Source organism: Armatimonadota bacterium (assembly GCA_025059775.1).
Classification (GTDB): Bacteria; Sysuimicrobiota; Sysuimicrobiia; order Sysuimicrobiales; family Sysuimicrobiaceae; genus Sysuimicrobium.
The window spans coordinates 1-115,343 of the sequence record JANXCW010000003.1 but is presented as its reverse complement, the minus strand read 5'-3'; the positions used below and the strand labels follow the sequence as shown (position 1 = coordinate 115,343).

At 67.2% G+C, this 115,343-nt stretch carries 108 protein-coding genes, 4 tRNA genes and 2 pseudogenes (1 of these 114 running past the window's edge); 13 read left to right on the top strand and 101 right to left on the bottom strand.

The window, feature by feature from the left end:
* The 28 genes from N0A24_03215 to raiA form a co-directional block, all read right to left on the bottom strand.
* Positions 1-46, bottom strand: the start of a protein-coding gene (locus N0A24_03215; protein MCS7172410.1) for a branched-chain amino acid ABC transporter permease. It extends 971 nt beyond the left edge of the window; only the first 46 of its 1,017 coding nucleotides appear in the window; its start codon is at positions 44-46; its stop codon lies off the left edge, out of view.
* A gap of 9 nt (positions 47-55) precedes the next feature.
* Positions 56-919, bottom strand: a complete 864-nt coding sequence (locus tag N0A24_03210; GenBank protein ID MCS7172409.1) for a branched-chain amino acid ABC transporter permease — start codon at positions 917-919, stop codon at positions 56-58.
* A gap of 22 nt (positions 920-941) precedes the next feature.
* A complete protein-coding gene (locus N0A24_03205) occupies positions 942-2,168 on the bottom strand; it encodes an ABC transporter substrate-binding protein (GenBank protein ID MCS7172408.1) in 1,227 nt (408 codons plus the stop codon).
* Positions 2,169-2,173: 5 nt separating this feature from the next.
* Positions 2,174-4,531: a xanthine dehydrogenase family protein molybdopterin-binding subunit gene (locus tag N0A24_03200; GenBank protein ID MCS7172407.1), complete on the bottom strand. Its 2,358-nt coding sequence runs from the start codon at positions 4,529-4,531 to the stop codon at positions 2,174-2,176.
* Entirely contained in the window at positions 4,521-5,015 is a 495-nt protein-coding gene (locus N0A24_03195; protein ID MCS7172406.1) for a (2Fe-2S)-binding protein, read from the bottom strand. The genes N0A24_03200 and N0A24_03195 overlap by 11 nt, the downstream gene beginning before the upstream one ends.
* Positions 5,015-5,878 carry a xanthine dehydrogenase family protein subunit M gene (locus N0A24_03190; GenBank protein MCS7172405.1) on the bottom strand — a complete coding sequence of 288 codons (864 nt, stop codon included), beginning with the start codon at positions 5,876-5,878 and terminating at the stop codon, positions 5,015-5,017. Before N0A24_03190 ends, N0A24_03195 begins: the two co-directional genes overlap by 1 nt.
* Before the next feature lie 23 nt (positions 5,879-5,901).
* The gene (locus N0A24_03185; GenBank protein ID MCS7172404.1) at positions 5,902-7,362 is read right to left on the bottom strand and encodes a CoA-acylating methylmalonate-semialdehyde dehydrogenase; all 1,461 of its coding nucleotides are present in this window, start codon (positions 7,360-7,362) and stop codon (positions 5,902-5,904) included.
* Between the two features lie 131 nt (positions 7,363-7,493).
* Complete coding sequence (locus N0A24_03180; protein ID MCS7172403.1) at positions 7,494-8,321, bottom strand: IclR family transcriptional regulator; 828 nt, start codon at positions 8,319-8,321, stop codon at positions 7,494-7,496.
* A complete protein-coding gene (locus N0A24_03175) occupies positions 8,318-9,892 on the bottom strand; it encodes an ABC transporter substrate-binding protein (protein MCS7172402.1) in 1,575 nt (524 codons plus the stop codon). The genes N0A24_03180 and N0A24_03175 overlap by 4 nt, the downstream gene beginning before the upstream one ends.
* Positions 9,889-10,743 (bottom strand): carbohydrate ABC transporter permease, encoded by an 855-nt coding sequence (locus N0A24_03170; protein MCS7172401.1) that lies wholly within the window; start codon positions 10,741-10,743, stop codon positions 9,889-9,891. The genes N0A24_03175 and N0A24_03170 overlap by 4 nt, the downstream gene beginning before the upstream one ends.
* The gene (locus N0A24_03165) at positions 10,743-11,684 is read right to left on the bottom strand and encodes a sugar ABC transporter permease (protein ID MCS7172400.1); all 942 of its coding nucleotides are present in this window, start codon (positions 11,682-11,684) and stop codon (positions 10,743-10,745) included. Before N0A24_03165 ends, N0A24_03170 begins: the two co-directional genes overlap by 1 nt.
* A gap of 75 nt (positions 11,685-11,759) precedes the next feature.
* Complete coding sequence (locus tag N0A24_03160; protein MCS7172399.1) at positions 11,760-12,677, bottom strand: 2-hydroxy-3-oxopropionate reductase; 918 nt, start codon at positions 12,675-12,677, stop codon at positions 11,760-11,762.
* Positions 12,674-13,450: an aldolase/citrate lyase family protein gene (locus N0A24_03155; GenBank protein ID MCS7172398.1), complete on the bottom strand. Its 777-nt coding sequence runs from the start codon at positions 13,448-13,450 to the stop codon at positions 12,674-12,676. Before N0A24_03155 ends, N0A24_03160 begins: the two co-directional genes overlap by 4 nt.
* Positions 13,450-14,226: a TIM barrel protein gene (locus N0A24_03150; GenBank protein MCS7172397.1), complete on the bottom strand. Its 777-nt coding sequence runs from the start codon at positions 14,224-14,226 to the stop codon at positions 13,450-13,452. The genes N0A24_03155 and N0A24_03150 overlap by 1 nt, the downstream gene beginning before the upstream one ends.
* Before the next feature lie 65 nt (positions 14,227-14,291).
* Positions 14,292-14,840: an ECF transporter S component gene (locus N0A24_03145; protein MCS7172396.1), complete on the bottom strand. Its 549-nt coding sequence runs from the start codon at positions 14,838-14,840 to the stop codon at positions 14,292-14,294.
* A gap of 144 nt (positions 14,841-14,984) precedes the next feature.
* Positions 14,985-16,232 (bottom strand): FAD-dependent oxidoreductase, encoded by a 1,248-nt coding sequence (locus N0A24_03140; protein ID MCS7172395.1) that lies wholly within the window; start codon positions 16,230-16,232, stop codon positions 14,985-14,987.
* Between the two features lie 38 nt (positions 16,233-16,270).
* Positions 16,271-16,346 (bottom strand) — tRNA-Glu (locus N0A24_03135).
* A gap of 15 nt (positions 16,347-16,361) precedes the next feature.
* Positions 16,362-16,435, bottom strand: a tRNA-Gln gene (locus N0A24_03130).
* 80 nt (positions 16,436-16,515) lie between these two features.
* Positions 16,516-18,033, bottom strand: coding sequence for a glutamate--tRNA ligase (gene gltX, locus N0A24_03125; GenBank protein MCS7172394.1), 1,518 nt, complete (start codon positions 18,031-18,033; stop codon positions 16,516-16,518).
* Positions 18,034-18,057: 24 nt separating this feature from the next.
* Positions 18,058-18,999, bottom strand: coding sequence for a ribose-phosphate pyrophosphokinase (locus N0A24_03120; GenBank protein ID MCS7172393.1), 942 nt, complete (start codon positions 18,997-18,999; stop codon positions 18,058-18,060).
* Between the two features lie 30 nt (positions 19,000-19,029).
* Positions 19,030-19,332 carry a stage V sporulation protein S gene (locus N0A24_03115; protein MCS7172392.1) on the bottom strand — a complete coding sequence of 101 codons (303 nt, stop codon included), beginning with the start codon at positions 19,330-19,332 and terminating at the stop codon, positions 19,030-19,032.
* 4 nt (positions 19,333-19,336) lie between these two features.
* Complete coding sequence (locus N0A24_03110; protein MCS7172391.1) at positions 19,337-20,107, bottom strand: WecB/TagA/CpsF family glycosyltransferase; 771 nt, start codon at positions 20,105-20,107, stop codon at positions 19,337-19,339.
* A 6-nt stretch (positions 20,108-20,113) separates the two neighbouring features.
* Positions 20,114-21,157: a polysaccharide pyruvyl transferase CsaB gene (csaB, locus tag N0A24_03105; protein MCS7172390.1), complete on the bottom strand. Its 1,044-nt coding sequence runs from the start codon at positions 21,155-21,157 to the stop codon at positions 20,114-20,116.
* Between the two features lie 3 nt (positions 21,158-21,160).
* Positions 21,161-23,179, bottom strand: a complete 2,019-nt coding sequence (locus N0A24_03100; GenBank protein MCS7172389.1) for a DUF5693 family protein — start codon at positions 23,177-23,179, stop codon at positions 21,161-21,163.
* Between the two features lie 2 nt (positions 23,180-23,181).
* Positions 23,182-24,307 (bottom strand): peptide chain release factor 2 gene (gene prfB, locus N0A24_03095; protein MCS7172388.1). Its coding sequence is split into 2 segments (ribosomal slippage): positions 23,182-24,237 and positions 24,239-24,307, totalling 1,125 coding nucleotides; the frame shifts between segments, so codons are not numbered across the junction.
* A 73-nt stretch (positions 24,308-24,380) separates the two neighbouring features.
* The gene (gene secA / locus N0A24_03090; GenBank protein MCS7172387.1) at positions 24,381-27,044 is read right to left on the bottom strand and encodes a preprotein translocase subunit SecA; all 2,664 of its coding nucleotides are present in this window, start codon (positions 27,042-27,044) and stop codon (positions 24,381-24,383) included.
* A 49-nt stretch (positions 27,045-27,093) separates the two neighbouring features.
* Entirely contained in the window at positions 27,094-28,119 is a 1,026-nt protein-coding gene (locus N0A24_03085; protein MCS7172386.1) for a DUF3048 domain-containing protein, read from the bottom strand.
* Positions 28,116-28,679 (bottom strand): ribosome-associated translation inhibitor RaiA, encoded by a 564-nt coding sequence (gene raiA / locus N0A24_03080; GenBank protein MCS7172385.1) that lies wholly within the window; start codon positions 28,677-28,679, stop codon positions 28,116-28,118. Before raiA ends, N0A24_03085 begins: the two co-directional genes overlap by 4 nt.
* Before the next feature lie 142 nt (positions 28,680-28,821).
* Between raiA and N0A24_03075 the strand changes: the two genes are divergently transcribed.
* Positions 28,822-29,316 (top strand): DUF402 domain-containing protein, encoded by a 495-nt coding sequence (locus N0A24_03075; protein MCS7172384.1) that lies wholly within the window; start codon positions 28,822-28,824, stop codon positions 29,314-29,316.
* Positions 29,317-29,453: 137 nt separating this feature from the next.
* Here the strand turns inward: N0A24_03075 and N0A24_03070 are convergent, their stop codons facing one another.
* Positions 29,454-30,023, bottom strand: coding sequence for a helix-turn-helix domain-containing protein (locus N0A24_03070; protein ID MCS7172383.1), 570 nt, complete (start codon positions 30,021-30,023; stop codon positions 29,454-29,456).
* A gap of 222 nt (positions 30,024-30,245) precedes the next feature.
* Here N0A24_03070 and N0A24_03065 point away from each other — a divergent pair, with 222 nt between their 5' ends.
* Together N0A24_03065 and N0A24_03060 are read left to right on the top strand one after the other, a co-directional pair.
* Positions 30,246-30,821, top strand: a complete 576-nt coding sequence (locus N0A24_03065; GenBank protein ID MCS7172382.1) for a hypothetical protein — start codon at positions 30,246-30,248, stop codon at positions 30,819-30,821.
* 4 nt (positions 30,822-30,825) lie between these two features.
* The gene (locus tag N0A24_03060; GenBank protein ID MCS7172381.1) at positions 30,826-32,679 is read left to right on the top strand and encodes a phosphodiester glycosidase family protein; all 1,854 of its coding nucleotides are present in this window, start codon (positions 30,826-30,828) and stop codon (positions 32,677-32,679) included.
* A 392-nt stretch (positions 32,680-33,071) separates the two neighbouring features.
* Here N0A24_03060 and N0A24_03055 read toward each other — a convergent pair whose 3' ends face one another.
* The 33 genes and pseudogenes from N0A24_03055 to N0A24_02895 form a co-directional block, all read right to left on the bottom strand.
* Positions 33,072-34,757: a thiamine pyrophosphate-binding protein gene (locus N0A24_03055; protein MCS7172380.1), complete on the bottom strand. Its 1,686-nt coding sequence runs from the start codon at positions 34,755-34,757 to the stop codon at positions 33,072-33,074.
* Between the two features lie 11 nt (positions 34,758-34,768).
* Positions 34,769-36,421 carry an iron ABC transporter permease gene (locus tag N0A24_03050; protein ID MCS7172379.1) on the bottom strand — a complete coding sequence of 551 codons (1,653 nt, stop codon included), beginning with the start codon at positions 36,419-36,421 and terminating at the stop codon, positions 34,769-34,771.
* Positions 36,422-36,511: 90 nt separating this feature from the next.
* The gene (locus tag N0A24_03045) at positions 36,512-37,585 is read right to left on the bottom strand and encodes an extracellular solute-binding protein (GenBank protein MCS7172378.1); all 1,074 of its coding nucleotides are present in this window, start codon (positions 37,583-37,585) and stop codon (positions 36,512-36,514) included.
* A gap of 20 nt (positions 37,586-37,605) precedes the next feature.
* Positions 37,606-38,766: an ABC transporter ATP-binding protein gene (locus N0A24_03040; protein MCS7172377.1), complete on the bottom strand. Its 1,161-nt coding sequence runs from the start codon at positions 38,764-38,766 to the stop codon at positions 37,606-37,608.
* A 10-nt stretch (positions 38,767-38,776) separates the two neighbouring features.
* On the bottom strand, positions 38,777-39,511 hold the full coding sequence (locus N0A24_03035; GenBank protein MCS7172376.1) for an HAD hydrolase-like protein: 735 nt from the start codon (positions 39,509-39,511) through the stop codon (positions 38,777-38,779).
* A 23-nt stretch (positions 39,512-39,534) separates the two neighbouring features.
* Positions 39,535-41,199 carry a dihydroxy-acid dehydratase gene (locus N0A24_03030; protein MCS7172375.1) on the bottom strand — a complete coding sequence of 555 codons (1,665 nt, stop codon included), beginning with the start codon at positions 41,197-41,199 and terminating at the stop codon, positions 39,535-39,537.
* Between the two features lie 51 nt (positions 41,200-41,250).
* On the bottom strand, positions 41,251-42,924 hold the full coding sequence (locus tag N0A24_03025; GenBank protein ID MCS7172374.1) for a CocE/NonD family hydrolase: 1,674 nt from the start codon (positions 42,922-42,924) through the stop codon (positions 41,251-41,253).
* 121 nt (positions 42,925-43,045) lie between these two features.
* Positions 43,046-44,059, bottom strand: coding sequence for an ABC transporter substrate-binding protein (locus N0A24_03020; protein MCS7172373.1), 1,014 nt, complete (start codon positions 44,057-44,059; stop codon positions 43,046-43,048).
* Between the two features lie 7 nt (positions 44,060-44,066).
* Complete coding sequence (locus N0A24_03015) at positions 44,067-44,852, bottom strand: cyclase family protein (protein MCS7172372.1); 786 nt, start codon at positions 44,850-44,852, stop codon at positions 44,067-44,069.
* Positions 44,849-45,349, bottom strand: a complete 501-nt coding sequence (locus tag N0A24_03010; protein MCS7172371.1) for a 3-isopropylmalate dehydratase — start codon at positions 45,347-45,349, stop codon at positions 44,849-44,851. Before N0A24_03010 ends, N0A24_03015 begins: the two co-directional genes overlap by 4 nt.
* Before the next feature lies 1 nt (position 45,350).
* Entirely contained in the window at positions 45,351-46,619 is a 1,269-nt protein-coding gene (locus N0A24_03005) for an aconitase/3-isopropylmalate dehydratase large subunit family protein (GenBank protein MCS7172370.1), read from the bottom strand.
* A gap of 20 nt (positions 46,620-46,639) precedes the next feature.
* The gene (locus N0A24_03000) at positions 46,640-47,467 is read right to left on the bottom strand and encodes an ABC transporter ATP-binding protein (GenBank protein ID MCS7172369.1); all 828 of its coding nucleotides are present in this window, start codon (positions 47,465-47,467) and stop codon (positions 46,640-46,642) included.
* Complete coding sequence (locus N0A24_02995; protein MCS7172368.1) at positions 47,443-48,201, bottom strand: ABC transporter permease; 759 nt, start codon at positions 48,199-48,201, stop codon at positions 47,443-47,445. The genes N0A24_03000 and N0A24_02995 overlap by 25 nt, the downstream gene beginning before the upstream one ends.
* A gap of 10 nt (positions 48,202-48,211) precedes the next feature.
* Positions 48,212-49,231 carry an ABC transporter substrate-binding protein gene (locus N0A24_02990; GenBank protein ID MCS7172367.1) on the bottom strand — a complete coding sequence of 340 codons (1,020 nt, stop codon included), beginning with the start codon at positions 49,229-49,231 and terminating at the stop codon, positions 48,212-48,214.
* Positions 49,232-49,252: 21 nt separating this feature from the next.
* Positions 49,253-50,515: pseudogene (locus N0A24_02985) on the bottom strand (3-isopropylmalate dehydratase large subunit).
* Between the two features lie 60 nt (positions 50,516-50,575).
* A pseudogene (locus N0A24_02980) lies at positions 50,576-51,043 on the bottom strand (3-isopropylmalate dehydratase).
* A gap of 19 nt (positions 51,044-51,062) precedes the next feature.
* A complete protein-coding gene (locus tag N0A24_02975; protein ID MCS7172366.1) occupies positions 51,063-52,142 on the bottom strand; it encodes an ornithine cyclodeaminase family protein in 1,080 nt (359 codons plus the stop codon).
* Positions 52,143-52,151: 9 nt separating this feature from the next.
* Entirely contained in the window at positions 52,152-53,237 is a 1,086-nt protein-coding gene (locus N0A24_02970) for a hypothetical protein (protein ID MCS7172365.1), read from the bottom strand.
* A 10-nt stretch (positions 53,238-53,247) separates the two neighbouring features.
* Positions 53,248-54,381 carry a Xaa-Pro peptidase family protein gene (locus N0A24_02965; protein MCS7172364.1) on the bottom strand — a complete coding sequence of 378 codons (1,134 nt, stop codon included), beginning with the start codon at positions 54,379-54,381 and terminating at the stop codon, positions 53,248-53,250.
* Positions 54,382-54,459: 78 nt separating this feature from the next.
* On the bottom strand, positions 54,460-55,215 hold the full coding sequence (locus N0A24_02960) for a GntR family transcriptional regulator (protein ID MCS7172363.1): 756 nt from the start codon (positions 55,213-55,215) through the stop codon (positions 54,460-54,462).
* Positions 55,212-55,922 carry an OsmC family protein gene (locus tag N0A24_02955; GenBank protein ID MCS7172362.1) on the bottom strand — a complete coding sequence of 237 codons (711 nt, stop codon included), beginning with the start codon at positions 55,920-55,922 and terminating at the stop codon, positions 55,212-55,214. The genes N0A24_02960 and N0A24_02955 overlap by 4 nt, the downstream gene beginning before the upstream one ends.
* A gap of 431 nt (positions 55,923-56,353) precedes the next feature.
* Positions 56,354-57,334: a catechol 2,3-dioxygenase gene (locus N0A24_02950; GenBank protein MCS7172361.1), complete on the bottom strand. Its 981-nt coding sequence runs from the start codon at positions 57,332-57,334 to the stop codon at positions 56,354-56,356.
* Positions 57,335-57,339: 5 nt separating this feature from the next.
* Complete coding sequence (locus N0A24_02945; protein MCS7172360.1) at positions 57,340-57,741, bottom strand: carboxymuconolactone decarboxylase family protein; 402 nt, start codon at positions 57,739-57,741, stop codon at positions 57,340-57,342.
* Positions 57,742-57,801: 60 nt separating this feature from the next.
* The gene (locus tag N0A24_02940; GenBank protein MCS7172359.1) at positions 57,802-58,866 is read right to left on the bottom strand and encodes a branched-chain amino acid ABC transporter permease; all 1,065 of its coding nucleotides are present in this window, start codon (positions 58,864-58,866) and stop codon (positions 57,802-57,804) included.
* Positions 58,863-59,720, bottom strand: a complete 858-nt coding sequence (locus N0A24_02935) for a branched-chain amino acid ABC transporter permease (GenBank protein MCS7172358.1) — start codon at positions 59,718-59,720, stop codon at positions 58,863-58,865. The genes N0A24_02940 and N0A24_02935 overlap by 4 nt, the downstream gene beginning before the upstream one ends.
* Complete coding sequence (locus N0A24_02930; protein MCS7172357.1) at positions 59,717-60,454, bottom strand: ABC transporter ATP-binding protein; 738 nt, start codon at positions 60,452-60,454, stop codon at positions 59,717-59,719. The genes N0A24_02935 and N0A24_02930 overlap by 4 nt, the downstream gene beginning before the upstream one ends.
* 3 nt (positions 60,455-60,457) lie before the next feature.
* Positions 60,458-61,165, bottom strand: a complete 708-nt coding sequence (locus tag N0A24_02925; protein ID MCS7172356.1) for an ABC transporter ATP-binding protein — start codon at positions 61,163-61,165, stop codon at positions 60,458-60,460.
* 46 nt (positions 61,166-61,211) lie between these two features.
* Positions 61,212-62,408, bottom strand: coding sequence for an ABC transporter substrate-binding protein (locus N0A24_02920; protein ID MCS7172355.1), 1,197 nt, complete (start codon positions 62,406-62,408; stop codon positions 61,212-61,214).
* Positions 62,409-62,493: 85 nt separating this feature from the next.
* Positions 62,494-63,444, bottom strand: coding sequence for a branched-chain amino acid ABC transporter permease (locus N0A24_02915; protein MCS7172354.1), 951 nt, complete (start codon positions 63,442-63,444; stop codon positions 62,494-62,496).
* A complete protein-coding gene (locus N0A24_02910; GenBank protein MCS7172353.1) occupies positions 63,441-64,316 on the bottom strand; it encodes a branched-chain amino acid ABC transporter permease in 876 nt (291 codons plus the stop codon). The genes N0A24_02915 and N0A24_02910 overlap by 4 nt, the downstream gene beginning before the upstream one ends.
* Positions 64,316-65,020, bottom strand: coding sequence for an ABC transporter ATP-binding protein (locus N0A24_02905; protein ID MCS7172352.1), 705 nt, complete (start codon positions 65,018-65,020; stop codon positions 64,316-64,318). The genes N0A24_02910 and N0A24_02905 overlap by 1 nt, the downstream gene beginning before the upstream one ends.
* 13 nt (positions 65,021-65,033) lie before the next feature.
* The gene (locus tag N0A24_02900) at positions 65,034-65,711 is read right to left on the bottom strand and encodes an ABC transporter ATP-binding protein (protein MCS7172351.1); all 678 of its coding nucleotides are present in this window, start codon (positions 65,709-65,711) and stop codon (positions 65,034-65,036) included.
* Between the two features lie 56 nt (positions 65,712-65,767).
* Positions 65,768-66,979, bottom strand: a complete 1,212-nt coding sequence (locus N0A24_02895) for an amino acid ABC transporter substrate-binding protein (protein MCS7172350.1) — start codon at positions 66,977-66,979, stop codon at positions 65,768-65,770.
* 247 nt (positions 66,980-67,226) lie between these two features.
* Here N0A24_02895 and N0A24_02890 point away from each other — a divergent pair, with 247 nt between their 5' ends.
* The 9 genes from N0A24_02890 to N0A24_02850 all read left to right on the top strand — a co-directional run bounded on the left by N0A24_02890 (position 67,227) and on the right by N0A24_02850 (position 75,918).
* Positions 67,227-68,144, top strand: a complete 918-nt coding sequence (locus N0A24_02890; protein ID MCS7172349.1) for an acetaldehyde dehydrogenase (acetylating) — start codon at positions 67,227-67,229, stop codon at positions 68,142-68,144.
* A gap of 26 nt (positions 68,145-68,170) precedes the next feature.
* Positions 68,171-69,193 carry a 4-hydroxy-2-oxovalerate aldolase gene (gene dmpG, locus N0A24_02885; protein MCS7172348.1) on the top strand — a complete coding sequence of 341 codons (1,023 nt, stop codon included), beginning with the start codon at positions 68,171-68,173 and terminating at the stop codon, positions 69,191-69,193.
* Positions 69,190-69,900, top strand: coding sequence for a fumarylacetoacetate hydrolase family protein (locus N0A24_02880; GenBank protein MCS7172347.1), 711 nt, complete (start codon positions 69,190-69,192; stop codon positions 69,898-69,900). The genes dmpG and N0A24_02880 overlap by 4 nt, the downstream gene beginning before the upstream one ends.
* 19 nt (positions 69,901-69,919) lie before the next feature.
* Positions 69,920-71,377 (top strand): aldehyde dehydrogenase, encoded by a 1,458-nt coding sequence (locus N0A24_02875; protein ID MCS7172346.1) that lies wholly within the window; start codon positions 69,920-69,922, stop codon positions 71,375-71,377.
* Positions 71,359-72,150 (top strand): 2-keto-4-pentenoate hydratase, encoded by a 792-nt coding sequence (locus N0A24_02870; protein ID MCS7172345.1) that lies wholly within the window; start codon positions 71,359-71,361, stop codon positions 72,148-72,150. The genes N0A24_02875 and N0A24_02870 overlap by 19 nt, the downstream gene beginning before the upstream one ends.
* A 72-nt stretch (positions 72,151-72,222) precedes the next feature.
* Positions 72,223-73,008, top strand: coding sequence for an ABC transporter ATP-binding protein (locus N0A24_02865; protein ID MCS7172344.1), 786 nt, complete (start codon positions 72,223-72,225; stop codon positions 73,006-73,008).
* The gene (locus tag N0A24_02860) at positions 73,008-73,820 is read left to right on the top strand and encodes an ABC transporter permease (GenBank protein ID MCS7172343.1); all 813 of its coding nucleotides are present in this window, start codon (positions 73,008-73,010) and stop codon (positions 73,818-73,820) included. The genes N0A24_02865 and N0A24_02860 overlap by 1 nt, the downstream gene beginning before the upstream one ends.
* Before the next feature lie 15 nt (positions 73,821-73,835).
* Positions 73,836-74,879: an ABC transporter substrate-binding protein gene (locus tag N0A24_02855; protein ID MCS7172342.1), complete on the top strand. Its 1,044-nt coding sequence runs from the start codon at positions 73,836-73,838 to the stop codon at positions 74,877-74,879.
* 16 nt (positions 74,880-74,895) lie between these two features.
* Positions 74,896-75,918: an amidohydrolase gene (locus tag N0A24_02850; protein ID MCS7172341.1), complete on the top strand. Its 1,023-nt coding sequence runs from the start codon at positions 74,896-74,898 to the stop codon at positions 75,916-75,918.
* Here N0A24_02850 and N0A24_02845 read toward each other — a convergent pair.
* The 17 genes from N0A24_02845 to N0A24_02765 all read right to left on the bottom strand — a co-directional run bounded on the left by N0A24_02845 (position 75,898) and on the right by N0A24_02765 (position 91,784).
* The gene (locus tag N0A24_02845) at positions 75,898-77,946 is read right to left on the bottom strand and encodes a heterodisulfide reductase-related iron-sulfur binding cluster (protein ID MCS7172340.1); all 2,049 of its coding nucleotides are present in this window, start codon (positions 77,944-77,946) and stop codon (positions 75,898-75,900) included. The two genes, N0A24_02850 and N0A24_02845, sit on opposite strands and share 21 nt — an antisense overlap.
* Before the next feature lie 12 nt (positions 77,947-77,958).
* Positions 77,959-78,966: an electron transfer flavoprotein subunit alpha/FixB family protein gene (locus N0A24_02840; protein MCS7172339.1), complete on the bottom strand. Its 1,008-nt coding sequence runs from the start codon at positions 78,964-78,966 to the stop codon at positions 77,959-77,961.
* Positions 78,967-78,976: 10 nt separating this feature from the next.
* Positions 78,977-79,771 (bottom strand): electron transfer flavoprotein subunit beta/FixA family protein, encoded by a 795-nt coding sequence (locus tag N0A24_02835; GenBank protein MCS7172338.1) that lies wholly within the window; start codon positions 79,769-79,771, stop codon positions 78,977-78,979.
* 23 nt (positions 79,772-79,794) lie between these two features.
* Positions 79,795-81,003 carry a CoA transferase gene (locus N0A24_02830; GenBank protein ID MCS7172337.1) on the bottom strand — a complete coding sequence of 403 codons (1,209 nt, stop codon included), beginning with the start codon at positions 81,001-81,003 and terminating at the stop codon, positions 79,795-79,797.
* On the bottom strand, positions 81,003-81,506 hold the full coding sequence (locus N0A24_02825) for a MaoC family dehydratase (protein MCS7172336.1): 504 nt from the start codon (positions 81,504-81,506) through the stop codon (positions 81,003-81,005). The genes N0A24_02830 and N0A24_02825 overlap by 1 nt, the downstream gene beginning before the upstream one ends.
* Positions 81,507-81,525: 19 nt before the next feature.
* On the bottom strand, positions 81,526-82,539 hold the full coding sequence (locus tag N0A24_02820; GenBank protein MCS7172335.1) for an amidohydrolase: 1,014 nt from the start codon (positions 82,537-82,539) through the stop codon (positions 81,526-81,528).
* Between the two features lie 47 nt (positions 82,540-82,586).
* On the bottom strand, positions 82,587-83,594 hold the full coding sequence (locus N0A24_02815) for an LLM class flavin-dependent oxidoreductase (GenBank protein MCS7172334.1): 1,008 nt from the start codon (positions 83,592-83,594) through the stop codon (positions 82,587-82,589).
* The gene (locus tag N0A24_02810; GenBank protein MCS7172333.1) at positions 83,591-84,478 is read right to left on the bottom strand and encodes a CoA ester lyase; all 888 of its coding nucleotides are present in this window, start codon (positions 84,476-84,478) and stop codon (positions 83,591-83,593) included. Before N0A24_02810 ends, N0A24_02815 begins: the two co-directional genes overlap by 4 nt.
* Positions 84,479-84,500: 22 nt before the next feature.
* Positions 84,501-85,661 (bottom strand): acyl-CoA/acyl-ACP dehydrogenase, encoded by a 1,161-nt coding sequence (locus N0A24_02805; protein MCS7172332.1) that lies wholly within the window; start codon positions 85,659-85,661, stop codon positions 84,501-84,503.
* A gap of 22 nt (positions 85,662-85,683) precedes the next feature.
* Entirely contained in the window at positions 85,684-86,454 is a 771-nt protein-coding gene (locus tag N0A24_02800) for a CoA-transferase subunit beta (GenBank protein ID MCS7172331.1), read from the bottom strand.
* Between the two features lie 4 nt (positions 86,455-86,458).
* Positions 86,459-87,355, bottom strand: coding sequence for a hypothetical protein (locus N0A24_02795; protein ID MCS7172330.1), 897 nt, complete (start codon positions 87,353-87,355; stop codon positions 86,459-86,461).
* On the bottom strand, positions 87,352-88,164 hold the full coding sequence (locus N0A24_02790) for an ABC transporter ATP-binding protein (protein MCS7172329.1): 813 nt from the start codon (positions 88,162-88,164) through the stop codon (positions 87,352-87,354). The genes N0A24_02795 and N0A24_02790 overlap by 4 nt, the downstream gene beginning before the upstream one ends.
* Positions 88,161-88,949: an ABC transporter permease gene (locus N0A24_02785; protein MCS7172328.1), complete on the bottom strand. Its 789-nt coding sequence runs from the start codon at positions 88,947-88,949 to the stop codon at positions 88,161-88,163. Before N0A24_02785 ends, N0A24_02790 begins: the two co-directional genes overlap by 4 nt.
* Entirely contained in the window at positions 88,946-89,731 is a 786-nt protein-coding gene (locus N0A24_02780) for an ABC transporter permease (GenBank protein ID MCS7172327.1), read from the bottom strand. Before N0A24_02780 ends, N0A24_02785 begins: the two co-directional genes overlap by 4 nt.
* 12 nt (positions 89,732-89,743) lie before the next feature.
* Positions 89,744-90,709: an ABC transporter substrate-binding protein gene (locus N0A24_02775; GenBank protein ID MCS7172326.1), complete on the bottom strand. Its 966-nt coding sequence runs from the start codon at positions 90,707-90,709 to the stop codon at positions 89,744-89,746.
* Positions 90,706-91,566, bottom strand: a complete 861-nt coding sequence (locus N0A24_02770; protein ID MCS7172325.1) for a GntR family transcriptional regulator — start codon at positions 91,564-91,566, stop codon at positions 90,706-90,708. Before N0A24_02770 ends, N0A24_02775 begins: the two co-directional genes overlap by 4 nt.
* Before the next feature lie 143 nt (positions 91,567-91,709).
* Positions 91,710-91,784: transfer RNA gene (locus N0A24_02765), tRNA-His, on the bottom strand.
* An 84-nt stretch (positions 91,785-91,868) separates the two neighbouring features.
* Here N0A24_02765 and N0A24_02760 point away from each other — a divergent pair.
* Positions 91,869-91,944, top strand: a tRNA-Arg gene (locus N0A24_02760).
* A 220-nt stretch (positions 91,945-92,164) separates the two neighbouring features.
* On the opposite strand, the gene N0A24_02755 is transcribed toward N0A24_02760, so the two are convergent.
* From N0A24_02755 to N0A24_02650, 22 genes are all read right to left on the bottom strand, one after another.
* Positions 92,165-93,712 (bottom strand): GMC family oxidoreductase, encoded by a 1,548-nt coding sequence (locus tag N0A24_02755; GenBank protein MCS7172324.1) that lies wholly within the window; start codon positions 93,710-93,712, stop codon positions 92,165-92,167.
* Positions 93,713-93,729: 17 nt separating this feature from the next.
* The gene (locus N0A24_02750; protein MCS7172323.1) at positions 93,730-95,253 is read right to left on the bottom strand and encodes an ABC transporter substrate-binding protein; all 1,524 of its coding nucleotides are present in this window, start codon (positions 95,251-95,253) and stop codon (positions 93,730-93,732) included.
* 27 nt (positions 95,254-95,280) lie between these two features.
* Positions 95,281-95,520, bottom strand: a complete 240-nt coding sequence (locus tag N0A24_02745; GenBank protein ID MCS7172322.1) for an Rdx family protein — start codon at positions 95,518-95,520, stop codon at positions 95,281-95,283.
* A 16-nt stretch (positions 95,521-95,536) separates the two neighbouring features.
* Positions 95,537-96,877: a hypothetical protein gene (locus tag N0A24_02740; protein MCS7172321.1), complete on the bottom strand. Its 1,341-nt coding sequence runs from the start codon at positions 96,875-96,877 to the stop codon at positions 95,537-95,539.
* Between the two features lie 33 nt (positions 96,878-96,910).
* A complete protein-coding gene (locus N0A24_02735; GenBank protein ID MCS7172320.1) occupies positions 96,911-97,198 on the bottom strand; it encodes a hypothetical protein in 288 nt (95 codons plus the stop codon).
* Positions 97,199-97,218: 20 nt separating this feature from the next.
* Entirely contained in the window at positions 97,219-98,565 is a 1,347-nt protein-coding gene (locus tag N0A24_02730; GenBank protein MCS7172319.1) for a hypothetical protein, read from the bottom strand.
* A gap of 33 nt (positions 98,566-98,598) precedes the next feature.
* Positions 98,599-98,898, bottom strand: a complete 300-nt coding sequence (locus tag N0A24_02725; GenBank protein ID MCS7172318.1) for a hypothetical protein — start codon at positions 98,896-98,898, stop codon at positions 98,599-98,601.
* Positions 98,899-98,911: 13 nt separating this feature from the next.
* Positions 98,912-99,241, bottom strand: a complete 330-nt coding sequence (locus N0A24_02720) for a hypothetical protein (GenBank protein MCS7172317.1) — start codon at positions 99,239-99,241, stop codon at positions 98,912-98,914.
* 136 nt (positions 99,242-99,377) lie between these two features.
* Complete coding sequence (locus N0A24_02715) at positions 99,378-100,196, bottom strand: ABC transporter substrate-binding protein (GenBank protein MCS7172316.1); 819 nt, start codon at positions 100,194-100,196, stop codon at positions 99,378-99,380.
* Between the two features lie 17 nt (positions 100,197-100,213).
* Positions 100,214-101,374, bottom strand: coding sequence for a thiolase family protein (locus N0A24_02710; protein MCS7172315.1), 1,161 nt, complete (start codon positions 101,372-101,374; stop codon positions 100,214-100,216).
* 9 nt (positions 101,375-101,383) lie between these two features.
* A complete protein-coding gene (locus N0A24_02705) occupies positions 101,384-103,687 on the bottom strand; it encodes a 3-hydroxyacyl-CoA dehydrogenase/enoyl-CoA hydratase family protein (protein ID MCS7172314.1) in 2,304 nt (767 codons plus the stop codon).
* A gap of 15 nt (positions 103,688-103,702) precedes the next feature.
* Positions 103,703-105,325 (bottom strand): long-chain fatty acid--CoA ligase, encoded by a 1,623-nt coding sequence (locus N0A24_02700; protein MCS7172313.1) that lies wholly within the window; start codon positions 105,323-105,325, stop codon positions 103,703-103,705.
* Positions 105,326-105,424: 99 nt separating this feature from the next.
* On the bottom strand, positions 105,425-106,801 hold the full coding sequence (locus N0A24_02695) for an FAD-dependent oxidoreductase (GenBank protein MCS7172312.1): 1,377 nt from the start codon (positions 106,799-106,801) through the stop codon (positions 105,425-105,427).
* Positions 106,802-106,835: 34 nt separating this feature from the next.
* Positions 106,836-108,371 carry an ABC transporter substrate-binding protein gene (locus N0A24_02690; GenBank protein MCS7172311.1) on the bottom strand — a complete coding sequence of 512 codons (1,536 nt, stop codon included), beginning with the start codon at positions 108,369-108,371 and terminating at the stop codon, positions 106,836-106,838.
* Positions 108,372-108,427: 56 nt separating this feature from the next.
* On the bottom strand, positions 108,428-109,474 hold the full coding sequence (locus tag N0A24_02685; protein ID MCS7172310.1) for a hypothetical protein: 1,047 nt from the start codon (positions 109,472-109,474) through the stop codon (positions 108,428-108,430).
* Entirely contained in the window at positions 109,471-109,701 is a 231-nt protein-coding gene (locus N0A24_02680; GenBank protein ID MCS7172309.1) for a hypothetical protein, read from the bottom strand. The genes N0A24_02685 and N0A24_02680 overlap by 4 nt, the downstream gene beginning before the upstream one ends.
* A 21-nt stretch (positions 109,702-109,722) precedes the next feature.
* Positions 109,723-110,007 carry a hypothetical protein gene (locus N0A24_02675; GenBank protein MCS7172308.1) on the bottom strand — a complete coding sequence of 95 codons (285 nt, stop codon included), beginning with the start codon at positions 110,005-110,007 and terminating at the stop codon, positions 109,723-109,725.
* Positions 110,008-110,031: 24 nt separating this feature from the next.
* Positions 110,032-111,147 carry an ABC transporter ATP-binding protein gene (locus N0A24_02670; protein ID MCS7172307.1) on the bottom strand — a complete coding sequence of 372 codons (1,116 nt, stop codon included), beginning with the start codon at positions 111,145-111,147 and terminating at the stop codon, positions 110,032-110,034.
* 143 nt (positions 111,148-111,290) lie between these two features.
* A complete protein-coding gene (locus N0A24_02665; protein ID MCS7172306.1) occupies positions 111,291-113,006 on the bottom strand; it encodes an iron ABC transporter permease in 1,716 nt (571 codons plus the stop codon).
* Positions 113,007-113,039: 33 nt separating this feature from the next.
* Complete coding sequence (locus N0A24_02660; protein MCS7172305.1) at positions 113,040-114,050, bottom strand: substrate-binding domain-containing protein; 1,011 nt, start codon at positions 114,048-114,050, stop codon at positions 113,040-113,042.
* 55 nt (positions 114,051-114,105) lie between these two features.
* Positions 114,106-114,942 carry an ABC transporter substrate-binding protein gene (locus N0A24_02655; protein ID MCS7172304.1) on the bottom strand — a complete coding sequence of 279 codons (837 nt, stop codon included), beginning with the start codon at positions 114,940-114,942 and terminating at the stop codon, positions 114,106-114,108.
* Between the two features lie 3 nt (positions 114,943-114,945).
* On the bottom strand, positions 114,946-115,206 hold the full coding sequence (locus N0A24_02650; protein MCS7172303.1) for a hypothetical protein: 261 nt from the start codon (positions 115,204-115,206) through the stop codon (positions 114,946-114,948).
* Between the last annotated feature and the right edge of the window lie 137 nt (positions 115,207-115,343).

Here is a 115,343-nt window from a genome sequence, read left to right as displayed (position 1 = left end):
GGGGCCGGCGGGTCATGAGCAATTCAGACGGGACCTTCAGCTCCATGCCTACCCCTCACTCCGTGCCGAACAGACCCTGGGGCCGAACCAGCAGGGTGGCGATCATGAGGAGGAAGAGGACCACGTGCGCGAACACCGGGGCCAGGAGGAAGGTGAAGCTTTGAACCACACCCACCAGCAGCCCTGCCACCACCGCGCCCAGCAGGCTCCCCATCCCTCCGATGACCACGACCACGAAGGACTCCACGAGGATATCGAGCCCCATTTCCGGGAAGACGCCCCGCAGGGGCCCCGCCAGAGTCCCTCCTAGCCCCGCCAGGGCGACCCCTGCGCCGAAGGCGCCGGCCAGCACCCGGGCGATGTCCACCCCCAGAGCCTGCGTCATCAGAGGGTCCTGGCTCGCGGCCCGGACAAAGAGCCCCATGGGCGTGCGGTGCAGCCACCACCACACGCCCAACACCGTGAGGGCTGTAGCCAGGAGCACGAACAACCGGTATTTGGGGAAGAGACTGAACCCCAGGTTCACCATGCCCGCCAGTTCCGCGGGCACCCGGAACTGAGGGCCCACGGTTCCCCACAGGATCTTGACCCCCTCGATCACGACCAGGCTGACCGCGTAGGTGGCCAGCACGCTGTAAACAAGGCCCCGGCCGTAGAGCCGCCCGATCAGTCCCCGCTCCACCAGCACGCCGAAGGCAGCCATGCTCAAGGGAGCCACGAGGAGAGCAATCCAGAAGTGTCCGGTCCAGCCGACGGCGAAGGCGGCCAGGTATGCTCCGAGCATGTAGAAGGCGCCGTGGGCGAAGTTCACAATGCGCAGGATCCCGAAAATAAGGGAAAGCCCAATGGCCACGATCACCCAGATGGCACCTACCACCACGCCCGTCACGAGCTGCAGCAACAGGGCTTGCCCGCTCACGGGGACCGCCTCGTCTCCTCCCCTAGCGGTGTCCCAGGGCCTCGCAGCTGGGGATCACGCGCTCCCCCTCCACAGTGGCGATGATGTCGAAGAGCCCATAAGGCCCCCGCGGCCGCTCCCGTCCCCGCAGGAGGAAGATGGTCTGGACGGACTGGTGGTCGCACGCGCGCCAGTACTGGGTGTCCTTGTAGTGGGCGTAGCGGCGTCCCTCCATGGCCTTTGCCACCCGGTCGCTGTCCGTGGTTCCGGTCCGCTGCACGGCCTCCAGTAGCTCCCGCACGCCGCTGTAGGCGTAGGCCGCGTAGTCCGAGGGCACCCGGTTGAAGCGCCGGCTGAACTTCGTGTTGAACTCCTTCGCCTTGGGAATCCGCTCCTGGACCTCCCACCAGTAGCTTGAGGCACACACCACGTCTCCGAGCACCTCCGGACCCGCCTCCAGGGCTGCGGCGGTAGGGATGATGGGAACCGCGATCTGCGCCCGTTGCTTGAGGCCCAGTTCCACCGCCTGCTTGGCGGAATTCACGATGTCCCTTCCGAAGTTGTTCAGCACCAGCACGTCAGGACGGGCTGCCACGATCTTCGGCAGGTATGCGGAGTAGTCCGTGGTACCGAGGGGGTGTGGATCCACCCCCACCAGGGTCGCTCCCACCTCCCCGATCACGCGGCGCCAGGCGGCGGTGTGCTCCTGTCCGTAGGCGTAGTCTGCATAGAGGATGTACACCCGCTTTCCGCGGCCCTCCCGCAGGACATACCGGGCCAGGGCGGTGGAGGTCATCCAGGGTGTGAGGGCCTCGTGGAAGGTCCACGGGCTGAAATCCGGAGGCATGACGATCTTGTCCGACTGGCTGGTGGAGACGAAGATCCGGCGGTGGCGCTTGGCCACCTCGTTCACCGCGAGCTGCACCGCGGCGGAGAGCACGCCCGCCAGGAAGTGCACCCGCTCCCGCTCGATGAGCTCCAGCGCACGCCGGGCTCCCTCATCTGGGCTGAGCCTATCGTCCCGCACGAGGAGCTCCACCTGCCGGCCCAGCACACCCCCGGCCCGGTTGAACTCCTCCACCGCCAGGGTGGCTCCCTGTACCATGTAGTTCGCCTCGTCCGCAAAGGCTCCCGTGAGCGGGGCGGGGAACCCAATGCGGATGGGCTCCCGGGGTGCCGCATGGGCGATGGAGCGCAGAGCCTCCGGGACAGCCAGGGCTGCCCCTCCTGCCAGCGCACCTCTCAGGAACTCCCGCCGTGTGATTTTCATCCGCCTCACCCTCCTTTCGTCGGTTTCTGACCCCGTATCAGCTCCGCCACCCGCGCGGGACTGAGCGGAAGGGCGGTGACTTCCGCTCCGAACGGCTTGAGGGCATCCGCCACCGCATTCGCCAGCACCGCGGGCGCACCAGCGGTCCCACTCTCCGCCATCCCCCGCAGCCCCCCCACGGTCCGCGTGGACGGGGTCGAGAGGTGGTGGATCTCCACTTCCGGCGCCTCACAGAACCCGGGAAGGAGGTAGTCCAGGAGGGTGGAGGTGAGCAGCTGCCCCTGGGCGTCGTACACGAGGTCCTCGTAGAGGGCCTGGCCCAGGCCCTGCAGGATTCCGCCCCGCAGCTGCCCGTCCACGAGCCCCGGGTTGATGATGGGGCCGCAATCCTCCACCACGACGTATTTCAAAATGTTCACGGCCCCCGTCTCGGGCTGCACCTCCACCACCATGGCCTGCGCCGTATATGCAAAGGTGGCGGGGATCTCCGGCTCCCAGTGGACCATCACCTCCAGGCCTGGCTCCATTCTAGCGGGCAGGTCCACGGCCACGAAGTAGGCGGTGTGGGCGATCTCCTCCAGCGACAGACTGCGGGCCGTGGTACCCCGCACAAAGGCACGTCCCTCCGCCAGTTCGATGTCCTCCGGCGCGGCTTCCAGCAGGTGGGCCGCGATGTGCTGGATTTTCTCCCGCAACCTCCGGGCCGCCAGCAGGGCCACGGCTCCACCCGCCACGGCCCCCCGGCTGGCCCAGGCTCCTCCGCCATATGGGGTGGTGGCGGTATCCCCCATCACCACGGTGACCCGCTCCAGGGGAACCCCGAGGGTGTCCGCGATGAGCTGCGCGAGCGCCGTGTGCAGCCCCTGCCCTTGCGTGGTGGTCCCCAAAGCCGCGATGATCCCGCCGGAGGGATCCACCCGGAGGATGCAGCCCTCCTGGGTGGCCGCCTTCAGCCCCAGCCGACCGTAGAACCCGCCTCCCCGGGCGGTGGCGTCCACAAGACAGCAGATCCCCACGCCCAGGTAGCGCCCCTGCTCCCGCAGCCGCGCCTGCTCCGCCCTCCACCTTCCGTAGTCCACGAGTTCCAGCAGCTTCTCCAGGCCCTCCAGGTACTGACCCGCGTCGTAGACGTGCCCGGTGACCGTCGCGTAGGGGAACGTGCGGATGAGGTTCCGGCGCCGGATCTCCGCGGGGTCCATCTGGAGGGCGTCCGCGGCGAGGTCCATCACCCGTTCCATGACAAAGGTACTCACGGGGATGGCCACGCCCCGGTACACGGCCACGGGTGCCTTATTGGTCATCACCACGTCCAGGGTGTAGGCGTAGTGGCGCAGATCGTACGGTCCCGGGAGCTCCCGGGCCAGCATGCTGCCCTCGATGATGGGACCCCGCCCCGCCACCGCGTAGGCGCCCGCATCGCTGATCACGTGGATCCGCATGGCCCGGAGCTTCCCCGCGGCGTCGAAGCCCGCCTCCACATCCACCACGGCTTCCCGCGCGTGCGTGTCGCCCAGCAGGCTCTCCCGTCGATCCTGCACCCACTTCACGGGCCGCCCCAAAAGCCTTGAGAGGGCGCACACCACCATCTCCTCCGGATAGATGGGCAACTTGATTCCGAAGGCTCCCCCCACGTCCGGGCTGACCACGCGGATCCGGCTCAGGGGCAAGCCCAGGATCTCGGAGAGCACTGCCCGGGCGAGGTGCACATCCTGGTGCCCCATCCACACCGTGAGGGTTTCCTCCCGCGGGTCCCAGCGAGCCAGAACTCCCCGGCCCTCCAGGGGCACCGCGGTGACCCGATTGCTGCGGAAGCGCTTCCGGACCACTACGGCACAGCCCCTGAGCTCTGCTTCGGGATTCCCCGCCTGGAAGGTCTGGTGGGAGACCACGTTGTCCGGCCACTCCTCGTACAGCCGGGGGCTGTCGGGCTTCATCGCCTCCAGCGCGTCTACCACCGGGGCAAGCGGCTCGTACTCCACCGTCACGAGCTCACACAGGTCCTCCGCCACATACCGATCCCGCGCCACCACCACGGCCACCGGTTCTCCGACCCACCGCACTTTTTCGCTAGCCAGGGGTGTGACGCGCGCCTGCCGGATAGGACCCCGCGGCATGGTCCAGTAGGGACGCAGGAGGTCCCGCAGATCCTCCCACGCATACACCCCGATCGCCTCCGGATGGCTCCGGGCGGCCTGTAGGTCGATGCGCCGAATGCGCGCATGGGCGTAAGGACTGCGGGCGAAAGCGACCTCTACCTGATCCGGAAGACTGAGGTCATCCAGGTACCGTCCCCGGCCCTCCACGAACCGACGGTCCTCCCAACGGGGGACGCGCTGGCCCACGTACCGGCCGCTAGGGAGCACGGTATGCCTCCCTCTGCGTGAGGAGCACAGCAGCGCGCTGAACGGACCGCACAATATCCACGTATCCCGTGCAGCGGCACAGGTTGCCCGCAAGAGCACGACGGATCTCGTACTCCGAGGGATTCGGATGCTCCTGCAGCAGGCGGTATGCGGAGAGGATCATGCCGGGCGTGCAGAACCCACACTGGAACCCGAACTCCTCGATGAACGCCCGCTGGACGGGGTGAAGTTCCCCGGAGGTGTTCAGCCCCTCCACCGTAAGGATCTCATATCCGTCCGCCTGCACCGCGAACATCAGGCAGGAACGCACCACCTCCCCATCCAGGAGCACGGTGCACGCGCCGCACACCCCGTGCTCGCACCCCAGATGCACGCCCGTGAACCCCAGATCGCGGCGCAGGACGTCCGCCAACAGGCGGCGCGGCTCTACCGCCAACTGGTAGGGCTTGCCGTTGACCGACAGGGCGATGGAGATACGGTCCATTACATCTCCTCTCCCACGGCCTGTTGAAGCACCCGGCGTACGAGCCAGCCTGCCAGCCGCTGGCGGTACCAGGCGGGCGCGTGGACGTCGTCGTAGCCCTCCACGGCGCAGGCGAAGGAGGCAGCCTCGGCCACCCGCTCCTCCGAGAGGGGAGCGCCCTGTAGGACCTGCTCGGCCTCGCGAAGCCTTACCGGAACGGGTCCTGCACCGCCCACCGCCACCCGGGCAGCAGCCACCCTGCCCTGCCCGTCCAGGTGGAGTACGCAGGCGGCCAGGGCTAGGGCGAACCCACCCTCGTGGCGGGTGAACTCCGCAAATCCCCAGCGGGTGGTCTCTCCGAACACGGGTACCCGGACCTCCACCAGGAGTTCCTCAGGGCGGATGCAGGTGGTGTAGGGACCCACGAACAGATCTTCGATCGGCACTTCCCGTCGGCCGTCTGTGGACTCCAGCACCACCACGGCCCCCGTGGCGAGAAGCACGCAACCGAGTTCTGCCGCGGGATCCGCATGGGCGAGACTTCCTCCCACGGTCCCGCGGTTCCGGACGGCGGGAAACCCGATGTGGGCTGCGGCCCGACTCAGGATGGGACAGGCTTCCGTTACCCTCACATCCCGCTCCACCTGCCGGTGCCGGACGAGGGCTCCCAGGATCAGCACTCCATCCCGCCGCTCCAGGGTTCCCAGCTCCGCGACGCGGTTGATGTCCACCAACACCTTGGGGCGGGCGAGCCGCAGATTCATCAGAGGCACCAAACTCTGCCCCCCCGCCAGCACCTTGGCGTCCTCCCCGTAGCGGGCAAGCGCCTCCATGGCCTCCATGCGGGTCTGCGGCCGTACGTACCGAAACGGCGCCGGTTTCATCCTCGGGTGCCGTCAACGGGGAACTACCACCGCTCCACCACGATCTTCTTCTCCGTGTAGAACTCCACCGCGTCCCGCCCCTGGCCGTGGAGGTCGCCGAAGAAGCTCTCCTTCATGCCCCCGAAGGGGTAGAAGGCGATGGGCTGGGCCACCCCCACGTTGATCCCGATGTTGCCCACCTGCGCCTCATAGCGGAACTTCCGGGCCGCGGCCCCGCTGCGGGTGAACAGGCAGGCCATGTTCCCGTACTGGCCCCGGTTCACCAGCTGAATGGCCTCGTCCAGGTCCCGCACATAGATCAGGCCCAGCACCGGTCCGAAGATCTCCGTGCGGGCAACTAGACCTTCCGGCGGGACGTCCTCCAGCACCGTGGGCCGCACGAAGAAGCCGCCCTCATATCCAGGGATCCGAGCGCCCCGTCCGTCCACCAGGATCCGGGCTCCTTCCTCCGCGCCTTTGCCGATGAGTCCCTCGATGCGCTCCTTGCTCTCCCGCCGGATCACCGGCCCCATCTCCACTCCCGGATCCAGCCCGTACCCCACCCGGCGGGAGGCGGCCAGGTCTGCGATGGCCTCCCGAAACCGCCCCTGCGCTTCGCCCACCACCACCGCCAGCGAGCTCGCCAGGCACCGCTGCCCCGCGCACCCGAAGGCGGAATCGGCCACGGCCCGGGGTACCCACTCCAGATCCGCGTCCGGGAGCACGATCACGGGGTTCTTCGCTCCACCCTGGCACTGGGCGCGCTTGCCCCCCGCGGCGGCCCGTGCGTACACATACTTCGCCACGGGGGTGGAGCCCACGAAGCTGATGGCCCGGATCAGCGGGTGATCCAGGAGGGCGTCTACCGTCTCCTTCGCCCCGTTCACCACGTTCACCACGCCCGGCGGAAGCCCTGTCTGCTCCACCAGGCGCATGAGCTTCTGCATCGTCAGCGGCGTCTTCTCAGACGGTTTCACGATAAACGTGTTGCCGCACGCGATGGCGTACGGCAAAAACCACAGGGGGATCATCCCAGGGAAGTTGAACGGGGTGATGGCGGCCACCACGCCCACGGGCTGCCGAAACATGTACTCGTCGATACCCCGGGCGATGTCCTCGTTGTTGTACCCCTGCATGAGGCTGGGGATCCCGCAGGCCACCTCCACGTTCTCGATGCCCCGCCGCAGCTCCCCTACGGCCTCCGCATACGTTTTCCCGCATTCCTCCGTGATGGTGCGGGCGAGGTCCTCCAGGTTCTCCTCCAGCAGGTGTTTCAACCGGAACAGGTATTGCACCCGCTCCGTGGGCGGAGTTCGGCGCCACTCCGCACCCGCGCGGGCCGCGGCCAGGGCCGCCCGGTCCACGTCCTCCGGGCTGCTCGTCACCACCCGCGCGATGACCTCCCCGGTGGCGGGGTTGTACACGGGCAGGACCTCCTGCCCCTGGGGCCGCTTCCACACCCCACCCACGCAGTTCAGAACCTCCTGGACCTCCACGCCCCGCATCCCGTGATCCTCCCACCCATCCTCCCCGGGGTACCTTCCCCTGGGGGGTGTTCGGATATCCGGACATTATCCGATATTTAGAACAATCGGCTTCAGTACAGCAAACCCCCTGGAATTTTGTCAACTGGCTGTTATCCCCGCGGACGGCAGACCGGAACCCGTCCTCCCAGCCGTTCGGACAGCACGGTGGCGAGGTGTCGGATTTTCCCGCCGAGATCCTGGAGGCGATCCCGCCGGGTTCTGGCCTTCACCATGCTGAAGGCGACTCCCGCGCGTACGTCTCCGGATACGCACAGGGGAGCTCCCACGCAGCACATCCCTTCCACCGTCTCCTCGTCGTCCACGGAGTATCCCCGGGCCCGGGTCGTTCGCAGCTCCTCGAGGAGTTCCTCCACCTGCCCGATGCTGCGCCGGGTGGGGCGTACCAGGGGCTGGCCGGAGAACAGGGCGCGCACCTCCTCCTCCCGGAGGGTGCTCAGAATGGCCTTTCCCGTGGCTGTGGTGTGGGCCGGAAGGCGCAGGCCGATCCGGTAGTTCACCGCGATGGGCTGGGTGCCGTTCCGGCAGGCCACGTACACCACCTCCCGTCCATCCAGCACGGAGAGCACAATGGTCTCCTCGTGTCGGGGAACCAGCTCCTCGCATACCCGGTGGAACTCCGTGCCCAGGTGGGTGGCGGCGTCGTACGCCCTGTAGAAGTCCAACACCCGCACCCCGATCCGGAAGCCCCCTCCGTCCGTGCGCTCCAGCAGGCGCTCCTGCAGGAGGGTGGTGCAGAGATCGTGTAGGCTGCTCTTGGGGATTCCCAGGATCCGCGCGAGTTCTCCCAGGGTCGGGGGGTGCGCGGCGCTGCCCACGGCCTCCAGGATCCGGATGGCCCGAAGGACGGAGGGAACGATTCCCTGGCTCCGCCGCGCGCCCCCCCGGAGCTTGACCCCTGCGGTGCTCGCCGGACTCACCGCCGACCGCCCACCAGCCCCTGCTCCCGCCACTTCTGGAACACCCGGCGGATCTGACGGGCCGCGGCGTCCAGGGCCTGCTCGGGCGTGTCGATCCCCTGGGCCACCCGGGCGAACATCACGTTGAGGATCCACGTGTTGAACACCTCGTCGATGGCCGCACTCGAGGGCCCGGGCCACCCCACGTTGTGTGCCCACTCGTATGCGGTCTCGATGGTCACCAGCTTATCCGGACGGTCTCCCGCGGCCCGGCTCACGGGATCGTTGCGCAGGTATGCGAGCCGCTTGGCCTTGGGGATGGCGTTCTCGAAGGTGGGGTAGTCGTAGGCCTGGGAAGCCTGGAACTTCCCGGGGGCCCAACCCTCCCGGGCTGCCACGTCGGGATCGTAGCTCAGGATGAGGTCGATGAGCAGCTTCTTCGCCGCCTCCCGCACGGGACGGGGCCGGTTCTTCCAGATGAAGTAAACCCCCATGACGTGCTCCAGCCCGCGGGCTCCTGCCGGTCCCTGCGGCGCCCGCTCCGTGATCAGGGTATCCCGCGCGAGGAGCACGGCCTTGCTGGTCTTGGGATCCTCTCCCCGCTTGAGGGCCTGGGCGGCCAGGGCCTGGGCGGTCCGGGTGATGGAGATGGCGTTCATGGCGATGGAGATACGGCCTGCCAGGAATTCCTCGTTGTTGGAGGCCGCGGTCCACGCGAAGACCCCCGCAAACATGGTCTCGTTGTAGAGATCCCGCACGAACTTCAGGGCGTCCAGGGTCCGCTGTCGGTAGGGCGGGACATCCAGGATCACGTTGCCGCCCTCGTCCTGCTCGCCGGTGCCCCAGGAGTAGAGGAGGCTGCGCAGCCACATCCCCGTGTCGATCTCCTGGCTCAGCCCCAGGCCCACGGGGTGGCCCATGCGTCGCAGCTCCCGCCCCACCTTGCGGACGTCGTCCCACGTCACCGGTCCCGGTGTGGAGCGCCCCAGGGCCTTACCGGAGGCTTCCCGCCACATCCACCCCCGGTAGTGCATGGGGTCCGGCACGAAGTTGTCTGAGATCCCGAAGTACCGCCGGGTCACGGGGTTGTAGGTGCTCTTCTCCGCAAGCGGGATGTACGGTCCTACCTTGCGCTTGAGCTCCTCGATGACCTCCCGGTGGGCGTCCGTGTCCACCTGCCGCTCCAGGGTGGCGGGCGGGGTGAGGTACTGGATCATGTCGTGCCCCGGATCCGCACCCGCGGCCACCCGGGCCGCCTCCCCCGCGGCAATGGCGGGGATTTCCGCCAGTCCCACGTTCTCCACCACCACCCGTACGCCGTTCTTCTCCCCCCACCGGGGCGCGAACACCTTGTTGAACCATTCGTCGTAGGGTGGAACGAAGTGTCTCCACTGCAGGATGCGCAGGGTCACGGGCTGAGCCGCGGTCTTCTCCGTAAAGATGAACGGTCCGAAACTGGCCGCGGTGAGCCCCGCGCCCACAAGCCGCAAGAACTCCCTCCGGGTCACGAGGCGCCACCTCCCCTCCGCGACCCGTACCCACCGCAGTTCCTGCCTCTCGTCCGACATGTCCTCGTGCACCCCCCTTCTCATCGGATCGCTCCCGCCGTGGTGAACCCACGCACGAACTTGTCTATCACGAAGTAGTACAGGATAGCCACGGGCACACTCGCCAGGAACGCGCTCGCCATGAGCGGCCCCCAGTCGAAGATATCCCCGCGGACCATGTCCGCGGGGACCCCCACACTCACCGTCTTGCGGGCCACGTTGGTGACGAAGGAGAGGGCGTAGACGAACTCCTGAGCGGAGATGGTAAAGCTGAAGATCACCACCGCGATGATACCCGGAACCGCGAGGGGCAGGGTGACCCGCCAGAAGGCGCCCAGTCGGCTGTACCCGTCCACCAGGGCCTGCTCCTCCAGCTCCGGAGGGATGGACTTGAAGAACCCCATCAGCAGCCAGGTGGCGAAGGGCACGGTGATGGTGGGGTAGATCAGGATGAGGGACCAGAGGGTGTTGTGCAGCCGCAGTTCACTCACCACCCGGGCGAGAGGGATGAAGAGCAGGGTGGGAGGAACCAGGTACACGAGGAACATCCCGATCCCCAGCTGCGTGCCCCACGGTCCCAAAAACCGGCTGAGGCTGTAGCCCGCGGGCAGGGCCAGCAGGAGGGTGATGGCCACCACCACCACCCCCACCAGGGCGGTGTTCACGATCCAGTTGGCATACAGGGTCTTGGTGAACACGTACTCCAGGTGCTCCAGGGTGGGAGGTTCGTTAAACCAAAAGGGGTTGTTCACGGGGTTGTAGAGGTCGGAATTCCGCTTGAAGGCGGTGATGAGCATCCAGGCAAAGGGGAAGGAGGTGAAGGTGCAGAAGGCCACCAGGATCAGGGCACGCCCGCCGACCCGCAGAGCTCTCTGCCAGTTTCCGCGCTTCCGCACTACGTCACCTCCGCCCGCCGGGCGGCTCGCAGGATGAGGACCGCCGCCACAAGGAGCACGGGGAACAGGAAGAGGGAGATGGCCGCCCCTACGCTGAGGTTTCCGCCCACGATCCCCTTGAAGAAGGCGAGGCTGCTGAGCACCTGGGTGGTGTCAAAGGGCCCGCCCCGGGTGAGCACATACACCACCGCCATGTCCGTGAAGGTGAAGATAGTGCCGAACAGAACCGCCACGCTCATGATGGGAAGCAGCAGGGGGAGCTCGATCTGGAAGAGCTTCCGCCAGAACCTCGCCCCATCCACCTCCGCCTGGTCCAGCAGGTCCCGGGGCAGGGAGGTAAGGCCAGCCAGGAGGACCACGGTGGCGAAGGGCAGCATCCGCCACACGTGCACCATCACCACGGAGAACATAGCCAGATTCGGTTTCCCAAGCCAGAAGGTGTTCTGGCCGTGGGGCAGCAATCCCAGCTGCCAGGCCACCCAGTCCAGGACGCTGAACCGGGCGTGGAGGATCCACAGCCAGCCGATGGTGGAGAGCGAGACCGGGGCCACCCAGGGGAGCAGGAGGAGAAAGAGCACGAACCCCTTGCCCCGGAACTCCGTACTCAGGGCCCGGGCGAGGACATTGGAGAGCAGGATCACCGCCCCCTGTGCGGAGAGGGTGAAGACGAAGGTGTTCTTGAGGGCCGTGCGGAAGACCCGGTCCTGGACCACCTCTGAGAAGTTCCGCAACCCGATGAAGCTCCCGTAGGGGTTCCCGGTGGTGGCGTCCGTGAGGCTCAGGTAGAGCGCATAGAGGAAGGGCAGACCTACGAGGAGGACTACGTACAGGAAGGCGGGCAAAACGAGCAGGGGCGCGAACACCCGCTCCCTCCGAAGCCAGCGGCCCCCCCGCGTGAGGAAGCTCACCCAGGGCCGGACAGCAGCAGTGGACGACCTCATCCGGCCCTCTCCGCGCCTATTCTGTAGACCCTCCTGCGCAAGGCCGCCCCTATCACCGCCCCCGATCCGCCTTAATTATACGGACCCCGCGTCAAGCCCGCCCCCACCCGCGAGCTGCCGCGCGAGCAGGACCAGGGCCGAGTGGTCCAGCTTTCCGCGGCCCGTGGCCACCAGGGCTCCCAGGAGCTCGTGGGTGATGGCGGTTCCGGGAAGGGGCACCCCGTAGGCCCGTCCGGCCTCCAGGGCAAGGCGCAGATCCTTGTGGTGCAGCTCCACCCGAAAGCCCGGGACGAAGTTGCCCTCCAGCATGCGCTGCCCGTGCACCTCCAGGATGCGGCTATAGGCGAAGCCCCCGAGCAGAGCCTCCCGCACCTTTGCGGGATCCACCCCTGCCCGCTCCGCCAGCACCAAGGCCTCGGAGACCGCCTGGAGGGTGAGGGCTACCACGATCTGGTTGCAGGCCTTGCACACCTGCCCCGCTCCATGGGGTCCCAGGTGCACGACGTGCCGCCCCAGGATCTCGAAGAGGGGACGGCATCGCTGGAAGACCTCCGCGGGCCCTCCCACCATGATGGCGAGGGTTCCCTCCTCCGCACCCCGCTGTCCACCGCTGACGGGTGCATCCAGCATCTCGATCCCGCGCTCGTGCAACCGTTTCGCGAAGCTCCGGGTGGCCTCGGGCGATATGGTGCTCATGTCGATGAGCACCGAGCCCGGCCGCATCCCCTCCACGAGTCCCTCTGGCCCGAAGAGCACCCGCTCCACGTCCGGGGTGTCCGGAAGGACGGTGATCACCACATCCGAGGCCTGTCCGACGCCCTTCGGGGATCCCCCATCCGTGGCTCCCAGGGCCACCAGTTCCTCCACGGGCGCCCGGCTCCGGTTGTGCACCACCAGGCGGTACCCGGCCCGCAGGAGGTTGCGGGCCATGGGTCTGCCCATGATCCCGAGGCCGATCACGCCCACCCGGGTGGTCTCCGGGGTCACCCTCATGACGTTCCCTCCTGGAGGTGTGCCCGCACCCGCTGCAGGGCTGAGGAGGCCGCAGCCGCCAGAAGGCGGCTGTCGCTGGCGATGCCCACGAACCGGAATCCCTGCGCGATGCGGCGGAGCGCCTCCTCCGGATCTGAGGCCAGGTACCCGGCGGCCTTGCCGTGCCCCAGGGCCGCGGAGAGCACCTTCTGCACCGCCTCCTCGTACTCCGGTGCCTCGAACCGCCGGAAGCACCCTACGCTCGCGGAGAGATCGTTGGGCCCCACAAAGAGGACGTCCACCCCCTCCACGGCCGCAATCTCCTCCGCCTGCTCCAGTCCCTGCACCGTCTCCACTTGGCAGATCACCAAGGCCTCCCGGTTCCAGGCGGCGAAGTACGCCGGGAGGTCCAGGCCGTATCGGCTCGCCCGGGTGCCCGCGACCCCTCGAATCCCCTCGGGAGGGTAGCGGGAGGCTAGGACGGCCCTCCGGGCCTCCTCCGGAGAACTCACCAGGGGAACGATCACGCCCATGGCGCCCCGATCCAGGGCCAGCTTGATGAGGGCGGCGTCGTTGGCCGCCACCCGCACGATGGGGGTCACGCCGGTCCCCCGCATGGCCCGCAGCTGGTGCTCCACCGTCTCCCAGCTGGCGGGCCCGTGCTCCGTGTCCACCACGAGCCAGTCCGGTTCGAAGGCACTCAGCAGCTCCGCCACCGCCGGGCACGGAAAGCTCAGCCAGTGTCCGATCACGGGAAGGCCCCGCTGCAGCCGGCGTTTGACCCGGTTTTCCATCAAGGAAGCACCTCCCGCATCCACCCGAAGGACTCCGCGCTCGGTCCCTGAGGCCGGTACTCCGCACTTACATATCCCGTGTACCCGCTTGCCGCAATCCGGCGCAGCAGGTAGCGAAAGTTGATCTCACCGGTGCCGGGCGGTCCGCGATCCGGGGAATCCGCAATCTGGATGTGGCCGATCCTGTCCACGTGCCGGGTGATGGTGTCGGTGAGGTTCCCCTCGCTGCGCTGCATGTGGTAGACGTCGTACTGGAACTTCAGGTTGGGCTCCGCCACCTCCTCCAGGATCGCGAAGGCTTCCGCGGAGGTGTGCAGGAAGTAGTCGGGAGCATCGTGGGGGTTGAGGGCCTCGAAGAGCAGCAGGATTCCCCAGCGCTCAATGGCCCGGGCCGCCTCCCGGAGGTTCTCCACCAGAACCCGGCGCTGGTCCGCCCGGGGGATGTCCGGGAGGGCGTTTCCCACCAGTACGTTCAGGCGGCGGCATCCCAGATGCTGCGCCACCTCGATCCCCAGCTCCACCGTTTCCCGGAAGCGCTCCCGCCGGTCTGGGTGACATGCGTACCCCCGTTCCCCAGCGGCGAAGTTCCCCACTTCCAGGTTGAAGAGCACGAGTTCCAGCCGTAGCCGTCGCAGCTCCCGGGCGATGGCCCCCAGATCCTCCCCGTAGGGGAACCAGAACTCCACCGCGGAAAACCCCGCCCGGCGGGCGTGCTCGAACCGTTCCAGGAAAGGGAACTCCGTGAACAGGATGGAGAGATTGACCGCAACCCGCAAGGAAAGTCCTCCTGGGCATCCTCCAGGACGAGAATTGGCCACGGGGCCGCGCAACCCTGCTCAACCTATCGGTCGGGAAACTCCGGCACGGGCAGGTAGCGGCCCAAGGGTTCCGCCACCACCAGGGCCAGGAGGGCATTGAGGGCCGCCTTCACCGCGTTGAAGGGAACGATGGCTGGAAGCAGCAGCCCCGCCACCCGAGCCGGTGGCATCCCGAACTCCAGGTACAGGATCACGAAGTTAGCGGGGATCATCACCAGCACCCGGGCACCCATCCCCACCAGGGCCGCGGCCAGGAGCCGCCAGGGGAAGGCACCGCCCATGCGCCGGTAGGCCCATGCGGTCACGGCCACGAACGTGCCCGCGGCAATGAAGTCCGCGAGGGGCCCGAAGGGTCCTTTTGCCCGGAACAGGAGGAAAAGCACGTCCTTCAGGAACACCACCAGCACCCCGGTGCCGGGACCGTAGAGGACCCCGGCCACCAAGGCGGCGGCGTCGCTGGGATCGTACTTCAGAAAGGGGGCCTGAGGTAGGATCGGGAGCTGCACCGTAGCCATGAGCAGGAAGGCCACCGCCACGAGCAGCCCCGTCATCACCACCCGGTGTGCCCGCACCTCTCGCCTCCGAGGCATGGAATCCGTCTGGATGCGGGACTTCTACGAACAGGATCCCCCTTCCTGCCAACGCGTGGGCCCCGACCGCTGTCGGGCGGTCTACCGCCGGCTTCTCGACGGCTCCACGGCGGTTTCCCGGACGGGTCAGAGCGGGCTGAACCGGTCAGGGCTCAGGGGCACCAGGTCTTCGGGTTCTTCCCCCGCCACGAGCTGCGCTACCAGCTCCCCGGTCACCGGGGCCAGGGAGATGCCCAGGGTCCCGTGGCCGGTTGCTACCACCAGGTTGTCCAGACCCCGCGGCCTACCCACTACGGGGAGGCCATCCGGCGTGCACGGCCGGAGCCCGGACCAAACCACCCCTCCCTCCGGCTCCAGCCGCAGGTACCGGGAGGTAGCCCTGCGGATGGCCCTCACGCGCCGGGGGTTGGCGGCGTCCTCCCCTATCCCCAACTCCAGGGTGCCCGCCAGTCGCACCCGGGGCCCCTCCGCACGACTCCAAAGCGGAGTCACAGCCACCCGGGCCTCGCTGAGCATCAGGGGGCTTCCCGGTAGGGACCCACCGGCCAGGGTCACGCTGTATCCCTTGGCGGGGAGGACAGGGAGGCGCACCCCCACAGGGCACAACAATGGCCCGCTCCACGCGCCCGCGGCCACCACCACCGCCGCCGGCCGGATCTCCTGCCCGTTCCATTGCACCGCCACCATCCTGCCGCGCCGCTGAAGGCGCGCGGGGCAACCCGCCCGCACCTCCACGCCGAGGCACAGGGCGCGCTGCGCCAGGGCCTGCACCAGGGCCGCGGGATCCAGGTGGGCGTCGTGGGGAAAGTACACCGCACCGGCCACCTCAGGTCGCAGCAAGGGCTCCCGCTCCCGCGCGGCCTCGCCGTCCAGCACCTCCGCGACCATCCCCTCTCGGCGGAGCCGATTGACCTCGTGCAGGAAGGCCCGGTACTCCCGCTCGTCCAGGAAGACAGAAAGCGAGCCGGCCCGGTGCCATCCGAAGTCCAGTCCCTCCGCCGCCAGCTGCTCGTACAGTTCCAGGCTCCGGCGCTGCAACCGCACCAGCAGGGGGACGGCAAGGCGTACGTGCGCGTCCGTACCGGACCTTAGGAAGCGCCATAGCCAGGTCCACAGGTTTCTGTCCGGCCGCAGAGGCACGTACAGGGGGCTTTCGGGGTCCAGCATCCACCGCAGGCCGCGCCGCACGACACCGGGCTCCGCGAGGGGGAGGCTGTGCGAGGGCGCCACCAACCCTGCATTCCCCCAGGAGGCGCCTGCCCCGGGGTGTTTGCGTTCCAGGAGGAGCACCCGCAGCCCATCGCGCGCCAACGCGCACGCGCAGCACAGGCCTATGGCACCCCCACCCACCACGACCACGTCGGCTTTGTCCACGGAATCCTTCCCGCGTCCCAGGACGGGAACCTGGAGCTTGGTGGCCCCAGGGGAATTCGAATCCCCGTCTCCGCCTTGAGAGGGCGGTATCCTAGGCCTCTAGACGATGGGGCCACCCACCGCTGCCGCTGGCTGGGGGAGGAGGATTCGAACCTCCACTAACGGGTCCAGAGCCCGTTGTCCTACCGTTAGACGATCCCCCACCGGCCGCCCATCATTATTCCCGAACTCCGCCTCCTCTGTCAAACGCCTCCGGCCTCCTCTGTCAAACGCCTCCGGCCCGCTACGCCACCCCTGCCAGGGCTCGGGCCTCTTCCAGCCGTCGCAGCACCCGCTCCTTTCCCAGTACCTCCATGAGCTCGAACAGCCCGGGGCCCACCGTCCGTCCGGTCAGGGCTACCCGCACCGGATGCACCACCGCCCGCATCCCGAGCCCGGAAGCCTCTGCGAACGCCCGGAGGGCCTGCTCGATGCGGTCCGCGTGGAAGGGGTCCACGGGCTCCAGGGTCGCCCGCACCTCGGCCAGGAGCTCGGACGCGCCCGCGAGATACCTGGCCACCGCCTGAGGGTCGTAGCGGGGTCGGTCCAGGAAGAAGAAATCCGCGTAGAGCACTAGATCGGATCCCACCTTCAGCCGGTCACCCAGGATCCCGATCACCCGCCGCACCAGGCTTCGCTCCGCCTCCGTCACCGGCTCTTCCAGCAGTCCCCGTCGGACCAGGTAGGCGGTCGCTAGGTCCACGAGCCGATCAGGGTCAGATTGCCGCAACTGACGCAGGTACTCTCCGTTCATCCACACGAGCTTCTGCCGGTCGAACACGGGGCTCGCACCCTTGAGCTCCCGGATGTCGAACCGCTCGATGAGCTCCTCTGTGGGGAAGAGCTCCCGGCCGTCCTCCGGATACCAGGCCAGGAGGGCGAAGAAGTTCCGCAGGGCCTCCGGCAGGAAGAGCTCGTCCCGGTACTCCCGGAGGGCGGTATCCCCGTGTCGCTTGCTGAGCTTCTTCCGGTCCGGCCCCAGGAGGACGGGGAGGTGGGCGAAGGCGGGGGGAGTCCAGCCCAGGGCGTGGTACATGAGAAGCTGACGGGGGGTGTTCCCCAGGTGCTCCACGCCCCGCAGGACGTGGGTGATGGCCATGGTGTGGTCGTCCACCACGTTCGCGAAGTTGTACAGCGGGGTACCGTCCGAACGCACGATGAGGAAGTCATCGAGCTCCGCGAGGTCAAACACGACCTCCCCTCGGATGAGGTCCTGGACCACCACCGCCCTCCGCCCTTCCCGTTCCTGCAGCCACCCGGGATCTCCGAGGGAGGGATTTCGGAACTGCTCCACGTGAAACCGCAGCGCCGGCCGCCGGCCCTCCGCCTGCAGCCTCGCACGTTCCGCATCGTCCAGGTTCCGGCACCGGCCGGAGTATCGAGGAGGTCGGCGCTCTGCCTCCGCCCGCCGTCGTTCCGCCAGGAGTTCCTCGGGGGTGCAGTAACACGGGTAGGCGACTCCCCGGCGCAGGAACTCCTCCGCGTAGCGGGCGTAGAGCTCCCTCCGCTCCGTCTGGCGGTAAGGACCGTAGGGTCCGCCCACGTCCGGACCCTCGTCCCAGTCGATCCCCAGCCACCGCAGATCCTCACAGATGGCCTGCTCGTATTCCACGGTGGAGCGGGAGCGGTCCGTGTCCTCGATGCGGAGTACGAAGACACCTCCGTGGTGGCGGCTGAACAGCCAGTTGAAGAAGGCGTTCCACGCTCCGCCCACGTGCAGGAACCCCGTGGGGCTCGGCGCGTACCGCGTCCGAACGCTCATGTCCTCCTCCCGGGGCTAACCGGATTACGTGAACAGGGCGCTCACGGACTGATCCGCGTGGATGCGGCGGATGGCCTCCGCCAGCAACGGTGCTGCGGAAAGCACTGTGATGTTGGCTCGCCGCTTCTCCTCGGCCACCGGAATGGTGTTCGTCACCAGGAGTTCCCGGATCTCCGGGCGGGCGAGCCGTTCCAGGGCTCCCGGAGCCAGGATGGGATGCGTGGCACACAGGTACACCTCCGGCCGCGCCCCTGCCCGCAGCAGCGCCTCTACCGCCACCTCCACCGTCTCCGCCGTGGCGATCATCCGGTCGATGAGGATGGGCGTGCGCCCCTCCACCTCGCCCACCAGCTGCACCGGCGTCTTGCCGCCCTCGGCCCTGCGCTGGAACACCACCGCAAGTGGCAGGCCGAGACGATCCGCGAGGCGCTTGGCCTGCTTCACTGCGCCGTCGTCCGGCGCCACCACCACCCCGTCCGAGATCTGACGCTGCCGGAGGGCCTCCGCGAACAGGGGGAGGGCCCGCAGGTGGTCCACGGGGACGGTAAAGAACCCCTCGATCTGGTCCGCATCCAGGTCCATGGTGAGCACCCGATGGATCCCCGCCACCGTGAGCAGGTCGGCCACCAGGCGCGCGGAGATCGGCTCCCGGGGTGCGGACTTCCGGTCCTGCCGCGCGTACGCGTAGTACGGGATCACCGCGGTGATCCGCCCCGCGCTGGCCCGGCGGAGGGCGTCGAGCATGATGAGGAGCTCCATCAGGTTCTCGTTCACGGGATGGCACAGGGGCTGGACCACGAAGGCGTCCACCCCCCGGGCGTTCTCCTCGTACCGCACGTAGATCTCCCCATCCGCGAACCGTCGGATGTAGACCCGGCCCATGGGGATCTCCAGGTAGTCCACGATCTCCTGTGCCAGACCAGGGTTCGCGGTTCCGGAGAAGACCTTCAGGGGTCCGTAGTCCATCCCCAACCGGATCCTACCACGTGGCGGCTCTTAGGCGCGGTCCGACGGGGGTGCGCTCGCCCGGCCCGACCGCCGCGCCTCCACCAGGAACCGGATGGCGGTCCGCTCCTCGCCGTTGATGAGGACCTTGGTGAAGGCGGGGACCACCACGATCTCCAGGCCGTTGGGCGCCACGAACCCCCGTGCGATGGCGATGGCCTTCACCGCTTGGTTCACGGCACCGGCTCCGATCGCCTGCAGCTCCACGGATCCGTGCTCCCGCAGGATCGCCGCGATGGCTCCGGCCACCGCCTTCGGGTTTGACTCCGCAGAGACCTTCAGCACCTCCGGCACCGACTCACCCCCGCGTGTCCTGTCGCGTGTTTGTATTCCGCCTTCCCCCTGGCTTCTCCTCTCCCCTCCGGAGGACCAGCCACACGAAACGCACCAGGGCGAGTTGGCGGCGCCACCGGCGGGGTTCCTGCAGGAGGCGGTACAGCCACTCCAGGTGCACCCGCTGTACAAAGCCCGGTGCCCGGCGGACCCGGCCCGCGAGCACATCCAGGCTCCCGCCCACCCCCATGGCCAGCCGTACCCCGAGCTCGGGAAGGTGGCGGCTCAACCACTTCTCCTGCCGGGGCATCCCCATCCCCACGAACAGCAGGTCCGCGCGGCTCTCCGCGATCCGCTCGACCACCGGTCCGTCGTCCGGGAAGTACCCGTGGTGGGTGCCCGCAATCCGCAGGCCGGGGTGATTTCGGAGGAGGGTGCGGGCTGCCTGCTCTGCCACTCCCTCGGCTCCGCCCAGCAGGAACACCCTCAGCCCTGCGCGCGCCGCGTGGGCGCAGAGGGCCTCCATGAGCTCGATGCCGGGGACCCGCATGGGCAGCGGCTGCCCCAGCCTCCGGGACGCCCACACCACGCCGATTCCATCCGCGACCACGAGATCCGCCCTCCGGAGTATCTCCGCAAACTCCGGATCGTCCTGGGCCCGGACCACCGCCTCGGGATTGGCGGTGACCGCCAGGTGCGGCCGCCCGTCGGCCACCATGCGGATGCACGCCGCCACCGCACCCTCCAGATCTACAGGGTCGAAGGGAACTCCCAGGACCCACACCCGTCCGCCCATCCGTCCCTAGAGGGGTACACCCCCCAACAAGGCGGCGACGGCCCGGGCGGGGAGCCGGGCCCGGGCTGAAAGCGGGGGAACCGCCTTCCGCAGCTGCTCCACTCTGGACTCCCGATCCCGCCACGCGCGCTCCACGGCCCCCCACAGGCCGCGGGAGAGTTCCTCCAGGGAAACCACCTCCAAGCCGGGGAGCTGGTCCGCCAGGGCCTGAACCTTCGGATCGTACGCAATACCCACGGGAACGGCCCCTGCCAGGGCCGCGAAGAGGAGGGCATGGAGCCGCATGGCCACCACGAGACCCGCGCCGCAGAAGACCCGCCAAGCCTCCTGGGGCGAGCGCACCACCACGAGGTCCTCGGCCCGCACCCGGCGGGCCAGGACTTCGTTCAGCCCCCGATCCATGCTTTCGTGGAAGCACACCACCCGTACCGGAATTCCGACCTCGTCCTGAAGCCTCGCGATGGCCTCGACGATGGGATCTAGGGATACCCCCGGCCAGGGACGGAGGGAGACGCCGATCCACGGGGAGCCCTCTCCGGGCCCGGGAGTCGGCAACCCGAGGACGGGATCGCAGACTACCTCGACGGGGTCCCGCACGCCGAGGTGTCTGAGGAGTCGGGCGCTTGGGGCATCCCGCACCGTGAGGCGCGCGGCGTGTCCCATGGCCCGTCGGGTCGTCCACCGACTGAGGCGCCGCCGGAGGGGGCCTATGCCCTGCGCGTACACCACCAGGGGCCTGCGTTCCCTGGCGGCGAGCTCGTGCAGCCAGGCGTAGTAGAGTGGGCTCCGCCAGCTGGTGGCGTCCTGGAAGAGGCTACCTCCGCCGCTCAGGACCACCACACTTTCCCGCATGGCCCGCCGCACCCCTTTGGGATCCGTGCGCAGGACGCTCTCCGTGCCGTGCAGGGCGGATGTGGCCTCAGGGTCCGCGGAGAGCACACAGAGCCGGAGGTTCGGAAGAACCTCCCGCAGGTGCTGGCGCATGGCCCACAGCACCGCCTCGTCTCCTACGTTGCCGAAGCCATAGTAGCCCAGGACCACCGCCCGCATGGGCTAGGGAGGGAGCTGTTCGCGAATCGCGGCCTGCACCAGCACAGGATGCCCGGGGGCGGGAAGGAGCCCCCGGGGCCGGAGGAGGAACCACGCCACTACCCAGACCGCCACCCCGATCACGGTTCCCAGCAGCAGACCGTTGGCGGTGCGCCAGAGGGTATAGAGGATGGGGGTGTGGAGGTGGGCGAAGGAGTTCACGAGTCCCGCCTGCCCGACGGCTCCCACCACGACCAGGGGGAGGCCCCATCGCCGCATACCCACGAGATACGCGGCAACGCCGAGCAGCAGGGCGGGGTGGCCCACCAGGTACTCTTTCGTGCGGGGCCGGGCTCCCATGGCCGTCTCCAACGCCGTACGCAGTCGCTCCTCCAGATCGAGCATGGGCAGGCTCACGTTGCCGGTACGCAGCACCAACAGCAAGCCCGCGGATCCCAGCACCACCAGGATCAGGGCTGTTCGAAGGGAGAGGGGCCGGTCCATGGCCCGCCACAGCCTCCGCCACGGAGGGTCGGCGGTTGTCGGCTCCGAGAGCTCCAACAGCAGGATCAGGACGAGGGGGAGGACGGTGGCCGCCTTCACCCCGAAGAAGACCTCGAAGGCCAGCAGGAAGGGCCAGTCCGTGAGCAGCGCGGCCACCAGGAATCCCCCCGCGGTGGATCCCAGGGAGATAAGCCACAGCCGGCCCACGGCCTCCAGCAGCACCCGACCTCCGGAGACCGCCCGCGGTCCGCCCCGGGGTAGACCTGCGTGGATCGCGAGGGGGGGGATGACCACGGCACTCAGGAGGGCCGTGAGCTTGCGCGCCCACAGCTCGGAGACCATACCCAGCCCCAAAAGTCCAACCCATCCCGCGCCCACCAGGACCACCGCTCCGAGGGGAGAGCAAGTCCTCCCGACGAGGAGGACGAGCGAGAGCACACCCGCCGCTACGGCCCCTAACCCCGCGGCGTACAGCACGGGGCGCGGAAGCCGCAGCATCGGAAGCGGAGCCGCCCGTCCGCGCTGGAAACCGGCGGTCTGCAGGTCGGCGACGAGGGATCGGAGGTAGTGGAGGTTGTACGCCACGGGATCCACGCCTCCGGGCACAGACTGGAACGGCCGAATGTAGAGGATCCGGAGGTTGCGCTCCCGGGCCGCCCGCAGGAACCGCTCCCGGGCCGCCGGAGGGTTCATGCGATCTAGTTCGTCCTGTCCGATGCTGAACACCCGCACCACCCGAGGCATCATCCGGACCGCCAGGCTCTGCTCTCCCCGCATCCGGCGCGCCGCGGTGAGGACCTCCACCCGTCCGTAGACCGCGCCGATCTCCCGGAGGACCGCGGCCGCCTGAGGGATCAGGTGTTCGTACCCGAGAACCTCCACCCCCTCGAAGATCAGGGTGAGACCATGTCCCAGCGTTCCGTATGCCCGGACCCGTTCCCGCAGGCGTTCCGCATCCAGGGTCCGCACGTTCCGGGGCCGCAGGACCACCCAGAACCCCCGCCGCTCCCATCGCCGGACCTCCCAGGGAAGGAACCCGAGGCCGACCTCCTCCAGATCCTTGCGCCACCCGAGGAGCTCGTACACGAGGGGATTCCGGAGCACGAGGCGGATCCGGTGGGCTCCCAGGGCGTTCCGAAAGCCCTGCTCCACCAGGGTGGCCACGTCGGGTCGAAGTGGCAGTACGTATACGGACCGGAGGAGGTCCGGCCGACGCGTCAGGGCGGAGAGAGCCGCAGAGAGGCGGCCGGTCCGCGCCTGCGCCAGCAGTTCCGGGCCATCGAGGACCGCCACCAACCCCGCATCCTCCAGGCGCCGCAGGGTCTGCTCGTACACCGCCACGCTGGTGGCTCCCGCCTCCCGCAGCGTCCGCCAGAACCCCTCCTCCTCCAGGCCCTCCCGCCTGGCCACGAGCCGCCAGCCCTCGCTGTCGAGGACGAGCTCCACGGTGCGGTAGGGAGCTTCCACCCCGTGGCGCTCCCAGACTACCGCGAGGGAGGCGAAAAGACCCAGGAGGATCAAGGGGGGAAGAAGCCGCACCCCTATCCTCTTGCCCGAACCCGGTCTGTGGCCGCCTGAGCCCGCAGGTAGGCGTAGATGAAGGGATCCAGCTCGCCCTCGAGCACCGCCTGCACGTTCCCCGTCTCCACGCCCGTCCGGTGGTCCTTCACGAGGGTATATGGATGGAGGACGTATGAACGGATCTGGTTCCCCCAGGAGGCATCGCGGTGTTCCCCCCGCAGCTGCTGCAATTTCCTCTCCTGCTCCCGTCGGTAGTGCTCGTATAGGCGGGCGGCGAGGAGGCGAAGGGCGGTCTCCCGGTTGGCGTGCTGGCTGCGCTCGTTCTGACACTGCACCACGATCCCCGTGGGCAGGTGCGTAATGCGGACCGCGGTCTCCACCTTGTTCACGTTCTGCCCGCCGGCCCCCCGGGACCGGAAGGTCTCTATCCGCAAATCCTCCGGCCGAATGTCCACCGTCACGGGCTCCACCTCTGGGAGAACCTCCACCAGGGCGAAGGAGGTGTGACGCCGGTGGGCCGCGTCAAAGGGCGAGATGCGCACCAGGCGATGGGTCCCCCGTTCCGCCTTCAGGTACCCGTAGGCATACGGCCCCCGCACCATCACCGTGGCGCTCTTAATCCCCGCCTCCTCGCCCAAGGAGAGGTCCACCACCTCTGCCTCGTACCCCTTGGAGACAGCCCACCGCAGGTACATCCGGAGGAGCATCTCCGCCCAGTCCTGGGAGTCCGTCCCTCCCGCGCCCGCGTGGATGGAGAGGATGGCGTTGGAGGGATCGTGCTCACCGGAGAGCAGGGTCTCGATCTCCAGCCGCTCCAGCCGGGCGTGTAGGGTCTGGGCCTCCTCCCATAAAAGCCCGAGCTCCTCAGGATCCTCCGGCCCCCGGATCAGCAGCTCCTCCAGGTCCAGGAGCCCCCGTTCCAGCGCCTCGAAGGCCACCAGCTGCGCGCGGAGGCGCCCCAGCTCCCGGCCTACCTCCCGGGCCCGCTCCGGATCCGACCACACCTCGGGGCGGGCAGCTGCCTCCTCCAGCTCCTGGATGCGGCGCCGGATGCGATCCAGGTCAAAGGTGCCCCCTGATCTCCCGGAGTCGCGCCAGGTCCTCACCTACCTGGGCCCGCAGTTCGTCCAGGGTAGCATACGTCATCCTTCCCTCACCTCTCCGCGATCATGGTATCCGCTGCGGAATCCCCGCAAAACCGCAAACCGGTGGGAGGGGATCAGGATTCCCGGCCGCAGCACTTCTTGTATTTCTTACCGCTGCCGCAGGGGCAGGGGTCGTTGCGCCCCACCTTGGCCCCCACCACCACAGGCTGGGGCTTGGGGGGAGTCGCCGCGCGGTCGGTGGAGGCCGGGAGGGCTCCCAGGATGCGGTCCGCGTCCGGACCCGCCTGGGCAGTAATGCGGGCCACGGGTCGGAGGACGCGGGGGATCTCGCGCTCCACCCGCACCCGGAGGAGGTCCCGGACGGTGTCGGATTGGATGGCCCGCAGCATCTGCTGGAACATCTCGTACGCCTCCCGCTGGTACTCCACCAGCGGGCTTACCTGTCCGTAGGCCCTTAGCCCGATCCCCTCCCGCAACTCGTCCATGGCATACAGGTGGTCTATCCACTTGCGATCGATGTGGGAGAGGAGTACTATCCGCTCCACCTCCCGCATCACCTCCGGGCCCACCGCCTCCTCCTTGGCTTCATAGGCCCGGAGCACGGCTGTGGTGAGGATCTCCTGAGTCTCCTCCCGGGAACGGCCCGCCAGGTCCTGGAGGGAAATGGCCAGGATCTCCGGAACAGGTGCCAGCTGCTCCAGCTCCTGGAGCATGCCCTCCAGATCCCACTCCTCGCGGGGAAGGGAGGCGGGGCAGTAGGTCTCCACCACCTCCGCCACGACCCGCTCCATCATGTCCAGCACGTTCTCTCGGAGGTTCTCGCCGAAGAGCACCTTGCGGCGCTCCCGGTAGAGGGTCTGCCGCTGCACGTTCATCACATCGTCGTACTCCAGAAGGTGCTTGCGGATGTCGAAGTGATACTGCTCCACCCGCTTCTGCGCCGCCTCAATCTGTCGGGTAAGCAACGGGCTCTCGATAGGGGTATCCTCGTCGATGCGGAACCGATCCATGATGGCCGCGATGCGTTCGCCTCCGAACAGGCGCAGGAGCTCGTCCTCCGCGGAGACATAGAACCGGCTGCTGCCGGGATCCCCCTGGCGGCCGGAGCGCCCTCGCAGCTGGTTGTCGATGCGCCGGGCCTCGTGTCGCTCCGTGCCGATCACGTGCAGCCCCCCGAGCTGCCGGACCTTCTCTGCTTCCTCCGGATCCGGGGGATTGCCGCCGAGGAGGATGTCCACCCCGCGGCCCGCCATATTGGTGGCGATGGTGACGGCTCCCAGGCGTCCGGCCTGGGCGATGATCTCCGCCTCCCTCTCGTGGTACTTGGCGTTGAGCACCTGGTGCGGAACCCCCTCCTGACGCAGCATCCGGGACAGCATTTCGCTCTTCTCGATGGACCGGGTCCCCACCAGCACGGGACGGCCCTTCTGGTAGCACTCCTTGATCTCCTGCACCACGGCCCGCCACTTGGCCGCCTCCGTCTTGAACACCAGGTCCGGGAGATCCACTCGGATCATGGGCTTGTGGGTAGGGATCACCACCACCTCGAGACCGTAGATCTTTCGGAGCTCCTCCTCCTCCGTCTTCGCGGTCCCCGTCATGCCCGCCAGCTTCTCGTACATGCGGAAGTAGTTCTGGAGGGTGATGGTAGCTAGGGTCTGGGTCTCCCGCTCGATCCGCACGCCCTCCTTGGCCTCGATGGCCTGGTGCAGTCCATCCGCGTACCGCCGGCCGAACATGAGCCGGCCCGTGAACTCGTCCACGATGATCACCTGGCCATCCTTCACCACGTAGTCCACGTCCCGCTTGTAGCAGGCATGGGCCCGCAGGGCCTGGTGGACGTGATGCATGAGGTCCAGGTGCTCCGGGTCTGTGAGGTTGTCCACCCCCAGCATCTGCTCCACCTTCCGAATCCCCGCTTCCGTGAGGGTGGCGGTCTTCAGCTTCTCGTCCACGGTGTAGTCCTCACCGAGGCGCAGTCGACGCACCAAGCGTGCAAACTCGTAGTACTTGCGGGTGGATTCCTCCAACTGCCCGGAGATGATGAGGGGGGTACGGGCCTCGTCGATGAGGATGAAGTCCACCTCGTCCACGATGGCGTAGTAGAGCTCCCGCTGCACGATGTCCTCTGGACGCAGGGCCATGTTGTCCCGGAGGTAGTCGAATCCGAACTCGTTGTTGGTACCGTAGGTGACGTCCGCCAGGTAGGCCTCCCGTCGGGAGATGGGACGGAAGTGGTTCAGGCGGTCGTCCGCATGGGGCTTGGGGTCCTGGTAGGCGGGATCGTAGAGGCCACTGAACTCATGCGCAATGGCCGCCACCCGCAGCCCCAGGGTATGGTAGATGGGCCCCATCCAGCCCGCGTCCCGGCGGCTCAGGTAGTCGTTGACGGTGACCACGTGCACCCCGCGGCCTAAAAGCGCGTTGAGGTAGACGGGCAGGGTGGCCACCAGGGTCTTCCCTTCCCCCGTTTTCATCTCCGCCACCTTGCCCTCGTGCAGCACGATGCCGCCGATGAGCTGGACGTCAAAGTGTCTGAGCCCGAGGGTGCGCTTGCTGGCCTCCCGCACCGCGGCAAAGGCCTCGGGGAGGAGATCATCCAGGGTCTCGCCGGAGCGCAGGCGGGTCCGGAACTCCTCCGTCTTGGCCCGCAGGGCCTCGTCCGAGAGGCGCTCGAACTCCGGTTCCAGCCCGTTGATGCGTTGCACCGCAGGCAGGTAGCGGCGCACCGCCGCGTCCTCTCCCCGCCCGAACAGCCTCGCCAGAGTCTTCAGCATGGGCTCACTCCCTTTCAGTATAAACCGCCGGATGAGGCCGGGGGTTCCGTCAGAGCCCTCTCGGGACGTACGTGACCGGAGTGCCGAGGGGTACAAGGACCACCCAGAGAGGGCCGGACGGGAGCAACAGGCCCCGGCCCTGGGAATCCGTGAACGCCGTAGGAGTTTCCTCGGAGGCTCTCTCCCATCGACCCTCCACCGCGCGTCCGTAGGCAAAGATCAGGGCCCTCCCCTGTCCCACCACCCCGACTTCCGAGACGTCCACCCTCCCCGACCGCCCCCCCCGCCACGTGACGAACTGGACCAACACGGCCCGAGCCCACACCGGCGCCCCGGTGAGGGCATCGAGATGTGGCCGGCCCGCGGTGGTCCGGAGGTAGCGGCCGTCCTGGTAGACGAACTCGGCCTGGAACCCCTTCATAACCCCGATCCGGATGTGACCCGCGGCGGGACCGTAAGGCTCCGTGTAGGTGAGGGCAGCGGGCCGCGGAAGCACGGGAGGACGGTCATAGCCCCGACGCCGCATGACCTCCCGGATCCGGGGAACGGCTCCGTAGAGGTTGTGGGGCATGCGCCGGTCCCGGCTGCGCCAGAATGGCTGCGGAGTCCAGAACTCGTTGACCACGGGGTAACGGTGGGCGCGGATCCACTGGAAGGCGGGGAGGCTCTGCCCTGCGTGGGCCACCACGGCATCCAGCTCCTGGGCGATCTCCAGGAACGCGGGCCGCACGCTGCGCACGGGTCCCACACGGGCCGGTTCCTGGCCGTTGAACACCGCGAGGAAGCGGGGAATCCGAGCCTCCGTAGGGATCTCGTAGAGGAGGCACGCGAAGCTCAGTCCGCTCTGCGGCCGGGCGCGCGGGTCGTTGTCCACGACCACCCCCACCAGCCGTCCGTCGTGGGTGGGGGCACAGGCGGTCACTAGACTCCCGGAGAGGGTGTAGCCCGGCTTCACCTGCCGGACCATATCCCCCGGCGCCCGCAGGCGCAGGGGAGGCAGGCGGGAGAGATCGGGCCGGACCGCGCACCCCGCGAGGAGCGCGGCCCATGCGCAGGCCCACGCCACCCGCCTCATTCCACCTCGAGGAGGCCCAGCTGCCCGTCCCGCCGACGGTACAGCACCCGAACGTGTCCCGTGTCCGCGTCCCGGTACACGAAGAAGCTGTGGCCCAGCAGCTCCATCTGGACGGTGGCCTCCTCTTCCGTCATGGGTTTGGTGGTGAGCTGCTTGCGGCGCACGATCTGCGGAAGGGGTTCCGGGAACTCCTCGGCCCTTCGCGCCTCCTCCGCCTCCACCTCCTCCTGGCGCCGCCGGCGGGCCTCGTCCAGACGGCGCTTGTGGATCCAGCGGTCCCGTACCTTCTGGATCTGCCGCTCCAGTTTTTCGGACACCAGGTCCACGGCCGCGAAGAAGTCCGGCGCGGCCTCCTCCCCCCGCAGCACAAAACCGTCTCCGTACACCGTGACCTCCACGAGGGATTCGCGTCCCTGGTTGCGATCCCGGCTGGTCCGGAGGACCACCTTTGCCTCCTGAACGTGGTCAAAGAACCGGGCCAGCCGTTCGATTTTCTTCGTTGCATACTGGCGCAGATGCTCGTTGAGCGTCACGTTCTTGGCCGTGAGGACGATGTTCATCGTGCACTCCCGCTCAGGAATCCCTTCCCTGCCGTCTCCGGTAAGCCCCGGGGTTCCCCAAAGGCCCCAAGACCGTTCCGGGTACCCCCATTGTACTAGGAGTTCGAGCAGGAGACGTCGAAGGGACCCTGGGATCGGCGCCATGGGGGTCCTGTTCCTGGAGATCAAACGGCGACCGGACGGCCGCGAGGAGGTGTTCCCGTGCGAACTCCTCCTCCGGGACGCAGACCGCGTGGTGCTCCGTTACGTGATCACGCACCCCTGGCGGGTGGACGACCTATCCTTGGATCCCGGCACGGTCACCTATGGCCATTTCTGGGTGGACCGTCCGTACAACGTGTACCACTGGGTCACACCGCACGGGGAAACCCTGGGGTGGTACATCAATCTGAGCGGGGAGGTACGGCTGGAGGCGGATCGGATCGCCTGGCTCGACCTGGCAGCCGACGTGCTTGTTCTGCCCAATGCACAGCCGAAGGTGCTGGACGAGGAGGAGATGGGATCCCTCCCGGAAACCCTGAGGGTCCAGGCGCAGCAGGCGCTTGCGGAGATCCTTGCTCGCTGGCCCTCCATCGTGAAGGAGGTGACCGCCGCCACCCACCGCCTGCTCTCCGCCGCAGAGAGGGGGGCCTGGTGAGATGGGGAACATATGTTCCCCATTGCTTTTTGCTTTAAATCCGTGGTAAAAGAAAACCGTCAGCGGCAAGCGATCCAGAGGGGTCGAGGCCGGGGAACCGACCGAGGTCACTTTGGAAGCGCAGCCGCTGACGGTTTTCAGACCCTTCTCCGCTTCCGGACCCAATCCCGAACCTCCTCACGGGTCACCTCCCAGGCATGCCAGGCGGCGTTGCGGGCGATGCTGTAAGCGGCCTCCTCGAATTCGGGGGGAAGCTTCCGGGCCCGAAGGGCGGCGCGGAGGTCGAGGGGGAGGTGTGGGAGCACATCCCGCTCGAAGTCCATCTTCTGCAGGAAGGAGAGGATTTCGTCGGGAGGTATGCACCCACTGATTTCCGCGGGCAACTGCTCCAGCCGGTGGAGGAGCTCCAGATGACGCTGGTGCAGCTTCGCCTCCAGGCGCTCCAGCGCCTCCACGGTCCCCTCCTGAGCGGGGGCTTCCGTATAGCCCTCCAGAAAATACGCCGGGGGCCGGTTGAGGACCTCACACAAGCGAAGGAAGGTGAGGAACTTGGGGAAGGCCTTACCCCGTTCCCAGTCTCCCACCGCTACCGCGCTCCGCAAGCCCAGCAGCCTCGCCAGCGCCCGCTGCGAGAGCCCCGCGGCCGTGCGGGCCTCGTAAACCCGTAATCCGAACGTGCGCAGAACCTCCGCCACCAGCCGGCCCATCCATCCCCTCCTCACGATCTATTCTATCAAAATGGCTAACTTTACCTGACAGTACATCGAATTAGACCGAGAAATTTGCACGGTTAAACCGTGCAATAATGCGATCAAATGTTTTCCAGATCCGCTGTCGGAATTCCAGCAACTTCCTTGCCAGGTTCGCAGGATCCCGCTCATTGAGTTCGAATAGGCAATCGAAAACCATTTGTCTCGATTGGGGGATTTATGTCGGAGCGTCCGGCGCAACCTGCCCACCCCCCGGATCCCCTGGAGGACACCCTCCACCGACGGCTGTACCGTCTCCACTGCCCTCCCCCGGAGCGGTTGGGGGAGTGGCGTCTCGGCCTCCTTGAGGCTCCGGAGATCCCGGACCACCTGACCGTCTGCCCCTACTGCCGGGAGGAGCTCCGGTGGCTGGACGCTCTGTTGGCAACGGGCGTCCCCCAGCTCGGGCGTCGAATCCTTCTGCTTCGCCCGATCCCCTCCCTTCCCCCTGCCTTCGCCTTCCGGGGAGAAACGTCCCCCTCCCGAGCCGCATACGCGGAAGAGGGATACACGCTCACCCTGGAGGTGGCCGGAGACCCCCGAGATCCCGCTTGCAGATCCGTGTTCGGAATCCTCGGAGGGTACAGGACCCCTCCTCGAGGAGAGGTGATCCTCTCCTCGGCCTCGTTCTCCTTCTCGGCTCCCCTGGACGACCTCGGGCAGTTCGCCTTCTCCCAGGTTCCCATAGGCCACTACGAACTCCGCGTTGTACTCGAGGAACTTGAACTTCGCGTAGAGTCCCTGGAGCTCCGTTAGCCTGATGCGGATTCCCGTGGCGCTCGCGTTGGCCATTGCGCTTGGGACGGGTTCCTTCCCGGGGCCGACGGAGAAATCCCTCCGGACCGGGGATCCTCTGGCCCTCCTCGCGGAGCGCGGGATTCTGGAATCCGCCGAGGAGAAGCACCTCCGCCCCGTGCTGCGGGGAGAGTACGTGCGGTGGCTGGTGCGCGCGAAGGGCCTGCCGCTGGATTCCGGAGTCCGCACACCGCTCCCGGACGTGCCTCGGGAGATGGCGCCCTTCGTGCACGCGGCCCTGGCTCACGGAATCCTCAACGTGCAGGGGCTGTTCCGGCCGCACGCCCCCCTTACCCGACAGGACGCGATCCTGTGGACGGTGCGGGCCCTGGGACACGCGTGGGAGGCCGCCGCCCTCGCGGACCATCCGCTCCCGTTCGAGGATCTCGATCGGATCTCTCCCTCCTACCGAGGAGCAGTAGCGGTAGCCCTCCTCAGCCGTCCCTCCCTCCTCCCAGACCCCTCCTCCCGCAGGTTCCGCCCCCTGGCCCACGTCAGCCGGACGGAAGGAGCCTTCCTGATCTGGACCCTACTCCAGGCCCTGGAGAACGGCACCCGTCTGCGCGTACTGCACCTCCTTCGCCCCGGCGTGCTGCTGACGGTGGAGAAACGGGGAGCGTTGCGGACGCTGCCCGTCTGGCGGGTGCAGGTGGGGGCTTTTGCGTCCCTCCAGAACGCTCACCGTCTGGCCCAGGAGATCCGGAAGCGGGGACTTCCCGTTTTCGTGGACCTCCTCGACGGGCTCGCGAAGGTGCGGGTGGGGTCGTTTGGGAGCCGGGTGGAGGCGGAATTCCTTCGTACCCGTCTCGCGGAGGAAGGCTATCCTACGTGGGTCATCTCCACCCTGCGTGACTTCGACTCCCTGCCCGGACCCCAGTGGACGGCCACCCTCCGGATCACGAGGGGAAGCGGAAGGCTTCGGGTGGCCCTTGCCCAGGACCGGGTAATGGGGCGGGAGCGAACCTCCGCCATCGCGCAGCGATCCGGAGCCGTGGCCGCGGTGAACGGCGGGTACTTCGCTCCGGAGGGAGATCCGGTGGGAGGGGTGATGATCCAAAGGGAATGGGCGAGCGAACCCCTCCCCGGCCGTTCGTGCCTCGGGATCACGGACACGCAGGAGGTGGTGTTCGACACGCTGGAGTGGAGGGCGGAAGCGGTGACCGCTTGGGCAACCATCCCGATCCAAGGACTCAACCGCACGCGGGGATCCGGTGAGGTGGTGCTGTTTACCCCCCGGTTCGGCGGAACCCCCCGGGTCCAGGTGAGGGGTGTGGAGGTGGTGGTTTCTGGGGGGATGGTCCAGGAGGTCCGAGAGGCGCCGCCGGCCTGGGTCCCCCCTGACGGATTTGTCCTCTCCGGTCACGGGGCTCCCGGGGCGTTGCTCGCCAGACTCCGAGTCGGGGATCCCGTGCACGTGCGGATTCGCGCGGAGCCCTCCTCCGGAGATCCCCGCTGGCAACAGGTACGGGACATCCTGTGCGGAGGTCCGAGGCTGCTGAGACGGGGCCAACCGGTACCGGATCCGGAAGGGTTTCCGGAGGCGTTCCTCTACCGGAGGCATCCGCGGACCGCGATCGGGGTGGATCCGGACGGTACCGTGATCCTCCTCGTGGTGGACGGGCGCGCCCCCGAGCACAGCCTGGGGATGACCATTCCAGAGCTCGCCGCGGAGATGCGGCGGTTGGGTGCCGTAGAAGCCTTGAACCTCGATGGCGGCGGCTCCACCACCCTCGTGGTCCACGGCCGGGTGTGGAACCGGCCATCCGATGAGACGGGAGAGCGCCCCGTGAGCGACGCCCTCCTGCTGCTGTCCCCGTGAGCGAACCGATCAGGAAGGGAATCGGACGAGCTCTTTTCCTCCTGCTGCTGGTGGGAGTCTACCATCTCCCGCTGTCCGCCCACGCCCGATTGGTGGGGTCGACCCCTCAGAATGGGGCCGTGCTCTTCATTCCCCCTTCCGTGGTCCGCGCCTGGTTCAACGAGGAGCTAGATCCCTCCAGGAGTCGGATCGAGGTCCTGGATCCGCGGGGACGCCTAGTTGCCCGGGGTGGCGTGGACCTGGAGGACCTGGATCGGCGGAGTCTCATGGTCCGGGTGCGGCGTCTGGCCCCGGGAACCTACACGGTCCGGTGGGTCGCGGTCTCCGCGGATGACGGATACGTGGCCAGGGGGCTTTTCCGGTTCACCGTCCGGGGAAGGGCAAGCCATTCGCTACCTTCCCCACTCCTCCCGGATGGGCACGTCCACGAGGTATGGCCGTCCCTCCTCCCGGGCCTTCCGAAAGGCATCACCCACCACATCCCCGAGGGTACCCGGCTCCTCCACTCGAACCCCCCCCGCGCCGTATCCCCGGGCCACGGTCGCATGATCGAGGCCCGGAAGCTCGATGCCGGGAAGTCCAGGGAGGGACTCCGAGGTCCTCAGGAGCTCCCGGACCCCGACCTCCACCGCGAGGTATTTGCGGTTGTTGAGAACCACCACCAGCACCGGTAGGCGTTGCTGGACCCCCGTCCACAGGGCTTGAGGAGTGAAGTGCAGGCTTCCGTCCCCTACCACGGCCACCACCGGCCGATCCCCCAGTGCCATCTGCGCCCCCAGGGCCGCCGGGACTCCCCACCCGAGCGACCCCCCGGCTGTCCGGAACAGCCCGCCCAAGCGCACGGGAAATCCCGCCAGAAACGCCCAGCATGAGCGGACGGCTTCCTCCACCACCACCGCCTCCTGGGGGAGGACCCGGCCTAGGACCTCGCCCACCTGGAACGCCGTGAGGGGCCGCATCCCGGCTTCCCGGCGGCGCTGCTCCGCCCGCTGCGCTTCCCACCGGGCCCGCAACTCCGCCACCCACCTCCTCCGGGAGGCCCTGCGGTCCTCCAGGGAGGAGCGTTCCAAACGCCCCGCCTCCACCAGGTCCCGCAACAGCAGCCCCACGTCCGCCTGGACCGCCAGATTCGGCGGATACAGACGGCCCAGTTCCCCGGCATCGGGGTGCACATGGATGAGGAAAGCCCGAGGCGGGACCTCCTGAGCAGGAGCGGGGGCGAACTCCACGAACAGGATCGCTCCCACCACCAGCAGTACCTCCGCTTCCGCCACCGCGGGGTGCCTGGGATCGTAGATCCCCACGAAGTGCGGATCCTCCACGGGATACGAGGGCTCGAGCAGGGTGCGCCGCGACTCCCACAGGACGGGAAGTTCCAGCGCATGCGCGAGCTGCACCGCGTGCTCCACCGCCCCCCGGCGCGCCACCTCCGTCCCCACCACGAGCACGGCCCGCTCCGACCGGCTCAGATGCCCCACGATCTCCCGTACCGCCTCCGGGTGCGGGCGGGAAGGGAACGGAAGGGGCGCAGGACGTGGAGGATCCACGGAGACCGGCGCGGCGAGCAGGTTCTCGGGCACGATCACGTACGCGGGGCCCCGAGGCCAGGCCAGGGCCTGCTGGAAGGCCCGTTCCACATCTTCCGCCACCTGCTCCGGATTCAGGGTCTGGTGCGCCCACTTCGTCAGGGGACGTACCAGGGCCGTGGTGTCCGGAAGCGTGGTGAACCCGCCGCGTCCCAAGATCCGGGTGTCCTTGTGGCACGCCAGGACCACCACGGGAACCCGATCCCGCCACGCGTTGTACAGCAGGCTCAAGCCCCCCAGGGTCCCCACCGTGGTGTGCAGGTTCACCACGCTCACACCTCCACTCGCCCGGGCGTATCCGTCCGCCATGGCCACCGCGATCCCCTCCTGCAGGGCCAGCACGTACCGGATGTCCGGCACCTCCCGCAGGGCATCCAGCACCGCAGCCTCCGTGCTGCCCGGCAGGCCGAAGAGGAACCGCACGCCCCGGGCTCGCAGAACCCCCAGCAAGGCGTACGCAGCCCTCACCTGCCCCGTCTCCGTGCCGCGCATCTCCTCACCTCCTATCCTCCGGCGCTCCCGCGCTGCAGCTCGGCCCGCTGCAGTCGCCCCACCAAGTACCTCCCGAGGAAAACCGGCACGAGCATGAGCACCGCCACCACACACACCTCCTCCAGCCTTCCCTGTCCCCACAGGTACACGATGCTCACGGAGAGCACCTGGGCCCCTGGAGCGGCCAGCATGATGGAGGCACTCACCTCCCGCACGATGAGCACGAAGCTGAGGATCCAACCCACCGCCACGGAGGGCCACACCAGCCGCGCCACCACACCCCAGAAGGTCCGCCATCCGTTTGCTCCGCATACCCGGGCGCACTCCTCCAGCTCCCCGGACACCTGCGCGAAGGCGCCTGCATGCACCCGAGAGGCCACGGGGAGGCAGAGGGTCACGTAGGCGAACAGCAAGGCCCACACGGTGCCGTAGAGGGAGATGGAGCGGGGAAGAAACGCGTATGCCCACAGGAACGCCACTCCCAGCACCACCCCGGGCATCAGGAGGGGAACCCAGCTGAGGAGATTCACCCCGGCGCGTATCCATCCCGCGGCCCGGCCCCGCACGGAGACGTACGCCACCGCGGCACCCAGGAGCATGGACAGGGTCGCCCCCACCGTGCCCAGCAGGAGGGTGTTGCGGAGGGCTCCCAGGACGAAAGGATCGTGCAACACCCGCTGGTAGTGCTGGAGGGTCCAGGCGTTTGCTCCGTAGAGCCCGAAGAACCGCAAAAAGCTCCCGAGGACGAGCTGCCCCACGGGGAGCCCCACCACGAGGAGGGCGTACAGGAGGCACCCCGTGCACACCACCCAACGCCACCGGCGCAGCCGCACGGGTTTGGGAGCATACCCGCGCCCGGTGATGCTCACGAAGTTTCCTCTCCGCTGCATCTGCCACTGAAGCCCCACCAAGGGAGCAGTGAGCAGCAGCGCCACCACTCCCATGGCTGTGGCCAGGGAGTAGTCCGGGCGATGGCGCTGGTGGATCACCTCGTAGATCTGCGTAGCTAGCATGCGGATCCCCGCGGGGAGTCCCAGGAGCAGCGGCCCCTCGAAGGACTCAAAGCCCCGCACGAAGGAGTACAGAAACGCGTTGGAGACCACGGGGTACATCACCGGAAGGACCACGAGCCAGAAGGTCCGCCAGCGGGAGGCGCCGCACACCCGCCCCGCATCCTCCAGGGTGGCGTCGAAGGCCCGCAGGGGTCCTGTGAGCACGCTGAGCTGGAAGGCGGTGCTGTACTGCACCAGGTACCACACCACACCTCCCGCGGAGTAGATGTTGAAGGGGCCCTCCCCACCGAAGAGCGCCCGGTAGGCGGCGTTCAGCAGACCCGCCCGAGGGGCCGCCAGCATCCCCCAAGCCGCGGCCATCAGCACCGGGGGGATGAAAAGCGGGAGCGTGAACGCGGCTTCCCACAGAGCCGCACCGGGAACATCCGTCCTCGCCACCACCCACCCCAGTGCAAGCCCCAGCACGAGCCCCGCGCCGGACCCCGCGAGCGCGAATCCAAACGTCTCCAGCAGGATCCGGAGGTTCTCCCTGGACCCTAGCGCCCGGTACCCCTGCGCGGTCAAACTCCCGGGATCTCCCGGAGGAGCGCTGTAGAGGCTGCCATAGAGCAGGAAGGCGGTAGGATAGACCACCAGGAGGCCGAGCCCCACTAGGAGCAGGGTAGCCCCCCCCTGCCGCCGGAGCGCTGTTCGGACACCGGGGATTGCAGGGCGCCACGCCTGGGTCCCTACCATGCCATGCTACCGGTAGATCTCCGCGGCCACCTTCAGCAACTCGTCCGCCCGGGGTGGGTCCGTGGTGTCCCACAATCTTGTCCGCATAAGACCCCGTACCTCCGGAGGGGCCTGCAGGATCGTGCCGGCCACCGCGGGCAGGAGGTAGTCCCGGGCCAGCTGTCGTTGTACCTCCTCCGAGAGGAGGAACTCCGCGAACAGCCGCGCCGCGTGGGGATGACGCACGGTCTGGGGCATGGAGACCCCCTGGAACACATAGGGCGCCCCCTCCCGAGGGATGGAGACTTTCACGTTGGGAAGCTCGCGGATCCGGGGATAGAGCCCCAGGGCAAAGGGGTACATCATGGCGAACTCCCCGCGGGCCACGCGGTTGGCGGCCTCCGCGATGGCCCGGGTCAGGAAGGGCCGCTGGGTGGCGAGAACCTCGTGGTAGCGCCGGCCCAGCTGCCTGTACGTGGCGGCGAAGAATACGAAGCCTCCCCCGGGAGCCCGGGGGTCATCCGTGATGAGCTTGCCCCGCCACCGGGGGTCCAGCAGATCCATCCAGCTCCTGGGCTCCTCCTGAGGGGGTACGAGCTGCGTGTTGATGAGGATCCCGTAGAGTTGCACGGCTTCCGTGAGCATCACGTCCGCAATCCCCCACGCCTCCATCTGCAGGCGGATCTGAGCCGAAACCTTCCGTTCGCTCGGCAGGGATCCGATGGGCTGAAGGGTCCGGTCCAGGTTCTTCATCTGCCAGGCGGTGGTGGACCCTACGGTCACGAGGTCTGCCACGGGCCGACCCGCCCGCTGCTCGATGCGCACCCGTTCCACCGCCTCGCTTGCCCGCATGACGCTTACCTCCACCCGGATCCCGTACCTCCGCTGGAAACGTTCCGCGGCGAACTGGATGGTGGGGATGGCACCCCCGTGGCCATCGTAGAGCACGAGCTGGCCTTCCCGCTTGGCCGCCTCCACCACGGATGCCCAGTCCCTGGCGGGAGCGCTCCAGCCTGTAAGTCCTCCCGTCAGGCAGACGGCAATCCCAAGCAGGAACACCGCCCCTACGGGCCGGATGCCCCTTCCTGATCTTGCCCGCATCCTCCACCTCCTGTCTCGCCCTATCGTTGTGGAAACGCCAGGAGACGGTCCGCCTGGGCGACCACCCACACAGGCTCCCCTTCCTCGAACCGCTCGGTCCTGGGAACCTCCACCCGGAACACGCCCGCCTCGCCGCGAACCACCAGGAGCCGGGACTGGCCCCGGAAACGGCTCTGCTCCACCTGCCCGCGCCACACCACCCCTCCTGGAGCGATCGGATCCGGGGTCCGGTGCACCAGGAGATCCTCGCTCCGCACGCATACCTTTACCCGGGTGCCCGCGGGAAGCGGTTCCCGGGCCCTGCACCAACCGTGCCACCCTACTCCCTCCACCTCCACCAGGGCCCCATCCGAGTTTTTCTCACTCCGTCGCACGGTGGCGTCCAGCAACGTAGGAGAGCCCAGGAACTCCGCCACCGTGGCGTCCGCGGGGCGCAGGTAGATCTCCTCCGGAGTGCCCACCTGGAGCACCCGGCCCGCGTGCATCACCACCACGCGGTCCGAGAGCACCATGGCTTCCTCCTGATCGTGGGTGACGTACACGGTGGTCATCCCCAACCGGCGCTGCAGGGCCCGGAGCTCGTTGCGCATCTCCTCCCGCAGCTTCGCGTCCAGGTTGCTGAGGGGTTCGTCCATGAGCAGGACTTCCGGCTCGTACACGATGGCCCGGGCGATGGCCACCCGCTGCTGTTGGCCGCCGCTGAGGGTGGTGGCCGGACGATCCGCCAGGTGGTGGAGCCCCACGAGCTGCAGGACCTCCAGGACCCGCCGCCGGATGGCCTCCGCGGGCCATCGGCGGATCCGGAGGGGGAAAGCCACGTTTCCGAACACCGTCATGTGCGGCCACACCGCGTACGACTGGAACACCATCCCCACGGACCGCCGCTCAGGCGGCACGAAGATCCCCGTCTGGGGATCGCTCACCAGCCGGCCCCCGATGTATACCCGACCCTCGTCCGCCTCCTCCAGTCCCGCCATGATGCGCAAGGTGGTGGTCTTCCCGCAGCCGCTCGGGCCCAGCAGGGTCACGAACTCCCCCTTGGCCACCGACAGGCTGACCCGGTCCACCGCGGTCACGCTCCCAAACCTCCGGGTCACACTTTCTAGCCGAATCTGCGCCTGCTCCGGGCTCCCTTCCGGCCTCCCGTGCGAGATCCGGCTCCCCGCGGCCTCCACCTGCATGCCCCCCTCCTCACGACAGCCGGAGGTTCCTCTCCACAATCCTCGTGAGCTCCCGGAGATCCTCGATCTCGTAGTCCGCGGGGACATCCCCCGCCTCGAAGGTCACGTTCCGGCGCCCCAGCCGCCCCTGCGTGCGCCGCAGCCACGCGGCCTTCATCCCACAGGCGATGGCCCCCTGCACATCGAACTGAGGCGCGGCGCAGTAGAGGACGTCCCGGGGCTCCAGACCCACCTGCCGAAGCACCCAGAAGTACACCCGCGGGTTCGGCTTGTGCACCCGGGCCTGCTCCGTGCTCCCCACGAAATCCGGCCGGAATCCCCGGAGCTTGCTCACGTACATCTCGATGTACTTCGTCTCCACGTCCGAGAAGATGAGGATCTTCACGCCCAGGTCCCGCTGCCGCTGCAGCTCCTCCAGTACCTCCGGAAACGGCTCCACCTGCTCCTGAAGCTCCAGAAAGATCTTCACATCCTCATCCGGGTTTCCCCGGATGCCGTGCAGCCGGTAGGCATATCGCAGCCCGTCCCGGATGTGGTTCGTGAGATCCGCGTACCGGGTAAAGGCCGCGCGACGCTGGAACCCCTCGAACATCACGATCCAGTCCTCCGTGAACTCGTCCACGTCTACGCCGCCGCCGTACTTGGCCACGATGCGCTGCGCCGCTTCCCGCCAGCTCCACGCCCAATCGAACAGGGTGGTCTTGGAGTCATAGAAAATTGCCCTCGGCCACCTTCCCGTTGCCATTTGCTCCCCTCCTTATCGAGTTTTTACTCCACCAGGATGGCGCCATCCCTCAGGGGACGCACGAGCTTCCGGTAGATCTCCAGCCATCCGTGCTCCTCCACCGGGCTGCTCCACGTGCGGGTTCGCCGCCGTGCCTCCAGTTCCTCCGATGAGACCTCGAGATCCACCCGACGCGCCTCGAGATCGATGGTGATCCGATCCCCGTCCTTCACCCACGCGAGGGGACCCCCCTCCGCGGCCTCCGGAGAGACCTCCGCCACCACGAGCCCACGGTTCAGCAGGCCGGAGACCTGCCCATCGCTGACCATCGCCACCCGGCCGCTGAGCCCGGCCCGGTCCAGGGCGAACGCGAACGCGGAGACCATCCCCATGCCGGGCCTCCCTCGGGGTCCCATGCCCCGGATGACCACCACGTGACCAGCTCGCACCTCCCCTTTCCGCAACCCCTCCAAAGCCTGCTCCTGCGATTCGAAGACCTTGGCCCAGCCGGAGAAACGCGACGGGCCTCCTTCCGCCCCCAACCGCACGAGGGCCCCCTGAGGGGCCAGGGATCCCCGCAGGACCAGGAGGGTTCCCCGCCTCCGCCAGGGGCGGTGGAGTGGACGGACTACCTCCTCCCGGGTCACCGTCACGTCCCGGAGGATCTCGCGGAGCGTCCGCCCCGCGACCGTGGGGACGTCTGGAATGAGCAGTGGCTCCAACCGCTTCAGCACGGCCAGGGTCCCGCCCGCTTCCTCCAGTTCCTCAATCCGGTGTTTCCCGTTGGGTCGTACCGCCACCAGGAGCGGCACCTTCTCCTCATACTGCGCGAAGAGCTCGTAGATGTCCACGGGGCAGCGGGCTTCCTTCGCCACCGCCTGGAGATGCTTCACCACGTTGATGCTCGCCCCCACCGCCAGCATCACCAGGACCGCGTTGGTGAACGCCTCCGGCTGCAGGATCTGCCGGGGCCGCACATCCTCCAGCACCAGCTCCACGATGCGCCGACCCGCCTCCTCCACCGTCCTCCACATTCGGGGGCTGTTCGCGAGCACCGGTGTGCTCCCGGGCAACGCCATTCCCAAGGCCTCGCAGGCCATGTGCATGGAGTTCGCGGTTCCCATCCCCGGACACACGCCGGGCCCTCGGATGGCCCGGTCCGCCATCTCCCACACCTGCTGGAGATCGCAGGCCCCTGCGGCGGCGCCGGAGGCGTGCAGGAACACATCCTCGATGTCCACCGGTTCTCCCCGGTATTCGCCGCTGGGCTGGTACCCGCATGCCACGATAAGGGTCGGAAGATCCAGGCGGGCTGCGGCCATGAGGTGGGCGGGCACGGTTTTGTCGCAGGAGGAAAGACAGATCATGCCATCCAGCAGCGCCCCTTCCACCGCTACTTCGATGTCGTTCACGATGAGGTCCCGGGCGCTCAGCACATACCCTCCACCGTGCCCCGCGCTGGTGATGAAGTCCGCGGGGGCCGTCGTCCGGATCTCGAAGGGAACCCCTCCCGCGGACCGGATGGTCTCCTTGAGCCGGGCCGCGATTCCGTCCAGGTGTCGGAAGCACATGGCCAGTTCCGAGGAGCTGTTGACGATGGCGATCTTGGGCCGCTCCAGCTCCTCCTCGGTGAGGCCCATGGCGCGCCAGTGGGCCCTCCGCACGGCCCATCGAGGGGATTCCTCCGATAGGCAGCTTCGCCATCGCATCCGCCGTCCTTCCGCTGACCGCAGGGCTCCGTCCATGCCGCACCTCCCTTTTTATCCCACGCTTTGCGGCCACCTGCCGCCCGACACGAAGCTCCCGAGGAGGTTCCCCCGGGTGATGGGCACCAGGAGGAAAGAGGGAAACCGGGCGTTCCGGTAAACGGTGATGCGGGAAGGGGCCTGCCGCCGGAGGCTGCCGCTTCCGATCCCCTCCAGAGGGGTGGTGGGAGGATCCTCCGCGGAGCTCAGCTTGAGCCGCAGGCGCTCCCCGGGCCGCAGCAACACCCCTGTAGGGACGATGTTGAGGAAGAACTCGTAGATCTCCCCAGGCCGCAGCGGCTCCCGGCGGTCGTGCGGGTGATGCACCTCCCACGGGGTGGAGGCATCCCAGTCCACATGACGCTGAGAGCCCCGCAACCACCCGCGGGTTAAGAGCTTCCGGCTGCCCTCCCGATCTTCCCGGTACACCGAGGCCACCCAGAACAGTTCCGTATCCGTGCTGCTGGCATAGAGCTTGAGGACCATGGGTCCGAGGATCTCCGTGGTCTCCACCATCGGCGGGGTCGCGTACTCCAGGGCCCCCCGGTACCAGGGGGAGTCCTCGAACGCGTCGCTGCCCTCCTCCCCAAAGGGTTCACGGTCCAGGAGCAGTCCTCCCTCGTGCAGGAAGAAGGGCACCCACCGCGTACCCGGAACCGGCCAGTCCGTAGTCTCCCGCCATTCCTCCAGGCCCACGACGAACAGTCGAACTGGGGGCTCCTCGAGGATGCGGGTCTCCATTCCCTTGAGCCAGTAATCGAACCACCGAAGGGCTTCGAAATGGAGCTGGTAGAGGGGACGATCCAGGTACACCGGGGGCCCGATCAGCATCTTCTTGGGACCCCGCATCTGTCGCCAGCTCCGAAATGCCCCGGGCAGGTGGAGGCCGAAGATCCCCCAATCTCCTCCCAGATACGCAGGGATCTCGATGTCCCTCAGCCGTGCGGAGCGCTCCTTCCAGAACTCATCGTACAGGGGATGCAGGAGAACATCCACGATGAAGGGATGCATCCCTTCCTCCGGATTCTGAAGCGCAGAACGGAGTTCCGGAATGCTCCATAGATCCTCGTCCTCCAGGAGCCCCGCGATGGCCTCCCGGTAAGCTCGTTCCCCCAGAATGGCCTTGGTGTGGTTTGCCGGCCGGCATCTGGCGTAGGAGAGGGAGGTACGGCTCCACCCCACGAGCCAGTCGTAGGCCAGAATCCCCCCGCGATACATCACGTCCCGGTAGAAGTCCGTGGAGGCCCATGGGCAGAACAGGCACGTTAGTCCTTCCGGATGCTCTGCGGCCACGAACAGCTGGATCCGCGCAAAATAGGAGACCCCAAACATGCCCACCCGACCGCTGCACCAGGGCTGTTGCCGGATCCATCGGATGAGCTCGCACACGTCCTGGGCCTCCCGTCGACCCATGAACTGCCAGAGTCCCTCCGACCGCCCCGTCCCCCGCACGTTGCAGATCGCGTGCACGTAGCCCCGGCGGGCGAAGAAGTACGGATCTCCCGCTTCCAATGAGGCGTTGGTTCTCTCCTGGCCCGGATGGCGCCATCGGGTGGTGGAGAGGGGCCCGGGCCGGATGGGAGCCGCCTGTCCGGTAGGTTCGTACGGATGGCAACCCAGAATGACGGGGAAGCGGCCGTCGGCGTCTGGCCGAAAGATGTCGCAGCTCAGATGTACTCCGTCGCTCATTGGAACCCGAATGCCCCGCTCAACCACTACGCCGTACCGTCGGCTGGAAGTTCGCCAGTCTGTACCAAAGGAGCTCCCTGTCAGGCAATCCCTCGGATCCACGGCAGCGCCCTCTACGGACTTAGTCGCGGATTCCCCTTCGGCGCAGGTGTTCGTGCGCCCTCTGCAGGAACCCGAAGTCTACGAGCTCTTCGGTGGGCACCACTCCCCCGATGGCCTTGCGGGCCACCATGAATTCCTGGAGCGGCCGCAGGTATCTCACATCGAAAGTCCCATCCGGCCGCAGATCCGGCCAGATCATCCGCTCCCAAACCACCCCTTCGTACTGCAGATACCTGCTTAGAATCCGCCGTATCTCTTCCAGCCGACCCTCCCGCCGGGCCCGTTCGTAGTACCGCAGACCCCGTACGTAGGCCGCCATCCACCGGGTTCCCAGATCCCGCTCCTGAACCATCCGTTCCCCGTAGAAGAGGACGCCGATGGGGAAATCGGGGAGCACCCGGTCCAAGGTCATCAGATCCCGGGCGACGTTCAACCCCTCCACCGCCACCGTCCGGGAAGGCTCGATCATGAGTGCCGCGTCCACGGACCCGTTCTGCAGGGCGATGGGCATGTCCACAAACCGCAGGGTTACCAGCTGTACGTCGTCCAGGGTGAGGCCTGCGGTCCGCAGGGCCTCCTGGAGTTCGAATGCCACCGCCCCGCTGGGACTGCTCACCGCGATCCTCCGGCCCCGGAGGCCCGCCACCGTTCGCAGTCCCCGTTCAAAGAGATCGCGACGGACCACCAGCACCTGCTGCTTCATGCTCCCCTTTGTGGCCACCGCCCGCATCCGAATCCCCTGGCGTACCGCGTTGATGAACGCCGCATCCATCGCCCCGCCCGCCACCGGGAGCTCTCCCGTGGCCACAAAGGGAATCATCTCCCCGCCCGTCCGGAAGGTGTTCTGGACCATCACCTCCACCCGCTCCTCCCGGAAGAACCCCTTCTCCTGGGCTATGTAGATCCCTGCATCCGCCGTGGTGCCTACGGTTCCCACCCGGATGCGTTCCAGACGCTCCTGCCCGGCCAGTGCCCCTGGCCAGAGGACCGATAGGAACAGCACGACAGCTCCCGCCCGCCACAGTCCTCCCATGGGCTCCCTACCCTCCCCTTCCTTTGTCCTCCTCCGGAACAAGTGCCACGGCCCGGACCCATCCCGCTCCCGAGCCTGCCAGTTTGATGGGAAACGCCGCCACCCAGAACCCCCACGCTCGACCGATGGCCTTCAGGTTGCACAGCTTTTCGATCTGGCAGTACTCCCGCTCCCGTCCCGCATAGTGCGCAGGGAACAGAGCCTTTGTCCCCATCTGCTGGTAGGCATCCGCCATCACCCGAAACGGCCGATCCAGACTGTACGCGTCGATTCCGATCACCCGAATCCCCTGATCCAGCAGCCACAACAGACCCTCCCGGGAAAGTCCGGGGTGTGCCTCCAGGTACTCCCTCATGCCCAGATAGGCGTCGCACCCGGTATGGAGCAGGACGATGTCCCCTGGCCTGAGGGTGTAGCCGATCTCCCGCACGGATCGTTCCAGGTCCGCCTGGAGGATCTCCTCCCCCGCCCCCCGATGGCTCACATCCAGCACCACCCCGGGGCCGAAGCACCACTCCAGGGGGATCTCGTCGATGAACCGCGCTCTCCGCCCTCCGGAGGTGGGACCATAGTGCCAGGGGGCATCCATGTGGGTACCCACGTGGGTGATGAGGCGCCACTCCTCGTTGGCAAGGTGGAGCCCCTCCGGGAACTCATCGGGGGCGATACCGAAGGCCGCGGCTCTCTGGAGAGCCGCGGCCCGGTGATCCACCCGCCGGACCTCCGCAGGCCAGGGTTCGTCCGGGCTAGCGTGGTCCACGCGCACGCTTAAGTCCACGATTCGGAACTTCACGTTTCCCCACCCTGCAGCAACCGCGGCACAAACGGGATCAACCCCCCCGCCCGCAGCATTTCGAGGAGGAAGGGAGGGGTGGGCTCCCCCCGGAGCTCCCGGCCCGTGGTCTCGTTACGAACCCATCCGCTCTCCAGGTCCACCTCCAGGATGTCCCCTTCCCGCACGGCCTCCGAGATCCCCGGGCATTCCACAACGGCAAGGCCGATCTCGAAGGCGTTTCGGTAGAAGGTGCGGGCGAAGCTTTCGGCCACCACGCAGGCCACGCCCGTGGCCTGAATGGCCTTGGCCGCGATGGCCCGGCCGGAGGACTGTCCGAAGTGTTTCCCCGCCACCACGATGTCTCCGGGTTGCACGCGCTCAGGAAACTCCGGCTTCAAGTTCACCAGCACGTGTCGCACGATCTCCGACATGGGACGGTACACCAGATGCGAGGGCACGATCTGATCCGTGGGGATGTGGTCCCCGAACTTCCAGCACCGTCCACGGAACCGCATCTTACTTCCCTCCCTCTCCGAGGAACTCCCGGGGATCTGCGATGCAACCGGCTACGGCGGAAGCGGCCACCGTAAGTGCGCTGGCCAGGTACATCCGAGCCTCCGGGCTCCCGTTGCGGCCGGGGAAGTTGCGGGAATGGGTGGAGATCATGGCCTCGCCCGCCGCCATGGCTCCCATGTTAATGGCCTGGTTGCTCCCTGCGCTGGGGGGAAACCACGTCGCTCCCGCCTCGTGCAGAAGCTCCACGAGGCCTTCTCGGAGAGCCTGGGCGAAGACCGCGCGGCTTGCCGGCACGATGTTGAACTTCACCTCCGGGTGCTTTCTGCGACCCCTCAAGATCCGTGCCGCAAGCCGGATGTCCTCGATCCGACACCCGCCGTGCCCTCCCAGCTCCGCCCACTGAACGGGAGTACCCGCCACCTCCGTCACCGACTTCACATTTCCCACCGTGGGTGGACAGGCCACCTGGGGCTCTAGATCGCTCACGTCGTACCGCCACACCGCCTCATACGCCCGATCCGGATCTCCCCGCACCACTTCATAGGGATCCGCGGTAACGGATCGGACGAAGGCTTCGGTGACCTCATCCGGTTCGATGTACCCGCACTTCGCGCCCACATCCACCGTGATGAGGGGGAACAGCCAGCGGTCCCAGAAGCCCAATCGCCGGATGTAGGGGCCATCGAACTCCAGGGCCTTATAGATGGCGCCCCCTTCCCCGATGGTGGCCGCAAGCCACAGGGCCGCATCTCGGGGGGTCACACCGGGGCGATGCTCCCCGGTGAGCTCAATACGGACGGTATGAGGTACCCGGAACCAAGCCTTCCCGTAGGGGAACCCCAGGGCGGCGTGGGAATCGTTGCCCAGGGCCGCCGCAAAACAGCCAAGCGTCCCGTGGACCGGGGTGTGGCTGTCGGAGCCCACCACCACCATCCCCGGGCGCACGAGCCCAGCCCACACCGCCACATTGTGGATGTTGCCGTGCCCGCAGTCAAACAGCCGGATCCCGTACCGCCGGGCAAAGGCCCGGTTCTCCTCCAGCAGCCGCGCACCCTCCTCCGTGGGGGGGGAGAAGTGGTGGTCGAAGACCATCACCACCCGCTCCGGGTGCCGCATGGGCAGCCGCACCTTCTCCTCGAACACTCGGGCCGTCAGGTATCCGCTGAGGTCGTGGAGCAGGATGAGGTCCACCTTCGCCACCACCACCTCTCCGGGCTCCACCCGGGTGCGCCCGCTGGCGCGCGCCAGGATCTTCTCCACCATGGTCATGGGACGATGCCCTCCACCGCTCACGCCATCCCTCTGGAAGGCCCGACCAGTTCCTCCATCCGGAGGAACTCCCGGGTGATCTCCTTCTCTAGGGCGAACAGTCGGTCGTCCTCGTATGCCCTCGGATACGGCACCGGCACGGGCACGTCCAGATAGATCCGGGCGGGCCGGGGGGTCACCACCACCACCCGGGTCGACAGATATACCACTTCCCGAATGCTGTGCGTCACGAACAGAACCGTCCGACCCGTGGCCTGCCAGATCCGCACGAACTCCTCCCGCATCCGACGGGCCGTGATCTCATCCAGGGCGGAAAACGGCTCATCCGCCAACAGCACCTCCGGTTCTACCGCCAGCGCTCGGGCGATGGCCACCCGTTGTTGCATCCCTCCGGACACCTGCAGTGGGTAGTAGTGCGCAAACTCCCGGAGTCCCACCAGGGCCAGGTACCGATCCGCCCGGGCCTCCCGCTCCTCGCGCGGCAAGCGCATCTCCTCCAGCGGGAGCAGCACGTTCCCCCGCAGGGTGCGCCAACTGAGCAATCGCGGCTGCTGGAACACGTACCCCACCCGCACCCCGCTTTGCTCCACCTCCCTTCCATCCATCCAGATCCGCCCCTCCGAAACGGATTCCAATCCCGCCAGGATGTTCAGCAAGGTGGATTTCCCGCATCCCGAGGGCCCCACGATGGAGACCAGTGCCCCTTCCTCGATTTCCAGGTCCAGTCGCTCCAGGACCACGAGCCTCCCGCCCCGGGGGAGCCGGAACCACTTCGAGACCCGTTCCATCCGGATCTTGGGGATTGCCCGCACGGGCTCCCTTCCTACGCCGAGACCCTGGGCCGCCATCGGGTCACCCACCAATCCAGGGGTTTGAGCACCAGGAATTCGAAGAGCACGAGCACACCCGTGAACGTCAGGGTCCACGCCAGCACCTGCCGCATGGAGAACATGCCGTACCAGTAGTGCAGCATGTACCCCACACCGCTCGACAGCCCGATCAGCTCCACCACGGTGGCGATCTTCCACGAGGTTCCCAGGGCATACCGCATCGCGGCCAGCAGATAGGGCACGGTCTGCGGGAGGACCACCTTCAGGACCAGGGACCTCCGGCAGAGCCGGAAGGCTTTGCCCATGTGCACCAGGGAGAGATCGATGGCCTTCACCCCCTGCCACATGTTGATGGCGATGGCAGGAAACGCGGAGATCCCGATGGCGGCAAACGCCGCGAGGTCGTTAAGGCCGAACCAGAGGACGCTCACGATTCCGTACACCACGGCGGGGATGGTGAGGCCCACCAGGACCCAGGTGTCCAGCATCCACTCCCCCACCCGGGAGATCCCCATAACCACCCCGATCAACGTACCTCCCCCCAGGGCCAGTCCCATGCCCACCAGCACCCGCCGTACGGTGACGCCGATGTGGTAGAAGGTCTCCGGCTGGTGGAGATTCCGCCAGATGGTCTGCAACACCGCGGAGGGCCCCGGCAGGACCGTCTCGGGGAGCATGGAAGCAGCCCCAGCCCAGACCAGCAGCATCCCCGTAACTCCCAGGAGCCGGAAGGACCAGTTCCGCCAGGCCATGGGGCCGAACCTACTGCCGCGGCTGCAGATCCAGCCGCATGAGTCCTGGAGGAATATCCCGGACGAACCGTTCCGGGCCCAACACCTCGATCAGAATCCGGATGAACTGCTCCTGCACCCTCCGTTGCGCTTCGTCCCAGTTCCGGATGAACCGGCTTCCCATCCGTTGACGCAGCAGTACCGCTGCGGCCTCCGGGCTGGGGAACTCCAGCTCCCGGGCGTACTCCACCCACACCTGGCGCTGCCGATCCACGTACCGCATGGTGTCCTTGTACGCAGCCGAGAAGGCCCGCAGCACCTCCGGACGCCGGCGGGCGTAGTCCTCCGTGGTGGCCATCACCACGTGGGCCGCCACCCGCCCAAACCGCTTCTGGAAATCCTCCGTGAGGTCGCTCACCACCCGATAGCGACCTTCGAGGAACACCTTGACGCCGTCCACGGTACCGAACAACGCCGCCGCCAGTTCCCCCCGATCCATAAGCCCCTTAAGGGCCGGATTAGGTGCGGAGATCAGCTGGGCCTCCCGTTCCAGATCTATCCCGTACACGTACCGCCCCACGGCCATCAGCATGGCATACGTAGCGCTTCCCGGGCCACTGAACGTCCCCACCTTCTTTCCCCGAAGGTCCGCCAGGGTCCGCACGGGGGAGGCCTGGGGCGCAAGGACCAAGTTTGATGGGCCCGTGAGCACGTTGAAGATCACGACTCCCTTCCCCTCCGCCCGTGCCTTCACCGCCCCCACCAGGCCCATGAACCCGACGTCCACCAGTCGCTCCGCCACCGCCTGGTCCGCGAACTGGGGCTGAAGCACCCGCCGGATGTCCAGCACCAGGTTGTACTTACGGTCAAATCCCTGTTTTTGCATCACGTTGATCACGAAGTCCTGCACTCCAGGAATGACCACCACCCGAACGGTGGTTGGCTCCGGAAGGCGCACGGAATCCGAGACGGACGGGCCGGCCAGAGCGCCAAAGGAGCCGACCAGGACGAGCACGCTCAGACCTGCGAGCATCCATCCACGCCTCTGCATTTTCCCCTCCCCCTTCCCTGGTTAGACTTCTACCGGTACGGTGCGCGGATCCGTGATCACCCCCGTGATGGCCGAGGCCGCGGCGGTGGCGGGACTGCAGAGGTAGATGGAGGCGTGGTAGCTCCCCATGCGGCCCTGAAAGTTCCGGTTGGCGGTGCTGAGACACACCTCCCCGTCCGCGAGTGCTCCTCCGTCGCCCGCGCACGCCCCGCACCCCGGGTTTGTGATGAGGGCCCCTGCTTCCAGGAAGACGGAGAAGATCCCATCCTCCACCATCCGCCGCACGGTCTCCTTGCTGGCGGGGGTGACGATGAGGCGCACGCCCGGAGCGACCTTTCGTCCCCGCAGGTAGCGGGCGGCCTCCACCAGATCCTCGTACTTCGCATTGGCGCACGAGCCGATGAACACCTGATCCACCCGGGTCCCCGCCACCTCCGTCACCGGCTTCACGTTGTCCACGGTATGGGGACAGGCCACCTGCGGCACCAGAGCCCGGCCATCCACGGAGATCACCCGGCGGTAACGGGCATCCGGATCCGGGAAGACCTCCTCGTACTGGTCGAGGTACACTCCCCGTGCCGCCAGATACTCCCGGGTGACGTCGTCCGGAGGGACATAGGCGCACTTGGCCCCCAGCTCCATGGCGAGGTTGCAGAGCGTCATGCGCTCGGAGACCGAGAGCCCCCGGATGTACGATCCCGTGAACTCCACGGAGCAGTACGTGGCGCCGTCCGCGGTGAGGTCTCCGATGAGCTTCAGCATCACGTCCTTGGCGCTACAGCCGGGCGCCAGAGGTCCCTCGATGGCCACCTGGATCGACTCCGGAACCCGCATCCACAGCCGCCCCGTCGCCCAGGTGGCGGCCAGCTCGCTGAACCCCACCCCGGTTCCGAAGGCACCCAGGGCTCCGTAGATGGTGGAGTGCGAATCTGTGCCGATCAGGAGCATGCCGGGCCGCACGTATCCTTCCTCCATGAGGACCACGTGGGCGATCCCCGCCTCCATGTCGTAGAACTTCCGGATCCCGTGCCGTCGGGCGAACTCCCGGCACAGCTTCATGTCGGCCGCGGTCTTGGCGGTCTTGGGCGGGGAGATGTGGTCCATGACCATGGCGATCCGATCCGGGTCGTACAGCCGCTCCACGCCCAACTTCTCCAGGGTCCGGATGCACCGCCAGGAGGCCATGTGGCTCATATACAGATCCGGGTACACGTCCACGATCTGGCCCGCGTCCACGTACAGAAGGCCCGCGGCCCGGGCCAGCACCTTCTCCGCAAAGGTCTTCGGCCCGGCTGTTCCGCAAGGGGCCGGCCGTGGCTTTGTGGCCTCGCCACGGGCGAGGTACGGGATAAGGCCACCCGCGGCCAGGATCTCCCGAATGGTCTCTGGGTACGGCCGGAAGCGATAGGTGCGGCCATCCACCTCCACCGTTCCTGCCGCGAGATCCACCCACACCTCCGATCCGTCCTCCGCGGCATCCGCGGCCTCTGGGCACTCCACCGCCACAAGCCCCGTGTTGATGGCGTTGCGGAAGAAGGTGCGGGCGAAGGACCAGGCCACCACGGCCTGGATCCCCGCGCCCACCAGGCACGTGGCGGCCTGCTCCCGGGCGCTCCCGCATCCGAAATTCCGGCCGGCCACCACCACTTGGCTTCTGCGGAGGCGTGCCTGCACCTCCGGGCCGAGGGGCTCGAAGGCGTGTTGGGCGAGCTCTGCAGGATCAATGCTCACCAGGTACCGACCTGGGATGATCACATCCGTGTTCACGTTATGGCCGAACCGGATACACTTTCCGCCCACTCGGCTGGACATCCGCTCTCCCTCTCCTTCCTCAGGGCGTGGTCTCCTCCAGGAACCACTCCTCGGGAATCGTGCGGCCCAATCCCAGGGCCTCCGCCTTCGCCAGGACCCGGGCACCTACGGCCGCGAACTGGATTCCCATCCCCGTGTTGTTGGCGAATACCGTGATCTGATCCGGGTAGGTGCGCCCGGGAGCCCGTCCGACCAGTATCTCCCCCAGCTCCCGAATCTCCTCCCGCCGCTTCCTTCCCCGCCGCACGGGTCCCAGGATGTCAATCTGGTTGTCATGCTCCACCTGCTCGTTGGAAAGCACCACGATCACGTCCGCCCGATCGAAGGTGGCGTCATCGAGCTCCCGGCGCATGGCGGTTCCATCCGGGCTGGTGATGCAGGTCACGTGCGTCCCTGGCTCCAACCAGGCACCGTCGAAACAGGGATCCATGGCCGCGGTGGCGCACGTGACGATCTGGCAGCCTTCCACCGCCTCACGGGGATGGTCCACGGCGACCACGCGCTTTCCCGTGCGCTCGCTCCACTGAGCGGCGAAGGCTTCCCGGTGCTCCCGGGTTGGGCTGTAGACCCGGACCTCCTCGATGGCGGGACGGACCAGCAGCAGGGCCTCCAGGTGCGCGCCAGCCTGCCATCCGGACCCGAACAGACCCGCCACCCGCGCGTCCGGATTGCTCAGTTCCCGGATCCCGAGGGCACTGGTCGCCCCTACCCGCATCTTCTGAATCACACTGTCGTGGAGGATGGCGAGGGGCGCCAGATCCCGGAGGCTGAACAGGAAGATCAACCCCACGTACCGGCCTCCTGGGGCCACGGGCAGAAGCCGCCGTCGCTTCACCCCATCCGGGAGGGTCTCCACCCCCGCGAGGTCCGAGGTGATCCGGAGAGCCCACACCCCCGCGCTCACGCATCCCCCTTCCTGGGACTTGAACCGGAATCGGAATCCGGGATAACGGGGGTCCTCCAGGGGAAAGTAAGTATGGTTCCGGGGCCGGTTCGCGCCGAGCCCTTGGGCCAGCTCCTTATAGGCCTGCTCCAGGGCCTCCATGCAGTCCTGCATGGTGAGCACCTGGGTGATCTCCTCGTTGGTGAGGATCCGCATCCCTCCCTCCTATCCGCCTTCCACCCGCACCACCGGATCCGGGGGCAATCGGTCCGTAAGCCAACGCACTCCGTCCCTATACACCTCGTATGTATCCGCGGCCACCCACCGCGTCCCATCCGGCCCCCATAGCCGGAGCTCGAGGGAAACCACGGTGCCCTCAGCAAGCGGCTCGTCCCGCACCTGCGGCAGTCGATGCTCCCCTCGGGTCTCGAGATCCACGTGCTCCACCACGTCCACAGACCACCGTTCGTCCGGTCGGCTCCCCAGCCATGCCCGGACCTCCGCCTCCACCTGCCTGATCTGCACACCAGCCCTCAGGGTCGTGGTGGCCCTCCGGTAGGCCTCCGCGAACCGCTCCCCCGCCTCCAGACGGGCCCGGTCCTCCAGGACCGTGCGCGCCGCGTGGGCCCAGTATCCCCGCCAGTCCACCAGGACCTCTATGGACCATCCCCTTCCGGGTCCGGGATCCCACCACAGGACCACGTCCCGGACCCCTGCACTCCGCACCTCCCGCTCCGCGGCGGCCACCCGCTCTGACCTTTCGCCGGGCGTGCTGGCGGCCACGGCCACCGCGGTGGCTGCCAGCCTTGCACTCTGCCGGAGGAGCTGGCGCTCCGCCTCGGAAGGACGGCGTCGCAACCCCCGAACCACCGATCCCAGATCGCGTACGGGGCGGTCCACAAGCCGCTTCCGGACGGCTTCCACCAGGGGAGCAGGCCACCACATCTCCTCCACCAGTCCCACGCTTCCCCCGGGATGCTCGGCGGCAACGGCCTCCACCAGGGCGGCAAGGTCCTGGCCGCTCCTCAGGTCTCCGACCGTGGAGATGGACCGCATCCAGGGATGTACCCGGGGGGAGAGTTTGGTAAGGAACACGGGCATTCCCTCGGGGGGGACTGCAAGGATGCCTTCATTCCAGTACAGGCAGAGGTTGGTGAGGTATGTGATGTCTCCGGACCGGTACACATCCCCGTAGATCAGTCCCAGCCCGCAGCCGATGGCGCGAAGACGATCCTGGAGCGCTCCCACCCGCCGGGTGTACTCTTCCAGGGCCACGTCAAGCGGATCGAGGACCACAAGCCCGCGCTTCACGGGTTCCTCCCTACACGGCGAACAGGATGGGTTCTGTGCGGACCAGTCGCTTGCAGCCCTCCCGGGTGACCACCACGGGATCCCCCAGCACGAAGTAGCCCGCCAGCGGTGTGTAGGTGTTTGGGTGCACGATGAGTACCGTGTTCTCCTCCAGAGGGATCTCTACACCCTCCAGGAGGGTGGGCCACTCGTCCAGGTGCAGGCCATGTCCGTGTCCCCGCACCCGGGTGTACCGGCTCGTGCAGTACTCCCCGTAGCCGTACTTCCGGAAGACGTCGTTCTGGGCCTTCGCCACCTCGTGGGCGGTGACACCTGGTCGGCAGGCCGCCAAGCCCGCCTCCATCGCCTCCCGGAACAGCTCCAGCGACCGGATCTGAGGCTTCGTAGGCGCTCCCACCACCGCGGTCCGGCAGATCTGGGCCCAGTACCCGTTGACCTGAGGGGTGAGCTCGGTGCGCACGAGATCCCCCCGCTCGATGCGACGTCGGCCGGGCGGGGTCATCCCTCTCACCTCGTCCCTGCCGGAGGCGATGAGCAGGAAGTTGTCCTCCGCCCCAAGCCGCTTCAGCGTCCCCTCCACCTCCGCCACCACCTCGTACTCCGCGACGCCTGGTCGGAGGGCATGCAGAAATGCTTCCCACCCCACCTCGCACACCCGGGCTGCCCTTCGAACCTGCTCCACCTCCCAGGGGCTTTTGGTCATGCGGAGGCGATCCAATAGGTCGGTGGCGGGTACCCAGCGCGTACGGGGAAACTCCCTCCGGAGCGCCCTCCCAAGGGCCTCCGGCACGAGCTCCCACAGGGCTACCCCGACCCGGTCCGGGGATCCCCCCTCACGGATCCGGCTCACGAGCTCCGCACACTCAGGGAACCCAAGCGGGCGAACATCCTGAACCCAGCCAGCTTGTTCCACAGCGGACCGGTCTTCCTCCCGGGAGACGAAGGCGGCAGGCTCCCCGACCGCAGGCAGGTAGACCGCGGAGAAGCCTCCCCGGATCCGGGCCCCGGTGAGGTAGCGCACGTTCTCCCGCCGCCATGCGGGACCCCACAGGAGCAGCCCCTCCAGTCCGGCCTCCGCCATGGCCGCCCGGATTCGGCGGATCCGCCAATCCCGTTCCTCCCGCGGAGGTGGTTGTGTGGACACCGTGATTCCCTCCGCCAGCCGGGTTTGTCTATACAATACACTACGTCGCCGCCTCCCGGAATTCCTTCCCACGGGGCCTCACCGGAAGAGGGTGACCTGGAAATAGTAGCGGTCGGCCCGGTAGTAGGTGCGGGTAACCTCGAACAGCTGGCCGGTGACAAGGTAGGCGCGCCTGCGGGCGAGAAGGAGGGGGCTACCTTCGGGTACCTCCAGTACCCGGGCGTGAAAGCGGGTGGCGGGCACCGCCTCCACCCGTTGCTCCGCCCGGTGGATGCGCAGGCGCAGCCGGTCCTCCAGCACCCGGTACACGGACCCGCGTTCCAGGTCCTGGGGGCGCAGTCCTCGGACCAACGGGGCAGGCATGTAGATCACCTGGAGGGCGAGGGGAGTCTCGTCCAGGTACCGCACCCGGCTCACGCGGAGCAAGGGGGTCCCGGTGGGCAGATCGAAGAGCTCCGCCACGGGCCGCGCCGCGGGAAGGGTACCCCAGCTGAGCACCCGGGATCGGAGCCGATCCCCCTCCCCTCGTGCCTCCAACTCCTCCGAGAGGGTGGTGAGGCGGCTGAGTTGGCGTTCGAAGGGAGGCTGGGTCACGAAGGTCCCCACGCCCTGCCGACGGTACAGCCAGCCCTCGCGCACCAACTCCATGACCGCCTGACGAGCGGTCATACGGCTCACGCCGAACCGCTCCGCCAGTTCCTCCTCCGGGGGAATCCGGTCTCCCGTGCGCAGCTTGCCCGACTGGATCTGCTGGAGGAGGTGCTCCTTGATCTGCTGGTACCGGTATAGGACCGGCTGGGCCTGTTGGGCTTCCGTGCCGAGCCTCCGACTCATCCTCTAGACCATGCGCGGCTGGATCTGCACTTCCATCTCCGTACGGCACAGGGCATGCAGGAAGCAGGTGTGCTCCCCCATGGCCAGGAGCTCCTGTGCGAAGGCGTCGTCCTCCTCGTCTCCAAAAAGACGTGGGTCACCACGGGCTCCGCATCCCCTCCCATCCGGAAACCTGTGTCCTGCGCCACCCGGCAGGCCCGCAGGTCCTTGCGCCGGATTCGGGCGAAGCGTGCCAGCTGGGTCATGAAGCAGAAGGCGATCCCTGCGGAGAGGTACGTGAGAGGGTCAGGGGCCCGTATACCCGATGGGTCACAGAGAAACCGGAAGATGGTCCCGCGGGGGTTGTACATGCGCTGCTCCACGTGCCACAGCCCTTCTGACGTCTGCACGCAGATGGCCTGGAGATGCAGGGTCCGGTCCTGCGTCTCTGCCAGGCTCGAGCCCGGGTGGCTGGTGTCCTCTTCCGTCCTCGGCGTGGGCCCGTTCCGTTCCACCGCCCCCGGATCTTCCACGGGAAGCAACCCGTCGAAGAAAGGATGAGGATCCGGAGGGATCGGTGTATCTGCGGGATTTACCCGTACCGTTCTCAGAGGACGGCCGTTGTGGACTAGGGAGAATCGGTTCGCAAGTCCGGCACGCACAAGGCCGTACGCGGGTGCCCCACATACCGCCTCCCGGATCAGCGCTTCCGGGAGCACTCCGAGCACAGAGAGCTCCGGCGGGGTACGCACCCGCACGGAGGGTCCCTTGCGTCGCCGAACCTCTCATGGTGTAGCGGGTGTCCAGCTGAAGCTGCACCGGCCTCCGCGGAGCACCCCGCAACACCATCTGCCGTTGGAGCGCCTCCGCGAGGTCCGTTACCAGCCCCACGCTGAAAAGGGCCAGGAGCGGAGGCGCTACATCATCGCCCAGGAGATAGGGCCCCTCGTCGCTGGCGAGCCGCCAAGTGGCCCGCGTGGCGCTCTGGGCTACCAGGACTTCCTTCTGCATGGTGGAGAGCGACCGGGCCGCGGTACGTACCACGATCTTCTCGCCATCCGCTTGTCTTCCCAGGATCCGGTCCGGGGCCAGATCGATCCGGAAGAACAACGGCAGGCCCGAAGCCTCCAAGGGACTTTTCCCCACGGCCCTCTCTCCTTCAGCGCCCCACGGGCGCAGGCTCCCACGTTCTGGAGGGCACCCCGTAGGTGTAGAAGGTGTCCGGCAGCCGCCCTCCGAACCAGATGCTGCTCTTTTCCAGATCGCTTTCGTTCGCCACGTCCCAGACCACCGTCTTCCACTCCGGGTCGAAGATCAGGTACCCGGTATCCCCGAACAGCTCGATGCGGGTTCCCCCCGGCTCAAACACGTACAGGAAGTAGGCCTGAGTGGTCCCGTGCTTGCCAGGTCCCGCCTCGATCCGGACTCCATAATCGCTGAAGATGTCCGCGATGTCCAGAAGGTGCTGAGGGTAGCCGTACCAGTAGGCAAGATGGTGGAACCGGCCCGGCTGACCCGTGGCATCCCGCATCACCGCGACTTCATGGACAAGCGGGCTTACGCTCAACCACGCACCGACCTCCACTCCTCCTTCGCCGATCTTCTGTTCCCGCAGGCGGAAGCCCAGCACCTCCTGGAAGAACCGCCGCATGGGAGGAATGGAGCTTGCCAGGAGATTGACATGGTCGATCCGGCGCACGGGAACGCCCCGGAGGGGCCGCCGCTGTGGCCGGTTGCGCAGGGCGGTGCGCTTCTCCGGAGGCGCCTGGTAGTACTCGACCTCCCACAGGATCTCCATGGGGTGGCCTTCCGGTGTGGTGAACCGATACGCGGGCCCGTGCCCCACATCTCCCTCGGACCAGCCGCATCCGTAGCCGCTCTCCGCCAGCCGCTCCACGGCCGCCTGCAGTCCTTCGGGGCTCGGAGCCCGCCACGCGATGTGTCCCAACCCCGCGGTGGGAGCCTCCGTGATCACCAGGGTATGGTGATAGGTGTCCTCATATGCTCTTAGGTACACAGAGGGTCCGTGACGGGTGGTTTCCTCCATCCCCAAGAGGTCGTGGAAGAACCAGTAGGTCTCCTCCGGCTTGGGCGTGAGCAGCTCCACGTGCAGCAACTGTGCCACCAGGGGTGGAACCATTTCCCTCACCTCCTCGCAGCTTGCTCTGCCTCCTGTGCCTCCGCCTGCGCGATCTCCATGAGGATCTGGGAGCCGTAGTTCGCCGCCGACAGCCCCCGGAAGAGGAACGCAAGGCCCACCACCGCCGCCAGCTCCTCCCAGGTGGCGCCGGCCCGGCGGGCCGCGATGGCGTGCAGCTTCGCGGCGTCCTGGAGGTTCACGAGCAACATCCCGAACAACATCAACTGGGCTGTCTTCACGTCGAAGCACTTGGGGTACATGAAGTGACGCCGCAGGGCCTCTTGCAGCCGGAGCCCCTCCGGGTCCACACGGGAGAGGAGGTCCGTGCGGGCCTGAATACGGGGCGGCACGAAACCCATCAGATCCACATACACGGAGCGCAGCCGCTCCACCTCCTCATCGTCCATCTGTCGAGCAGGAAGTCCTTCTCGCAAGCGTCTCACCTCCTTCACAAAAGAATGAAAAGTCTACCCTCCCCCCGCGGATTCCGAACGTCCCACACCCCCCTCTGACGCACCTGCCGGCTGGGGGGAACGTCCGGAGCCGGCCCTGGCCTCCCTAGGTATACCCGGGAGGAGTACCCGGCCCAACCGCAGGAGGAGACGTCCCGCGAACGGCACTACCCCCTCCCGGAAGACCAGGAAGAGCACCACCAGGAGGATGCCGTACGTGAGCACCGTGAGCTGCCCGAAGGGGCGCACGAGCTCGTCCACCAGGGTAAACAGTCCTGCTCCCACCACGGGTCCCAAGGTGGTCCCTATCCCCCCCAGCAGCAGGGCGAGGAGCACCGGGATATCCACGTGCCCCAGGGCGAAGACGGAGGGACTGATAAACCCGTTGACGTCCGCGTACAGGACCCCTACAAGCCCGATAAGGCCTGAAGCCAGGGCTGCGGTCCCAACCTTGTACCGCGTCACGTCGATCCCGGAGAGCTCCGCGTTCAGCTCGTCTTCCCCCAGGGCCCGGAAGGCGAGCCCGTATCGGGACCGGAGTAGGAGCTGGTAGATGGTGAGGGAGCTCACCAGGACTCCGAGGAGGACGTAGTACGCGCGCGTTGGCGCTTCCCCCAGACCGAATCCCAAACCCTGGGTGGAGATCCCCGTCTCCCCGTTCGTATACTCCCTCAGACCCAGCAGGAGGTTGTGGAAGATGAGGGAGACCGCCACGGTGATGATGCCCACGAACAGCACCCCCAGCCCCCGACGCACGCCCACGTAGCTGAGGAAGCCTCCCAGCAAGGCCGCCCCCAGCGTGGCAAGGACGGCGGCCAGGAGGGGGGGGAATCCTGCATCCCGGACCAGGATCACGGAGGCGTACGCTCCCAGGCCCGCCAGGGCTCCCACACAGAGGAAGAGCTGACGGGTGTGTCCGAACAGGAGGTTGAAAGCCACAGCGTAGGTGGCCAGGATCAGCATGAGGCTCGCGATGCGCAGCCCATAGGGACTTCCCCCGAGCAGGAAGGGCACCATCACGAGGACCCCTCCCGCGGCCAGGACCGGAACGGCGTGGACGACCAGCTGGCGTCCGCTCATGGCCAGTACGCCAGCAGCCCCTCGGGCCGGATCAACAGGGTGGAAGCCGCCACCGCCAGGAGCACGATCCAGGTGACGTAGGTCCCCACCGCGTAGCTCAACGTGGCGTTCACCAGCCCCAGTATGAGGCTCGCGAGGAAGGTGCCCGTGAGGCTGCGGACCCCGCCCACCACGGCCACGATCAGGCTCAAAATGGTGAACTCCGTCCCCATCTCGGGGCCCAGGTACGAGAAGAAGCCCTGCGCCACCGCCGCGACCCCTGCCAAAAGCCCGCTGAGGGCCACCGTGAGGGTCCGCACCCGGTGCACATCCACCCCGCACAGCCAGGCTCCTACCTCGTTCTGGATGATGCACCGGATGGCCTTGCCCAGGAAGGTGCCCCTCAGGAAGGCCAGGAGAACCAGGAACGCGGCCACGGCAAGACCTGCCACGGCCAGGCTCCCCGTGCGCACCACAATCCCCCCGATCCGGACGTAGGGGCTGGAGAGCTGCAGGGTCAGGGCCAGGTTCGGGTACCGCCAGGTAAATAGTCCATCCAGGGCGAAGGAAAGCCCCAGGGTCAGGATGATCCCCAGGAGCAGGCGCTCCTCCCCCCGGCGGGCGTAGGCCTGACGTAGAAGGGTCTGGTCCAGCAGGAGGGCCACGAATCCCGCAAAGAGGATTCCCGCCGCGCAGGCCAGCACGGGAGGCCAACGGCTCTGAAGCAGGAGGGCGGCCACCAACCCTCCGGATACCGCCACCTGCCCGTGCGCCAGGTTCAAAACCCCTCCCAGTCCGTACACGAAGACCACACCCACGCTCAACAGGGCCAGTTGCAATCCCTGTACGAGTCCATCGAGCACGATCCCCGTCATCCGCCCGCCACCCCGCCTACGGACTCCATGCCCCGCAGCTCCCCTAAGTACGCCTGCCGCAGCTCCGACTTCCCCCACAGGTCGGAGGCCGCTCCCCGGAATACCACCCGTCCGTCCCGGAGAACGTAGACCCGGCGGCACAGGGCCAGGGCCGACCGTACCTGCTGCTCCGCGAGCAGGATGGTCACCCCTTCCCGCTGCAGCGCCTCCAGCTGGCGATACAGCTCCGCCACCAGGCGGGGCGCGAGGCCCGTGGAGGGTTCGTCCAGCAGGATCAGTTTAGGCCGGCCCATGAGGGCCCGGGCAATGGCCAGCATCTGCTGCTCGCCCCCGCTGAGGGTGCCGGCCCGCTGCCGGCGCCGCTCCGCCAGGCGGGGGAACAGATCGAAGACCAGCCGCAGCCTGCTTTGGAATCCCCCAGGCGAACTGTACGCTCCCAGCTCCAGGTTCTCGAGAACCGTGAGCTGTGGAAAGAGCTCCCGCTCCGCGGGCACGTACACGAGACCCCGCCGGGAGATCTCATGGGGCGGAAGCCCGTGGATGGGAGTCCCTTCGAAGATCACCGCTCCCCGCTGGGGACGGATCAGGCCCGCGATGGCCCGAAAGAGCGTGGACTTCCCTGCCCCATTAGGCCCCAGCACCGCGGTGGCTTCCCGCCCGGGCACCTCCAGGTCCACCTCCCGGACCACCGCGGTGCCGTCATAGCCCGCCCACAGATCCCGGACTTCCAGCATGGACTATCTCCCTACTCCTTCCAGCTCGTGCATGGGCACGCCCAGGTAGGCTTCTACCACCACGGGATCCCGGGCTACCTGTGCGGGCGGACCATCCGCGATGATGGCGCCGTGATCCAGGACGATGACGCGCTCCACCGTTCCCAGAACCGCCTCCATCACGTGTTCCACCCAGAGAATGGTGATCCCCAGCTCCTGCCGGATGCGCCGGAGCAGCGCGGTACACTGCTCGATTTCCACCAGGCTGAGCCCACTCATGAGCTCGTCCACCAACAGCAGCCGGGGCCTTGCGGCCAGGGCCCGCGCCAGGTCCACCAGGCGACGTTCCTGGGTATTCAGCCGCCCGAGCACCTCCTCCCGTTTCCGCTCCAACCCCACCAGCCTCAGGGCCTCCCGTGCCCGGTGCAAGGCCTCCTGCCAGCGGATGCCCTGGGGTCCCCCAAACAGCCCCCCCACCAACACGTTCTCCTCCACCGTAAGGCGGGGGAACAGCCGGGGGATCTGAAGCACCCGCCCCACTCCCCGACGGGTCACCGCGTGCGCGGGCAACCCGGAGATGCGCTCACCTTCCAGCTCCACCACGCCCTCATCCGGCGACAGCAGGCCGTTGATCACGCTGAGGAGGGTGGTCTTTCCCGCTCCGTTGGGACCGATCAACCCCACGAAGCCTCCAGCCTCCACCTCGAAAGTCACGTCCCGGAGGGCCACCATTCCCCCAAAACGCTTCGTGATCCCCCGACACCGGAGGAAGGGCGAGTTACTCCTCGGGGACATAGGGCTCCAGACGCGGAACCCGGAACTCGAGCCGCTGCTTCCAGCCGCAGTTCGGGCAGATTCCGCCCGGCGGATCCCCCCGCTCGATGGTGAACATGATGGGACGGGCCTCCTTCATCTCTCCCCACTCCGTGAAGGACAGCGGCCATCCGTATCCGGGCTGCACGAACCTCCCCTTCCGGATCACCTCCGCGATGCGGCGGGGATCCGTGGAGTTCGCTTTCCGCGCGGCATCCGCCACCATCTTCACGATGGCATAGCCCGAGAGGGCGTTGTCGTCGAAGTAACGCCGGTAGGCGGCGTAGAACCGCTCCGCCAGCCGACGGAAGGTGGGATGGGTGAAATCCGCGCAGGTGTAGTCCACGTAGCGCCCGTAGAGGGCTTCTCCTGCCCGCTGCACGATCCACTCCGGCGGATTGTGGGCCCCGAACATCTGCTGGCGCATCCCCAGCTCCACGGCTTGACGCACGATCACGGGAATACCGGGCGGATGGCCCCCGATGTCCAGGAACTCAGGGTTGAAGCCTTGCAACCTGCGCAGGTACGGGGTGAAGTCCGAGGTGACCACAGGGGCTACCTCGATCTGGATCTGCATGCCTGGGATGGAACGCACGTAGCGCTCCAGCCATTGCATGTAGGACCGTCCCCAGGCGTAATCTGCGATGATGGCGCCCACCCGGGTGTATTTGTTGAACTGCATGAGAGCCGCGGACGCCTGCACGTACATGGGAGAGGCCACGAGGCAGGTCCGGAAGGTATACCGGCTGTTCCTCCGGAGGATGGTGTGCGCCCCAGCCCGCGTGAGGAAGATGGGGACCCGCAGCGTTTCCGCCTCCCGCGCGAGGGCAGTCCCGATGTCACTGCTGATCATTCCCCCCGCGGCCGTGATCCCCTCCCGCTCTACCAGGAACCGGAAGGCGCTGATGGCTTCCGCGGGGCTGTTGCGGTCGTCTCGCTCCACAAACTCCACCGGGCGTCCCAGCACGCCCCCCGCCGCGTTCAGCTCCTCCACCGCCATGCGCATCCCATCCCGCACGTTCACACCCCAGAAGGCAAACGGCCCGCTCAGGGGTGTCAGGGCCGCGACCTTTAAGGGCCGCACCTGGGCCCCGCTGGGAACCGCCAGCAACGCGGCAAATCCGAGGATCACCGCCACCCCGATCGTCCCCAAGTTCCGCATTCTCCCTCACCTCCCGTGGGATCCGCACATAGTATAAAATAGTATAAACGGGAATCCCCGCAACACGCGCGGCTTTCGGAAAACCCTAGATCCCTCCCACCAGATCTGCCGGGTGACGCCCGGGGGCCGCACGGCCGGGGGCAAAGCGGCGCAGGCTCCGCCCGATCTCTACCAACCCCCCGGGAAGCAACAGGACCACCAGGATGAAGAGAAATCCGAACACGAGCACATGGACCTCCGCAAGCCCCAGGGCTAGCACCTCCCGAACGGTTACGAAGAACGCCGCCCCCAACACGGGCCCCCATACGGTCCCGATGCCTCCCAGGAACACCATCAGCACGCTATCGAAGGTCCACACGGGGCTGAAGGCAAACTGCGGGTAGAAGCTGGGGTGGTAGTAGCCGAACGCACCGCCCGTAGCTCCTGCGAACCCCGCGCTCAACAGGAAGGCGAGGAGCTTGTGGCGGAAGGCGTTTATCCCCACGCTCTCCGCCACCAGTTCGTCCTCCCGCACCGCCACCAGCCCAAGTCCGAACCTGGCACGGGAGAGCCACCAAGCGGCCAGGGTGGCCGCGGCCGCCACGAGGAGGATGAGGTAGTAGCGGGGAAGGAGGTGGTAGGTGGCGATGGCCCGGGAGGGGAGTGCGGAGACCTCCGGCAGGGTAGTGGCGACCACGATGCGCAGGATCTCCGCCATGGCGAGGGTTCCGATGGCGAAGTACGGCCCCCGGAGGCGGAGAGAGGGGGCTCCTACGAGCAAGCCGGCCAGCACGCTGCCGGCGCATCCCGCGACCAGGGCCATGCCGACCGGAACCCCTTCCAGCCAAAGGGTGCGGGTCAGAAGAGCCCCGATGCCGAAGAAGGCCGCCAGTCCCAGGTTGACCTGCCCACCGAAGCCTCCCAGGAGGTTCCAGGACTGGGCCAGGGTCACGGAGAGAAGCACGAGGAACGCCCAATTCACCACCGCGGACTCCTGAAGCACTAACGGCAGGACCACGAGCGCTATCCCGCCCGCCACCGCGCCCGCCCGCCTCACGGGCCCCTCCCGAACAGACCCTGCGGCCGGAGGAGGAGGATCACGAGGAAGAGCACCAATCCCACCACCTCCCGGAACACCCCGCCGAGGGCGAAGGCGGCTGCGGATTCCGCCATCCCCAGCAGGATGCCCGCCACGAAGGTCCCGAACATGCTCCCCAGGCCCGCGAGGACCACCACGATGAGGGCCTTGAGGGTCCAGCCCAGACCGATGGCCGGGCTGATGGCATCGGACACCGTGACGAGAGCGCCTGCCACGCCCGCGAGGGCACTCCCCAGGGCGAACGCGGTGCGGTAGACCTGGCGTACGGGCACTCCCATGAGGCTCGCCGCCTCCCAGTCCTCCGCGGTGGCCCGGATGGCCCGCCCTAGATCCGTCCAGTGCAGGAAGAGGTGGAGTCCAGCGAGCGCCGCAAACGCCACCCCGAGGCCCCACACCCGCGTCAAAGGGATCACTACGGGCCCCAGGGGGATCACACGTCCCGCATAGCCGGTGGTCACCGCCCGTTCATCCGCGGTCCACGCGAAGATGGCGAGGGCGTGGAGCACGAGGGCAAGGCCGAATCCGAGGAGAATGGACAGCTGGATTTTCGCCTCTTCCTGGAGCCGGATCAGCCGGCCGAAGAGCGTCTGGTAGAGCACCACCCCCACGCCGAACAGAAGCGGTCCCGTGATCAGGACGGAGGCGAAGGGATCCACCCCCCACAGGGAGAAAGCCCAGAAGGTGGCGTACCCCCCCAACATCAGGAGCTCCCCATGGGAGACGTTCAACATCCGCAGCACGCCGAACACCAGGGCGAGTCCCACCGCGGCAAGCCCGTACAGCCCCCCCACGAGGGCCCCGAAGACGAGGTTCTGCAGCCAGATCTCCACTAGGCCCCCACGTAGGAACGCCGTACTTCTTCCGCCTCCAACAGCCTCCGGGCGTCCCCTTCCAGGACCACCCTTCCCTGCGCCATCACGTATCCCCGCGAGGCGTGCTCCAGCACGGGAAACACGTTCTGCTCCACCACCACCACCGTGACGCCCTCCCGCACGATGCGGTGAAGGGCTTCGTACACCTGCTGCACCACCCTGGGCGCCAGGCCCAGGGAGGGTTCATCCAGGAGCAGCAGCCGCGGCCGGCTCATGAGGGCCCGGGCAATGGCCAGCATCTGCTGCTGACCGCCGGAGAGGGTCCCCGCCAGCTGATGTCTGCGCTCCGCGAGGATGGGGAACAGGTCGAAGACTTCCTCTAGGGTCCGCGTCCGGTGGGCCCTGGCCCGGGCCGCGTAGCCCCCCATCCACAGGTTCTCGAGGACCGTCATGTGGCCAAACAGCCGACGGCCCTCCGGAACCATGGCAATGCCCCGCTCCACCACCGCCTCTGGGGGCTTCCCATCCAGGCGCTCCCCCTCGAACCACACTTCGCCCCGGAGGAGCCGCACGAGTCCCATGATGGCCCGGAGGGCGGTGCTCTTGCCCGCGCCGTTGGGGCCTACCACCGCCACCACCTCCCCGGGAGCCACCTGCCAGTTTACCCCCCACAATACCTGCGCATCTCCGTAGGCGGCCTCCAGGTTCCGGACCTCCAGCAGGGGGATCACGGGATCATCCCCGGCCCAGATAGATGTCCACCACCCGGGGGTGGCTGAGGACCTCCTCACAGGAACCTTCCGCGATCTTCTCCCCGGAGTTCAGGAACGCCACCCGGCCACACAAGGCCCGCACCGCGGACACGTTGTGCTCCACCAGCACGAGGGTGAGCCCCTCCGCCCGGAGCCGCTGGAACAGGAGGATCTCCGCCTGGACTTCTTCCGGGTTGAGCCCCGCGAAGGGCTCATCCAGGAGCAGAAGCCGGGGCCGGATGGCCAGGACCCGAGCGACCTCCAGGCGCCGTCGCTCCGCGAGGTTCAGCTGCCCTGCGGGGAGGAACGCCTTCCCATGCAGTCCCACCAAGTTCAGGAGCTCTTCCGCTTCCCTGCGGGCGATGGAGATGGAGGAGGCGGGTTGGGCGCCGTACAGGCGGGCTACCGCCACGTTATCCAGCGTGGAGAGGTGGTGGAGGCTACGGACAAGCTGAAAGGTCCGGGCGATTCCCAGCGTAGCCCGACGGTGGGCCGGTACTCCGTTGAGGGGGATTCCCTGGAACCGGATGTCCCCTCGGTCCGGGCGCAGGGTACCCGCCACCAAGCTGAACACCGTGGTCTTGCCCGATCCGTTCGGGCCAAGCAGCCCGAAGATTTCCCCTTCCTCCACGTGGAAGGTGAGGTCCCGAACCGCCTGCACCCCTCCAAACGCCTTCCACAGTCCGCGGACCTCCAGGAGGGGCTGACCCAAGGGCATCACCGGCTGCGGAAGGGCGGAGCCGGATACACGAAGCGGGCCGTGGCGAACTCCCGGGGCCACACCAGCTCCTGCCGTCCGCCCTGCCACTGTACGATGATCACCCGCACAGGGCTTGTGCCATCCGGCCGGAACCGCACGGGTCCCACCACGGTCGTGAGGTTCGTGGCGGCCATGGCGTCCCGGATCTTCTCATGATCGAGGCTTCCCGCCCGTCGGATGGCGTCCACCACCACCTGCACACAGGCGTAGGCAGGTCCCACGATGACATCCGCCGGCCGGCCGAACCTCTGCTGGTGCTTCGCGTTCAGCTCCGGGGCTCCGGGAAACTTCACCGCGTAGTGCCATCCCGGGATGAGCAGGGTATAATCCCCGTCCTTGCCCAAGCTCTGGCTCCAGGCGACAGCGTCCGGAGCCCGGATCAACAGGTACGCCTTGGGGTTAAAGTCAAGCTCCTTCATCTGACGGACCATGGTGATGCCGTCCGGCGGGGTGGGAACCCCGAGGACCAGCTCCGCGCCCGCGGCCTTGGCCCGCAGGATCAGGTCGCTCATGTCCCGGGTGCCCACGGTGTACTCCCCCCGGAACACCACCTGATAGCCGAACTCCGTGGACCGCACCGACCACAGGGAGGCCATCTCCCGGCCCCAGTCCGTCCGTTCCGCGAAGATGGCCACCCGCCGGGGTCGCTGGTCGGAGGGGAGATAGCTGTTGAGCATCCGGTATGTCTCGATGGCCATATCCGGCGACTTGGGGAACGGGGAGAAGAGGTACCGGTAGCCCCGCTGGTGGATGCTCCACAGGGCGAACGCCACCCCGCAGTACGGGATGCGGTTCTTCTCCGCCACCGCGGCCGCGGCCGCATGCAGGTCGCTCCCGAACCCTCCCAGGTACGCGGCGATCCCCTGCTGCGCCAAAGCCTCCATCCGGCTCACGGTCTTGGTGGGGTCGCTCTCGTCATCCAGCATCACCAGCTCCAGCCGTAGCCTCTGACCCCCCACCTGGACTCCCCCGCGGGCATTGATGTCCTCCACCGCCAGCTCGTACCCCGCCCGCACCTGAGCGCCCCCGGAGGCGAACCGGCCTGTGAGCGGGATCACCGTCCCCAGGCGGATCGTGGCCTGGGGGGCCGCGGTGCCGGCCCCGGCCACAGACAGGCTCACACAAACCAGCACCACCAGCCCTGTGAACACCGCCCCCTTTCTCCGCATCGCAGTCTGACCTCCCTGGTGGGATTCCAGCGCCGGAGTCCTTCGATCCAGGCTTCCTGCCCTCCTCAAAGTTAGGGGAGCCTTACCCAACCGCTCAATCTCCACGGGACGCCCATCCGGCACGGCCTCCGAAGACTGATTTCCCCCTTCTTGGGCATTGTGGTTAGAGCGGTTAGAATAGAACATGGCGTGGGATCGGACGAAAGTCAGCGATCCCGCCTACCAGATCGGAGAGGGGGAGCAGAGGATGCCGCAGGACGGGCGGGTGAAGGTGGCCATCCTGGGGTCCGGAAACATCGGGACCGACCTCATGTACAAGATCATTAAGAACCCGGGCCCCATGGAGCTCGTGCTGGTGGCGGGGATCGACCCCGCCTCCGAGGGGCTCGCGCGGGCGAGATCCTTGGGAATCCGCACGAGCGTGGAGGGGATCCGTGCGGTGCTGGAGGATCCTGAGATCCGCATTGTCTTCGATGCCACCAGCGCCAAGGCCCACGTCCGCCACGCCAAGATGCTCCGGGAGGCAGGAAAGTTGGCGGTGGATCTCACCCCGGCCGCCGTGGGTCCCTACGTGGTCCCTCCCGTGAACTTCGGGGAGCACGTGGACGCGCCCAACGTGAACCTCATCACCTGTGGGGGGCAGGCCACCATCCCCCTCGTCTATGCGGTGAGCCGGATCACGCCCGTGCAATACGCGGAGATCGTCTCCACGGTGGCGAGCCGCTCCGCGGGGCCCGGAACCCGACAGAACATTGACGAGTTCACCTCCACCACCGCCCGGGGTCTCGAGGTCCTGGGGAAGGCCGCGAAGGGCAAGGCCATCATCATCCTAAACCCCGCGGAGCCTCCCATCATCATGCGGAACACCATCTACTGCATCCCCGCGTCGGAGGAGATCGACCCTCAGGCCATCCGGGAGTCCGTGGAGCGGATGGTGGCGGAGGTCCAGCGGTACGTGCCCGGTTACCGGCTCAAGAACCCCGTGCACTTCGACCGCCGGGAGACTCCTTGGGGCGAGCGGACGGTGATCGCCATGCTCCTGGAGATCGAAGGGGCGGGGGACTTCCTCCCCACCTACGCGGGCAACCTGGACATCATGACCTCCGCGGCCCGGCGGGTGGGGGAACTCATCGCCCAGCACATGCTCGCGAGGGTAGCGGTATGAGCGCCACAGGAACCACGAGGCCCCCCTTGAAGCCCCCCCGGGTGACGGACACCACCCTGCGGGACGGTTCGCACGCCTTCCGGCACCAGTTCACCCGGGAGCAGGTGCACAGGATCGCCGCGGCCCTGGACGAAGCCGGAGTCCCCGTGATCGAGGTGAGCCACGGGGACGGGCTCGCGGGATCGAGCATCCAGTACGGATTCTCCCGGGTGTCGGATCTGGATCTGGTGGAGGAGGCCGCCTCCGCGGTCCAGCGGGCCCGCATCGCGGTGCTGCTCCTGCCCGGGATCGGCACCCGGCACGAGCTCAAGGAGGCGGTCCGCCGCGGCGCCACCATCGCCCGCATCGCCACCCAGTGCACGGAGGCGGACATCTCCGAGCAGCACTTCGGACTCGCGAAGGAACTGGGGATGGAGACCGTGGGCTTCCTCATGATGGCCCACATGCGGCCTCCGGAGGTTCTGGCGGAGCAGGCCCTCCTCATGGAGTCCTACGGGGCGGACTGCGTGTACGTGGTGGACTCCGCGGGTGCTATGCTCCCCTGGGAGGCCGCGGGCGCGGTCCGGGCTCTCAAGCAGGCCCTCCGGGTGCAGGTGGGCTTCCACGCACACAACAATCTGGGTCTGGCCATCGGGAACACCCTCGCGGCCATCGAGGCGGGCGCAGACCAAGTGGACGCCTGCCTACGGGGATGCGGGGCGGGAGCGGGAAACGCGGCCACGGAGGTGCTGGCCGCGGTACTGGACAAGGCCGGGATCAACCCCGGCCTGGATGTCTTCAAGCTCATGGACACCGCGGAGTTCATTCTGGCGCCCATGATGCCCTTCCAGCCCTTCCCGGACCGGGATGCGGTCACCATCGGGTACGCGGGGGTGTACTCCACCTTCCTCCTGCATGCCCGGCGCATTGGAGAGCGCCTCGGGATCGACCCTCGGGAGATCCTGGTGGAACTGGGGCGGCGCAAGGCCGTAGCGGGACAGGAGGACTGGATCTTGGACGTGGCCCTGGACCTGGTGCGCGCCCGAGAGCAGGCGGCGGTAGGGGGATGACGGAGACGCAGCTGCGGGAGGAGATCCGCAAGGCCCGGCAGCACCGCACTTCTCTACCTAGCGTCGGGGTACAGCTGGACCTCGCGGTGGCCTACCGGATCCAGCAGGCCCTGTGCGAGGGTCGGGTTCTGCGGGGATTCAAGCTGGGCCTGCTGAGCGAGGCAAAGCAACGCCAGATGGGGATTCCGGAACCCATCTACGGACGCATCTGCGCGGACATGCTGCTCGAGCACACGGTCCCTCTCCACCGATTCATCCAGCCCCGCCTGGAACCGGAACTCGCCACCATCCTCCGGCAGGACCTTCCTCCCGGGAGCTCTCCGGGAGCCGCCCGGAAGGCCATGGGCGGCTGGTTCTTGGGGTTGGACATCCTGGACAGCGTCTGGCAGGACTACCGCTTCACCGCGGCGGAGGTGGTGGCGGACAACGCTTCGGGCGGTGGGTTCGTGCTGGGAGAAGTCCTGCTCGGAGAGCGGCCCCCTGAGACGCTGCGCCTGTACGTCAACGGAGCCCTCCGGACGGAGGGGCGGGTGGAAGCCCTTGGGGATCCCGCCCTGCGGCTGTGCTGGCTTGCGGACCGGGTAGGCGGGCTGTGCGCGGGGCAGGTGGTGTTCCTAGGTTCGCCCGCGGCCGCGGTTCCCGCGGAGCCAGGGGTTGTGGAGGTGGTGGGGGAAGACCGGCTGCTGCTCACGGTCCTGGAAGGTTAGGGGAAAGGAGGGGTCTGAGATGAGCCGACCGTTCTTCGAGCTGGAGCACTACATCGGCGGGGAGTTCGTCAGAGGAAAGAACCGGTTCGAGGTGTACTACCCCGCCACGAACGAGGTGATCGGCACGGCCCCGGAGGCCACCGCGGAGGAGGTGGACGCCGCGATCCGGGCCGCCCATCAGGCCTTCAAGCACTGGAGCCGCTTACCCGCCGTGGAACGTCGGAGGTACCTCCGGGCCTTCGCGAACGCCATCCGAGAGGCCGCGGAGGAGCTGAGCCGGATCGAAACCTGGGACGTGGGGCGCCCCGTCCGGGAGAACGACCCCGCGGTGTACATCGCCCGCGTGGCGAACAACATCGAGTTCTTCGCGGACTACGCGGTCACCCACGGAACAGAAGCCTTCCTCATGGACAACGGGTACGTGAACTACGTGCAGCGGATGCCGGTAGGCGTGGCCGCCCTCATCACGCCCTGGAACGTGCCGCTCCTGCTGGAGACCTGGAAGATCGGACCAGCCCTGGCCTTCGGGAATACCGTGGTCCTCAAGCCCGCGGAGTGGACGCCCATCGGAGCCTGGAAGCTCGCACAGCTCGCGCACCAAGCAGGGCTTCCGCCGGGTGTACTGAACGTGGTACACGGCTTCGGTCCCAACTCCGCGGGGGAGTTCCTCACAAAGCATCCCCTGGTGCGGCTCATCTCCTTTACAGGGGAGACCACCACGGGCCGCATCATCATGCAGAACGCCGCCCCTACGCTCAAGCGGCTCAGCTTCGAGCTGGGCGGCAAAGGCCCCAACATCGTCTTCGCGGACGTGGACCTGGACCGCGCGGTGGAGGTGAGTGTCCGGGCGGGCTTCTTCAACCAGGGGGAGTTCTGCCTGGCAGGTCCCCGGGTGCTGGTGGAGCGGCCCATCTTTGAGGCCTTTCTCGGCCGCTTCGTGGCTGCCTGCGAACGCCTGCGCCCCGGAGATCCCATGGATCCCCAGACCACCTTGGGCGCCCTGATCGCCCCGGAACACCTCCAGCGGGTCCTGGGGTATGTGGAGGAGGCCAGGACCCAGGGCGCTCAGATCCTCCTGGGCGGGGACCGGCCCTCGCTTCCCGCCCCCTTCGACCGGGGCAACTTCCTCAACCCCACGGTCATCGCGGGGGTGCGCCCCACAGACCGCATCTGCCAGGAGGAGGTCTTCGGCCCCGTGGTCACCGTCCTGCCCTTCGACACCGAGGAGGAAGCCATCGAAATTGCGAACGGGGTCAACTACGGGCTCAGCGCGGTGGTGCAGACCAGGGACGTGGGGAGGGCCATCCGGGTCTCCAACGCCCTTGAGGTGGGGACCGTGTGGGTGAACGATTTCTTCGTCCGGGACCTGCGGGTGCCCTTCGGGGGGATGAAGGACAGCGGCATCGGCCGCGAGGGAGCTCAGTACAGCCTGGAGTTCTACACGGAAGCGAAAACCGTATGCCTCAGCAGTCGGTAGAGGTCCTCGCGCATCGACTAGAGGAAGCCCTGCTCCACCGCCGCCCTATTCCCCCCCTGAGCGAGGAGGCGGGGCTGGTGCAGATCCCGGAGGCGTACGCGGTGCAGCAGCACTGGATGCGCCTGCGCACCGCCCGCGGGGAGCGCATCGTGGGTCGGAAGATCGGGCTCACGAGCGCCGCCATGCAGGCGCAGCTGGGCGTGAACGAGCCGGATTACGGTTGCCTGTGGGGCTCCCGGTACTTCCCGCCCCAGGCCGGCCGGGTGGAGGTTCCCTACGACCTCTTCCTCCAGCCCCGGGTGGAGGGGGAGGTGGCGTTCCTACTGGGCCGGCCCCTCCGGGGTCCGCACGTCACCCTGCAGGATGTGCTGGCAGCCGCGGAGGCGGTTACCGCAGGAATCGAGATCATCGACTCCCGCATCTCGGACTGGCGGATCAAGATCACGGATACCATCGCGGACAACGCCTCCTTCGGGGGATTCGTCACCGGACCGTGGTCGAGCCGGATGCGGGAGGCAGACCTGCGTCTGGTGGGCATGATCCTCTGGCACAACGGCCGGGCGGCCACGGAAGGCCTGGGCGCCGCAGCCCTAGGGCATCCGGCCCGCTGCGTAGCCTGGCTCGCCAACAAGCTGGCGGAGTTCGGAGAGGAGATCCGGGCTGGCGACATCGTGTTCAGCGGCTCCCTAGGAAGGGCCGTACCGGTTCAACGGGGGGATGTGGTCACGCTGGAGATGGCGGGATTCCCCCCCCTCTCCGTACGGTTTGTATAGACCGATCAACTTGCAGGCTTCCTCCTGATCGTCCACCATAGTTAGGTGGGCAGGCTGGGGGAGTCGGTGTAGATGGCACCTGCGGAACTCAGGGCAGAGCCTCCCGCCGTGGGAGTGGAGGAGGTGCGGAAGGTCTTCTCCACCCGGAAGGGGAGGCTTGTGGCCTTGGAGCAGGTGAGCTTCGAGGTACCCCGGGGGCAGTTCACGGTGATCGTGGGGCCCAGCGGGTGCGGCAAGACCACGCTCCTGCGGATCCTCGGGGGACTCGAGCGGGAGTTCGAGGGGCGGGTGGTGCTACACGCCAACGGCAGCGGGATCCCCTTTGCCATGGTGTTCCAGGAGCAGTCCGTGTTCCCGTGGATGACGGTACGGGACAACGTGGCGTACGGACTTGCGCTTCGGGGAGTCCCCCGGGCGCAGCGGTACACCATCGCGGAGCAGTGGATCGAGCGGGTGCACCTGGAAGGCTTCGCGGATGCCTACCCCCACCAGCTCTCGGGGGGTATGAAGCAGCGGGTGAGCATCGCTCGGGCCTTTGCGGTGGATCCCGAGATCCTGCTCATGGACGAGCCCTTCAGCGCCCTGGATGAGCAGACCCGCACCCTCCTCCAGCAGGAGGTGGCGCGGCTGTGCGAGGAGTACCGGAAAACGGTGGTGTTCATCACCCACAGCATCGACGAGGCCATCACCCTGGGGGACGAGGTGGTGGTGATGACGCGCCGGCCGGGCCGCATCAAGGCCCGGGTGCCCGTACCCTTCCCCCGACCCCGGGACGTGGTGGAGATCCGCAGCAGCCCAGAATACGGCCGCATCTACCGGCACATCTGGTCCCTGATCGCGGAGGAGGTGGGGGGCTAGTGGAGGAGCGAACCCTCCAGGCGCAGGCCCTGGAGCGCAGACCGGCGGTCCAAGCGAGCGGGTGGAGGACCCAGGCGGCGTCTTTGGCCCGCAGCGTCTTCCCGCTGGTGTGGCTGGGGGCCTGGGAAGCGGCAGCGCGACTGGGCTGGATGGACGCCCGGTTCTTCCCCCCTCCCAGCCTCATCTTCGAGACCCTGGTTCGGGGGCTCGGGGGTGGGGATCTGGTGCCACACCTAGGGGCAACCCTGGCCCGGCTGGGGGTGGGGTTCGTGATCGGGGCGGTTCCCGCGGCCCTCCTGGGGATTTTGATGGGGCTTTCCCCGTGGGTACGGGCGGCCCTGGACCCGGTGGTGGCCGCCCTCTACCCCATTCCGAAAAGCGCCCTGCTGCCGCTGCTGCTCCTGATCTTCGGACTTGGAGAGGGCTCTAAACTCACCATGTCCGCCATCGGGGTGTTCTTCGTGATGGTGGTGAACGCCATGGAAGGGGTTCTGGTAACGGGGCGGGTGTACTTCGATGTGGCCCGAAGTTTCAGCGCCACCCGATGGCAGCTGATCCGCACGGTGGCCCTCCCGGGAGCGCTGCCCCTCATCATGGCGGGGGCGCGGCTGGGGATCGGGCTGAGCCTGATCCTGGTGGTGCTGGCGGAGATGCTGGGAGCCCGAAACGGGCTGGGGTATGTGCTATGGAGCAGCTGGCAGACCTTCAGCGTGCCGACCCTGTACGCGGTGCTCATGATCACGGCGCTGCTGGGCTACCTCTCCGTGCTGGCCGTGGACGCCCTACGTAGGATCCTGGTGCCTTGGCAGTAAACCCGCAGGACGGGGGTGAGGGAGGTGCGGACAGTCCGGTGGGCCATCTTCGGCTTCGTCTGGGCATTGGCCCTCCTGAGCACGGGGGCCATGGCCCTGGGACAGCGGCGGCTCGAGCGGGTGGTGGTGGGGACCGTGGGCCACCCCTCCGATGCGGGGATGTACATTGCCATGGAGAAGGGATACTTCGCGGAGGAAGGCATCGAGCTCTCCATGAACAACACCTTCCGCACGGGCGGGCAGACCATTCCGCTCCTGGCCACGGGGCAGCTCCATGTGGGCGGTGGGGCCATCGACCCTGCCTTCATCAACGCCATCCATCAGGGGATCCCGCTCAAGGTGGTGGCGGGCAAGGGCATCATCCGGCGGGGCAACGGCTTCAACGTCCTCCTAGTCCGTCGGGAACTCTACGAGCGGGGCGTCCGATCCATCGCGGGACTGCGAGGGCGGAAGCTGGCGGTGACGAACCTGGAGGGTGCTGTGACCTTCGAGGTCCAGGAGATGCTCCGGACCGCGGGGCTCACCCTCCGGGATGTGGAGTTGGTGGTCCTGCCGAACCCCGATATGCCCGTGGCCTTGCAGAACGGTGCCGTGGACGCTGCCTTCGTGATCGAGCCCGTGGCCACCGTGGCCACCTACCGCCTCAAGTCCGCGGTGATCCTTATGACCGCGGACCGGGTGGTCAACGACTTCCCCATCGGGGTGATCTTCTACGGGCCCGCCATGCTGGCAAACCCGGACCTCGGAGTCCGTTGGATGACCGCCTACATCCGGGGGCTGCGCTACTACGACCTCGCCATGCGGGATCCCTCCGTGCGGGAGGAGGTGATCCGAATCTTCCTTAAGTATCTTCCCTTCAAGGACGTGGAGGTGTACCGGAACATGATCTGGCCAGGCCTGCGGCCAGATGGCACCTTCCACGTGGGCTACATCCGGCCCCTTCAGGAGTTCATGCTGGAGCGGCGGGCCATCCGGGCCATTGTCCCCACGGAGCAGCTTGTGGACTTCAGCTACCTCCAGAAGGCCCTGGACCGGATTCGGGAGCGGGGAAGCCGCTAAATCCAACCCACGGAGGATGAAGGTGCCCTGGAAGATCGACGTCTTCTGCCACATCCTACCGCAGCGGTACTACGACTACTTGGTGCGCCACGTGGCCGGGGAGGCGTACATGCAGAAGCGGGTGCGCGGGATCCCCGCCCTGTATGACCTCGATGCACGCTTCCGCATCCTGGATGCCTACCCCGATTACGTCCAGGTCCTCTCCCTGGCTGCCCCGCCCCTCGAAGCCGTGGCCGGCCCTGACCGGTCCCCGGAACTCGCCCGGGTGGCCAACGACGCCATGGCGGAGCTGGTGGATCGTTACCCGTATCGGTTCGTGGGATTCATAGCCTCCCTGCCCCTGAACCACCCAGAGGCTGCGGTCCAGGAGGCGGAGCGGGCCATCGGGGAGCTCGGCGCCACAGGAGTCCAGATCTACACCAACGTAAACGGAAAGCCCTTGGATCAACCCGAATACCTGCCCCTGTTTGCATACATGAGCCGGTGCGACCTTCCCATCTGGGTCCACCCAACCCGGCCTCCGGATCAACCCGACTACCCCACGGAGTCCCGCTCCAAGTACGACATCTGGTGGACCTTCGGGTGGCCTTACGAGACGAGCGTCTTCATGGCCCGGATGGTGTTCTCAGGACTCTTTGACCGATTCCCGAACCTGAAGCTCCTCACCCACCATATGGGAGGCATGGTGCCCTACTTCGAAGGTAGGGTCGGCTGGGGGCTGGATCAGCTGGGAACCCGCACGGACTTCCCGGAGGACCTGCAGGCCAAGGAGGCCCTGAGGAAACGCCCCTTGGACTACTTCCGTGCCTTCTATGCGGACACCGCCCTCTTCGGGGCGCTTGCGGCTACGGAGTGCGGGATCGCCTTCTTCGGAGCGGAGCGGGTCCTGTTTGCCACGGATTTCCCCTTCGATCCCGAGGGCGGTTCCCTGTTCATCCGGGAGACCATCCGGGTGGTGGAAAACGTCTCGTTTCCGCCTGAGGCCAAGCAGGCTATCTTCGAAGGGAACGCGCGCCGGCTACTGCGTCTTCGGCTCTGAAGCGGCCTGCTCCGGTACCTGGAGGAAGTCCGCCACCAGCTCCGCTACGTCCAGTACGCGCACCGCGCGCCCCTCTGCCGCGGACTTCACCGCATCTTCCAGCATCTGCAGGCAAAACGGGCAGCTCACCGCCACCGTATCGGCCCCCGTCTGGATCGCTTCCCGCGCGCGCTGGATGGCCACCCGTTCCTCTCCCCGCTCTTCCACCCAGGCCCTCCCCCCTCCGGCCCCGCAGCAGAAGGTGTTCCTAGCCCTCCGCGGCATCTCCACTAGCTTGCATCCCCCACGCTCCTTCAGCACCTCCCGGGGGGGATCCACCACCCCGTTGTACCGGGCCAGGTAGCAGGGGTCGTGATAGGTCACCGAGACCTCGGCTCCCCCCGCCTCCCGCAGGGCAGGTCTTAAGCTTCCCCGCCGGAGCAGGGAGGAGAGGAACTCCGTGTGGTGCTGCGCCTCCAGATCCCCACCCAGCTCCCGGTACTCGTTCTTCAGCACGTTATAGCAATGCGGACAGGAGGTCACCACCCGCCGCACCCCGTATCGGGCAAAGGTGTCGAGGTTTGCGGTAGCCAGTGTACGGAACACGAACTCGTCCCCCATGCGCCGGGCGGGGTCCCCGGTACACCGCTCCTCGGGACCCAAAACCCCCACGCGCAACCCGGCCTGATGCAGGATGCGGACGAGGGCACGGGCCACCCGCTGATAGCGCTCGTCCAGCACCGCACACCCCGCCCAGTAGACCACGTCCACCCTCTCCGCGCGCCCTACCTCTTTCATCTCCAGGACGGGCAAAGCCCGGTACCAGTCCCGCCGGCTCCACCGGGTCCCTGCCCAGGGATGCTCCCGCGCCTCCAGGCTGCGCAGGGCTTCCCGCATCCCACCGGGAAGCCGAGCCTCCTCCATCACCAGATAGCGCCGTAGGTCGAGGATCTTCGGGACGTGCTCGATGAATACTGGGCACGCTTCCATGCACGCCATGCACGTGGTGCACGCCCACAGCGTCTCCTCCCGGATCACATTTCCCGCGATCGGAACCGGTGAATTTCCCTGACCCGAGCGCATGGTCTTCCGGAGATCCAGGATCAGGTGCATGGGGGAGAGGGGTTTGCCCGTGGCGGAGGCGGGACAGACCGCGGTGCACCGTCCGCATTCCGTGCATGCGTCGAGATCCAGAAGATCCTTCCACGTGAAGTCTACAAGACTCCGGACCCCCAACACCGCCCCCTCTTCCAACGGGAGCGGGCGGGGAGAGCCACCCTGCTCCAGGGGCTGGAGGTACACGTTCAGGGGCGCCAGCAGGAGGTGGAAGAGCTTCGAATAGGGGATATAGGCCACGAAGGCGGTGGCGAGCACGAAATGGACCCACCACAGGACCGCATGGAGCCACCGCATGTCCCCGGGTGTCATCCCTGCTCCCCGGAAGGCCTGGGCGATCACAAACCCCACGGGGCTCCACCGCCCCCAGGGGTCCTCCGTGGCTGCGATGCGCAAGGCCTCCACCACGAATCCCGTAAGCAGGATGGCCTCGAAGAGGAGGAGAATGGCAATATCCGACCAAACTCCCCTCCGCAGCCGAGGAGGACCTCCGATGTACCGGGAGAGGAGCGCGGCACCGACGCCCAGGGCGGCCACGAGGCCCATGAGGTCCAGGGTGGCGGACTGGAAGTACAGGTAAAAAAGACCACGCATGATGCGGATCCGCAGGTCGTGGTGGACAAACACCACCACGGTCCCCAGGAAGAGCACCAGGAACCCCCAGAAGAAAGCGAAGTGGTAGAGGCCCGGCAGCCGGTCCGCAAAGAGCCTCGCATGTCCGATCACATGGGTGAGGACCAGTTTCAGGCGAGGCCGGACGGGATGGAGCCGGCTGAGGGACTTGCCGCGTCGCCACCACCGATACTCCCGGTAGACCCCGTATCCGAACACCCCTGCCGCCACCACGGTGAGGAGGTACATCACCACCACCCCCGCAGCCGGGATGTTCCAGAAGACCTCCCGGGTGGCTTCGCCCACCGTCCCTGGCCACATGGGATCTTCCCTTCAGGGCCCCTGTGGATCGACCTTCTTCCGCTCCCTCAGCCGCTCCACAAGCCGGGGGACGATCGCCCTCCAGTCCTCCACCACGCCAACCTCCGCCGCCTTGAAGATGGGGGCCTCCGGATCCGTGTTGATGGCCACGATGTGCCGCGCGCCGCTCACCCCCGCGAGGTGCTGGCTCGCCCCGCTGATCCCCACCGCGAGATAGAGCTCCGGAGCGATCTTCTTCCCCGTCTGGCCGATCTGGAGATGCCCGGGAGCCCAACCGGCGTCCACCGCAGCGCGGCTGGCCCCCACCGCTCCGCCCAGCAGGCGTGCGAGTTCCTCCAGCATCCGGAAGCCCTCCCTCCCGCCGATGCCCTGTCCTCCTCCCACCACCACCCGAGCCTCCTCCAGCCGAGGCCCAGCGGTCTCCTGCCTGCGGCTTTCCAACAGTCGAACCCTGGTCTCCACCGGGACCTCCTCGCTCAGAGGGAGGGCCTGGATGCGTTGCGGGTCTGGATCTCCGGACCGAAGGGGTGGTGCGGAGAACGCCCGGGGCCGCACGGTCACCACCGTCACGGGGCGGTGGGATCTCACCGCGGCCAGCGCCTTTCCACCGTACATGGGTCGGATCCAGAGGAGAGAACCCTCCGAATCCCTGCGCACCCCCACCACGTCCGTTATCGAAGCCGCCCGTAGCCGCCAGGCCACCCGGGGCCCCAGCTCCGCGCCCAGCGGATCGCCCCGGAGCAGCAGGACGGTAGGCTGCAGGGTGCGCGCCGCCCCTGTCAGGGCGGCCACGTATCGATCGCTGAGCGGATCTTCCAGGAGGGGATCCGTCACCAGCCAGATCTCCTCGGCCCCTGCCCGCCAGATCTCCTGCGCCAGCTCCCGCGCACCCTTCTCCGGCCCAAGGATGGCCGCCAGCAGGGAACCGTCCGCAGCCTGCGCGGCCGCGTGCGCGGCTCCCACGACTTCCTCCCACCCGGAAGCCGGGGGATGGGTGAGAACCACCGCGAGTACACGCATCCCGACCTCCTTACACCACCCGCAGCCGATCTAACTCCGCCAGCAGGGCTTCCACCTTCTCCTCCACCGTCTCCGCCTCGATCACCCGGCACCGCCCCTTCAGCTGCGGCAGGGACAGATCCGTGAGGACAGTCCACGGGGAAGGCACCTCCGGTTGCAGATCCCCTACCTCCACCGCGGGAACGGACTTCCGCTGGGCCGCCAGGATGTCCCGCACCTTGGGCATGCGGGGAACGTTGCACTCCGCATTCGTAACCGTCAGGAGGACGGGAGGCGTCACCTCCACCACCTCCGTGCCCTCCTCCGTCTCCCGCTCCAGGTGCAAGGTCCCCCCAGGCCCCGGACGCGCCCAGAGCACGTTGGTGACCAGGGGGAAGCCCAACATCTCCGCGAGAATAGGCCCCACCTGCCCCGCATCCGTGTCCGCGGCTTGGCGTCCACAGATCACCACATCCACGGGCCAGAGAGGGCCACGGATGGCGGCCGCCAGCGCAGATGCCGTCTGGACCCCATCCGGTTCTTCCAGGGCAGAGGCGTCGATCCGCAGGGCCTCCTGGGCCCCCATGGCCAGGGCCTTCCTCAGGACGTCGTCCGCGCTCCGGCCCCCCAGGCTCAGGGCCACCACGGAAGCCTCCCCGATTGCCTCCCGCAGCTGGAGGGCTGCTTCCAGCGCGATCTCATCGAAGGTGCTCATCACCAAGCGGGCGTTCTCCACCGCGGGCCGCTTCGCCACCGGGTCAACGGTGAACTCCTCTGCCGGGAGCTCCGGGTCGAGCACCTGCTTCACACACACCACCACGCGCATTCCGCCGACCTCCTGATCCGCGCTCACGCGTTCTCCTGCGTATCCGGTCCTGTCCTGATCACACCTTCCGCCTGGAGGGTTCGGATCTCCTCCAGGGAAAAGCCCAGCTCCTGGAGCACGGGAACCGTATCCTCCCCCAGGTCCGGAACCCGGGTGTACTGCGCCCTGTTCCGTTCCAGCCGCAGGGGGCTTGCGATGGTCTTCACCCTTCCCACCGGCGAGTCCAGCTCCTGGATGAGTCCTCGGGCCTGCACCTGGGGATGGTCCAGCACCTCCCGGATGCTCCGCATGAGTCCCCACGGCAACCCTGCCGCCTGCAGCCGACGCGCCCACTCCTCCTGGCTACGCCCTCTCAGGATCTGTTCCAGGATCGGTTCCAGTATCTCCCGATTCTGGCGGCGCTTCTCCACGGTGTGGAAATCGGGGTGCTCCACGAGGTCCGGCCGCTCGATGACCTGCTCGCAGAACCGTCTCCAGTCCCGGTCGCTCGCCACCGCGAAGCAGATCCACTTTCCCTCTGCCGTCTGGAAAGGACCGTAGGGCACGATGTAATGGTGCCGCATGCCCACCCGCCCAGGCTCCTGTCCGCCGTACCAGACGTGGTAGGGAAAGTACCCCAGCCATGCCAGCATGGCTTCGAACATAGATACTTCCACGAACTGCCCCTCTCCGGTTCGCTCCCGCTCCAGCAGGGCCAGCACAATCCCCAGGGCTCCGTACAGGCCCGCGGCGAGATCCGCCACCGGCACTCCTACCTTGGCCGGAGCATCCGGATACCCTGTGACCGCCATCATACCCGCCTCCGCCTGCACCAGCAGGTCGTAGGCCTTCATCTCCCGGTACGGCCCTTCCCGTCCGTACCCGGAGATTGAACAGTATACCAAACGGGGGTTCCACGCCCGGACCTGTTCATAGCCCAGCCCCAGGGCTTCCACCACACCCGGCGCGTAGTTCTCCATGAATACGTCCGCGTGCTCCACCAGCCGTCGAGCGACCTCTTGAGCGCCCTCTCGCTTCAGGTCCAGCACCACGCTCCGCTTGTTCCGGTTCACCCATACGTAGCCTGAGCTTAACCCCCGCACCACGCTGTCCCAGGATCGGATAAGATCCCCCCCGGGTCTCTCGATCTTGATGACCTCTGCCCCCATGTCACCGAGGAGGCTCGTGCAGAACGGCCCAGCCACCGCCACCTCCAGGGCAACCACCCGTTTCCCGGCCAGGACGCCTGGCATCACTCCTCCCGCGGGGTGGGGAACAGATCCCGGCGTGGTGCGTACTCCCGCTTCCAGACCATGACGCTCCGTGTGTACTCGATCACCACCTCGCCTCGCTGGTTGATCCCCCTGGTCCGGAACTTTACGATCCCGAACTGGGGTCGGGACCGGGACTCCCGTTTTTCAACCACCTCCGACTCCGAGTACAGGGTATCCCCTACGAAGACGGGCTTCGGGAGCTTGATCTCGTCCCAACCCAGGGCGAACCCGTTCTCGCTTGTATCCTGAACCCCCAGCCCCGCTACGACGGCTAGGGTGAGGGCGCTGTTCACCAGGGGCCTGCCGAATTCCGTCCGCTTCGCGTATTCCACGTTGAAGTGGATCTGATTTGTATTGTTGGTCAGCAGCGTGAACCAGATGTTGTCCGCCTCCGTGATGGTTCGGCCCAGCCGGCTCCTGTACACATCCCCCACCTCAAAGTCCTCGAAGAAGCGGCCTTCCCAGCCCGGCTTCACCGGCATCTCCCTCACCTCCTTTCGGTCAGTCCTCCAGCCAGATCAGCCTCGCCGGGTTTTCCACCAACATCTTCCGAATGTCCTCCGTGCTGATCCCAAAGGCCAGCAGGGCCCGCAGGAAGACCCGCATCCCGTCCATGGTGTCCATGTGCATCACCTGTCCGAAATCGCTTCCAATGATGCACCGTTCCGGCCCGATCTGCTTGATGGCCTCGATGGTCTCCATGGGGTCTGCCACGGGTTGGTACAGGCTGGGGATCATGGGCTGGCAGTAGGTCCCCACATAGACTCCGAGATCCGCCAGCTCCCGCATCTCGTCCAACAGGAGCTTGTTGAGCTCCAGGAGGGGATGGTCCAGGACGGCCCGAACCCCCAGCTCCTTGGCCTTCTTCGCCAGGGGCAGGAGCTCCTGAAAATCCGTGTGTCCGAAGCCGATCCCCACTCGATGCTCCACGGCCAGCTTCATGATCTCCACCACTTCAGGCAGGACCTCTCCGTTGTCGTCCACGAGCCGCACCTTGCCGAGCTCCGGCCGGCCCGCGGACCGCCAGTATCCGTATGAAGTGAAGGTGGGGAACCAGATCATCTTGCAGTTGGGGTACTGGAGGGCGATCCGCACATACTCCGGATTCATCCCGTGACAGGTGCCCATCCCGCCGTAGACCTCTACCCGGTGCTCCAGCTCTCCCCGGTCCACCATGTCGTCAATGTACCGCTGCACCACGTACGCCGCATTGCAGCTGATGTTGTAGTGGTCCTTGAACACCACGGCCCGCATGCGGGCCTTCGCCGCATCGATAGCCACCTGGATCATGTCCTGGGATCGGTAGACGAAATCCGGATACGCATGGATGTGCGTGTCGATGGCCCCCACCAGGAGCTCATTCTCGATTCCGGGGTAGATCCTCCGGATCTCCGGACGATCCTTCAGCATCTGGTAGAAGTAGTCCTTCGCGTTCAGCTCCCGGACCCGCTTCAGGGTCAGGGTACGTCCCACCATGATCTGCTCCGCCGCCTGCTGGTCGTAGATGTCACACATCCTCCTCACCTCCTCTCCAGATCCTCTGTGGATTTCCCGCCCCTGCACTACACCTTCACCGTGCTCCACGCCCGGAGGAATCGGGCTGCCTCCTCCGCAGGAGGATCCTCCGCGGGCACGTACGGGATGATCAATCGAGTGACCCCGGCCTCCGCGAAGGGTTGCAACCGGGCCCGCACCTCCTCTACGGAAGTGGCCGGGATCACGGGCAACCGGTCCATGTACTCGTCCGTGATCGCCTCCTGGGCAGCCCTGAACCCTCCTTCCCGAAAGGCCTCGTGCACCCGATCCACCTCCGCACGGAATCCCATTCCCCGCAGCATGTCGCTGTAGTACTCCGCCAGGTTGTAGAAGGTCAGAACCTGCCGGAGCCGGCTCCTGGCCTTCCGTTCGTCCGCGTGCACCGAAACGCGAACCTTGGCGATGATCTCCACGGAATGAGGATCCTTGCCTGCCTCCTCCGCTCCCCGGCGCACGCTGGCCGCGATCTCCCGGATCTTCTGGGGAAGGGCCATGTTGATCAGCGCCCCGTCCCCCACCGCCCCGGCCAGGTGTGCCATGCGGGGTCCCAGGGCGGCTACGTATATGGGAGGCGGCTCGTATCGGGGCTTCCACGCCAGCCGGAAGCGCTGCCCGGTGGAGTAGTACTGGCCCTGATGCTCTACCCGCTCGCCCCGGGCGACCCTGCGCACGATCTCGATGTACTCCCGGATCTGCGCCAAGGGCTTGGTGAGGGTGCTCCCGTGCCAGCCCGCGATGTTCGCGTTTCCCACACCGAGTCCCAGGAGGAACCGTCCTCCACTGAGATCCTGGAGGGTGGCCGCCTGGATCCCCAGGGTCACGGGGCTGCGACCGTGGATGTGGTAGATGGCGGTCCCCAACTGGAGTCGTTGGCTTCGGCCGGCTACGGCCGACAGAAGCACCAGGGGGTCCGTGCTGTTGGACTCCCCTTTCCAGAGCGCCCCGAAGCCCGCCTGCTCCGCCAGGACCGCCAGATCCACCACGTCTCGGGCCGGGTAGTGCGCCGCAGAGTTCAGTTCGATGTCGTACCTCATCTCTGGATCACCCCCAAACTCTCGGCCAGACGCAGGGTAGCCCGGGCCCGCTCCACAATGGGCCGGTCGATGAGCTGGCCTCCTAAGGTGATGGAGCCCACCCCCGCCGCCTCCGCCTGCTCGAAGGCCTCCACCACCTGCCGGGCGAACTCGAGGTCGTTGGCAGAAGGAGTGAACACGTGGTTTACGGGCTCGATCTGGGAAGGGTGAATGATGGACTTGCCCGTGAAGCCCAGCCGGCGCGCCATCCAACAGTCCTGCCACAGGCCCGCGATGTCGTTTAGGTCCGGCCAGACGCCGTCCACCGCCTGTACGTGGGCTGCCGCGGCCGCGGTGGCGAACGCGGATCGGGCGTACAGGAGCTCCCGAGCTTCCTTCTCCCGTACCACCGGGAGCCCCAACTCCCGGGAGTAGTCCTCGGCCCCGAAGAGCAATCCCACCACCCGCTCACTGGACCGGGCGATGCGGTAGGCCTCCAGTAACCCCAAGGGGCTCTCGATGGCCACGAGGAACCGAAGGCCTCCTATGGGCATTCCCCGTTCCGCCTCCAGGCGGCTTACGCGCTCGTCCATTTCCCGCACCTGCTCCGGGCTCTCCACCTTCGGGAGCACCAACCCGTCCGCTCCTGGACGCACCGCGCACCAGAGATCCCGGTCCAGGTCAGGATGCCGGGCGCCGTTTACCCGGACGAAGCGCATGGGCCCTCCCTCCGTCCTGGGCCGCTCCAGGGCCTCCGCGATGCGCTCCCGCGCCTCCTCCTTTGCGGCCGGAGGGACTCCGTCTTCCAGATCCAGCATGAGGGCATCCGCAGCAAGCCCGAAGGCTTTGTCGATCATCCGCTGCCGGTTCCCGGGGACGAACAGCCATGAGCGTTTCAACTCCATCTCCACCGCCCTCTCCCTCCTCTCAGTAGGATCTCGGCAGGCCCAGTACCCGATGGCCGAGGTACGCAAGGATCAGGTTCTGACTCACGGGCGCCGTCATGAGCAGCCGCGTTTCCCGGAACTTCCGTTCCACGTCATACTCCACCGCGAAGCCGTATCCCCCGTGCACGTTCATGCAGACGTTAGCCGCCTCCCAGCTGGCCTCCGTGGCCAGCAGCTTCGCCATGTTCGCTTGAGGCCCACAGCTCTCTCCCCGATCGAACCGGCGGGCTGCCTCGAACCGCATGAGATCCGCGGCCTCCACGCGGGCGAAGGCCTGGGCGATGGGGAACTGAATCCCCTGATTGGCCCCGATGGGGCGGCCGAACACCACACGCTTCTTTGCGTATTCCACGGCCCGCTGGAGAAACCACCGGGCATCTCCGATGGCCTCCGCCGCCACCAGGATCCGCTCCGCGTTCCACCCATCCACGATGTACCGGAATCCCTTCCCCTCCTCTCCCACGAGGGCGTCCGCGGGAACCTCCAGATCATCGAAGTACAGCTGGTAGGTGGGGTGGTTGAGCATGGTCTCGATGGGGGTCACCCGGATCCGATCCCGGCTCTCCCGCAGGTCGACGAGGAACAGGGACATCCCCTCGGTCTTCTGCGCCACCTCCTCGTACCGGGTGGTACGGGCCAGCAGGAGCATCAGGTCGGACTGCAGGACCCGGGAGATGAAGATCTTCTGGCCGCGGATCACGTAACGGTCCCCCACGCGGCGGGCAAAGGTGGTGATCCGGGTGGTGTCCGAACCGGCGTCGGGCTCCGTGACCGCAAAGGCCTGGAGCCGGAGCTCCCCACGGGCGATCTTCGGCAGGTACCGGCGTTTCTGCTCCTCGCTGCCGTACCGGAGAATGGGCGCCATGGTGTACATCTGCGCGTGGCATGCGCTCGCGTTTCCCCCGGAGCGGTTGATCTCCTCCAGGATCACGCTGGCCTCCGTGATCCCTAGTCCCGCGCCCCCGTACTCCTCCGGGATGAGGATGGAGAGATACCCCTGCTCCGTGAGGGCCCGGATGAACTCCTCCGGGTAGGCACGCTGCCGATCCAGTTCCCTCCAGTACCCGTCCGGGAACCGCCTGCAGAGCTCACGAATGGACTCCCGCAACAGATTCAAGGATTCCAGCGAGCCCCGCTCCATAAATCGCCTCCTCCTTCCCTTGTCACCTCAGATACCAGCCGTGCGGATCGACGCGGTTCCGCAGGATTTCCAGCTCCTCCGGAGCGGGAGGGGGGGTGGTGCGGGCCTCCCCGGCCCAGGCCAGGGGGAATCCGGTGGCCTCCTGCACGGCCGCGGGATCCACCCCCGGATGTACACTCACCAGTCGCATCTCGCGCGTTTCCGCATCGAACCCCATCACGGCCAGATCCGTGATCACGTGTACCGGCCCCCCGCGCAGGCCCGCGGCCTCCCGACTCCGTCCCCCCTGGAGGAAGCCCGGGCTCGTGCAGAAGTCCACGCGCTCCGGGAACCTCCGCCGCTCGTGTGGTGTGATGATGATCACCCGCCCCGCCAGGGCCGCGATATCGCACGCACCGCCGCTGCCTCGAAACCTGCGCACGGGTCGTCCATTCTCGCACACGTGCGTGGAGTTGATGTTCCCGAACCGATCCACCTGGGCCCCGCCCAGAAACCCTACGTCGATCCGGCCGCCCTGCAGGAGAATCCCGAGGGTCTCCGTGAAGCTGGTGTGGCAGGTGGCGCGGTACCAAAGGCGGGGATCCGCGATTCCGATGGCGGGATCCACCGGCTCGGGCTCCAGGACCCCGATCTCAAGGACCATTCGGAGCCGTGGAGCATGGGTGGCCTTCGCCAGCAGACACGCCAGCTGTGGAAGCCCCAGCCCCACCAACACGGTCTCCCCGTCCCGGAGCAGCCGGGAGGCGGCCACCACCATCATCTCGCTTGGGCTGTACTCCTGCCTTCCGCTCATGGTCTCAATACCCCCTCTCCGGATCCGCCCGCAGATCCCGCAGGCGCTCCTCTCCGATGCGACACAGGTACCCCTCGTGGTCGGAGGTCCCCAGGACGTACTCTTCCAGGTATTGGGTGAACCCTTCCTCGGTCTGTGCGAGGGTGGCGTAGCGCCGCAGGTGGTCGAAATCGTAATCATACTTCCGATAGCAGGCGGTGGGGTACGCGGAAAAGCGGAGGGGGACCACCGCGTCCACGTAGAGGCCGCTCAGGGTGGTTCCCTCGGGGGCTTTTCGGAACTCCTCCTCGTCCACCAGCTCCTCCGCGAGCACCACGGTGCGGCGGGCGGCCCGGGCCTTCTCCAGGTTGTCCCAAGTGGGGCCCAGGATCCGACAATTGCCCTGGCGGTCCGCCATCTGGACGACCAGCACCGCCACGTCCGGCTGCAGGGCCCGGAGCCGGACGATCCTCTGGCCTTCGAAGGGATCCTCCGCCACCTCCACCTCTCCCGCCTCCACGAGGGGTTCCAGCATCTCGGAACCCAGGAGCGTACGGGTGGGGATGTAGGGGATGCCCAAAGCCCCTGCATGGTAGCGAAGGGTGATGGCCAGGCTGCTCTGCTCCAGAACCCGGATCGTGCCCCTCAGGATGGCCTCGTTCACCTGGTTCAGGAGCCCCGCCCGATCCAGGGATCCCCCCCCGAAGATCAGGGTTTCCACCAGACCCGCCCCCACCAGGAGATCTGTATCCATCCCCCCCACCGCCTGACTGAGGGTGAGCCTGCCCCGCCGCTGCCGGATCATCTCATGCACGAAGGCGATGGGACATCCTGAGACGGCAAAGCCTCCCAGCGCCACGTGCGCCCCCTCCGGGATGGACGCCACCACCTCCTGCAGGCCTCGTACCTTGTCCTGAATCATCGTTCCCTTCCCTCCCCCTGTGGCGTCGCTACCCCGTTCATCCGCCCGCTCCCGATCTGGCGGAAGATCCGGGATCGCAAGGAGGCGAATTCGGCCGCGGACCGCGTCCCGATCTGATCGCGGGGCCGCGGGAGGTGTACCGGCACATCGTCCACCACCCTTCCTGGAGATCCGCTGAAGACCAGAACCCGGTCCGCGAGGTAGATGGCCTCGTCCACGTCGTGCGTGACGAGCAGGGTGGTAAACCGAAACTGGGTCCAGAGGTTCAGCAACAGGTCCTCCAGCTCCATTCGGGTGAGGGCGTCCACGGAGCCGAAGGGCTCGTCCATGAGGAGGATGCGGGGCTGAAAGGCCAGCGCGCGGGCGATGGCTACCCGCTGCTGCATCCCTCCGGAGAGCTCCCACGGATAGTGGTTCACGAAACCGTCCAGTCCCACCGCCGCCAGCATCCGGAGGGCCAGTCCTTCCCGATCCACAGGTGTGAGCCCCTTTCGCTTCCGCAGGGGGAGCATCACGTTCTGCATCACCGTGAGCCAGGGAAACAACGACCGGTTGTACTCCTGGAACACCAGGACGACTCCGGGCGGTGGGCCCATTACCCGCCGCCCCTCCACCCGGATCTCGCCCCGAGAGGGACTCATTAGACCGCACACGCACTTGAGCAAGGTGGACTTCCCGCACCCCGAGGGGCCCACGATGGTCACGAATTCGCCCTCCGTTACGGAGAAGGAGACCTCCTCCAACGCCGCCCGCTGACGTCCTGAGAACTCCTTGCTCACACCCGCCACTTCCAGCACGACCCGGTTCATAGCTGCACCGCCCGGGATCCTCGGTGCCAACTCAGGATCCGGCTCTCCAGCCGCTCGAAGGCACCGTTCACCAGATACCCCAGGAGTCCCAGCAGGAGGATGCCCGCATACATTTCCGGCACCGCAAACAGACGCTGGGCATTCAGGATGAAGTACCCAAGCCCATTGGTGCTCCCTACCATTTCCGCGATCACCATGGTGATGAAGGCCACCCCCAGACTCGTTCGAAGACCCGCGAAGAGCTGGGGCATGGTGGCCGGGGCCACCACCGCCGTCACCACCTCCCGGGCTTTCAGGCCGAACATCCGAGCGGTCTCGATCATCACCTGGTCCACGTTCCGCACCCCGTCCCGGGCATTCAGGAGGATGGGCCAGAGGCTGGAGAAGGCGATCACGAACACCTTGCTTGCATCTCCGATGCCCATGGTGAGGAGGGCGAAGGGAATGAGCGCGGGTGGAGGGACCGCCCGGAGGAACTCCACGAGGGGGTCTGCGAAGCGATCCAGCTGCTTCCAATGTCCCATGGCGATTCCCAGCACCGTTCCCGTAAGGGCCGCGAGGCCGTAGCCTTCCCCCATCCGCACCAGGCTGGGGACCACGTGGGCCGAGAGGTTCTGGAACTGCCACACTGCGGCGAAGGTTTCGACGATCCGGGTGACGGGGGGAAAGTACAGGGATCCGGATCGACGGGAGAGGATCTCCCAGGCCCCCGCGAACCCGAGGAAAACCAGCCAGCCCGTCCAGTTGACCGATGGGATCCCGCGTGGTCCTCGTAACACCCTCACCCTGCCCCCTCCTCCGCCCGCCCCATGGCCCCCCGGTACCACCGCAGGGCCCGACCTTCCGCGGCTCGCAGCAGGTGGTTCAGCAGGTATCCGAGGGTTCCCAGGAGCAGGATCCCTCCGTACATCTCCGGGATGCGGCCTCCCAGCTCTGTGGCCTTCACGTAGAAGCCGAGTCCCCCGGTGCCCGCCACCATCTCCGCGGTTACGGTTACGATGAGGGCCACCGCGGAGCTCACCCGCATACCCGTGGTGATGAACGGGAGGGCGGACGGCACCACCACCCGCAGGAGAACCTCCCACCGTGCGAAGCCGAAGATCCGGGCACTGTCCACCAGGACGGGATCCGCATTGTAGACCCCGTACATGGTGTTGAACAGCAGGGGCCACACCGCGGCATAGCACGCCACCGCGAACCGCATCTCCTCCCCGATTCCCAGCAGGAGGATGGCCACGGGGATGATGGCCACGGAGGGAATGGGGCGCAGCATCTCGATCAGCACGGCACTTGCCCGTCGCACGAGCCGGATGCGGCCCAGGAGAACTCCCCAGGGTACTCCGATGGCCAGGGCCAAGGCAAGGCCCCGGGCATACGCGGTGAGGGTGATCCAGATGTGTCTGGGGATCTCGCCCGTTTCTAGTTCCCGGACCAGGGCCAGCAGCACCCGGCTGGGAGGCGGGAAAAAGGCGGGGTGGAGAATCCCGGTTTGGGAGACCACTTCCCACACCGCCACCGCTCCCAGGACGGAGGCCCATCGGTCGAATCCCCTCCGCTCAGACCGCACGGCGCCCATCCTTCAGCGCAGGCCTCGCACCAAAATGTCTCCGGGCGAGAGGCGTCTCCGCAGAAGCCCGTGTTTGACCGCCGCCTCCACCACTGGCTGGACATCTGAGTCGAACACCGTGGAGAAGAAGCCCGGGATCGGCATCCGCTCCGCGAGCTCCGCGGGGACCCGGGTGTAGCGGGGGATCAGGACCCTGGCCTCTCCGGGGCGACGGAGGATGAATTCGTTCGCCTTCCGGATGGCCCGGTTGAAGGCGGCCGCCGCCTGTCGGTTCCGATCGAGCCAGGAACGCTTCGCGAACCAGGAGGCCACCAGGACTCTCGGTCCGAAAACCGCGAAGGGGCGGGGATCCAGCACCCGGGCGGTCCCCTGCGCCACCGCCACGCTCGCGAAGGGCTCGATGACCACCGCGGCGTCCACACGCTTTCCGCTCAACGCCGCGGGCATATCGGGGAACGGGATCTCCACGAACCGCACCTGAGCCGGATTCACTCCCTGCTGATCGAGCCAAGCCAGGGCCGCGAGATAGGGGATGTTCGCCAGGGTGTTGACCGCCACGGTTTTGCCCACGAGATCCCGTGCGCCTCGTACGGGCGAGTCCGCGGGGACCAGCAGCTGGTGGACGCGGTTGTGGGGATCTACTTCAAATGCACCCGGTGCGAAGAACACGAAGTCAAAGCCCCGCTCCCGGGCCAGGAGGATGGAGACGATGTTGGACCATCCCACATCCAGGCTGCCGCCCTCCACCGCGGGAGCGATCTGCGCACCTCCCGCCATGGCCGTGGTCTCCACCCGTAACCCTTCCTCTGTGAAGTAGCCCTTCGCATCCGCCACGAACAGCTGCAGCAGGTCCACGATGGGGATAATACCCACCCGGAGCCGGATGGGGGCCTGGGCGGGAACGGGAGAAACGGAGTACACGAGCAGGACTGCCAAGACGGCCCCGACCAACCCTATCCGAAAGACGGTGCGTCTCACGGCGCTCTCCTCCCCTTCCTTTTGGTTTCTCGCTCCCTGCCGTCCATGTTTTCCCTTGCCATTTCCATCACGGAGGCCCCCGAGGCAACGCGCTGGGAGAAGGCCTGCGGCGGCCCGTACCCCGTGGCCAGATAGGTCTCCAGCAGTGCGGGGTCCCGGCTCAGCTCCTCAGGGAAGTAGTGGCGCAGAATGGCCTCCCCCGCGGCCAGGATGTTCTCCCGGACCACGGTCTCCACGCGGATGGGATCCCTATTGCGGAACGCCTCCATGATCTCTTCGTGGGCCCGCACGGAGGCTTCCGCCCGTCCCGGCACGGAAATGGACATGTACCTGAGGCGCAGGATGGGCCGCCCCAGCCCGCGCAGAATCTCCTCCAGCATGGGGTTGTGGGCGATCTCTGCGACCCGCTGGTGGAAGATCACATTGAGGCGGAACAGCTCCGGAACGTTCGGGGGATCCAGGGCCTGGCGCATCCGGCGGACAAGGCCCTCGAGCTCCTCGAGCTCGGCATCCGTGGCCACCAGGGCCGCCTGCCGGGCGGCGAGGCCATGGAGCCAGGCACGGCACAGATAGATTCCCGCCACAGCCCGGGCGTGGATGGTGGCCACCACGAACCCCCGGCGGGGGATGTGCTCCACCAGGTGCTCCCGCTCCAGGCGGCGGAGGGCTTCGCGGACTGGGGTCCGGCTGGTCTTAAACTGAGCGGCCAGGGCTTCCTCACGGAGCCTTGTGCCCCCGGGCAGACGCCCCTGGATGATCTCGTTGGCCAGGATCTCCGCGATCTGCGCGCTGATCTCGGAGCGCTCCAGGGGAAGAACCTCGGACCGAATCAGCCGCTCTGCATCCCGGGCAAGCACAGGTCACCGCCTCGTGAGTCTACGCGGCTAGTTCAATACAGAACTCTGTATACAGAATACATTTCTGTCAAGACCTCAGCCAGCTCAGCACCCCATGGAATCCCTTGGCTTCTCCTGAAACCTTCCCTCACATGGAGTTCTGTTGGGGTGGCCGAGGGGATTCGAACCCCCAACCCCCAGAGCCACAGTCTGGTGCTCTGCCGTTGAGCTACGGCCACCGTACGAGCGGACTAAGTGGATTATACCACTCCCCCCCAAGAGCGCTACGGAGCCCCAGGGGGTTCCGATACAATGGAGTGGGTGCGCCCGTAGCTCAGGGGAGAGAGCGGCTGCCTTCTAAGCAGCGGGTCGGGGGTTCGAATCCCTCCGGGCGCGCCAGGCCAGTCAGCACACGGATTTTGGTCTCCGAGGGAATGCGAACCGGACCGTCCAGGTGGCGAGAGGGAGGGTATGGGAGCTCCCTGCAACGCCCGAGAGCGCTCCACCCGGCCCGGTAGGATTCCCGGGCAGTCCTGGGAGTGGTTCCCACGAAGCCCCGGTACTCTCGCGCGGCATCTCCCCTGCCCCGAGCGCAATAGGCTACCGGGGCCCAGCTCCCCTAGCGCGGCACGCGGCCCCGCAGGCGATCCGCCATGCGCTCCGCCATGGCCACCACGGTGAGGTAGGTGTTGGCCCGCACCACCTTGGGCATGCCGGAGGCGTCAATGACCCGAAGCCCCTGTACCCCGTGTACCCGACACTCCGGATCCACCACGGAGACTCCGTCCTCAGGTCTCCCCATGGGTGCGGTACACGCCAGGTGCATCACGTCCCGACACTCCGCCTGGATCCGCGCGCCATCCGGCCACTTCGCTTCTTCCAGGACCAGCCCGCGCAGGGGGGCCTGGGCCAGGAGCTCCCGTGCCAGCTCCACCCCCTTTTCCAACCGCTGCAGGTCCAACGGATCCGAGAGCAGACGCAGCTCGAAGTGTACGGGAGCTGTGGGGTCGGCCCCTGCGAGCACCATCTCCCCGCGCGAACGGCACTCGTACAGCATCACCGCGATGCCTGCCTCGGGCTCCCCAAACCAGTACGCGTGGTTCACCGCCATGAGGAACAGATCCCGGCGCCCGGAAGGGCCGATATCGCTGTCGCACCGGCAGGCCACGTAGGAAGGATAGTTGTCCCGGGAGCGCTGGTGCTCCTGCCGGATGGGAACCCGGATCCGGACCATCACGTGGTCCTGCACCGCTTTGCCTACCGGGAGATCCACCACCGTGCGGATGCCCAGGCGCCGCAGCTCCGCGTCCGGGCCGATGCCGGAGCGCAAGAGGATGGCGGGAGACATGGCCGCTCCTGCACACAGGAGCACTTCTCCGTCTTCGGACGTCCGGAACTCCCGGCCATCCAACGTACGGACGCCCAAGCATCGTCCCGTGCGGGCGTCCACAAGTACCCGCTCTACGGTGGCCTCGCATCGCACGGTGAGGTTCCCCCGCGTTTCCGCGGGGGCAAGGTAGGCGTCCCGGACCGTTACCCGTTGCCCGTCCCGCACCGTGAGGGCCATGGGGACCACCCCCCGGGCCTCCGGAGCATTGATGTCCGGGCTCCACGGGTACCCGAGCCGTTCCGCAGCCTCCCGGAATGCACGCCCCCAGGTCCCCCACCCTTCCTCCGGCTCTCGGGCGATGGGCAGGGGACCACCCCGTCCGTGGTAGGGGGCATCCCCGAAGTCCAGATCGTCCTCCAATCGGCAGAAGTAGGGAAGGACCTCTTCCCACCCCCACCCCGTACAGCCCAGCGCCACCCACTCCTCGAAGTCCTCCGACAACCCGCGCATCCCGATGAGGCCGTGGACGACGGAGCTTCCCCCAAGCCCCCGGCCACGTGCGTACGGCGCGGGATCCTGTCCCTCTGCCCGCCGGGCTAGGATTCCCCGCCAGTAGAAATCCGGGTACACTTCCGGCAGAGGACTGCGGGCGCCTAGGGCCTGATCCAGCCCGTATCCCCGCCTCCGGAAGACCCTCGGAAGTTCCTCAGGTTGCCATCTCGGGCCCGCCTCCAGCAGGAGGACCCGCACGCGGTCGTCCTCGGAGAGTCGGGCCGCGAGCACGCACCCCGCGGCTCCTCCGCCCACCACGATGTAATCCCAACCGTGCCCTTCCACCTCCGCCCTCCTTCCCCTCACCGGGCGATCCAGGTCCGCTCGGGAGTCCAGTGCGCCCAGGTGACCCACCGCATGTGGCCGTTGTCTCGGACATAGGGGTGGCGCACATACGCCCGCTTCAGAACCATCACGGGGATCATGGTCCGGTCCTGGAGGAGTATTCGGTGTAGCTTCTGCAGCTTGTGCCGTTCCAGGCGCGCGGTGGAGAGGGCTTCCTCCATGGCCTGCTTCACCGTTTCCGGCTTGTCCACACTTGCGAAGGTGAACTCCCCGAACAGGTACAGGCGCACCACATTCGCGAAGTTCACCGCGTGCACCAGCGGATGCATGATGAGTCCCCGCCACCCACGCAGCTGGTACTCCGCGTACCGGCCGATGGGGGGGAACTCCAGCTCCACCCGAATTCCCGCCGCCCGCAGCATGCCCTGAATCGCCACCGCCGTATCCCGATCCACCCGCGGGTTCACGATCAGGCGCGTCTCAAACCCTTCCGGGTATCCGGCCGCCTGGAGCAGCTCCCGGGCCCGCTGGGTGCTGTACGCGCCATAGGTTTCTAGGTCCGCGCTGTATGCCAAGGACTCCCTGGAGGCCAACTGTTTCGCCGGCTCGTTCAGGCCAAATCCTCTGAGCCGGGCAAGAGCCTCCCGATCCAGCGCCAAGCTCAACGCCTCGCGTACCCGCCGGTCCCGGAAGGGGGAACTGGGCGTGGCGCTATCGGGAAGAATGGCAAGGACAGAGGAAGTCCCCACGTCCACGGGATACCCCTGATCCACGAGCCGCTGCACCACCTCGTTCGCATCCATGCCCAAAATATCCACCTGGCGGGCGAGGAACGCCGCCGCAGAGGTCTGGGGATCCGGGATGCTGAGGATCTCCACCGCGTCCAGATACGGAAGCCCCCGCTGCCAGTAGTTCGGAAATCGCGTGTACCGAATGCGGACAGGATGCTCCACCCGTTCCAGCTGGAAGGGCCCGGTCCCCACGGGCCGCCAACGCGCTGCTTCTACCCCGTTCTGTTCGATGAACCGCTGGGAGGCGATGAACCCGCTGGTGACGGAGAGAACCTCCCAGATGCGGTTATCCCACCGATCCATCTCCACCCGCACCGTGGTGGGACCTGCGGCCACCGCCCGGCGGCCCGGGACCCGTCCCTTCGCGATCTCCTGGTTGAGGTTCCACGCCACCACGTCCGCATCCATGACGGAGCCGTCGTGGAACCGCACGCCCTCACGGAGGTGGTAAACCACGGCCCGATTCTGGCGATCCACCTCCCACCGCACCGCGAGGTGCGGGAACATCCGTCCCCGTGCATCCATGCGGGTGAGGGACTCAAAGGCGGGGTTCGCCCACAGCACACCTGTGGTGATGATCTCCCAGGGGATTCCGATGATGCCCGCGGGAGCCTCGTCCCGAATCCGCAGCACACCTCCCCGCGTGGGGGCAGGACCCGCGGATACGTTCCACACCCCGGCCAGCAGCAGGCCTGCGAGCCCGAGGAGGAGGAACGTCCGAAGAGGATGCAGTCGAAATCCTTTTGCCATTCCTTCCCCTCCCACGCTCCCCGGTGGCTAGGAACGGATCTTCCCGCTCAGCCTCCGGACGAGTTCTTCCACGTTTGGAAACCCACCGGAGACCATCATGTCGAACACGAGCTCGCCATCCCTGCGCACCTCGAAGGCACCACCCGCGGCGGGAACCAGCACGAGCTCGTCGATCTCGTCCGCCATCCGCTCGAGGATTCCTCGGGCGACCTCCAGGGCCTGAGGAAGGTAGTTGCACTCGCTGCAGTACACGATGCTGATGGTCATGGGTCCCTCCTATCCGCTAACGGATTCTTGGAACAACACCCCGATACCTCGTTACCAACCTCCCCCAGCTTCTGGGAAGCTGCACCGGACGGGTGACCCACTGGGCCGGCATGATTCCTCCTCCCAGAACAACCCCCATCACGTTTCCCGGCCCTCCCATCACCACCACCCGGATGGCCTCCCTCCGGCTCAGCACCTGGACCGCCACGTGCGCCTCCACGGTCCCGATGCGGGTATGGCGTTCCTCCAACCGGCGGGCCCGCACCCAGTCCGGGTGTTGGTAGGCCGGGACCTGCGTGTAGCGCCAGACGAAGTCCACCACGTCCTGTTTCTGCCAACCGCTTTCCGCCAGGATCCGGGCGAGATGGGGGGGAAGCAGAAGCGCGGTGGTGGCGTCCTTCTTCGTAGGCGGAACGTTGTAGGTGAAGCTACGGACGAGATCCTCCGGTTCGCTGCCATAGCCTAGGATCTGCACGAAGGTGTTCATAAAGATCACGCTCACCGCGCTCTGCTCAGCAGCAAGTCCCTCGTCCACGTGCAGGGGAGGCCAGGGGCTCTGCTCCTCCCACTCCCCTACCACCATGGACCACTTCCCGGGATTCCCCAATACCCCCATGTCCTCGATCCCGGGCCGTGCTCCCCCGATATTCCGGATCGCCAGGGAGAGGGCCCGGCCGATGGCCGCATTGGCCATGTTCCCGGGGCTCAACGCCCCGCTCCCGCAGTTCAACCCTATGTCCCGCCGCACCGGCCCGTTCACCACCACGAACGGCGCCCACGACCCCGTGCTCACCTGATAGGTGCCAAACCAAGTACGGGGATCCAGTAGGGCCTCCACCGCCGCGATGATCACCGGTAGATGCGTGGGCAGCGCCCCCGCCATCACCGCGTTGACGGCGATCTTCTCCACCGTGGCCTTGCCCCCCCGCGGCGGCAAACTCGCCACCACGTGGTCCGGATCCAAATCCGTGCCCCGCAGCATCTCCTCCACCGCCCGCGGGGTGGGCGGGAGGATGGGAAACCCATCCGTCCAGCCACGCCGGTAGAAGTACCGGTTCACCTCCTCCAGGGTACCTCGGTACACGACGCCATCCACCGCCCCTCCTTCCAGAAGGTCCCACGTCTCCGGGAACAGCTCCTGGTCCGTGGGCGGCTCCTGAAGGGCCCACAGAACATGCTCGAAGACGCGATCCACGCCGCGCCGGATCTCCTCGCGGCTGGTGCACTCGCTGGGGATCTCCTCCGAAACAACGCGGAGGCCCGGCACGCCGCGCACCGCGGCAGAGGCCTTGGCGTCCTGCACGAACCCCAGGTTGCAGAGAGCAACCGCGGGTTTGCCGAGTTTTTCAACCTCCACGAGGTTGAACACCAAGTACTTGGTGCACGACCCTCAGTCCCCTACCGCCCCCACCACCGCATCCACTCCCTCCACCCACCGCCGGAAGGCCTCGAACTCCTCCCCTACCAGCTCCCGGTTGTGCGGGTGCCGGAAGCGCTCCGTGCGGGCACCTACCCGCTCCCGTAGCAGCTCCTCCACCCGTTCCAGGAGAACCGGAGCCACGGGCTTCGAGTTCACGAATAGCCCGATCACCCGTCCTTCCAGGCGATCGAGGCGGGGAGCGATGGGTTGCGGCTTCGGAAGCTCGGCTTCCCCCACGGGGCTCAGGACCTCGTACATTACTCCCTCTCCATACGCCATCAGCCCGCGTACCTGGGCACCATTCCCCGGTAGCGGACTACCATCCGTCCCCACGCCTTCGGCAGTCGCACGCGTTTGGTCACCCACCGGGCGGGCATGAGCCCGGAACCGATCCACAGGGCCATGAAGCTGCCGGGTCCCCCGGTCACCACCAGTCGGATCTGGGCCGGGTCCATCCATGCGGGCATCCAGTCCTCCTCCCTCCGCGGCAGCTCCTTCGGGCTCAGGCCCTCCGCCCGTTCCGGAGGTATGTACGGCGATCGGTATCGGGGGATGCGGGCGGCCTCCACCACCCGGCGCACCACCTCCTGCTTGGACCACCCCGCCTGGGCTAGGATCCGTGCGTGGTCCGGAATCACCAGCATGGCCGTCAGCGCGTTCCGCTTGCCCGCCGGTACATTCCGGGCCAGGGTCAGCACCAGGCTCTCCGGATCCGTCCCCATGGCCACCGCCTGCACATAGGTGTTCGGGAAGAACACGCTCACCGCACTCTCCTCCCGCTCCAAGCCCTGTTCTACGTGCAGGGGCTCCCAGGGGCTTTCCTCCTCGTTCTCCCCCAGCACCAGGGTGTACTTCCCAGGATTCCCAAAGACCCCCATGTCCTCGATCCCGGGCCGCACCCCCCCGATGTTCCGGTCCACCAAACGGATCGCCCGACCGATGGCCGCATTGGCCATGTTCCCGGGGCTCAACGCCCCGCTCCCGCAGTTCAACCCTATGTCCCGCCGCACCGGTCCGTTCACCACCACGAACGGCGCCCACGACCCCGTGCTCACCTGATACGTCCCGTACCACGCATCCGGGTCCGCCAGGGCCTCCACCGCCGCGATGATCACCGGTAGATGCGTGGGCAGCGCCCCCGCCATCACCGCGTTGATGGCGATCTTCTCCACCGTGGCCTTGCCCCCCCGCGGCGGCAAACTCGCCACCACGTGGTCCGGATCCAGATCCGTGCCCCGCAGCATCTCCTCCACCGCCCGCGGGGTGGGCGGTACGATCGGCAGCCCATCCGTCCAACCCATCCGGTAGAAGTACCGGTTCACCTCCTCGTAACCCCCCCGGTACACCACCCCACGGGCGTCCCCAGGCTGCCACGCCGCTGCCCGCGCGAGCGCCTCCTCCCACTCCTCTTCCCGCAAAGGCTCCGTCAGCGCCTGCACCACCTCCCCGATGACCTCCGCCACCCCCCGCGCGATGGACTCCCCATCCGTTGCCTCGCACGGCACCCGCTCCAGCACCACCCGCAGCGCCGGGCACCCCTTCACCATCGCCGCCGACCGCGCATCCCGTGCAAACCCCACGTTGCACAGGGCGGCAACAGGCTTCCCGAGTTTTTCAACCTCCACGAGGTTGAACACCAAGTACTTGGTGCACGACCCTCAGTCCCCTACCGCCCCCACCACCGCATCCACTCCCTCCACCCACCGCCGGAAGGCCTCGAACTCCTCCCCCACCAGCTCCCGGTTGTGCGGGTGCCGGAAGCGGCTGAATCGAACCCCCGGTACACGCGCTCTCAACTCCCGTTCCACCGCCTCCAGGATCCTGGGCGCCGCCCGCTTGTTGTTCTCAAACAGCCCCACCACCCGACCCTCCAACCGGTCCAGCCGGGGTGCGATCCGCCACGGCTCCGGAATCTCTGCCTCCCCCACAGGGCTCAGCACCTCGTACCGATCCGCCATGCCTCCACCTCCTCTAGCGCTCTTCTCTTCGAGCCATCCAGGCTTCTTCTGGAGACCACCAGGCCGTGGTGTACCACCGGAAGTATCCCGTATCCCTGACCTCCTTGGTGGTCACGATGATCGTCTTGTAGTAAAAGACAGGGATCAGGTGATCCTTCTCGATCAGCATCTGGTTCAGCCGCTGCGCGAACTGAGGACTTGGGACCGGGGTCTTCAACGATTGACGCCATACCCCCTCGAACCCCTCTGGCCGCTCGAAGCTGGCGAACCGCTGGTTGAGGAACCAGTACTGGCGCACGAACTCGTTCACGGTGGGGAAGCGGGCGAAGGGCTGGTAGAGCAAGTCCCTCCCACCCCCCCGTTGATGTACTCCTGATACCGCGTGCTGGGGACCTGTTCGATTTCCGCTTGGATCCCCACCTGCTGCAGATACCGTTGCACAGCCACCAGCTGCTCCCGTTCAGCGGCATCCGTGCCGATCAGCCGTGTCCGGAACCCCCGTTGTAGCGGTCCCTGGACTCCCGGGCCAACTCCGCTGCTGCCTGAAACGTAGCCCCTAGGAAGTTGGCCTGCCCGGAAAGGAAGGCCATCTTTCGCGTCTCAGGGTTCACGAGGAACAGGTATTCCACACCCTCCAGATACGGTTTCCCCGCTTGCCAGTATCTCTCGAACCGCCTGTAAATGGCCTGCACGTCCCGCTCATACCGTACGATCTGGAAGGGTCCGGTCCCTACCGGGTTCCATCGAGCCCACTCCACTCCGTTGCGGGTAAAGGCAGTGGGGGAGATCATGAGTGCGCGACTCCCTCCAAAGATGGTCGGCCAGATGTTGTTGTACTCCGCAAGCCGCACCCGGATCGTGTACTCGTCCGCCACCTCCACCGAGGTCACGGGGATCGTCCGGGCTTCGATCTGCCGGTCGAGGTTCCATTTCGCCGCTTGTGCATGGAAATCGGTTCCATCGTGGAACTTCACTCCCCGGCGCAGCCGGAAGAGGATCGTGTTCTGATCCGGCAACACCGTCCACCGTTCCGCGAGCCAAGGGAAGACCCTTCCGTGCTTGTCCACCCGCACCAAGGCCTCTAACGCGGGGGTGGCCGCGTCCACGCTGATGCCCACGATCTCCCAGGGGACCCCCACGGGGCTACGAGGGATGGCGTAGATCTTCCGCAGCACACCTCCGTAGCTCTTTGTGGAGGTCCCAGGGACCTCCGCGGCACGGGTGGTCCAGGCCAACAGGCCCACCAGCGACACCACCCCCACCATCCTCAGAACCGCCCGTCCTCCCCTCTCTCTCATACGCTTCCCTCGCCCCCTCAGCTCGGATACACCTCAAAGATGCCCGCTGCCCCCATTCCTCCACCGACGCACATGGTGACCATGCCGAACCCGCCTCCTCGGGCCCGCAGCTCATAGATGAGCTGGGTGGTGAGCTTGGCGCCCGTGGCGCCGAGGGGGTGGCCTAGGGCGATAGCCCCCCCGTTGACGTTCACCTTCTCTACGGGCATCTCCAGTTCCTTGAGCACCGCAAGCACCTGAGCTGCGAAGGCCTCGTTGAATTCGATGAGCCGCAGGTCCTCCATCCGCAGGCCCGCAAGCCGTAGGGCCTTGGGAACCGCCCGGACCGGTCCCACTCCCATGACGTCCGGCTCCACCCCTCCTGTGGCAAAGCTCACGAATCGCGCCAGGGGCCGCAACCCCAGGTCCTCCGCCTTCGATCGACTCATCACCACCACCGCGGCAGAACCGTCCGAGAAGGGGCTGGAGTTCCCCGCGGTTACCGTCCCCCCCTCCTTGAAGGCAGGCCGGAGAGCCGCCAGCTTCTCCAGGCTCGTATCCGGGCGTACCGTCTCGTCCCGGACGAAGTCAAACTCCTCCCGCTCCCCCTTCGGGTTCCGACGCCGGACCCGAACGGGTACGATCTGCCCTGCGAACTTCCCAGCCGCCCACGCCTCCGTGGCAAGACGGTGGCTCCGGTAGGCCCACCGATCCTGCTCCTCCCGGGAGATCCCCCACCGTTCCGCCACCCGCTCCGCGGTCAGACCCATGGCGATGTAGGTCTCTGTCATCCCGGGATGGTACCGGGGATGGTAGCCGGAGGCGGGGATGCGGCTCATCATGTCCACGCCCCCGGCCAGGACCGCTTCCGCCATGCCGGAGAGGATGGCCTGGGCCGCAAGCGCGATGGCCTGCAGCCCGCTGGAGCAGAACCGGTTCAGGGTCATGCCCGTGACCTCTACGGGGAACCCAGTCCGCAGCAGCCCCAACCGCGCCACGTTCTGCCCCTGGCTGGACTCCGGGAACGCGCACCCCCAGACGACGTCATCAAGGTGCGCGGGATCAAGATCGATGCGGTCCACCGCCGCCCGCATCACCACCGCGGAAAGGTCCACGGGGTGCAGGGCGGCCAGGGATCCGTCCTTTTTGCCCCGAGCCACCGCCGTCCGCACCGCGCTCACGATCACCGCTTCTCGCATGATCCCACCTCAGTTCCGGAGGAACCTTCCGGTCTCCAGGTAGTGCACCAGCCGTTCCTGGGTCCTGGGAGAACGAAGCAGCCGCAGGAAGGTGCTCACTTCCACCTGGAGGAACTCCTGCTCCTCCGCCCACCGCGGGGGGCCCTCGCCCCCGGAGAGGAGGTCCGCGAGTGCGTAGGCCACCTCCCGATCCCACTCCGTGGCCTGCCGGGCCTCCCACCGCGCCCACGCGGCGTAGCGCAGGTTCCCGAGGGTCTCGTCCCCCATCCCCCACAGGGGACCGGGGACCGGCGGGACATAGCTGGGAGCCAGGGCGAGCGCTACTGCCTTCGCCTGCGCCAGCATCCGGTCCCGGCTGAGGGTGATGAGGTCGCAGGGACACAGCAGTCCTAGACGTTGCGCTTCCTGCGCACTGCGGGTGGTAGAAGCCGAAAGGAGGAGGCGAAATACCCGGTGCGTGGCCTCGTGGAGGTCTGCTCCTGCCTCCGGCTTGAGCTCTCCCGCCACCCCGTAGGGGAGGAGGTCCTCTGTGAACCGCCGGAGCAGGAAGGTGGGAACCCCCACGGGCACCAACCCCAGTGCGTACTCCACGAGGGCCACCTGAAGATCCGCATGCGCCACCACCCGGTCCGCGGCCAGCAGGAACGCCACGCCCGGCCCCGCCACCTGGCCTGCTGCGCAGATCACCACGGGAACCGTGCACTCCCGGAGCCGTATGCATGCCTCCTGAACCTGCTCTACCCAAGCCTGGACGGATTCCTCCTCTCCTCCACGGATCCGATCAAGCATCCACCGGTAATCCCAGTCCGCGGGAAGCCGACGGAGGTCCTCCGTACCGATGACGATTCCCTCCCACCTCCCTACCTCTGCCTCCTCCACGGCCCGGCGCAACACCTCCAGCGCCTGAGGCGTCAGGGCTCCCGAAGGGCCGCGCAGCTCCACTCCCAGAATTCCGTCTCCGAGGTCCGCCAGGCGGGCCTCCGGAGCCTGGGTCAGCACGGTGGGCGTCTGTCGCAGGCTGAGCACTCCCTCCCGCTCTGGGACAGGCCGGTATTCCCCGGAGAAATCCAGATAGGCACCGTTCGCGTAGAACCCTTGGGTAGCCCGGGTCAGGAGGTCGGGAACCTCGAGGCCCAGCTCCGCAAACCCCTGCGCGACGAGGCTCGATCCCACGGCGTCCATCTGCCGGAACGGACCCAGTTCCCAGCCGAATCCCCACTCCAGGGCCCGGTCCACGGAGACGAGGTCATGGGCCACCTCCGATGCCCGGAGGAAGGCGAAGTGCCAGGTGCGGAGGAGGAGCTTGCGCACGAACCGCCCATACCGATCCGGAAGCTCCATGGCAGCCCGTAGCCGATCCGGGAAGGGGACGGCCTCCGCCCTCTCCAGACCCGGGATCTCGGGAGGGCGCTGGGGCCGGTAGGTCCTCGTGGAGTAGTCCCAGGCGAGCAGGGTGTCGCCCTCTCGACGGAAGAATCCGCTCCCGGCCTTGTCCCCCAGCCGGCCTTCCCGGTACAGGTGGTGCACCCAATCCGGCAGGTGGTAGTCGTCCCCGGTGTTCTCCTGGAGGGAGCGGGTACCGAGCACCAGGATGTCGAGGCCGGTGAGGTCTACGGTGCGGTAGGTGGCGGAGCGGGGTCGTCCCAGAAACGGCCCCGTAAGCCGGTCCACCTCCTCCAGGGTCAGTCCTTCCTCCTCCGTGATCCGGATGGCCTGCACGAGGCCGTAGATACCGATCCGGTTCGCCACGAACCCCGGGCGATCCTTCGCCACGATCACCCGGCGACCCAGCACGCGTTCTGCGAACCTCTGCATACGCCGGAGCAACTCCGGGTCCGTGTCCGGACCGGGCACCAGCTCCAGGAGCAGCAGGGCACGAGGGGGATTGAAGAAGTGGGTGCCGAGGAAACGGCGTCGGAAGGACTCTGACCTTCCCTCCACCAGAATCCGCATAGGGATGGTGGAGGTGTTGGAGGAAACCACGACGGTGGGAGGGAGTACGGAATCCAGCTGTGCGAAGAGGGACCGTTTGGGCTCCACCTCCTCCACTACCGCCTCCACCACCCAGTCACAGTCCCCCAACCGGTGCAGGTGATCGTGTACGTTGCCCACGGTGATCAACCGGACGGCTTCCGGATCGTAGAATGCCCGGGACTTCAGGGCCCGCTCCACCCCCCGCTTGGCCAGGGCGTCGGGATCCCCCTCCGAGGGCAGGTCCAGGAGGATCACCGGGATCCCCGCGGATGCTACCAGGGCCGCGATGCTGCTCCCCATCGCCCCTGCCCCCACGACGCCTACCTTGCGGATGCCCATCGCCGCCTCCTTCGGTCAGGATTCCGGCCACTTCCAGTCCTTGAACCGTTCCCGTAGCACCAGCTTCGCCAGCTTCCCCGTGGAGGTCTTCGGGATTTCCGTGGCAAACACGAAGGCATCGGGCAGCCACCACTTCGCGAACTTGGGCCGCAGGTACTCCCGCAGCTCCTCCTCCGTCACCGTCTCGCCTTCCCGGGGTACTACCACCGCCAGGGGTCGCTCCATCCACTTGGGGTGGGGAACCGCGATCACCGTGGCCTCCTTGACCTTGGGATGGGTCATGAGGGCGTTCTCGAGGTCCACGGAGCTGATCCACTCGCCCCCGGATTTAATGAGGTCCTTGGTACGGTCCACGATCTTGATGAACCCCTCCGCATCCCACACGGCCACGTCCCCCGTGCGGAACCAGCCGTCTGAGGTCCAGGCATCTGGGGCTTCCCCGCGGAAGTAGCTCCCCGCCACCCACGGCCCCCGGACCTGCAGCTCCCCCATGGTCCGATCGTCCGGCGGAACCTCCCCTTCGGGCCCCATAATGCGGGCCTCCAGAAGAGGTACGGGCATGCCCTGCTTGAGCTGCATAGCGATCTGCTGTTCCTCGGGCCAGCTCTCCATATGGGGCTTGAGGTGGCTCTGGATCCCGATGAGCACCTCCGTCATCCCCCATCCGTGGATCAGTCGGATGCCGGCACGCTTCATGCGCCTCAGGAGGGATTCCGGAGGCGCGCTACCGCCCACCGCCACCCGCAGCTCCCGACGGAGGGGATACCTCTCCGGGTTGCGCTCCAGGACGTCCAGGATCCCCAGCCAGACGGTGGGTACGCCTCCGGAGAAGGTGGCCCCTTCGGAGGAGATGAGCTCCAGGACGCTCTCGGGATCCAGATGCGGGCCCGGTAGCAGCAGGCGTGCGCCCGCGAGCGGCGCGGAGAAGGGCAGGACCCAGCCAGCTACGTGGAACATGGGCACCACCGCCAGGATGGTGTCCCGCCGGGAAATCGCGAAGGTATCGGCCAGCATGGTGGCCATAGCCGCCAGCACCATGGCTTTGTGGGAGTACATGGCCCCCTTCGGACGCCCCGTGGTCCCGGAGGTGTAGCACATCATGGCGGGACTGTCCTCCGGGATGTCCGGGTACGGGAAGGGTTCAAAGGGCCCCTGGATGAGCTCCTCGTAGCTGTCGTAGGGGGCGGGAGCGGGCTGCCCCGAGAAGGGAACCACGAAGATCCGCTCCAACCGCACGTCCTGCTTAAACTGCTCGAATAACGGGAGCAGGACATCGTCCACGATGAGGAAGCGGTCCTCCGCGTGGTTCACGATGTACGCGAGATCGCTGGGGTGGAGACGCAGGTTGAGGGTGTGCAGGATGGCTCCCGTGATGGGGACGCCGAGGTAGCACTCCATGTGCATGGAGTGGTTCCAGCACAGGGTGGCCACGCGATCCCCAGGCCGAATGCCCAGGCGGGTCAGGGCACGGGCCAGGGCGTGTGCGCGCCGGTACAGCTCCACATAGGTGGTTCGGTGCAAGGAGCGGTCCGGCCGCCGCGTCACCACATCCACGTGTCCCCAGTACCGGATCATCCGCTCCAGCACCCGGGAGAGGGTCAAGGGGTACGCCAAGCTCGCGCGTAACTCCGACACCATCTGCATTTCCACTCACCTCCGTTCTCGGATCCCCAGTTTACCCCCCCTCCCTCCCAGCCCGCAACGCGGGCCGGGAGGCGCTCCCCCTTCCGCAGCCGCTTAGAGGTCCCGCCCCAGGTAGACGCCATCCCGCTCCAGGAGCGCCTGGAGCCGTGCTACGGGCAGGTGGCGCACGGGGATACCGAGCTGCAGGGCCAAGGCGGCGGCGGTTCCTGCCGCCTGCCCCATGACGAAGCAAGGTCCGGATACTCGGGCGGAGGACTGCCCCCCGTGGGTCATGGAGGCGCACCGCCCCGCCACCAGGAGGTTATCCACCTTCTGTGGGAGCAGGATGCGGTAGGGCAGATGGTGAAAGCCCCGGCAGTCGGGGATGGGCGGCCAACGGATCACCACATCTCCCTGCACGTGTTCTTCCACGGGCCACCCGTTTACCCCGATGGTGTCCTCGAAACTCGCGCAGCCCACTACATCCTCCTCCGTCAGCTGGTACTCCCCCACGATGCGCCGCGTTTCCCGAATCCCCAACTGAGGCGCAATGTCCACGATGTAAGCGTTCTCAAATCCCGGAAGGCGCTCCCGGAGGAACTCGAAGAACGCCCACACCTGCCTGCGCCCCTCCACCTCTCCATACGTCAGCTGCTCCACATCCGTCCCGTCCACCGCCCTGCCGTCCGGGAGCCGGATCTGGGTTACGTTGGCGCGCCACTCCAGAGGGTTCCGCTGGGGGCGCAGGATGGGAGCGCGCCGCGGGAACCTTCTTCCCTCCCGCTCTGCCTCCTCCATGATCTGAGGAAGCAGCTCCCAGGCCCTTCCCGCCCGCTCTGGATCCACCCCGTTGATCCGGAACATGGTGGTGGGATACAGGAGTTTCCCCCGGCCGTCTCCCTTCTCGTACGGTACTCCCGCCCACGCGGCGAGGTCCGCATCGCCGGAGCAATCGATGAACACCCGTCCGCGGATGGCGAAACGTCCGGACTTGGTCTCCACCAGCAGGGCCGCGATCTCCCGCTCATGGGTCATCAACGCCCCAACACCCAACGTGTGGAAGAGGAGTTTCACGCCCGCGCTCAGCACGAGGTCGTCCGCGGCGACCTTGTACGCGGCCGTATCGTAGGCCTGGGCCATGATACGGCCGCCCAGGGAGAGATGCGGGGCGTTGAGCCCCCCCAGGCGCTCCATCCGGGCCAGGAGATCGTCCACCACCCCGTGCACCACCTGCCGGTGCTCCCCGTAGACATTGGCGTGGAGGCCCGCGAAGGTAGTAACCCCTGCTGCGGTCCCCATCCCGCCGAGAAATCCGTACCGCTCCGCGAGCACCACGGAGCAACCACACCGACCCGCGGCCGTGGCGGCGGCGATGCCCGCGGGGCCTCCACCCAGCACCACCACGTCGAACTCCCCAAAGACGGGTATCCGGCGGGCCTCCTCCACCATGTAGGGGCGCTCCGATGGCCGCGCTCCCGGATGGGCCATCATGCGGTTCGTCCTCCCTCACTTCCCCGCTCCTGTCCTACTGCCGGGCCTTCCATGCCTTCGCGGGCTCCCAGTAGGGCCAGGTGGCCTTGGTGAGATGCCCCGTGTCCCGAACTTCTGGGCGCGCGATGTACGTCCGCATGCTGAGGTAGACGGGGATCACGGTGAGGTCCTGGAGCAGCACTCGATGCATCTGCTGTACTTTGTGCCGCTGGACCGTGAGCGTGGAGGCGGAGTCCTCCACCAACCGGTCCAGTCCCTCGGGCCGCCTCATGCTCACAAATCCTTCCGGAGAGTTGGTGAAGTAGAACCGAATATAGTTGTTGAAGTTCGGGAAGTAGCCAAAGTAATGCAGGAGCAGACCGCGCCAGCCCTTCCGCTGGTACTCCGCGTACCTCGCGATCTCCGGGGTATCCAGCTCCGTTCGGATTCCCACTTCCCGAAGGTACCGCTGAATCACCACGCCCACCTCCCGAGGCAGGAAGGGAGCAGGCGTCAGACGGCTGTCAAAGCCGTTAGGATAGCCTGCCTGGGCCAACAGTTCCCTTGCCCGCGCGGGGTTGTAGGTGGGCCCCCGGTAGTCCTGAAGGGCCGCGGGGCTTGCCGGATGCGCGATCTGGTCCCACGGCTCCCAGTTCCCATACCCCAGAGCCCGTGCGATGGCCGCCCGGTCCACCGCATACGCCAGCGCCTCCCGCACCCGCCGGTCCGCAAACGGCGAGTCCGCGTTCGCGCTGTCTGGAACGATCATGAGGATGCCGCTTCCCGGAGGCCCCGTGATGGTCCGGAACCTCCCTGTACCCCGCAGCTCCGCGATCACCTGTGGATCTCCGAATCCAGCCACATCCAGCTGTCCCGCGAGCAAGGCTGCCTTTAACGTCTGCACGTCTCGGATGAACCGCATCTCCAGTCGATCCATGTAGGGCTTCCCCTGATCCCAGTACTGGTTGAATCGCACGTAGTCCGCGTACGCGTTCGGATCGTACCGCACGATCCGGAACGGACCCGTGCCCACGGGCTGCCACTGCGCCCGCTCCTGGCCCAACCGCTGAATGGTGGCAGGAGAAGCGATGAGGGCCGCGGATCCCCCCAGGGCCAGGAACACCCCGTTGTCCCACTTCTCCAGGTTCACCCGCACCGTGTACCGGTCCAGTACGTCCACGGATTTGATGTAGGCGGGTAGCCGCCGCACCCGGATGCTCTCCTCCAGACTGAACTTCACCGCCTCCGCGGTCATCTCCGTGCCGTCGTGGAACTGGGCGCCGCGCCGCAGCCGGAGGAGGAGGGCTTTGCGGTCCGGAGCCACCTCCCACCGCTCCGCAAGCCTCGGTGAGACCCGGCCGTACGCGTCCACCCACAGCAGGGTCTCGTAGACGGGCATGGCGGCGATGATGCCGAACACCGGCATGATCCACGGGACCCCGAAGGGCCCTCCCGGAGGTTCATCCGCTACCCTCAGCACCCCTCCCCGCTGGGTCCGCTCCGCGGGCCCGGCGATCCCGATGTGCACCCCCCTGGCCCCCAAAACCACGGCCAGGGCAACTCCCACGGCCAGTCCCCACAGCCTGCGCATCCGCTCACCTCCTGATCGAAGAGATTTCCCTTCACCGCGCAGCCGATGCATCCACCTCAGCTCCGCTTTGCCGGGATCCGGCGGGTGACCGTTTGCCAGGCGAAGGTGGGGCAGACGGTGGACACCCCCGCGTTCCGAGCCCCCGCCACCACCAGGGTGATGGCCTCCGGCCCGGAGGCGAACCGCACGAAGGCCGCATCGCTGAGATCCGGGTCCAGACCCCCATCCTTCGCCAGCCGCCGCAGCTCCCCCGCCCGACGGCCGAAGTGCTCCCACAGGAACTCCCGCACCTGCCGCTTGCTCCACCCCGCCTGGGCGATCAGCTGCGCATGCTCCGGCCCCATCACCACGATGGACCCGTGCCCCCGGGGTGAGGGAAAGTACCCCCCTCCGTAGGACATGGAGTCCGCGATATTGAGGAGGATGTGTTCGGGCTGCTTGGAGTCCCGCTGCTCTACGGGCATGGTCCCCCTTGCCCAAGCCACCGTCACCGTGCTCTCCTCCTTGCCAAACCCCCGCTCCACGTGCAGGGGCTCCCAGGGGCTTTCCTCCTCGTTCTCCGCGATGCAGAAGCTGTACTTGGCGGGAGTACCCTGGGTGCTCTGATCGAAGGCATGGGGACGGATCCCCAAGGCGTTCATGATCACCAGCCGCAGGGCTCGCCCCACGGTGGCGTTGGCCCGGTCCCCGGGGCTGAAGACGTTGTCGGAACCGTTAAACCCCAGCTCCTGCCGGATGGGACCGTTGAGCACCACCAGCACCGCTTGCCCGGTGGTGCTCTGGAACAGCCCCCGGCTCACCGGCAGGTCCCGAACCGCCTCCAGCATCGCCAGCACCACGGGGAAGTACTCCGGCCTGCACCCCGCCATGACCGCGTTCGCTGCGGCAAGGCGCACGGTGCACTTCCGGCCCAGGTGTTCCTGCGCAAACACCACCTCCTCCGGGTCCCGGTCCACCTGCGCCAGGAACTCTTCTACGAACTCCTCTGCGGGGGGAACCACGGGCAACCCGTCCGTCCACCCCCGCTCGTAGCAGTACTCAATGGCCTCCCGGGCGCCCCGCACCGCCTCCCGGGTCGGCTCCGCCACCACACCCCGGCTCATCCCTTCACCTCCTCCTGTAACAGCCGCACCACTTCCGGAAGGGCCTGCTCCGCCCGCATCCTCAGCTCCTCCGGGGAGAGGCTGCTGATGGGGTGCGGAATGGCCACGTACGGATACCCTTCCAACCCCTGGGTCCTGGCCATGGCATCCGCGGTACGCCGGAAGGCATCCGTGATCACCGCGGCGGCCGGGATCCCCCGCTCCTCGAACAGGATGCCGTCGGCCACACTGGCCGCGCTACAGGACCCTCAGTCCCCCACCCCGGGGATCACGAAGTCGCACTGAGCGCTCAACTCCTCCACCAGCTCCGGGCTTACAGGGACCGCAAAGTGCGGCTTACGCCGCGGCACCACCTCGCTTACCCCATACCGCTCCCGGAGGAGGGTCCCCAGGGCCTGGAGGAAGATGTCCGCGTTTCGCTTACCGTTGTCCACAAGCCCCACCCGTGCTCCCCGCAGGGTCCGACCGCCCCGTGGGGCCATGCGCCGCGTGATCTCCACGGTCCCTCCTGTGGGATCCACCAGCACCGCCATGCCTCCTCACCTCCCTTCCTCGGTCTAGCTCTTCGCCGCGTCCGGGAACCGATCGCGCAGGAGGAGGATCCGCCGCGGATCCAGCTGGAGGTAGACGGTCTCCTCAGGCCGCCAGCCCGGCCTCCCGTACGCCATCAGGGTCGCTTTCCCCTCCCCCACGGCAATCCGGTACCGCATTACCGTCCCCTCGAACAGGGCGGACTGGACCCTTCCCGTCACTACGTTCGCCTCCCCCGTCGGCTGCGACTCCACCACCACGTGCTCCGGTCGAATCCCCACCCACACCCGCTCGCCCCGCGGTACGTCCATCCCCTCCAGCCGCACCTGGAGCCGCCCGCATTCTGTCTCCACCACACCTACCTGTCCGTTCGCCGCTATCAGGCGCCCTAAGAGCAGGTTCGTGGTCCCCACGAACTCCGCCACGAACCGGGTCTGCGGCCGCTCGTAGAGCTGCTGCGGGGTCCCCACTTCCTCTATCCTCCCTTCCCGCATCACCGCCACCACGTCCGACAGGGACAGCGCCTCCACCTGGTCGTGCGTTACATAGACCGTGGTGATCCCCAGCTTCCGCTGCAGCCCCCGCAGCTCCTCCCGCACCTGCTCCCGTACCTTCGCATCCAGATTGCTGAGGGGTTCGTCCAACAGCAGAACCTGTGGCTCGTACACCAGTGCCCGCGCCAGGGCTACCCGCTGCTGCTGTCCACCACTGAGAAGGGGCGCAGGGCGGTCCGCCAGTCCTCCCAATCCCACCAGCTCCAACGCCGCCTCCACCCGTTTCCGGATCTCCTGAGCAGACAAGCGCCGCACCCGCAAGGGATACGCCACGTTTTCGAACACCGTCAGATGAGGCCAGATGGCATACGACTGGAACACCATCCCGATGTTCCGGCGCTCAGGGGGTACATAGACCCCTTGTGACCGGCTGAAGACCAATCGATCCCCGAACCAGATCTCCCCATCGTCGGGACGCTCCAACCCCGCCATGCACCGCAGCACTGTGGTCTTCCCACACCCACTGGGCCCCAACAGGGTCAAGATCTTTCCCTCCGGAGCCTCCAGGGTCACGTCGTCCACGGCTCGGACCAGTTGTCCCCGGAACTCAAACACCTTCCGCAGGGAGATCAACCGGATGGAGGCCACAGCCAATCACCCCAACCTTAAAATATATCCTCCACCCGTCCACCGTGCCGCGCAGGACAGTTTCGAACCCGGCGGGCGGTTCCCCGACACGGCCGACCATTTCGCCCCGACTCGGCCGAACCCCATGCCAGGGCCTCGGGGCGCTAGGGAGCGGTAGGCTCGCGCATCCATCGGCGTGCCGCGGCCACCACGACCACACACAGGACGCTCACCACGATCCCCAGCGCCGCCATATCCCCTACCTGCCCGTCCTCCCACAGGTGGAACAGCAAGGGGCCCACGGGTTCCGCACGCGGGGTGTACAGGAGAACGGAGGTGCTGAACTCCTGGATGTAAATGGTGAAGAGGATGGCCCAGCCCGCCAGGAATCCGGGCCGCACCAGGGGTAGGAGGATCTTCCGGAAGGTGCCCCAGAATCCCGCTCCGCAGACCCTTGAGGACTCCTCCAGTTCCCGGTGTACCTGCACCATGGTAGAGGTCATGGCCCTGAGGCCGTAGGGGAGAAACCGGGTGACGTAGCTGATGAGCAGGATCCACAGAGTCCCGTAGATGGGCAGGGGGAGCTGTGCGTAGGCCCACAGCAGCCCCACCGCCAGGGCCGTTCCGGGAAAGGCCCAGGGCACGAAGGAGAGCCCCTCCAATACCCCGCTGAGCCGCATCCTCCGGTGGACGGTGAAGTACGCCACCAGGGAGGCGAGGAGCATGGCCACGGTGGCCCCGCCCAGGGCCAGGGTGAGGCTCACCTGAAGGGCGCGGGCCACGCGGTTGCTTTGGAGGAGGAACCCGTAGTGCCGCAGCGTCAGCTGGCCCAGCACCTCCCAGGTCGGCACCTGGTAGTAGGGAACCAAGGAGACGTACACCAAGACCGCCAGGGGCACCACCACCAATAGGCCGAGGATTCCCAGCGCCAACCCGGAGGCCAGGTACCGCCACGGTCCCAGGTTGATCACCCGGGGTCGGTATCCGCGTCCCGTGATGGTGGCATACCGTTCCGAGAGGGCGGTCAGCTTCCGGTAAATTCCTACCAGGGTGAGGGTCATGACGAGCTGGCCGACCGCATACGTGGCCGCGAGGTTGTGGTTAGGCGGAAGGGTTGCCAGGGCCTCTCGGAAGATCTTCGTGCTTAGGACCTCGATTCCCACCGGCATCCCCAGGACCACGGGGATATCGAGGCTCTCGATGGCTCGCGCGAAGTTCAGGGTGGCCGTGCCTAGAACCGCAGGAGCCATGACGGGGATGGTCACCCGGCGGGTCACGTCCAGCACCCCGGAGCCCGCCATCCGCCCTGCTTCCTCCAGGGCCGGATCCATGGCACGCAACGCCGCGGAGAGGATAAGGAAGGCGAGGGGCGTGAGCACCAACCCTTCCACAAACATCATGCCTCCCAGGGAGTACCCGTTCAGGGGGGGGAGCCCGAGGGGCTGTAACACCCCCCGGTTGAGAAGTCCGATGCGGGGGCTCAGCACCAGGCTCCACGAGGTGGCCACGAGAAACCGGGGGATCACGTTGGGGGCCAGGCCGATGAGCTCAAATAGGTGCCTGCCCGGCGCATTGGTCCGCACCGTGATCCAGGCGAGGACCGTCGCTAGAAGCATGGAGAACGCCGTCGCCCCGGAGGCAAAGAGGAGAGAGTTCGCCAGGATCCGGTACGTGTCCGGATCCGTGTAGGCTTCCCGGTAGTGCGCCGTGGTCCAATGCCCCGCAAGTCCCAGAGGCGCATCGCTCACGCTTCCGTAGAAGAGCATGACCGTGGGGTACAGGGTGAGAAAGGCCACGAGAATCCCCGTAGCTACGGCCACCCATGTGGCCGTCTCCACCCGGGTCCAGGGACGCGGCAGTACCAGCGTCCGCCCGTTCATGCCGGTGCGCTTCGCCGCAGGGTTCCTCCCCGACTACCGCCGGGCAAACACCCTCTCCAGCTCGCGCCGCCACTCCCGCAGTTGCTCTCCGCCAAGCGGCTGCGCCACCTGGAACCGGATCTGCTCGAAATCGGGGATGGGCGGCTTCACGCCCCGTACCAGGACCACCTCCCCTTCCTGGGCGAGGGCCAGGAGCGTGGCCCGGGAGTGGAGCGTCTCCATAAGAAGCCTCGCCGCGTTGGGATGCGGAGGTCGGGCGCTCACGGCGAAGTGCGCTCCCACGGCCATCATGGGGTTGATCCGCGCATAGTCGATGGGAGCCCCCTGGGCCCGGAAGAGAGGGACGTAGTGCAGCAGGGTGATCCCCAGGGGGTATTCCCCGCTGATCACCTTAGGAGGGACCAGGGGATCGGATCCCACGAAGGCAGGGCTCTGTTCCGCGAATCCCCGGAGGAACCGGTCGTAATCCCTCCCCAGCACGGTCCGGAGCCAGTGCAGCCAGAGGGCGATGGTCACGTTCCGCTGGGGATCTGCCATTACGATCTTTCCCCGCCATTTCGGATCGATGAGGTCAAGGTACGATCGGGGCACCTCCGCAGCCGGCACCAGCCGCGGGTTGTAGATCACCGCGTCCGCGATGACCCGGTAGGGAGGAGGAATGGTAGGATCCCGCCATGCGATCGTGAGCCCCTCGATGGGGGGCCACGGTCCCCGACCGATGGCTCCTGCATCCCGTAACACCTGCATGGTCTCCGTGGTACCCTCCGCCACGTCAAACAGCCAGCGGCCCACCCGGGTCTCCGTGAGAACCCGATCCAGGATTCCGCTTGCGGAGCTCCTCCACTCCTCCACCGGCACCCCGTATCGGCCCTCGTAGATTTTCTTGACCACGTTGAAAATGGGTTCCCGCATGGCCACGTACACAACCACCTTCCCCTCCTGCCGGGCCGCCCGCACCGCGTCCGCCTGCGCCATCAGGGCGGGCGTCTGTACCAGGCCGAGGAGGGCCAACACCATCCCCCCCACGTGCCATCGGTACCTCATGGTTCCCTCCCGTGCTCTTCACACATTTTTCCTAAAGTCTATCACACATTTTTTCCTAGATGTCCCGCTCCAGGTAAAAGGCTTTGATGATCCGGGTGCTGAACCCGTTGGGATATCCCGCCTGGGCCAGCAGCTCCTTTGCCCGCGCGGGGTTGTAGGTGGACTCCCGAAGATCCCGGAGGGCAGCGGGGCTCTGGGGGTGTGCGATCTGATTCCACGGGCGCCAGTTTCCGCGCCCGAGGGCGCGGGCGATGGTATCCCGATCCACCGCATACGCCAAGGCTTCCCGAACCCGCCGATCCGCAAAGGGGGAATCCGGGTTCGCGCTGTCCGGGATGATCATCAGGATTCCAGCGCCCGGAGGACCCGTGATCAGATGCAATCTTCCCGTGTCCCGGAGCTCCGCGATGATCTGGGGATCCCCGAACCCCGCGATGTCCAGCTGATGCGCCAGGAGGGCGGCTTTCCGCGTCTGCTCGTCCCGGATGAACCGCAGCTCCAACCGGTCCAGGTAGGGCTTCCCCCGATCCCAGTACTGGTTGAACCGCACGTAGTCCACGTACGCGTTCGGATCGTACCGCACGATCCGGAACGGACCCGTGCCCACGGGCTGCCACTGCGCCCGCTCCTGGCCCAACCGCTGAATGGTGGCGGGGGAGGTGATGAGAACCGCGCTCAGGGAGATGTAGACGCCGTTGTCCCACTTCTCCAGGTTCACCCGCACCGTGTACCGGTCCAGTACGTCCACGGATTTGATGTAGGCGGGTACCCGTCGCGCCTGGATATACCCTTCCAGGCTGAACTTCACCGCCTCCGCGGTCATCTCCGTGCCGTCGTGGGACTGGACGCCGCGCCGCAGCCGGAGGAGAAGGGCTTTGCGGTCCGGAGCCACCTCTCACTGCTCCGCAAGCCTGGGCAGGACCCGGTTGTACGCGTCCACCCACACGGGAGCTTCGTAGACGGGCATGGCGGCGATGATGCCGAACACCGGCATGATCCACGGGACCCCGAAGGGCCCTCCCGCGGGCTCGTCCGCCACCCTCAGCACCCCTCCCCGCTGGGGCCGCTCCGCAGGGCCCGCTAAGCTCACTACTCCTTGAGCGACAAGCAGAGCAGCCAGAGCCACCCCAACGGCCAACCCGACCATCTTCCGCATGGCTCTCACCCCCTGGGCTCCTCACGTGCCCGGGCCTTTGGAATGCCACGCGTGACCGTCTGCCAGGCGAAGGTGGGGCAGACGGTGGACACCCCCGCGTTCCGAGCCCCCGCCACCACCAGGGTGATGGCCTCCGG

What these genes read in the sequence shown, in the direction of transcription:
- N0A24_03160 (MCS7172399.1), bottom strand. Translation starts at nt 12,677, where the DNA reads ATGAGGGTGACCCCGGAGACCACCCGGGTGGGCGTGATCGGCCTCGGG.
- N0A24_02815 (MCS7172334.1), bottom strand. Translation starts at nt 83,594, where the DNA reads ATGAGGTACGACATCGAACTGAACTCTGCGGCGCACTACCCGGCCCGA.
- N0A24_02935 (MCS7172358.1), bottom strand. Translation starts at nt 59,720, where the DNA reads ATGACGGGGATCGTGCTCGATGGACTCGTACAGGGATTGCAACTGGCC.
- N0A24_03110 (MCS7172391.1), bottom strand. Translation starts at nt 20,107, where the DNA reads ATGGGCGGACGGGTGTGGGTCCTGGGAGTTCCCTTCGACCCTGTAGAT.
- N0A24_02700 (MCS7172313.1), bottom strand. Translation starts at nt 105,325, where the DNA reads ATGGTGTCGGAGTTACGCGCGAGCTTGGCGTACCCCTTGACCCTCTCC.
- N0A24_02725 (MCS7172318.1), bottom strand. Translation starts at nt 98,898, where the DNA reads ATGGCGGATCGGTACGAGGTGCTGAGCCCTGTGGGGGAGGCAGAGATT.
- N0A24_03055 (MCS7172380.1), bottom strand. Translation starts at nt 34,757, where the DNA reads ATGCGCGGCACGGAGACGGGGCAGGTGAGGGCTGCGTACGCCTTGCTG.
- N0A24_02710 (MCS7172315.1), bottom strand. Translation starts at nt 101,374, where the DNA reads ATGCGAGAAGCGGTGATCGTGAGCGCGGTGCGGACGGCGGTGGCTCGG.
- N0A24_03000 (MCS7172369.1), bottom strand. Translation starts at nt 47,467, where the DNA reads ATGGCGGCCCAGGGTCTCGGCGTAGGAAGGGAGCCCGTGCGGGCAATC.
- N0A24_02650 (MCS7172303.1), bottom strand. Translation starts at nt 115,206, where the DNA reads ATGCGGAAGATGGTCGGGTTGGCCGTTGGGGTGGCTCTGGCTGCTCTG.
- raiA (MCS7172385.1), bottom strand. Translation starts at nt 28,679, where the DNA reads ATGAACATCGTCCTCACGGCCAAGAACGTGACGCTCAACGAGCATCTG.
- N0A24_02950 (MCS7172361.1), bottom strand. Translation starts at nt 57,334, where the DNA reads ATGGTTCCACCCCTGGTGGCACAGTTGCTGCACGTGGAGCTGCTCACG.
- N0A24_02880 (MCS7172347.1), top strand. Translation starts at nt 69,190, where the DNA reads ATGACGGAGACGCAGCTGCGGGAGGAGATCCGCAAGGCCCGGCAGCAC.
- N0A24_03195 (MCS7172406.1), bottom strand. Translation starts at nt 5,015, where the DNA reads ATGGACCGTATCTCCATCGCCCTGTCGGTCAACGGCAAGCCCTACCAG.
- N0A24_02960 (MCS7172363.1), bottom strand. Translation starts at nt 55,215, where the DNA reads ATGAGTCGGAGGCTCGGCACGGAAGCCCAACAGGCCCAGCCGGTCCTA.
- N0A24_03030 (MCS7172375.1), bottom strand. Translation starts at nt 41,199, where the DNA reads ATGCGATGGCGAAGCTGCCTATCGGAGGAATCCCCTCGATGGGCCGTG.
- N0A24_02830 (MCS7172337.1), bottom strand. Translation starts at nt 81,003, where the DNA reads ATGCCAGGCGTCCTGGCCGGGAAACGGGTGGTTGCCCTGGAGGTGGCG.
- N0A24_02840 (MCS7172339.1), bottom strand. Translation starts at nt 78,966, where the DNA reads ATGCGTGTACTCGCGGTGGTTCTCACCCATCCCCCGGCTTCCGGGTGG.
- N0A24_02895 (MCS7172350.1), bottom strand. Translation starts at nt 66,979, where the DNA reads ATGCGGAGAAAGGGGGCGGTGTTCACAGGGCTGGTGGTGCTGGTTTGT.
- N0A24_02705 (MCS7172314.1), bottom strand. Translation starts at nt 103,687, where the DNA reads ATGGGCATCCGCAAGGTAGGCGTCGTGGGGGCAGGGGCGATGGGGAGC.
- N0A24_02990 (MCS7172367.1), bottom strand. Translation starts at nt 49,231, where the DNA reads ATGCAGAGGCGTGGATGGATGCTCGCAGGTCTGAGCGTGCTCGTCCTG.
- N0A24_02660 (MCS7172305.1), bottom strand. Translation starts at nt 114,050, where the DNA reads ATGAGGTACCGATGGCACGTGGGGGGGATGGTGTTGGCCCTCCTCGGC.
- N0A24_03165 (MCS7172400.1), bottom strand. Translation starts at nt 11,684, where the DNA reads ATGAGGTCGTCCACTGCTGCTGTCCGGCCCTGGGTGAGCTTCCTCACG.
- N0A24_03155 (MCS7172398.1), bottom strand. Translation starts at nt 13,450, where the DNA reads ATGGAAAACCGGGTCAAACGCCGGCTGCAGCGGGGCCTTCCCGTGATC.
- N0A24_02945 (MCS7172360.1), bottom strand. Translation starts at nt 57,741, where the DNA reads ATGGACGATGAGGAGGTGGAGCGGCTGCGCTCCGTGTATGTGGATCTG.
- N0A24_03065 (MCS7172382.1), top strand. Translation starts at nt 30,246, where the DNA reads ATGTCGGAGCGTCCGGCGCAACCTGCCCACCCCCCGGATCCCCTGGAG.
- N0A24_02890 (MCS7172349.1), top strand. Translation starts at nt 67,227, where the DNA reads ATGCCGCAGGACGGGCGGGTGAAGGTGGCCATCCTGGGGTCCGGAAAC.
- gltX (MCS7172394.1), bottom strand. Translation starts at nt 18,033, where the DNA reads ATGAGCGTTCGGACGCGGTACGCGCCGAGCCCCACGGGGTTCCTGCAC.
- N0A24_03190 (MCS7172405.1), bottom strand. Translation starts at nt 5,878, where the DNA reads ATGAAACCGGCGCCGTTTCGGTACGTACGGCCGCAGACCCGCATGGAG.
- N0A24_02750 (MCS7172323.1), bottom strand. Translation starts at nt 95,253, where the DNA reads ATGGCAAAAGGATTTCGACTGCATCCTCTTCGGACGTTCCTCCTCCTC.
- N0A24_02925 (MCS7172356.1), bottom strand. Translation starts at nt 61,165, where the DNA reads ATGGTGGCCCTCCGGGACGTGACTTTCGAGGTGGAGGCTGGAGGCTTC.
- N0A24_02975 (MCS7172366.1), bottom strand. Translation starts at nt 52,142, where the DNA reads ATGCGGATCCTCACCAACGAGGAGATCACCCAGGTGCTCACCATGCAG.
- N0A24_02835 (MCS7172338.1), bottom strand. Translation starts at nt 79,771, where the DNA reads ATGCGCGTGGTGGTGTGTGTGAAGCAGGTGCTCGACCCGGAGCTCCCG.
- N0A24_02795 (MCS7172330.1), bottom strand. Translation starts at nt 87,355, where the DNA reads ATGATTCAGGACAAGGTACGAGGCCTGCAGGAGGTGGTGGCGTCCATC.
- N0A24_03025 (MCS7172374.1), bottom strand. Translation starts at nt 42,924, where the DNA reads ATGAGCGACGGAGTACATCTGAGCTGCGACATCTTTCGGCCAGACGCC.
- csaB (MCS7172390.1), bottom strand. Translation starts at nt 21,157, where the DNA reads ATGCGGGCGGTGGTCCTGGGCTACTATGGCTTCGGCAACGTAGGAGAC.
- N0A24_03075 (MCS7172384.1), top strand. Translation starts at nt 28,822, where the DNA reads ATGGGGGTCCTGTTCCTGGAGATCAAACGGCGACCGGACGGCCGCGAG.
- N0A24_02805 (MCS7172332.1), bottom strand. Translation starts at nt 85,661, where the DNA reads ATGGAGCGGGGCTCGCTGGAATCCTTGAATCTGTTGCGGGAGTCCATT.
- N0A24_02685 (MCS7172310.1), bottom strand. Translation starts at nt 109,474, where the DNA reads ATGAGCCGGGGTGTGGTGGCGGAGCCGACCCGGGAGGCGGTGCGGGGC.
- N0A24_03185 (MCS7172404.1), bottom strand. Translation starts at nt 7,362, where the DNA reads ATGCGGGGCGTGGAGGTCCAGGAGGTTCTGAACTGCGTGGGTGGGGTG.
- N0A24_02850 (MCS7172341.1), top strand. Translation starts at nt 74,896, where the DNA reads ATGAAGGTGCCCTGGAAGATCGACGTCTTCTGCCACATCCTACCGCAG.
- N0A24_02995 (MCS7172368.1), bottom strand. Translation starts at nt 48,201, where the DNA reads ATGGCCTGGCGGAACTGGTCCTTCCGGCTCCTGGGAGTTACGGGGATG.
- N0A24_02825 (MCS7172336.1), bottom strand. Translation starts at nt 81,506, where the DNA reads ATGCCGGTGAAGCCGGGCTGGGAAGGCCGCTTCTTCGAGGACTTTGAG.
- N0A24_02845 (MCS7172340.1), bottom strand. Translation starts at nt 77,946, where the DNA reads ATGTGGCCAGGGACGGTGGGCGAAGCCACCCGGGAGGTCTTCTGGAAC.
- N0A24_02715 (MCS7172316.1), bottom strand. Translation starts at nt 100,196, where the DNA reads ATGAGAGAGAGGGGAGGACGGGCGGTTCTGAGGATGGTGGGGGTGGTG.
- N0A24_02930 (MCS7172357.1), bottom strand. Translation starts at nt 60,454, where the DNA reads ATGCTGGAAGTCCGGGATCTGTGGGCGGGCTATGACGGCACCGCGGTG.
- N0A24_02695 (MCS7172312.1), bottom strand. Translation starts at nt 106,801, where the DNA reads ATGATGGCCCATCCGGGAGCGCGGCCATCGGAGCGCCCCTACATGGTG.
- N0A24_02790 (MCS7172329.1), bottom strand. Translation starts at nt 88,164, where the DNA reads ATGAACCGGGTCGTGCTGGAAGTGGCGGGTGTGAGCAAGGAGTTCTCA.
- N0A24_02810 (MCS7172333.1), bottom strand. Translation starts at nt 84,478, where the DNA reads ATGGAGTTGAAACGCTCATGGCTGTTCGTCCCCGGGAACCGGCAGCGG.
- N0A24_03060 (MCS7172381.1), top strand. Translation starts at nt 30,826, where the DNA reads ATGCGGATTCCCGTGGCGCTCGCGTTGGCCATTGCGCTTGGGACGGGT.
- N0A24_03045 (MCS7172378.1), bottom strand. Translation starts at nt 37,585, where the DNA reads ATGCGGGCAAGATCAGGAAGGGGCATCCGGCCCGTAGGGGCGGTGTTC.
- N0A24_03010 (MCS7172371.1), bottom strand. Translation starts at nt 45,349, where the DNA reads ATGCGGTTCCGTGGACGGTGCTGGAAGTTCGGGGACCACATCCCCACG.
- N0A24_02875 (MCS7172346.1), top strand. Translation starts at nt 69,920, where the DNA reads ATGAGCCGACCGTTCTTCGAGCTGGAGCACTACATCGGCGGGGAGTTC.
- N0A24_03175 (MCS7172402.1), bottom strand. Translation starts at nt 9,892, where the DNA reads ATGAGAAGGGGGGTGCACGAGGACATGTCGGACGAGAGGCAGGAACTG.
- N0A24_03005 (MCS7172370.1), bottom strand. Translation starts at nt 46,619, where the DNA reads ATGACCATGGTGGAGAAGATCCTGGCGCGCGCCAGCGGGCGCACCCGG.
- N0A24_03085 (MCS7172386.1), bottom strand. Translation starts at nt 28,119, where the DNA reads ATGAGGCGGGTGGCGTGGGCCTGCGCATGGGCCGCGCTCCTCGCGGGG.
- N0A24_02920 (MCS7172355.1), bottom strand. Translation starts at nt 62,408, where the DNA reads ATGCGGAACTTGGGGACGATCGGGGTGGCGGTGATCCTCGGATTTGCC.
- N0A24_03205 (MCS7172408.1), bottom strand. Translation starts at nt 2,168, where the DNA reads ATGAAAATCACACGGCGGGAGTTCCTGAGAGGTGCGCTGGCAGGAGGG.
- N0A24_02735 (MCS7172320.1), bottom strand. Translation starts at nt 97,198, where the DNA reads ATGTACGAGGTCCTGAGCCCCGTGGGGGAAGCCGAGCTTCCGAAGCCG.
- N0A24_02870 (MCS7172345.1), top strand. Translation starts at nt 71,359, where the DNA reads ATGCCTCAGCAGTCGGTAGAGGTCCTCGCGCATCGACTAGAGGAAGCC.
- secA (MCS7172387.1), bottom strand. Translation starts at nt 27,044, where the DNA reads ATGCTGAAGACTCTGGCGAGGCTGTTCGGGCGGGGAGAGGACGCGGCG.
- N0A24_02675 (MCS7172308.1), bottom strand. Translation starts at nt 110,007, where the DNA reads ATGGCGGTGCTGGTGGATCCCACAGGAGGGACCGTGGAGATCACGCGG.
- N0A24_03020 (MCS7172373.1), bottom strand. Translation starts at nt 44,059, where the DNA reads ATGGGAGGACTGTGGCGGGCGGGAGCTGTCGTGCTGTTCCTATCGGTC.
- N0A24_03040 (MCS7172377.1), bottom strand. Translation starts at nt 38,766, where the DNA reads ATGCAGGTGGAGGCCGCGGGGAGCCGGATCTCGCACGGGAGGCCGGAA.
- N0A24_02820 (MCS7172335.1), bottom strand. Translation starts at nt 82,539, where the DNA reads ATGTGTGACATCTACGACCAGCAGGCGGCGGAGCAGATCATGGTGGGA.
- N0A24_02690 (MCS7172311.1), bottom strand. Translation starts at nt 108,371, where the DNA reads ATGCGCAGGCTGTGGGGACTGGCCGTGGGAGTTGCCCTGGCCGTGGTT.
- N0A24_02940 (MCS7172359.1), bottom strand. Translation starts at nt 58,866, where the DNA reads ATGAGCGGACGCCAGCTGGTCGTCCACGCCGTTCCGGTCCTGGCCGCG.
- N0A24_02745 (MCS7172322.1), bottom strand. Translation starts at nt 95,520, where the DNA reads ATGACCATCAGCATCGTGTACTGCAGCGAGTGCAACTACCTTCCTCAG.
- N0A24_03120 (MCS7172393.1), bottom strand. Translation starts at nt 18,999, where the DNA reads ATGGACTACGGACCCCTGAAGGTCTTCTCCGGAACCGCGAACCCTGGT.
- N0A24_03070 (MCS7172383.1), bottom strand. Translation starts at nt 30,023, where the DNA reads ATGGGCCGGCTGGTGGCGGAGGTTCTGCGCACGTTCGGATTACGGGTT.
- N0A24_02865 (MCS7172344.1), top strand. Translation starts at nt 72,223, where the DNA reads ATGGCACCTGCGGAACTCAGGGCAGAGCCTCCCGCCGTGGGAGTGGAG.
- N0A24_02800 (MCS7172331.1), bottom strand. Translation starts at nt 86,454, where the DNA reads ATGAGCGGAAGGCAGGAGTACAGCCCAAGCGAGATGATGGTGGTGGCC.
- N0A24_02665 (MCS7172306.1), bottom strand. Translation starts at nt 113,006, where the DNA reads ATGAACGGGCGGACGCTGGTACTGCCGCGTCCCTGGACCCGGGTGGAG.
- N0A24_03035 (MCS7172376.1), bottom strand. Translation starts at nt 39,511, where the DNA reads ATGGCAACGGGAAGGTGGCCGAGGGCAATTTTCTATGACTCCAAGACC.